An 81,510-nucleotide genomic window follows, 5' to 3' on the forward strand; every position below is an offset into this window, starting at 1 on the left:
GGCGATCGCCGCCGGCTCGACGGCCACGACATGGTCGTACTCGAGCCCCTTGACCACGCTCGCCGGCACCAGGGACACCCGCGCGCCGAGTTCCCCGGGCCCCGCCGCCTCAACGCCGGCCGCGTCCAGCGCCGCCCGCACCCGGGGCAGGTCCGCGTCCGCCGCGACGACCCCGACGGATCCCTCCTGGCCCAGCGCCTCCCGTACGGCGTCCACGACCGCCGCGGGCACCCCGTCCGGGGCCGTCTCCCGCATCCGCAACTCCCCGTCCCCGCGCAGCGAACGGGCCTCCGGCACGTCCACGTCCAGCCGCTCCAGCAGCCGGTTGGCGAGGCCTACGACGGCACGCGGCACGCGGAAGCCGACGGTCAGCTCGACCACGGCCGCGTCGGGCTTCCCCAGGTGCGCCAGGACCGTCGGCCACGACCGTGCCGCCCACGGCGTCGTCCCCTGCGCCAGATCGCCCAGGACCGTCAGCGAGCCGAAGGGCGCCCGGCGGGCGATGGCCCGGCACTCCATCGGGGACAGGTCCTGCGCCTCGTCGACGACGACATGCCCGTACCCCTCCGGGTGCTCGATCAGCCCGGCCACCTCGTCGAGCAGCACCAGATCGGCGGCCGACCAGCGCGCCGACTTCCACGACCGGGGCGGCTTGCGCCACAGCAGCGCCCGCTGCTCGGCGCTGTCCAGCAGACCGTCGGCCGCCGCCGCCAACACCTCGCGGTCGGTGAGCAGTTCGGCCACGACCTCCTCCGGCCGCACCCGGGGCCAGACGGCGTCGAGGTACGCGGACACCGGCCGCGCCCGCTCGACCCGGCGCACCCACGCGTTCGTCGGCGGCCCGGCCCGCCGCTCCACCCGCTCGCGCAGACACCGCACGATCCGCGCCCGCACCCGCTCCCGCCCGACCCCGTACGGCGGTTCCTCCTCCCGTACGTCCGCGACGATCCGCTGAAGTTCCACATCCGGCACCCGCCAGTGGTACGACCCGTCCGGCACGGCGAGCGAGCCCGCCCCCGCGGTGCGCACGCGCGCGTACAGCGCCCGCCGCAGCACCTCCGCCATCCGGGCGTCGTGCTTGACGACGGCGGCGGACTCGTCGTCGGTACCCCGGACCGGCCACCGGGCGATCTCCTCGGCGAGCGTCGACTGCCGTACCCCCGTCTCCCCGAGGGCCGGCAGCACCTCCGCGATGTACGACAGGAACGTGCGGTTGGGCCCGAGGATCAGCAGGCCGCCGCGCCGGATGCGCTGCGGGTGCGTGTAGAGCAGATACGCGGCCCGGTGCAGGCCGACGGCCGTCTTGCCGGTGCCCGGCGCGCCCTGCACGCACACCGACATCGCCAGGTCCCCGCGTACGAGGTCGTCCTGCTCGGGCTGGATGGTCGCGGCGATGTCCCGCATCGGCCCCACGCGAGGCCGCTCGATCTCCCGGGCGACGATCTCGCTGGCCCTTGCCTCCCCCTGCCCCAGGTGCTCGTCCTCCAGGCCGGTCAGATCGCCGGAGTCCCCTCGGCTGCCGGCCGCCCACCCGAACCGCCGACGCACGGCGACGCCCTGCGGGTCACGGGCGGAGGCCTGGTAGAAGGCACGCGAGACGGGTGCGCGCCAGTCGACGACGAGGGGCGGTTCGGCAGGACGCTCGGAGATGCGCAGCCGCCCGATGTGCAGCCGCCCACCGGCCCCCTCGAACTCCAGGGCCCCGAAGAACAACGGCCCCTCGGGCAGTTCGCGCAAGGCCTTGGCATGGCTGCGCAGCCGGTACCCGAGCACCTCCGCGTCGGCACCGGACGCGGACACGTCCTCCCCGATGACGACCTGTTCACCGGCGCCCTCGACCATCGCGGCGAGGGCGGCCCGGCAACGCTCGTGATGGGCGCGTTCCCCGTCGAGTACGTGCTGAAGGGCAGGTTCGGTCGACGTCATTCCACCGAGCGTACGGCAAAAAATGTAACCTAGTTAAATTTATTACTCACCCTCACCTTGAAGCCGTGCCGGCAACCCGGCCGCCAGCCGGCCGAACGCCCGCTCCGCCGCCGCCACCGCGTCCGCCCGCACGTCCGCCACCCGCTCCCCCGCCGCGATCCGCCGCCAGTTCTCCAGCGCGAGCACCCGCAGTACGGCCATGATCTGCCCGGCCGCCAGCCGCGCGTCCAGATCACCCCCGAGCACCTCGGCCAGCGCGGCCTCCGACCGCTCCTGGTGCGTGTGCGCACGGGCGACCAGGGAGGGCGTCCCGTAGAGCAGGGCATGGAAGGCGAGCACCTGAGGATGGTCGTTGAGCCCGGTCACGGGGTCACTCCGCTCCAGCCCGTCCAGAAAGTGCCGCCGCAACGCCTCCACCGGCGGCTCCTCCGCCCCGGCCACCACCCGCGCGGCCTCCCCCTCGTGGTCGGCGATCCGGTACAGCACCAGATCCTCCTTGGCCGGGAAGTACCGGAACAGCGTCGGCTTGGAGATCTCGGCCGCCGCCGCCACCTCGGCGACGGACACCGCGTCGAACCCCTTCTCCAGAAAGAGCCGCACCGCGACGTCCGACACGACCTGGTACATCCGCCGCTTCTTGCGCTCACGCAGCCCGGTCTCGCTCATGAGGGGAGCCTACGCAGGGGCCGACGCACCGCCGAGGCTAGGCCAGGGCGCGGGCGAGGTACGGGTTCACCGTGGACCTGACCGGGAGGCCGAGCGAGCCCGTGGCGACCGCCAGCGTCACCGCGTAGGAGTCCACCGCCCGCCGCACGTTCGGGGCGTCCAGGCTCGCACCGGTCACGATGCGGTCCAGATCGACGTACGCGGAGCGCACGATCTCCAGCGAGCGGTACACCCGCCAGTCCTTGCGCCAGTCGCGGGTGTACTCGGCGGGCAGCCGCAGCTCCCAGCGGCGGAACATCCGGTCCCGGATCTCCGGCCGGGTCGGCGTGAGGTGCATGTGCCGGACGAGGTCGTAGAGGGGGTCGCCGACCACGGCCATCTCCCAGTCGATGATGGTCAGCGCCAAGCGGTCGTCGCGCCGTACGAGGTTCCAGGGATTCAGGTCCCCGTGCAGCAGGGCGGGCTCCCGCCGGCTCACCTCGTGCCGGGAGAGGATCAGCCGCAACCGGTCCGCGTCGGGCAGCCCGAGATGCCGGGCCAGTTGCTGCGACTCCTTCGGCAGATCCCGTACCAGGGAGACGAGCTGGTCCCGCAGCCACCGGTGGAAGGCGCCCTCACCGGCGGTCGGATCGATCTGCTTGTACCGCACCCGGGTCAGGGCGCACAGCTGGTCCACCAGGCCGTCCGCCTCGTGCGGCAGCAGTCCGTGGACGGGGTGGTTGGGGGGCCGGTCGGCGTCACGCGGTCCGACGTAGGTGTGGATGGCGATGGTGCCGCTCTGGAAGGTCTCGCCCAACGCGAGCACCCTCGGCGCCGCCACCTCGGTGGACCAGTCCTCGATCGCGCGCAGCACGGTGTGCTCGCTGAGGAAGCCACGTTCCCGGCGGCACACCTCGGGCAGCTTCCGCCGTACGACCACGGGGGATTCGACGCCCGGCACCGACACCACCGTGTTCAGGTGCGCGGTCCCCTTGAAGACCCTGCCCGCAGGGGCGGCACCCTCTGCCAGCAACGCCTCCCGGACCATGGCCGACGGGAAGTCGGAGCGCTCCGGAACACGCCGGTCGGGCCGCCACTCGAACGCCTTCGCGATCCAGGCCCGGCCGCTGATGTCCGTGTTCCCGCGCGACACCAGCCAGCGGAAGAGGACCCGCCTGATCTCGCCCTCACGCGGCACGCTCCCGAGCCGCAGCGGCTCCGCCGCCGTGTCGAGGGCCCGTCGCACCTGGGCCGTCGCCTCGTCCAGGCTCGCCTGCGTGAACGATTCCTCGAGGGACCGGGCGGCCCGCATCACGTCGGGGAACACCGATTGGGCCCGCTCGAAGGCCAGGTAGTGCCGCAGATCCTTGGCCAGTCCGTTGACGGCGGCCGGCCGGATCTCCTGCATGGCCTCGGCCCACGCGTCGACCACCTCGGCCCACTGATGGGCCGGGTACCGCATGCGGACGAGGTGCGTGGCCAGGTCGTGCAGCGGGTCGCCGTAGGTCGCCAGCTCCCAGTCGACACAGATGAGGGGCGGGTCGCCCTCGTAGGACACGATCACGTTGTCCCGGTGCAGATCGGTGTGGAGCAGGCTGTACGGCCGCCGGGCCATGGCGGGGACCCGCCCGGCCAGTCCGGTGAGAGCGTCCTCCGGGATGCCCAGCGCCGCGAACAGCCCGCCGAAGGCCGCCGCGTTGGGCCGCCTGATCTGCCGGTCGGCCAGCTGGGCCAGCGTCTGGAGGAAGCCCTGGCTGTCCATGTCGTTGCGGGGCCAGGCGGACGGCAGGGCGGGCAGTGCCCCACGCCGCACCTGGGCCAGTCGGGCGAGCAGACCGGCCAGCGCCTTGACGATCAGGGTGTCGACGGGTTTGCCGTGGTCGCAGACGCTGGAGAGAGGTACGCCCTCCACAAAGCTGTGGATCGCGAAATCGCTCCGCTCGACCAGGCATTCCGGCGCATGCGGCAGGATCCCCCGGACGGCCTTGAGGATCTCCGCCTCGTTCTCCCAGGTCCGGACGACGACGGGCAGCGCGTCCGGCCGCCGGACACGGACGGTCACGGACGTCCCCGCCGCACGTCCGACCAGCGGGGCCATGCCCTCCGTCAACGGCAGGACGAAATTGCGGTGGTGATGGCCGCTGCTCGCCTGGCCCAGCTCGGCGGCCAGCCTGACGAAGGCCCGGTACGCGGCGTCGTGCGAGGCGCGCTCCCCGAGGAAGGGACGGGGAAGAGGAGGTGCGCCCACTGGCCGCTCCGGAAGTACGAGAAGGGGAGGACGGTATGGCAAACCGTAGGTTCGCGGCCGGTGCCGCGCATGGCAGGTGAGCCATTACGGGTGGTTTGCCACCCATCTGCATGAGACGGCGTGAACTCGTTCTACGGTGGCTGGTTGCCCTTGGGGTACGAACGAGGACAGGCGTTTGACTCAATCGGTGCGCGGTGCGCGAATGCTACACCCAGCCGACCCCTGAGCCCCTCGCGCCTCGACCGGCTCGCGCCTCAAGCCCGCAGCAGCGCCAGAAGCGGTTCCAGGGACGTCAGGACCGCGTCGGCCCCGGCCGCCTTCAGGATCTTGGCCTTGCGTTCGTTGCTCGCGTAGCCCAGGAACGGCACCCCGGCCCGTGCCGCCGCCTCGTGGTCGGACGGCGCGTCGCCGATCATCAGGGCGTCGGACGGCGCCGCGCCCATCGCGCTCAGGGCCCGGGTGAGGCAGTGCGGGTCCGGCTTCAGATGGTGGAGCTCCTGGGTGCGGCCGTAGATGTGGGGATGGAAGCAGGGGACGAGGCCGCGGCTGGTGAGGTATTCGCCCACCACGAGCGGGGAGTTGTTGGTGGCGATCGCCAGACGAGCCCCCACCGCCGTCCAGGTGCGGATCAGCGGGTCCGCGTACGCGGTCGGCATCGCCGAAACAGCGGCCAGCCGCTCCTCCTGGGTGAGCCGTGCCTCCAGATCGGCGACGAGATCGCTGCCGGGGTGCCGGCGGTCCACGGCGCGCAGCACCACTTGCGGGTCGAGGGACTCTCGCTCGCTCTCCGTCAGCAGCCCGTGCAGCCCCCGGCCCTCCAGCCAGGACACCAGGTCCCTCGCCACCCGTTCCGCCGAGTGGTTGGCGAACAGACGGCAGATGGGCCCGTCGAAGTCCCACAGCACGACGCGGGCGCGTCTGATCAGATTCCGGAGTTCGTGCGGATCGCTTTCCGCCTGGACTGTCACCGCACCAGTCTGCGCCGTATCAGAAGTCACTAGGAGAGTGTCAGGTCCGTCGTGATGGTTTCCCAGAGGGCGTCGAACCACTTCTGGGATTCCTGGACGAACGCCGCGTCCCGCTGGCCCGCTCGCTTCAGGAAGGAGAAGAGGAGGGACTGGGAGCCGAGGACGTCGTACATGTCCAGGGTCTGGCTGCCCCACTCCTCCTCGCGCCTGGTCAGCATGTAGTAGCCGATCAGCGCCTCCTCCTGGTTGAGGAGGTACAGCTTCACCGGCGGGGTGAAGGGCAGCGCGCGGAACGTGACGTGGACGTCGATGCCGTGCGTGGAGCGCAGGGCCAGGAAGTTGTGCTGGAGGACCTGGCCCTGGGCGTTGCGCATGGACAGCCAGCGCTGGTGGACCGGGTTGTCGTCGCCGTGGGCCTCCACGGGGACGGGGAAGGCCAGCTCGATGTCCCGGGAGGGGACGAGGATGCGGACGTCGATCGACTCGGGGTGGATACGGCCCTCGTGGATCAGGCGGAGTGGTTCGCCGATGGCGACCATCAGGGTCTCCGCGGTGTGGCAGACCACGTCCACGCGGACGCGGCGGGCCGAGAACGCCTCCGTCAGGCGGGGCGCCAGGCCGACCATCGTCGGCTGGGGCTCGCCCCGGGCCGGAGCGGGCGCGGCGATCCGCGGGGGGCTGCCCTTGCTGACGTTGGTGAGGAGACCGTCCTCCTGGAGTGCGCGCAGGGCCTGGCGGACGGCGCCGCGTTCCACGCCGAACTCCTCCGCGAGGTCGGCCTGGGTGGGCAGGCGGTCCCCGGGCTTGAGCTCGCCCGTGCGGATGCGTTCCCGCAGGTGATCGGCGATCTCCTGGGGCGAGAACCTTCTGCTGCCGTTCACTGCCACGTTCTCCTGGGTCACGACCAAACGCTACAACTTTGATCCATCTGACGGGAGTTGTTTGAAAGTTGTTTATGAGTAGGGGCCAAGTGGGGACAACTTAATCAGAGTTGGTTGCCAACTCCCTTGAGTTGGCGGAAGTTTTGCTTCCGGACTTCCGAAGGGGGAAACCAATGCCCGCCCTCACTCTCCTCGCCGCCATCGCAGTCGTCGCCTTCGAGCAGTTCGTCCAGTGGAAGTACGGTCCGGTCGGCATCGTCGGCCTGCTTCTTCTCACCGTGGGGCTCAAGGCCAACAACTCGGCGGTCAGCTCCGCGGGAGCCGTCGTGCTCGCCCTGCTGGTACTGAGGACCACCCTGTGAGTCACCGCGCCACACCGGAACACCCCGTGGGAGACATCAGCTCGTGAGCACCAGCTCCGAACTGATCGTCTCCCACAGTGCGTTGAACCAGAGGTGCGACTGCTCGACGAAGGTCGTGTCGCGCAGGCCGGGGCCCTGCCGGAAGGAGAACAGCATCGACTGGGTGCCCCGCGCGTCGTACATCTCCCTCCGCTCATGGTCGATCTCGGCCTCCCGGCGCGTCAGCGTGTAGTACGCGAACAGCGCCTCCGAGCCGTTGAGCAGGTACAGCTTCACCGGCGGGGTGAAGGGCAGGGCCCGGAACGTGACGTGCACATCGATGCCGTGCGTGGCGCGCAGGGCCAGCAGATTGTGCTGGAGGACCTGCCCCTGGGCGTTGCGCATCGCCAGCCACCGCTCGTGCACCCAGTCCTCGCCGCGCCCCCCGACCGGCACCGGGAAGGCGAGGTCGATGTCCCGGCTGGGCAGCAGGACCCGGACGTCGACCTTGGCCGGTTTCAGCCGTCCCGCGTGGATCTGCCGCAGGGGTTCGCCGATCGCCAGCGTGAGGGAGATGGAGGTCAGGCACACGGCGTCGATCTCGACGTGCTCCGCCGCGAACGCCGTCGCGATCCGGGGCGCGAGACCCACCGTCGTGGGCAGTGGCGGGGCCTGCGGGCCGGTCAGCGCCCTGGCGAGGTCAGGGGCGACGGTCGCCGGGCTTCCCTTGGACACGTTGGTGAGCAACTGCTCGGACTGCAGGATGCGCAGCGCCTGGCGCACGGCACCGCGCTCGACGCCGAACTCGTCGGCGAGCTGCGCCTGCGTCGGCATGCGCTCACCGGACCGCAGCGCTCCTGACCTGATCCGGGCGCGCAGTTCGTCGGCCACCTGTTGATGTGTTCTCTGTGGCCGTTGCGACCTCTTCCGCCCATTGGCGGAGGTGTGTTCCGGGTCCACAACCAAACAGTACAACTTCCCGCCATCTTCCGGCAGTTCAGCGAAGGGTGGTTATGAGACGCTTCCAAACGGCTATAAGTACAGTGAAGTTGGTCGCCAACTTATGCAACATGGTCAGACGGGCCTCCCTTCCGGAGGGGAGCCGGGAGCCCGGTCGGTGAGCACCACCGCACAACAACCACAAACGAACAGCTCGCTACGGATGCGGGTCCCTGTACGTCGGCGGAAGGGAGCGGCTCAGAACATGTCCGGGCACCAAGGCCGCCTGGACGTACGCAGCAGGGCGTCGGCCTTCCGGGCGGCGCCCGCTCGTTCTTCCCGCACCCGCCCCAGCGCAGCCAGCCGCACCGCCGACTCGTCTCCCAGCCACAGCGCCCCCAACTCGCCGATGTCCAGGACGAGTTCCGCGCTCTCGGTGGTCGGCTTGCAGGACGCCCCCTCGGCGGAGGCCTCCAGCCGGTACCGCCCACCGGTCAGACCGTCCACACCGGCGACCTCCAGCACCAGCGCCCCCTCCCCCTCGTACGTCCGCGCCTCAAGAGCCCGTACGACGTCCAGGATCCGCACCCACAGGAAGTCCGCCAGCGACGTGATCCTGGCCGCCCGCAGATCGGGCAGGAAGTGCGGGAGAAGGTCGTCGGGCGCCCGCCAGCCGCTCTTCACCCTCACGACCCAGTCGATGGAGCAGAGGTACTGCCACAGGGCCCGCTCCGCGGCCGGGGTCACCCCGATCAGCCATTGCACGGTCGCCGTGTTCAACGGCTGCTTGGCCTCGCCCCAGTTGTCGTCCACCTCGTAGGCGGCCATGCCCTCGACGTCGCCGGACGCCGAGCGGTACACGGCGAAGAAAGGCATCTTCCACGCCGGGTCCAACCGCAGGGCGCCGGTGTTCAGGTGCCACCACCACTCGTCGCGGTCGATGGCGCCGGGCTGGGCACGCCGCACCCGCTCGTGCAGGTCGGGGCCGAGCTTGCGGACGTCGTCGCCGTCCACCAGGTCGATCCGGCCGCCGTCCGCCGGCCCCGCCCAGCGGGCGTCGAGACCGGCGCGCGGCACATCGACCGTCCACTCGGACATCCAGGTCGCCGGTCCGAAGCCGTACCGGCCGTAGATCGGGTACTCGGCGGCGATCAGCGTCGCGACGACGTCCCCGCGGTCCTTCGCGGCCGCCAGGTCCCGCGCCATCATCCGGCTGAGCAGCCCGCGGCGGCGGTGGGTGGCGGTGACGGTGACACCCGTGACGCCGTCGGCCGGCACGCTCGCCCCGCCCACGACCGTGAGCTCCTGGTCGAAGGAGCGGAAGGTCGCCACGCACCGGCTGCCGTCGAAGGCGCCCAGGGCGCGCCCCGGGACGAACCTCTGGCGACGGCCCTCGATCTCCTCCGCGGAGACGACGGGCCCCCGCAGGAAGCCGGTGTGCACGGCACGCAGCCATTCGGCGTGTTCGGCCTCGTCGATGGGGCGTATGTCGATGTCGGCTTCGCGGGTCATGGGCTCACGCTAGGGGGAGGGCCGGTCGGTGTCGCGCGGATATTCCGGGCACCGGTCCTCCCCCTGTCCGGAGCGGCTCAGACCAGCAGGTCGTCGACCTGCGCCTCCCCTTCGCGGTACCGGCGGGCGATCTCCGCGCTGCACTCGTCGGCCGTGCGCTGGAGCCGCTGGCGCCGCCGGGAGACCTGCTGCTCGTAGCGCACGAGCCGTCCCATCGCCGTGTTCAGCTCCAGGTCCGTGCGCGCGCCGAGGTCGGAGAGCTCGACCTCGCCGAGCATCTCCGCGGCCAGCCGCCGGGACTCCTCGCCCTGCGGGGTGGAGAGGGTCACATGGCGGGCGGAGGAGCGGTGCCGGGCCGGGGCGTCCCGCAGGATCTCCGCCAGCCGCTCGACGACGGACACCTCCGGGGGTGCGGCGACGGCGGCCACGTCCGCCGGCGCACGCCGCGCCAACTCCGCGCGCAGGATGTCGATCCGCCCCTGGAGCAGCCGCCGTACGTAGCTGAGGTCGGCCTCGTCGCGCTGGGCCTCGCGGCGCACTGTGCGCAGCTCCGGCAGGCTCAGCGCCCTCTGATCGGGCTCGGGAGCGTCCGAGGGCAGCCGCGGGCTGTCCGTGCGCTGTGTGGGCGGCCGGTGGTACTCCGTCGCCCCGATCCCCGTGTACGTCGACCAGACAGCCCCCGACTGCTGCCCGGTGCTTGATGTGCTCATGTGCCTCAACCGTCCCCTCGACCGGTGTGTGCATGCATCGTGCCACCCCAAGTGGCCGCTATGGGAACGAGTGCCCCCGATAGACCCCAGATGGGCGGTTAAGCAGCAAAATACGGCCGCGCGCGGCCCGTTGGCGCCCGGTGCAAACCACCCGTTCGTGCCATCCGCGCACCACCCGCGGCGTGACGTTCACCGCCCTGCATGATGGACGTATGCGAGCAGTGGTGCAGAGAGTGGACGGCGCGAGCGTCGTCGTGGACGGCGAGACCGTGGGCGCGATCGAGGGCGAGGGGCTGTGCGTCCTGGTCGGCGTCACGCACGAGGACACCAAGGAGAAGGCGGCCCAGCTGGCCCGCAAACTGTGGTCGATCCGCATGCTGCACGACGAGAAGTCGTGCAGCGACATCGATGCCCCGCTCCTGGTGATCAGCCAGTTCACCCTCTACGGAGACGCCCGCAAGGGCCGCCGCCCCACCTGGAACGCCGCCGCCCCCGGCGATGTCGCCGAGCCGCTGGTCGACGAGGTGGTCGCCCAGCTGCGCTCGCTGGGCGCGACGGTGGCCACGGGCCGCTTCGGGGCGGCGATGCGTGTATCACTGACGAACGACGGCCCGTTCACCGTGCAGATCGAAATCTGACCCGAAAGGTCTACAAGTCCTAACGGCACAAGACTTACGGCTCGACGACGACTTCCTGGGCCGCGGCCGTGTCCCCGGCCACCAGCCGGGCGTCCACGGCCACGTTCCGCTTCACCAGCGCGAGGGCGACCGGCCCGAGCTCGTGGTGGCGTGCGGAGGTCGTGATGAAGCCGATCTTCCGGCCGTCGGGGCCGTCGTCCGCGAGCCGGACCTCGGTACCGGCCACCGGCAGATGGACCTCGCTGCCGTCCAGGTGCAGGAAGACCAGCCGGCGCGGCGGCTTGCCCAGGTTCTGTACGCGGGCGACCGTCTCCTGCCCCCGGTAGCAGCCCTTCTGCAGATGCACCGCCGAGCCGATCCAGCCCAGCTCGTGCGGGATGGTGCGGTGGTCGGTCTCGAAGCCGAGCCGGGGCCGGTGCTGCTCCACGCGCAGCGCCTCGTAGGCCAGGATCCCGGCCGGCGGCCCGGCCTGCCCGGCGAACGCCTCCAGGTCGGCGCGCGGCAGGAACAGGTCCCGGCCGTGCGGCGTCTCCCGTACGGCGACACCCCGCGGCACCTCGGCGATGGAACCGGCCGGCAGATGCACCACGGCGGTGTCGGCCGTGCGGTCGGCGACCTCGACCCGGTAGAAGAACTTCATCGACTCCAGGTACGCGATCAGCGCCTCCTGGGTGCCCGGCTCCACATGGGCCCAGACCGTCTCGCCGTCGTCGACGAGATACAGGGCGTGCTCGATGTGGCCGTTCGCGGAGAGGATCAGCGCCTCGGTGGCCCGGCCCGCGGGGAGCTCGCTCACGTGCTGGGTGAGCAGCAGATGCAGCCAGGCCAGCCGGTCCTCGCCGGTGACGGCGACGACCCCCCGGTGCGAGAGGTCCACGAATCCGGTGCCGTCGGCGAGGGCACGCTGCTCGCGGAACAGGTCGCCGTAGTGGGCGGCGACGCCTTCGTCCACGCCCTCGGCGGGGACGGCGCCGGGCAGGGTCAGCAGGGGGCTCTTCATATACGTAAGCCTACGACTCGGTAGTTGAAGCCTTGAGCGCGCAGTCCTGACACCGGCCGAAGATCGCGAAGTGCTTCATGTCGGTGTCGAAGCCGAACGACTGCCGCAGCTTGTCGGTGAACTCGGCGGCCACGGAGACGTCCGCCTCGATGACGTTCTGGCAGTCACGGCAGACCAGGTGGAGGTGGTGGTGCCGGTCCGCGAGGTGATACGTCGGCGCCCCGTGTCCCAGATGGGCGTGGCTGACCAGCCCGAGCTCCTCCAGGAGCTCCAGGGTCCGGTAGACGGTGGAGACGTTGACCCCCGACGCCGTCTTCCTCACTTCCACGAGGATGTCGTCGGGGGTCGCGTGCTCCAGGGTGTCCACGGCTTCGAGCACGAGTTGCCGCTGCGGGGTCAGCCGGTAGCCGCGCTGCCGCAGATCGCTCTTCCAGTCGGTGCTCACCACACCTCGAGTCTAGAACTACTTGAAGAAGGCGATGCCGTCGTCCGGCATGTCGTCGGGGAGGGCCTTGGCCCAGCGCTCGACCTCTTCCGGGGTGACGACCTTCTTCAGATGGGCGGACATGTAGGGGCGCAGTTCGACCTCGGGGGTCTGCTTCTCGCCGACCCACATCAGGTCGCTCTTGACGTAGCCGTAGAGCCGCTTGCCGCCGGTGTACGGCTGGGAGGCGGCCGTGCGGGCCACGGCGTCGGTGACCAGGTCGATCTGGGGCTTCTGGTCGGCCAGCTCGCCGTACCAGATCTCGATGACGCCGTCGTCGCGGGTCATCGTCACCTCGACCTTGCGGTTCGCGTCGATGCGCCAGAAGCCGTGCTCGGACTCCAGGGGACGGACCTTGTTGCCGTCGTTGTCCAGCACCCAGGAGTGCGAGTGGTACTCCAGGAAGTCCCGGCCGTCGTGGGTGAAGGTGACCTCCTGCCCGAAGTTGCACTTCTCGGAGCCGGGGAAGTCGTGCACACCGGCACCCGCCCAGTTGCCGAGCAGGAAGGCGAGCGGGACGAGGTCCTTGTGAAGGTCGGACGGGATCTCGATCATGGGAACTTCCTAGACGGGGGTCAGCGCTGGCCCTGGTACAGCTTCTTCACGGTCAGTCCGGCGAAGGCGAGGACGCCGACGGCGACCAGGACCAACAGGATTTCGAAGAAAAGCTCCACGGGGTTGCTCCTTGAGCGGGGTGCGAATGGGTGCACAGGGCCGAGGCCAGCTTACGCGGGCGCCTTCGGCACTTCGATTCCGGACTACGCTTCCGGCTATGGCGAAGAAGCTGGTGATCAAGGTGACGGCGGGGGCCGACGCCCCCGAGCGGTGCTCGCAGGCGTTCACGGTGGCGGCGGTCGCCGTCGCCAGCGGCGTCGAGGTCTCCCTGTGGCTGACCGGCGAGTCCGCCTGGTTCGCCCTGCCCGGCCGGGCCGCCGACTTCGACCTGCCGCACGCGGCACCCCTGCCCGACCTGCTGGACTCGGTCCTCGCGGCCGGCCGGGTCACGCTGTGCACGCAGTGCGCGGCCCGCCGGGAGATCACGGAGAAGGACGTCATCGAGGGTGTCCGCATCGCGGGCGCGCAGGTCTTCGTCCAGGAGGCCATGGCGGACGAGACGCAGGCGCTCGTCTACTGACCCGCCTCCGCGGTGTCCGTCGACTCCGTGTGGAGGCAGAACGGGTGGCCCGCCGGGTCCAGCAGCACCCGGACCCCCGTCTGCGGCTGGAACTCGGCGAGCCGCGCGCCCTCGGCGACGGCCCGCGCGGTCTCGCGCTGAAGGTCGTCGACCTCGATGTCGAGGTGGATCATCATCTGCTGCCGGTCCGGTGCGCTCGGCCAGGCGGGCGGCCGGTAGGCGGGCTCGGTCTGGAAGGACAGTCCCGTGCCGCCGTCCGGCGGCCGGATGTGCACCCAGTCCTGCCAGTCCTCCCCGCGCCCCACCCGCCAGCCGGGCAGTAGCCGCAGGTAGAAGGCGGCCAGCTCACGGGCGTTCGGCGCGTCCAGTGTCGCCGCCGTCAGGCGCATGGACCCCTCCCCCTGGTCGGTTCAGCCTCGGCGCTTCTTGCCGTCCAGCTCGTCCCACCACTCGTCGGACTGGGGATCCCCGGACGGATCGTCCCACCAGCGGTCGTCGGGGCCCCGGCGGTTGGCGACCATCGCGGCGACGGGCGGGATGACCATGGCCACGACGCACATGCCGACGGCCACGGGGATGGACCAGAGGCGCACGACGCCCCAGGCCAGGACGAAGAGGGCGATGCAGCCGCCCATCATCAGGAAGTACGTGCGCCGCCGTCGTGCGTACATACCTCCAGCGTAGATCCGGGCAGCCCGAAGGGCCGCACCCCAGGCGTCCAACCCGGGGGGTGCGGCCCTCGATGACCTGTCGCCGTCAGACGGCGATCGCGACCTCCGCCAGTCCGCCCTGCTGGGCGACGACCGTGCGGTCGGCGGTGGCGCCGGGCACGAGGGCACGAACGGTCCAGGTGCCCTCGGCCGCGTAGAAGCGGAACTGTCCGGTCGCCGAGGTCGGCACCTCGGCCGTGAACTCGCCGGTCGAGTCCAGCAGACGGACGTAGCCCACCACGGGCTCGCCGTCCTTGGTCACCTGACCCTGGATCGTGGTCTCACCGGGCTTGATCGTCGAGGCGTCGGGGCCGCCGGCCTTCGCACCACACATGTCGTACTCCTGAAGAGGTCTGGAAAGGTCGGTCCGGTTCTTTACTTGTTGGCGCCGAGCTCGATCGGCACGCCCACCAGGGAGCCGTACTCGGTCCAGGAGCCGTCGTAGTTCTTGACGTTCTCCACACCGAGCAGCTCGTGCAGCACGAACCAGGTCAGCGCGGAGCGCTCACCGATGCGGCAGTAGGCGATGGTGTCCTTGGCCAGGTCGACGCTCTCCTCGGCGTAGAGCTCCTTGAGCTCGTCGTCCGACTTGAAGGTGCCGTCGTCGTTGGCGTTCTTGGACCACGGGATGTTCCGGGCGCTCGGCACGTGGCCGGGGCGCTGGGACTGCTCCTGCGGCAGGTGGGCCGGGGCGAGCAGCTTGCCGGAGAACTCGTCGGGCGAGCGCACGTCGACCAGGTTCTGCGAACCGATGGCCGCCACGACGTCGTCGCGGAAGGCGCGGATGGACGTGTTCTGGGCCTTGGCCTTGTAGTCCGTCTTCGGACGCTCGGGCACCTCGTCGCCGGCGACGAGCTCGCGGGCGTCGAGCTCCCACTTCTTGCGGCCGCCGTCGAGGAGCTTGACGTTGTCGTGGCCGTACAGCTTGAAGTACCAGTACGCGTACGAGGCGAACCAGTTGTTGTTGCCGCCGTACAGGACCACCGTGTGGTCGTTGCCGATGCCCTTGTCCGACAGGAGCTTCTCGAAGCCCTCCTGCGTGACGAAGTCACGGCGCACCGGGTCCTGGAGGTCCTTGGTCCAGTCGATGCGGATCGCGTTCTTGATGTGGTTCTTCTCGTACGCGGACGTGTCCTCGTCCACCTCGACGATCGCGATGCTCGAGTCGTCCAGGTGCTCCTGAAGCCAGTCGGCGTCTACCAGGACGTCGCTGCGGCTCATGCTCTTTCTCCTCCGGGGCAGTTACGGCGGGGCGTGCGAGGTATGCAGGGGTGCGCGCCCATGACGAGGGCGGCGCACGGGTGCCCTTGCTGCAGGGCGGCGGGGATGCGCGCGTCGGAGCAGGCCGACGCGGTCGCTCAGAAGGTGCGACAGAGCATGGCGGCGACGCGGCACAGGTCTACTGCCCGCCGCTTCGTGAGATCCGCCTGTCGCTTCATGCCGTCGATCGTAGGGACGGTCGGGCGCGCGTGTCACCGGTGTGTCGCATAGTGAGACACGAAGATCCGCCATATGGGATCAGCGGCCTGTCCGTGCGTCTCCCGCACGGTTTCCGGCCGCCTGTATTCGCCATCACATCTACGCTACGGACTCCGCCGTCTCGCCCACCGGACAGCCCTGGTCGGTGCCGCCTTGCGCCTTCCCTACCCGGCGAGTCGGACGTTGGAACCCTTCACCGTGATCTCCACGCCGTTCGGCGCCGCCTGGACCTTGTCCAGCTGGATGCCGCCGGGCAGGCCGTCGATCTTCTGCTGGAAGTCGGTGATGGCCCGGACGCGGGACTCGGCGATGTCGACGCCGCCGAACTTGGGCAGGCCGTCGGCCTTCACCCGCACCTCGCCGTCGACCACCGTCACCGAGCTGAGCACGGAGACCGGCTCGGGCAGCTTGGTGCCGAGGACGGTGGCCTCGACGGTGACCTTGATCTTGCCGTTGCCGCCGTCGGAGAGGCCGACGACGTTGGCGGTGACGCCCGGGGCGACCTGGGTCGGTTCGGACTTCGCCGTCTTCAGCAGTTCGTCGTAGGCGATGGTCGCGGTGCCGGTGGCGCTGGTGGCCGTGGCGGAGCTGTAGTCGCCGGAGAACTCGACGCCCTGCATGTCGGCCTTGAGGTCGTCGATCCGGATCTTCCGGTCGCCGTTGCCCGCGGCGGCCTCGTAGTCCTGGATGCCGACCTCGATGTCGTCCAGGGAACCGCCGGCGACCTGGGTGAGGAACGGGAAGCCCTTGATGGAGACATCAGGGGTCGCCGAGAGGTTCTCCGTCGTCTTCAGGCGGTCGGCGGCCTCGTCCTCGGCGAAGTTCACCGCGACGCGGTCGGCGATCACGAAGAGCCCGCCCAGGATCACGACGACGATCAGCAGTATTCGCAGTGCGCGCATACGGTGTTTCCCCCACCTCGGCGGTTGGACGGCGGTCCGGTCCCTGACGACCGGGTGGCCGTCCAAGCGTGAGGGTAACTCCGTGAGATGTGAGCGCCCGGGATTTGTCGATCATCTGTGACAGGCAGGAGCCGGGCGACGGTGCCGGGACAGGGTGGGTGCGCGGCTCGGCGCGACGAGGTGGGGGTACCTCCCAGGCCCTTGAGGCACTGGGGGAGGCACGCGCAGCCAGGGCAACCACGACGCGCCCGCAGCCGCGTACGCACGGAAGGGGACGTGTCGGGGGGTGTCCGCCCGCAGCGGTTGGCGCGTCAACGCCAGTCAGTCGGTCTCTCACCCCATCGCGCCGTTCCGAGGACGGACACCCCCCGACGCGGCCCCGACCCACCACCCGCGAGGAGGCGCTAGGCCAGAGCCCGGCCCAGCACGTACACCGCCGGGGCTGCGGCCGACAGGGGCAGGGCCACTCCCGCTGTGAAGTGGACGAAGCGGGACGGGTAGTCGTAGCTCGCGACCCGGTGGCCGATCAGGGCGCAGGCGCCCGCGCCCGCTCCCAGCAGGGCGCCCGGCGTGCCGAGGCCCGTCATCGCGCCGGTCGCGACGCCCGCGCCCGCCGCCGCGAGCAGCGCCACCACCACGGACGCCGGGGTCGGCAGCGGCAGGGCGCGGGCCAGGACCGCGACGGCCACCGCGACCGCACCCACCGTCACCGCGTCCGCGTCGGCCGCGAGATAGCCGCCCGCGACGATCGCCAGCGCCGCCGCCGCGACCGTCGCCATCAGGCCGTACATCCGCTCGTCGGGGTCGGCGTGCGAGCGCAGTTGCATGACGAGGGAGAGCAGCACCCAGACCCCGAGCGTGCCCAGGATCGCCGACGGCGAGCGGTCCGACACCAGCAGCGCCGCGTCCGCGGCCAGCGCCCCCGCGAAGCCCAGCGCGATGCCCTGCCGTGCCGGCCACATGCCGTTCAGCCGGAACCAGCCCGCCGCGGTGACGCCCTGGAGGGCGACGAGCGGCACCAGGAGCGCGTACGTGCCGACGGCCGCGGCGCCCGCCAGCAGCAGCCCGAGCAGTGCCGTCAGCGCGGCCGGCTGCATCCCCGGCTCGATGACCGGCGACCGCCCCTCCGCCCGCGCCCGCTGGGCGTCCGTGACGCGGGTGTTCCCGCCGACGGTGGCGGGGCCGTACGTGGAATCGGGAGCGGGAGTGACGGGGACCGCCTCGGGGGCGGGAGCCGCGTACGCCTGCGGCGGCAGATACGCCGTCTCCTCCGCCGCCGCCGTCACCGGCTGGTGCGTCTGCGTCTCCCAGGTCTGCCCCTGCCACTGCTGCGTGTACTGCGGGTGCTGGGGGTGCTGGGGGCGCTGGGGGCGCTGCGGATACTGCTGGGCGGCGTACGGATCGTCGTACGGCTGCTGCCCGGGCCATGCCTGCGGCTGCTGCTGCTGCCCGTAAGGGTCGTAGCCCTCGTGCGGCTGGTTGCTCATCGTCATCCTCCTGCGAACGGCGGGAGCACCTCGACCGTGCCGCCGTCGGCCAGCCGTACCGTCTCATGTCCGCGGGTGCCCACGGGGTCACCGTCGACGAGGAACGAGCATCGCCGCAGGACACGCTCGAGTTCGCCGGGGTGTCGCCCGCGCACCCCGTCGAGCGCCTCGGCGAGCGTGACCGCCTCGTACGGCTCCTCGGCCACCCCGGCCGCGGCCTTGGCGGCGGCCCAGTAGCGCACCGTGACCTTTGGCATCTGCTTCCTCAATCGCTCGTCGGTGAACTCCGTCAGGCTAGCCCGCCCGGCCGACGGCCCAGTCCCCGATGCGCGCCAGCAACGCGTCGCTCGCCGCGTGCTCGGCATGCCCCATGTCCGGCTCCAGCCACAGTTCGCCCTGGTCACCGGCGGCCGCGGCCAGCATGCGGGGGTGGTCGAGCGGGAAGTAGCCGTCGGCGTCACCGTGCACGATCAGCAGGGGCGTGGGCGCGATCCTCGCCGCCGCCTCCACCGGGGAGAGGGGGACCGGGTCCCAGTCCCGGTGGTGGATGCGCGTACCGAAGCCGTACCGGCTCACCACCCGCCCCTCGGGCCGCGTCACCAGCCAGTGCAGCCGGCGCATGGGTGCCGTCCCCCGGTAGTACCAGCGCGCGGGCGCGCTGACGGACACCACCGCGTCCGTGCCCGCCTCGTACAGCGCCGCGTGCCGCAGCACCACCGACCCGCCCATGGAGAACCCCACCGTCGCCACGCGCGCGTGCCCGAGTTCCCGGGCCCACTCCACGGCCACCGCCAGGTCGAGCACCTCCCGGTCCCCGACCGTGGACCTACCGCCGGACGCGCCGTGGCCCCGGAAGGAGAAGGTGACGACGGCCCCGTGCCGGGCGAACGCCTGGGCCACCCGCCGCACGTGCGGCCGGTCCACGGCACCGGTGAAACCGTGCGCGACGACGAACACGGGATGAGCGGAAGGCGTCCCGGAGGCGTCGTATACGGCGGTACCCGGGTCGTATATGGCGTCGATCGTCACGCCGTCGTCCGTGCGCAGAAACGTCCGCAGTTGAGCCCGCACAGGCGTTCCCGCGGTCGTCTCGGAGTTCGGACAATCAATGGAACGCGCCACATGACCTGCCGGACCAGAGCTCATGTGGGCTATTCTGCTGGGCAGAGGACTCGGGCAGCGTTGCCCCCGGGTCCTTTTGTGCTTTCGGAAGCGTTGTATACGAAACGGGAAACCGCAGGTGTACGGGGCAGCCGGGATCGCAGAGCGGTGCTGTACCAACAAACGTCCTCGCAGGGACCGAGGAGGAACCAGACGTATGAGTTCTCTGCTGCTCCTGACCAACGCCCTCCAGCCGTCGACGGAGGTGCTCCCCGCCCTCGGCCTGCTTCTGCACAACGTGCGAGTGGCCCCCGCGGAGGGCCCCGCCCTCGTCGACACCCCGGGCGCCGATGTCATCCTCGTCGACGGCCGGCGCGATCTGCCACAGGTCCGCAGCCTGTGCCAGCTGCTCCGGTCGACCGGCCCGGGCTGTCCACTGATCCTCGTCGTCACCGAGGGCGGTCTCGCCGCCGTCACCGCCGACTGGGGCATCGACGACGTCCTGCTCGACACCGCCGGCCCGGCGGAGGTCGAGGCACGGCTGCGGCTGTCCATGGGACGGCAGCAGATCGTCAGCGACGACTCCCCGATGGAGATCCGCAACGGCGACCTGTCGGTCGACGAGGCGACGTACTCCGCCAAGCTCAAGGGCCGCGTCCTCGACCTCACCTTCAAGGAGTTCGAGCTCCTGAAGTACCTCGCCCAGCACCCCGGGCGCGTCTTCACCCGCGCCCAGCTGCTGCAGGAGGTGTGGGGCTACGACTACTTCGGCGGTACGCGCACGGTCGACGTGCACGTACGGCGGCTGCGCGCCAAGCTCGGGCCGGAGCACGAGTCGCTGATCGGCACCGTCCGGAACGTCGGTTATCGATTCGTTACGCCGGAGAAGGTGGAGCGCGCCGCCGAGGAGGCGAAGGCGAAAGCGGCCAAGGCAAAGCAGGACAGTGCGGACAAGTCGGCCGCCCTGGATGCCGCCGAGGCACGCGCTGAGGCGTAAGAGGCGTATCGCGGTGCCCACCTGGGCATCGCTTTCCGCGAGGGGGTCTCCGGACGGCGGTCGGGATATCGTACGGAACCTCCTTTACGCCCTGCCCAGAGCCGGTATATCCGCGTAGACTCCGCGCGTGGCCAAGGTGACTCGGGATGATGTGGCGCGGCTGGCAGGGACTTCCACTGCCGTGGTCAGCTATGTCATCAACAACGGACCCCGGCCGGTCGCCCCGGCCACGCGCGAGCGTGTACTCGCCGCGATCAAGGAACTGGGGTACCGGCCCGACCGGGTGGCCCAGGCCATGGCGTCCCGGCGTACGGATCTCATAGGCCTGATCGTGCCGGACGCGCGCCAGCCCTTCTTCGGGGAGATGGCGCACGCGGTCGAACAGGCCGCGTCCGAGCGCGGGAAGATGGTGCTCGTCGGGAACTCCGACTACATCGGCGAGCGCGAGGTCCACTATCTGCGGGCCTTCCTCGGCATGCGCGTCTCCGGGCTCATCCTCGTCAGCCACGCGCTCAACGACCTGGCGGCCGCCGAGATCGAGGCCTGGGACGCCCGGGTGGTGCTGCTGCACGAGCGCCCCGAGGCCATAGACGACGTCGCCGTCGTCACGGACGACCTGGGCGGCGCCCAGCTCGCCGTACGCCATCTGCTGGAGCACGGCTACGAGTACGTGGCCTGTATGGGCGGCATAGCGGAGACCCCCGCGGTCGGCGACCCGGTCTCCGACCACGTCGAGGGCTGGCGGCGCGCGATGGACGAGGCCGGCGTCTCCACGGAGGGGCGCCTCTTCGAGGCCCTCTACAACCGCTACGACGCCTACCAGGCGGCCCTGAAGATCCTCTCCGGACCCGAGCGCCCGCCCGCGATCTTCTGCTCCACCGACGACCAGGCGCTCGGCCTGCTGCGGGCGGCGCGCGAGCTGCGGATCGACGTCCCCGGCGAGCTGGCCGTGGCCGGGTTCGACGACATCAAGGAAGCGGCGCTCGCCGACCCGCCCCTGACGACGATCGCCTCCGACCGTTCGGCGATGGCCCGCGCGGCGGTGGACCTCGTCCTCGACGACGGCCTGCGGGTCGCGGGGGCGCGGCGGGAGCGGCTGAAGGTGTTCCCGTCCAGGTTGGTGACACGGCGGTCCTGCGGCTGCGCGTAACCCTTCGGGGTCACGGTGGGGCGCCGGGAGGCGTCTTTATATCGGGCATACGAGGTTCTGTCGGGCTTCTCAGGGAGCACTCAGGTAGCTCTCATGGTCGGGCGACAAGCTCAGTTCCATGACCGAGAGCTTCCACCGCAGTGGCGAGTACCAGAACCCTTACGAGGGTCAGCAGCAGGCCCCGGTGAACCCCGAGTGGCCGCCCCCGCCGGCGCACGCCCCGGCTCCCGCTCCGCACGCTCCGAAGAAGCGCCGCCGTGGCCCCGTCGCCCTGCTCGCCGCCGTGGCGATCGTCGCCGCGGCGATAGGCGGCGGCACCGCCTACGGCATCCAGGAGCTGACCGGCAACGACACCGTCTCCTCCAGCTCCACCAGCACCAACGTGGTGCCGTCCAGCCAGAAGGGCACGGTCTCCGGGGTCGCCAAGGCGGTCAGCCCGAGCATCGTCGAGATCAGCGCCGACTCCAACGCCGGGTCCTCCACCGGCTCCGGCGTGATCATCACGAGCGACGGCGAGATCATCACCAACAACCACGTCGTCGCCGGTGCCTCGCAGATCAAGGTGACGACCAACGACGGCAAGTCCTACACCGCCAAGGTCGTCGGCACCGACAGCAAGAAGGACCTGGCGCTGATCAAGCTGGAGAACGCCTCCGGCCTGAAGACCGCGACGCTCGGCGACTCGGCCGGGGTGGGCGTCGGCGACCAGGTCGTGGCGATCGGCTCCCCCGAGGGCCTGACCGGCACCGTCACCAGCGGCATCATCTCCGCCCTCGACCGGGACGTCACGGTCTCCACGGACGAGAGCCAGGGCCAGGAGCAGGGGCAGGGGCAGGGGCAGCAGGGCGGCGAGTGGCCGTTCGAGTTCGGCGGCCGGGAGTTCAACGGCGACACCGGCTCGGACACGACGACGTACAAGGCACTCCAGACCGACGCGTCCCTCAACCCGGGCAACTCCGGCGGCGCGCTGATCGACATGAACGGCAACATCATCGGGATCAACTCCGCGATGTACTCGGCGGCGGGCGCGTCCTCCTCCGCGGCCGCGGGCAGCGTGGGCCTGGGCTTCGCGATCCCGATCAACACCGTCAAGGCCGACCTCGCCACGCTGCGGGCCGGTTCCACGGACTGAGTTCCACTGAATGAGGAGTACGGCGATGATCCAGCAGATCGCGCACACGGAGTCCGGCGACGATCCGGCCGGGGTCGGGCTGGCCCTGGCGGTGGCGTACGAGCTGCACGCGCCGACGGGCCGGGCACCGGAGGTGGCGACCCCGACGGCCACGGCCGCCCGGCGGGCGGGAAGGGCCGCCGCCCGACGCCGCACCGCACGGGCCTGACGCGTCTCCCGGCACCGCACGCGCCCGCGCTCGTACGTGCGCTCGTGCGAGTCTGAGAGCGTCAGACAGCCCCGCCCGCCCCCCTTCACACCCGAGGACCCCGACCCATGAGCCCCGCAGACGGCGACCGTGACCCCCAGCGCATCCTGATCGTCGACGACGAGCCGGCGGTGCGCGAAGCACTTCAGCGCAGTCTCGCCTTCGAGGGGTACGGCACCGAGGTCGCCGTCGACGGCGCGGACGCGCTGGTGAAGGCCGCGGCGTACCGGCCCGACCTGGTCGTCCTCGACATCCAGATGCCCCGCATGGACGGCCTGACCGCAGCGCGCCGCATCCGCGCCACCGGCGACACGACGCCCATCCTGATGCTCACGGCCCGCGACACGGTCGGCGACCGGGTCACGGGCCTCGACGCGGGCGCCGACGACTACCTGGTCAAGCCCTTCGAACTGGACGAACTCTTCGCCCGCATCCGCGCCCTGCTGCGCCGCAGCTCCTACGCGGCGGCCGTGGGCGCGGGCGACCCGGCCAACGAGGACGCCCTCACCTTCGCCGATCTGCGCATGGACCTCGCGACGCGCGAGGTCACACGGGCCGGCCGCCAGGTGGAGCTGACCCGCACGGAGTTCACGCTCCTGGAGATGTTCATGGCCCACCCGCGCCAGGTCCTCACGCGGGAGCAGATCCTGAAGGCGGTCTGGGGCTTCGACTTCGAGCCGTCGTCGAACTCCCTCGACGTCTACGTCATGTACCTGCGCCGCAAGACCGAGGCCGGCGGCGAACCACGCCTCGTCCACACGGTGCGGGGTGTCGGATACGCACTGCGGCCGGGCGGCGCGGAGTGAACAAGGTCGTACGCCGGTTCCGCTCCCTGCCGATCCGGTCCCGACTGGCGCTGCTGGTGGCGGCGGCGGTGGCGTTCGCGGTGGCGGCGGTGTCGGTGACGTGCTGGTTCATCGTGCAGGGGAAGTTGTACGACCAGGTGGACGATGACCTGCGGTCGTCGTTCCGCACGATGCAGGCGGACGAGTTCGACGCGCTGACGAAGACGTGCCCCCAGAACCCTTCCAACACGCTCGGGGGAGCGCCGCGGCCGCAGACCTACGCGCAGGTGGTCAGGACCGACGGCAAGGTCTGCCGCTTCAGCAGCCTCATGCCCCAGGTGAACGTGACGAGCGGCGACAAGGGCGTGGCCAAGGATCCCGATCCCAGGACGGCCCTACTGCGCAACGGCACCGACAGCGACGGCAATTCGGTGCGCGTGCTGACCACGGCGGTGGTCGTGAAGGACGGTCCGTTCCAGCAGGGCGTGGCCGCCGACTACGCGCTGGTCATCGCCGTCCCGCTCAAGGGAACGGAGTCCACGCTCAACGAACTGGCGCTGATCCTGTTGCTGGTCTCGGGCGTGGGGGTGTTCGGCGCGGGGGCGGCCGGCCTCACGGTCGCCAGGGCGGGCCTCCGCCCCGTCGACAAACTCACGGAAGCGGTCGAGCACGTGGCCCGCACGGAGGACCTGGACGTCCGCATCCCGGTGGACGAAGACAGCGAGGACGAGGTGGCCCGCCTGTCCCGCTCGTTCAACTCGATGACATCGGCCCTGGCCAGCTCGCGAGAACTCCAGCAGCAGCTCATCGCGGACGCGGGCCACGAGCTGCGTACGCCGCTGACGTCCCTCCGCACGAACATCGAACTCCTCACCCGCAGCGAGGAGACAGGCCGCCCCATCCCCGAGGCAGACCGCAAGGCCCTGCTCGCCTCGGTGAAGGCGCAGATGACGGAACTGGCCGCACTCATCGGCGACCTCCAGGAACTCTCCCGCCCGGACACGGGCCAGCACTCCGGCCGTACCCAGATCGTCGCCTGGCACGACACGGTCGAGTCGGCGCTACGGCGGGCGCGACTGCGGGGCCCGGAGCTGACGATCACGGCGGACGTACGGCCCTGGTTCGTGCGAGCGGAACCCGCCGCCCTGGAACGGGCGGTGGTCAACATCCTCGACAACGCGGTGAAGTTCAGCCCGGAGTCCGGAGCGGTCGAGGTGCGGCTGGTGGCCGGTGTGCTGTCGGTCCGCGACCACGGCCCGGGCATCCCCGCCGACGAACTCCCCCACGTCTTCGACCGCTTCTGGCGCTCCCCGAGCGCGAGGGCCCTGCCGGGCTCGGGCCTGGGCCTGTCGATCGTGGCCCGCACGGTGCAGCAGGCAGGCGGCGAGGTGTCCCTGTCCCACGCGGAGGGGGGCGGCACGGTGGCGACGGTACGACTGCCCGGGGCGGCTACGGCTCCGCCGGAGCTGCCGTAGCGGGACTCGGCCTGCGGGGCATCGGCCTCGTGCCGAAATCCCTTACTGCCAGAAGATCTCTTCCACCACGATCTGCGGGTCCTCTGTGCGCTACACGAAGGTGTACTTCAGCCAACCGCGGTGGTTGTCGAAGTACAGGATGTGAGCTTCCTTCGGATCAGTGGACCGTACCGGTTCGACGTACATGGTGTCCGGGAGGTCGCCGTCGGCGTCGATCCCCCGGAAGTACGGGTCCTTCACAGTGACCAGCTCGGCACGAGCTTCGTCGAGCATCCTCCGCACGTCCTCAGGTAACGCGTCGCGCGAGGCGAGAGCATCGAGCCGCCAGTCCGTCTGCCACAGCGGCCCCATGAAGTCGTCGGTCACTGACCAGGCTCCGTTTCCCGCGCCCGGTAGCGGATCCTCGATGCTTCCTCGAGGAGGGCCTTGGCCTCGTTGATGTCCGAGCACTCATATGCTGCCCGGTGCTCGAGGTCGGCCACATGGGCGTCCAGCTGGGGGTCACGGGCGATGGCGTACTCGCCCCACCAGCGGGCCATGAACGCCGGAAGAGGTCCGATGTCGTACGTGTCGGCGATCGCACGCTTCCAGTGTTCGTCGAAGTCCGGAAGAAGCTGGGGAGCATGCCGAGCGATGGCCTGGCGGAGCGCCTTCGGGGTCCGCTCGGGCATGGGTGGAACGGCAGGGGCGGGTTCCTCAGCATGGGCACTCATGATCGATACGCTCCTTCGACGCGCCGCGCCTACGACCATAGCGGCAGCTTCAGCACGTCAGGGAATGGATCAACACGATTCGCCCTTGACCTGCGCCAGGAACGACGACCACGAGATCGCGCCGAACACGAGTACCGGGCTGTGCGGCACCTTGCTGTCTCGGACGGGCACTGTGCCGGGGCAGTTGTCGGCGACCTCGAGACAGTTGTTGGCTCCCCCGTCGCTGTAGCTCGACTTGCGCCAATAGCTCATGAACTCGGACGTGGGCTCCATAGCCATTCTCTTCCTGGCAGCGATCCTGTAGAGGTTGCCCAGCACATCCGGAGCTTTGTCGAACTCCTCATCACTGATGTCGACGCCGATCACTTCACGGGCGACCTTCCGGTCAGCTGCCACATGCTCCGCGATCTGCGCCGCCGTCCGCTGCTGGGCAGCCAACTGCTCGACCAGTTGCCTCAAAGACACGCCCCTTTGCTCGGCTGCCTGAGCCAGATAGTCACGGGCTTGCCGGGACACCTTGATGCTCACGTCCTCTGCCATGGCTCCACCATGGCCGGGCCACAGCCCCAACCGGGCCGATTACGGCCCCCGTCACCCGGAGATATGCGCCGGTCCCTCGTCCTTGACGTCGGCCAGGAACGACATCCAAGGGCTCGCGCCGAACACGAGTATCGGGCTGTGGGGGAGCTTGCTGTCGCGGACCGGGACTATGCCGGGGTGGCCGTCTGCGACCTCCAGGCAGTTCGTGCCGCCCCCGTCGCTGTAGGTCGACTTGCGCCACACGGCGGTAGTGAGGTCGGGGGCTCGGTTCATTCTCTGCACTCCTCTAGAAGGCGCTTGATGAACGCCGTCGACTCCGCGGGAGTCAGCGCCGCGTCCCTGACGCGATCGTAGGACAAACGGAAGCGCAGGACCTTGTCCGGTTCCGTGATCAATTCACCGAAGCCGTTGCCCTCCGTCCAGGCAACTGGATCGCCAATGCGCTGCCAGAAAAGCCAGAGGTGGCTGTCCATGAGGTCGTGCACTCCGGCCACGAAGGGCAGCACCTGGATCGCGACGTTCGGCAACTCGGCCGCGTCCAGGAGGTGTGACAACTGCTCCGCCCACACCTTCGCGTCAGGGATCGGCCGCCGCAGAGCCACCTCGTCCAGGATCACGCGTACGTCCGGCGTCGACTCGCGGTACAGCAACTCCTGCCGCCCCACCCGCGCAGCCACCTGTTCCTCGACTTCCTCACTGTTGCCTGCCGTTGTCTGGGCGCCAGACAACCCTGACAACACCGCGCGGGCGTAGTCCTCGGTCTGCAAGAGACCCGGCACGCGCAGCTGGAACATCCACATGATCTGCGCCGTCGCCTCAAGGTCCATGAACGCCTTGTACTTGTCCTTGATGACCTCCCGCCGGGCATCACGCCACTCACGAACCAGCAGGTCACCAGAGCCGTAGTAGCTGTCCAAGTCCTCCATGACCGCTCGCTTGGAAAGCCGTTCCCCCTTCTCCAGGCGGCTCAAGTAGCTCTTGTCGTACCCCGTGTCCTCGGCCAACTGCCCGAGCGACTTCCCCGCCTGCTCCCGCAGGAACCTCAGTGTCCGGCCCAGCGCCGCCCGCCCCGATTCCCGTTCCCCGTCAACCACTTCGCCCACGTCACCCCTCACCGTTGCCTGGAGCGCCAGGCAACACCTGACCCCTTCCGCAGCGTACGGGTGAGCCGTAACCATCGAGGCACGAACGGTAATCACCGCTCGTCAAACCCCCTGCCTTGCCTCCCGAAAGGGACCCCCATGCGTCTACGCCTGCGCGCCGCCGAACTCTGCGAGTCCCTGCTCCTGACCCTCGTACGACTCCTCCTCCCCGCCCAAGGACGCCACCGTGCCGCCCCCGACCTGCGGCCGCTCCCTCCACCCGAACCCCCTCGACGCCGCCCCTACGCGGAGCCCCTCGTCATGGACACCCCGTTGGTGCGGCCGTACCTCCGTGACCTGGAGGTCTACGCATGAGACTGCTCCCCTGGACCGGCGCCGACGGCAAGGACTGTTACCTGTCCACCGACGACCCGCACAGCCGCCTCTCGCTGCTCGCCGATGACGTCGAGGCCGCTCAACTCGCTTCCGCCGAGCAGGTACTCGCGGGTGCCAGGGCCGTGCTCGAAGACGCCAAGGCCGGTGAGCGTGCCGTTCGTTTCGCGCTGACAAGGGCCGTGGAGTCTCTGGGAGACGTACTGCGCGTTGCGGTCAGCCGGGACAGCGGCACCCGATAAAGCAGGACAAGCCCGCCCGCCAGCTGTCAATGTCCTGTCGTACCCACCAGTACCGCAAACACCTGCACCCGTTCTGACATCTTCACTGCCGTCACAGAACGACAAGCAGGAGTGAGCGACCCCCATGCGTCTCATTCGTAAGTCAACTCTCAAGAAATGCGGCCTTGTTGCTGCTTCCACCGCCCTCGCCGTAACCGGTCTGCTGGCCGGCGCGGGGACCGCCTCCGCCGGGCCCGCCGGGGCGACCAACATCCGGGGTGTCGACCCCGGTGACACCGACCGGATGATCGAGCGGCTGTGCGGTCAGGAGACGAGCCTGACCGGCGTCTACGGTGCCCTCAACGTCGACACCGGCGAGTTCAAGACCCAGGACGAGTACCTGCGGGACGTCTTCGGGCTGTGGAAGCCCGCCGGGCCGTGGGAGCTGTTCCGCGGCTGGTGCGGGTACGCCGAGGCCTCGACCTGGTCCATCAAGGGCGACACCGTCCGGACCTCCCGGTGGATCGGCAACAAGGGCTCCGCCGACGACAAGGAGACCTTCGTCAGCAGCTACAGCACCAAGACGTTCGCGAAGAAGAGCGTCGGCGGCACCATCAGCCTCTCCCTCGCCAAGAGCATCTTCAGCGGAACCGTGGGCGGCAGCGCCGGGTACGAGTGGGGCTGGGAGAAGGAGTCCAAGTTCGAGACCCGGAGTGAGAAGACCATTCCGCCCTGTCGGCAGGTGGCTGTCACCTGGACTCCGTACCAGCGCGTGGTGCGGGTGAACCCCGTCTTCCACGTCGAGGACTACCAGTGGGACAAGGGGGACGGGGAACGGACCGCGCACAGCTGGCGGGACCGGGGTTACCAGACGATCTACTCGCACGGGTACTACATCGACGGCATCTCCGACAAGCTCCTCCCCAGCGGCCAGCCCGACGGCCGTGAGGACAAGATCGAGGAGAAGCTCGACCCCGCGTCCTGCACGAAGTAAGGCAGACAGCGCGAGGCGGCAACCTTTCCGTGTGGGGCGACGACTGGTCAGTGGTCATTCCCCCACACGGATCGGATCGCCGTATGAGTGAGCCGCGCAGCAAGGCCCGTCATCGTCACCGCAGAAGCCGCACCGCCCTGGCCGTCACGCTCCCCCTGGCCCTGACCGCCGCCGGTGCCCTCGCCTACGGCAACGACCTCGGCGTGCTCGGCGGCAGCGGCCGGGAGGCCTCCGCCGCCGCCCCGGCCTGGGCGGCCGACACCGCCGACGGGTTCGCCTCCGTCAACTCCCTCGGGCAGAACGGGACGTACGGCGGGCGGGACGGCAAGACCGTCACCGTGAAGACGCAGGCCGAGCTGGAGAAGTACGCCACCGCCGCCGAGCCGTACGTCATCGTCGTCGCCGGGGCCATCGCCATGAACCCGGTCGGCAAAGAGATCAAGGTGCAGTCCGACAAGACCATCGTGGGCCAGGGGACCTCCGGGCACATCGTCGGCGGTGGGTTCTTCCTCGGGTCCGGCGTGCACAACGTGATCATCCGGAACCTGACCATCCGGGACGCGTACCAGGGCATCTGGAACGACAAGGACCATGACTTCGACGCCATCCAGATGGACGGCGCCCATCACGTCTGGATCGATCACAACGATCTGCGGCACATGGCCGACGGGCTCATCGACGTCCGCAAGGACTCGACGAACGTCACCGTCTCCTGGAACAGGCTGAGCGACAACAACAAGACCTTCGGCATCGGCTGGACCGAGAACGTCAAGACCGACATCACGATCCACCACAACTGGATCCGCGAGACCGAGCAGCGTAATCCGTCCACGGACAACGCCGCGCACGCCCACCTCTACAACAACTTCCTCGAGGACGCCGCCGGCACCGACATCAAGTCGTCGTACGGCAACTACTCGCGCGGCGCGACGAAGATGGTCCTGGAGAACTCCTACTTCCAGGGCATCAAGAACCCCGTCATCAAGGACAGTGGCGCCTCGATCGTGCAGCGAGGGAGCGTCTTCTCCGGGACCAGTGGAAGGAACGAGAGCGGCGGGAGCGCCTTCGATCCGAAGGCCTACTACCCGTACAGCCTCGATCAGGCCGCCGACATCCCCGCCATCCTCAGGTCCGGAGTCGGTCCCCGTTCCTCCATCGGTACGACGGCCGCCTCCACCAAGGCCGCCGCCGCGACCACCCTCACCGTCGCCGCCGACGGCAGCGGTCAGTACCGGACCGTGCAGGCCGCCGTGAACGCCGTCCCGGCGAACAATCCCGCCCGCGTCGTCATCGCCGTCAAGCCGGGGACGTACCGGGAACTCGTCAAGGTGCCGTCCAACAAGCCGCACGTCACCATCCAGGGCATCGGCGGCAGCCGCAAGGACACGACGATCGTCTACAACAACGCGGCCGGTACGCCCAAGCCCGGCGGCGGTACGTACGGCACCGGCGGGAGCGCCACCGTCGCCGTCGAGGCCGACGACTTCCAGGCCCGGAACCTGACCATCTCCAACGACTTCGACGAGAAGGCCAACCAAAGCCTCAGCGGGCATCAGGCCGTCGCGCTGCGGACCGCCGCCGACAAGGTGTTCCTGGACGGGATCATCGTCAACGGCGACCAGGACACGCTGCTGCTCGACACCGCCGCCAAGGACAAGCTCGGGCGGGTCTACGTCAGTAATTCCTACGTCACCGGCAACGTCGACTTCATCTTCGGGCGGGCCACGGCCGTCGTCGACAAGTCCGTCATCACGCTGAAGAAGCGCTGGGACGGGACCTCGGCCGGCTACGTCACGGCTCCCAGCACGGCCGCCAACCGCAAGGGCATCCTGATCGCCAACTCCACGGTGAGCGGCGACGTCTCGAACGGCAGCTTCTTCCTCGGCCGGCCCTGGCACGCGGGCGGTGACGCCTCGCTCGACCCGCAGACCACGGTCCGCAACACCAGCCTCAGTGGCGCCGTGAAGTCCACGCCGTGGACCGACATGAGCGGCTTCTCGTGGAAGGACGACCGGTTCGCCGAGTACAAGAACTCGGGTGCCGGTGCCGGGTCGGCGAACTCCAACCGGCCGCATCTGAGCGACGCGCAGGCCGCCGACCAGGAGGTCGCGGACTGGCTCGCGGGCTGGACGCCTTCGGCGTCCTGACGGCTCCCTTCCGGGTCCGGCTGACAAGCGGCGCCGGACCCGGAAGGGTCACCATGCCTCGGGAGAGGCTTACTGCTTCCAGGCGTAGTGCAGCCGGTCCAGGCCGCTCTGGTTGTTCACCGTCAGGCTGAGGTTCGTGCCCGTGCCCTGGAGCGTGGTGAGGGAGTACGTGTCACCGTTGCGCAGGCCGGGCCAGTAGACGGAGCCCAGGCCCAGCTCCCGGATGGTGTCGGTCGCGGCCTGGATGTAGGCGATCTCGTTGGAGGTGCCGACCGGGCCGTTGTAGTCCAGGCCGGTGGTCATGGAAGCGCCGAACTCGTCGAGGATCGTGCGCGAGGCGCAGTCGCCGATGCGCGACTTGAAGTCGGCCTTCCACTGGTCGACGCTGGTCCAGTCGGTGTGCCAGAAGCCGTAGTTGTGCAGGGCCAGGCGCGTGCCCTTGAGGCGCGGGTCGGCGCAGACCGGCTTGACGTCCTCGCTGTACTTGTAGCCGCCGATCAGCATCCGGTCGCGGGGCACCTTGCGGTAGGTGCTCACCCACTGCGCGGCGACGTCGGTCCACTCCTGGGCGGTGTAGCCGAACGGCTCGTTCATCGGCTCGAAGTACACCTTGGAGTTGCGGGCGTAGGCGGAGGTGATCCGCGCCCACATCTGGTTCCAGGTGGCCTGGTCGTCGATCTTGCCGTCCTTGGCGTTGTCGGCCTCCCAGTAGCCCAGGATGACCTTGAAGCCCTTGGCGGTGGCGGCGTCGATCGCGCCCCGGTACGAATTCCAGAAGGGGCCGTTCACCGAGGTCGGGTTGACCGGGAGCCGGACGGTGTTGGCGCCGAGCTTGGAGAACCCGGTGATGATCGCCTTGGACTTGGCGTAGGTGGTGGCGTAGTTGTCGGTGGTGGACAGGCCCGAGGGCACGACCGCGTCGTCGGCGTAGTTGTCGCGCGGGTCGGCCCAGTTGACGCCCTTGAAGTCGCTGACGGGCGGCGGTGTGGCGGGACGGGAGGCTGGCGAGGCGGCAGCGGGGGAAGCGAGCGCTCCGCCGAATGCCGTGACGCAGGCCAGCAGCGCCCCCACGCAAGCTGTCCCGCGATGGTTCCTTTGAGACACGACATCCCCTTCTGAGCATGTGCGAAGGTGAGCAGCCCACGATCGGACCGCTCAGTGGAGCACGAAACTAGAAGGAGACTCGAACAGAGGTCAACACATCTGCACACAAAGTTTCACCCAGGGAGCGCCCCCGGGCGGTGGTCGACCTCAGGAGGACTTCTCTCCGTCCGAGGACGACGAGGACATGTCCTCCAGGTTCTTGCGGGCTTTGTCCGAGAGCTGCTTCTTCCCGGCCAGCACCTCCCGGTAGTACTGCGCGCCCTTCTCCTTGGCCATCGGGAAGTCCTCGTCGAACTCCTCCGCCTCGTGGTACGGGTCGCCCTGCTTCGTCAGGGCACCGCGCATGGCCTTGCCCGCCCCGGGGAACCGGCGCTCCTCGGACTCCGTCATGACCCCGTAGAGCATGGCGGCGGCCCGTCGCTGCGTCGCACTCATGGTGCTGACGATGTCCTGGTCCGGCTCCTCGCCGCGCGCCGCCGCCGAGACCACCGGCAGGTGCTCGGCGTCGAGCGCCCTGACCAGCTCGTTGTACGTGGTTCCGAGGTCCTCGCTGCCCGGGTGCTGGGTCTTCTTGTTCGACGTGATGTACGGGCCGGCCCCTCGGCCCTTGTTCACCGTGTACGGGCCGAAGGGGCTCTGCCCGGGTCCGTACACGGGCGCCGTCTGACCACGTTTCCCCGCCCGCTCGTTGGCCCTGCGCAACCGGCTCAGCCCGTCCATGGGCTTCTCCTCGGCCGGGCCCTCGCCGTTGCCGCCCTGGGGCATGCGCTGAACGGCCACGAACGCGGCGTTGCCGGCGGTGCGCTGGAGGGACATCGCCGCGTCCGGCGTCAGCTGCCCGCCGGCTGCCAGCCGGGCCGCCCGGGGTTCGTCCTCATGCGGTCGGAGCAGGGGCCGGTGGGGGTGTCCGGCCCGCGCGTCCGCCTCGGATTCCGGGGACCTACCGTGCCTGTGCATCCGCATCATCCTCGTCTCGGTCCGGTGCGCCCGGCCCAGTCTCCCGGGGATCGCGGGGTGCGGACAGCGCCCGGGGGCCAGACTTCCGGGCACATCGCGCTGCGCGAAAAGCCCTCGGGGCGGCTTCGAATCCGGCGCGGCTCAGCTGCCCACCGACAGCCCCGAGCCCGACAGCCGTACCCGGATGCCGTCCTCCTCCACCCGTACGTCCTCCAGCTCTACGTCCCCCTGCTCCGGCTTCGGCAGCTCGAACGCCAGCGCGAGACGGTCGGCCAGGACCGGGCGGGTCAGGCCCGACAACTCGGTGAGGAGGCCGGGGTCGAGGCCCAGGCGCTTGAGTACGTCGGGGTTGTTCAGGGCGAGGTCGATGAGGTTGAGGCGTTCGGCCTGGCGGGCGAAGCGCGGGGAGCCGGTCAGCTCGGCGAGCTTGCCGTCGTCGGCCAGGGCCTGGTTCACGGTCGTCTCGGGCACGCCCATGCGCTGCACGATGGCCGGGACCGACAGCAGCGCCTTGGCCTTCTGGGTCTCCCGGGCCAGGTCGGCGGACGCCTTGGGCGTCAGATGCAGTCCCTCCGAGGCGCGCTTGCCGGGGCGATAGGTGGCCAGGTCCCCGATGTCCAGGCGCATGCCGCCGATCTCCGTGGCGATGCCCCGCTCCCCCTGCCGCTGGATCCGGGCCTCGGCCCGCAGCTTCAGGTTGTGCCCGGCGACCGGCAGGGTGCCGCGCGCCCGCACCCGGTCCCGGCCCTCGCCGGTGAACGTCACCTGGGAGGCGCCGAGTTCGCGGTTGAGGTCCTCGAAGGACAGCAAGACGTCCCCGTCGAACCGGGGGACATCGGCGCCGCGCACGGAGGTCAGGCCGTCGGCGTTCAGCCGTACGTCATGGGCCGTGGCCGACACCTTCGCCAGCGAGACCCGGTCCGCGGCGACGTCCGGGACGGTCACCTTCACCGACTCCAGCCGCTTGTCGGCGAGCTGGGTGAGGAAGGGGAAGCCGCCGATCTCCACCTCGGGCGCGGCGGCCAGGTCCAGGCGGTCCTTGAGGGTGCCCGCCGCCTTGTGCTCGGCGTACAGCACCGCCCAGCGGTCACCGAGGGCGGCGAACGAGGCGAGAACGACCAGGCCCACCACCGCCTTCACCGCGAGCGGCAGCCCGGCGAAACGATTCTTTCGACGTCGGCCGCCGCGACGGTGAGCGGGCGGCGACCACTCCGGTTCCTGCTCGTCCCGCTGCTCCGCGTCCTCGCCGAGGAAGTCCTGCAGAGGGGTCGCCTCCAGAGGCCCGTCGTCGAGGGCGCCGAGTTCGTCGTAGGGGTTGTGGGGCTGTTCGGAGCGGTCGTCGGAATGGTGCGTGTCCATGCGGTGGGGGGTGCGCATCGTCTCATCCGACCATGCGCACCGCCCCACCTCGCAACCTGAACCCCACCTATGCGATTTACTTCACGATCGTGATGCGGTCCGCATTGGGCGGCGCGATCGGGTTACCGGCCGACGAGTTGGCCGTCAGGTACTGCTCCAGAGCGGCCAGGTCGTCGAGGCCGACGACGTCGTTCGTACCCTGACCCAGCGTCGGGAATCCGTCGCCGCCGCCCGCGAGGAAGCTGTTCGTCGCGACGCGGTACGTGGCCGCCGGGTCGATGGCCTTGCCGTCCAGCTTGACCGAGTCGGTGACCACCCGGTCGGCGCCGGACTTGGTGAGGTCCAGCGTGTAGGTCAGGCCGGACGACACCTGGAGAACCTTCGGCGCCGCCGCGTTCGGGCCGGTCACCTGCTCCTTGAGGACCTGGATGAGCTGGGCGCCCGTGAAGTCCTGGAGGTTCACGGTGTTGGCGAACGGCTGGACCGTGAAGCCCTCCGCGTAGGTCACGACACCATCGCCCTCACCGGCTTTGGCCGCATACGTCAGAGGTGCCCGGATACCGCCCGGGTTCATCAACGCCAGGTCGGTCTCCGGGTCGAGCTGCTTGCCGTACGCGAGCTGGGCGTCGGCGATCAGGTCGCCGAGCGGGGACTCGCTGCCGGTGTTGCCGATGTCGCCGGAGATGTAGCCGATCGGCTTGTTGCCGATGGGCGCGGCCAGGGTGTTCCACTTGCTGATCAGCTGCGTCATGTCGGGCGCCTTGGGGACGTCCCGGGTGACCACGCGGTTAGCCGACTTCACGGCCGTACGGGCGATGTCGCCGGTCTTGCGGTCGTACGTCAGCGTGGTGTCGGTGTAGAGGCGGCCGAAGGACGCGGCCGAGGTGACCATGCGGGGCTTGCCCGCCGGGTCGTCGATGCTGCACACGTACGCGTTGTGGGTGTGGCCGGTGACCAGCGCGTCCACCTGCGGCGTGACGTTCTTGGCGATGTCGACGATCGGCCCGGAGATGCCGTCGCCGGCGCCCGGGGAGTCACAGTCGTAGTTGTACGACGTCGACGCCGGGAAGCCGCCCTCGTGGATGAGGGCGACGATCGACTTCACGCCCTTCTTCCGCAGCTCCTTGGCGTACTTGTTGATCGTCTCGACCTCGTCCTTGAAGGAGAGGCCCTTGACGCCCTCGGCGGAGACGATGTCCGGAGTGCCCTCCAGGGTCACGCCGATGAAGCCGACCTTGACGTCCTTCTTCTTCCACACCCAGTAGGGCTTGAGGATCGGCTTCTTCGTCTTCTCGTCGAGGACGTTGGCGGCCAGGTAGGGGAAGTCGGCGCCCTTGAACTTCTTGTCCGTGTAGCAGCCGTCCTTCGGGTGACAGCCGCCGTTCTGCAGACGGCCCAGCTCCTTGGCGCCCTCGTCGAACTCGTGGTTGCCGACGGAGGTGACGTCGAGGTCGAGCTTGTTCAGCGCCTCGATGGTCGGCTCGTCGTGGAAGAGCCCGGAGATCAGCGGGGAGGCACCGACCATGTCGCCGCCGGCGGCGGTGACGGAGTACTTCTCGCCCTTGCGGGCCTCGCGCAGATGCGTGGCCAGGTACTCCACGCCACCCGCGTCGATGGTCTTCGTCGTACCGTCCGCCTGCTGCTCGGTGACCCGGCCGGAAGAACCGGCCGGCGGCTCCAGGTTGCCGTGCAGGTCGTTGAACGACAGCAGCTGGACATCCTGGTAGCGGCCGGGCCAGTGACCGCCCTTGCGGTGGTCCTCGCCGGCGGTCGCCGACCCCGGCAGCCCCGCGGCGGCCAGCGCGCCGACGGTGACGACACCGGCGGCGAGAGCGGCGAAACGGTTCGTACGACGTCTACGGCGCTCCCGGTGCACCGGTGCCGGTGAAGTGGCTGGCATACGCCCCCCTGTGGGTCTGCTGCTGCTTGCTTGGACAGTGATGTCGTCCGGCGCAGCCTAGAGTCAACGCGCGTAGCGCGACAGGTGTTTCGTGGTTACATCTGAGTTGCTTCTTTGCCGCCGATTTGCCGGTGGGGCGCCGTACCCTCGTACGCATGACCAGCGACGACACCGTACGGCCCGGCCGCCCCCGCTCGATCGAGACCCTTGCCGCGCTCTCCGCGGAGCAGACCGAGGCCGTGCTCGGACTGCTCGCCGAGGCCGCCGGTACCGACGGGCAGCAGGCGGTGTCCGAACAGGGCCGGTTGCAGTTGCGCGGCGGCGAGCGGGAGGGCGTGGCGCATCTGCTGCTCACCGTCGACGGCGAACTCGTCGGCTATGCCCAGCTGGAGGACACCGACCCGGTGGAGCCGCCGGCCGCCGAGCTGGTCGTCCACCCCGGGTATCGCGGGCACGGGCACGGACGGGCGCTCGGCTCCGCCCTGCTGGCCGCCTCCGGCAAGCGGCTGCGGGTCTGGGCGCACGGCGGCCACTCCGCCGCCCGGCATCTCGCGCAGGTCCTGGGCCTGACCCTGTTCCGTGAACTGCGCCAGATGCGACGCCCGTTGACCGGCTTCGACGCACCCGAGCCGGTGCTCCCCGAGGGCGTCACCGTCCGCGCCTTCGTCCCCGGCCAGGACGACGCGGCCTGGCTCGCCGTGAACGCCGCCGCCTTCGCCCACCACCCCGAGCAGGGCTCCCTCACCCAGCGGGATCTCGACGACCGCAAGTCCGAGCCGTGGTTCGACCCCGCCGGTTTCTTCCTCGCCTTCCGCGGCGACGAACTCGTCGGCTTCCACTGGACCAAGGTCCACGCCCAGGAGGGCCTCGGCGAGGTCTACGTCCTCGGCGTCGGCCCCGGCGCCCAGGGCGGCGGCCTCGGCAAGTCCCTGACGACGATCGGCCTGCGGCATCTGGCGGGGCAGGGCCTGCCGACGGCGATGCTGTACGTCGACGCCGACAACAAGGCGGCGGTGACGGTGTACGAGCGGCTGGGGTTCGAGACGCACGAGGTGGATCTGATGTACCGGACGGAGACCTGAGGGAGCCGGGCGAGGCCGGGACCGGTGAGCCGGCGGATCAGTGAGCGGTGAGTCCGCCGTCGACGACGAACTCCGCCCCGGTGACGAACGAGGACTCGTCGCCGGCCAGGAACAGCATCGTGGGAGCGATCTCCTCGGGGCGGCCGGCCCGCCGCATCGGGGTCCGCGCGACATCGGGCTGCTGATCCCCCTCCGCGTCGAGGATCTCCTGGATCATCGGGGTGGCGATGACACCCGGGTGCACGGAGTTCACGCGAACACCCCGCGTCGCGTACTCCACCGCGGCGGTCTTGGTGAGCAGGCGTACCGCTCCCTTGGACGCCTGGTACGCGGCGGCTGCCCCGCTGCCGATCAGCCCCAGGACGGACGAGGTGTTGATCACCGAGCCGTTGCCACTCGCGCGCAGCAACGGCATCGCCGCCTTCATGCCCAGCCAGGTCCCTGTCTGGTTGACCGCGATCACCCGGTCCCACGCCTGGCGATCGGTGTCCTCGACACCGGGCCAGTCCACGACGCCCGCGATGTTCACCAGCACGTCCAGCCGCCCGAAGTGCTGCTCGACCCGGGTGATGGCCTCTCCCCATTGCTGTGCCGAGGACACGTCCAGGCCGATGCCCACCGTCTCGGCGCCGCCGCTCCGCAGCCGTGCCGCGAGGTCCGCCGCGGCGTCGGCGGCGGCGTCGGTGACCAGGAGACGCGCTCCCTCCCGGGCGAACAACTCCGCGGTGGCCCGGCCGATGCCACCTGTCGCGCCGGTGATCAGCGCTGTCTTGCCTGCCAGTCGTCCCGTCATGGCGGTGCTCATCTCGCGTCCCTGTCTCGTGTGCCGGACATCCCGGGTGCTGGATGTCCCGGGTGCTGGATGTCCCGTGTGCTGGATGTCCTACGTGCTGGTGTGTCATGTGCTGGTTCAGAGCGCGGTGAAGCCGCCGTCCGCGGCGACCACGGCTCCCGTGACGAAGCTCGAGCGCGGTGACGCGAGGAAGCACAGGACCTCGGCGATCTCCGCGGGTTGTGCCACCCGTCCCAAGGGCTGCGCATCGGCGAAGGAAGCCAGATACGCCCGGCTGTCGGAACGGAACGTGTCGAGGAAGTCGGTCTCGACGACGCCCGCGGCGACGAGATTGGCGCGGATGCCCAGGGGCCCGCCCTCGACGGCGAGCACCTTGGTCAGCTGGGCCAGAGCCCCCTTGGACGCGCTGTAGGCGGCGCCTTCGGGCAAGGCGACCGTGCACGTGTAGGAGCCGGTGCCGACGATGGCTCCACCGCCCCGGACCTTCATGGCCCGGAAGGCTTCGCGGGCGAAGAAGAAGGAACCGCGGGCGTTGACCGCCATCACCGCGTCCCAGTCCTCGGCGGTGGTGTCGGTGACGGGCTTGTTCAGGGTGAGCCCGGCGTTGTTCACCAGGATGTCCAGCCCGCCGAAGGCGTCCACGGCGGTCTGCACCGCCCGGACGGCGGTCTCCTCACGCGTCACGTCGCCGGTCACCGTCAGGACGCCCGGAAACTCTTCCGGCAGGTTCTCGTTCTCGGGACGCAGGTCGACGGCGACGACATGGGCGCCGCGCTCGTTCAGCAGCGCCACCGTCTCCCTGCCCACGCCCCGCGCGCTCCCGGTGACGAGAGCGACCTTCCCGGCGAATTCGGCGCTCTGCCGGTCGCCGTCGGCGGTCCCGGTCATGGCGGGCTCCTCTCCTCGGTTCCTTCGATCAGCGCGTTTCTTCGCGTCTGTCGTTCTCCACCGAGAGTGGGCAGGTCACGGGCCATCGCCCAGGCCGCACGCCGCCTGGGTGCGGCACACCCAGGCAGCGCCCAGGACCTCACGCCTAGCCTGGACGCATGGCTGACAACCACCTGGGCGACTTCCTCCGCGCACGCCGCGCCGATCAGCGGCCGGAGAACGTCGGCATGGCGAGCTACGGAACCCGCAGGGTCGCCGGACTGCGCCGTGAGGAGGTCGCCGTCCTGGCCGGAGTGAACGCCGACTACTACACGCGCCTGGAGCAGGGGCGCGAACGAAACCCCTCACCCCAGGTGCTCGACGCCCTCAGCCGCGCGCTGCGGCTCGACGCGGATGCCCGCGCGCACCTGTACCGGCTTGCCGGGGCCGCTCCGGGCGACCAGGTCGCCGTACACACCGCCGACTCGGTCAGCCCCGCGCTGCGGCAGCTGATGGACGGCTACCCGAACACCCCCGCCTTCGTCCTCGACCGGACCCTGGACATCCTCGCCACCAACGCCCTGGCCGACGCCCTCTACGCGCCGTTCGACCCGGCGGACAACCTGGCGCGTATGACGTTTCTCGACCCCGCGGGCCGGCACTTCTACACGGACTGGGACCGGGCTGCCCAGGCCGCCGTCGCCAACCTGCGCCACGCGGCGGGCTTCGACCCGAACGACCCCCGGCTACGGGCACTGGTCCGCACCCTCACCGAGCACAGCACGGAGTTCACCCGCCTGTGGAACGCCCACACCGTGCGCGGCAAGACCCGGGACGCCAAGCACCTCCTCCACCCGGACGTCGGCGCCCTCGCCCTTACCTACCAGGCGTTCGACGTACGGGACGCGCCCGGCCAGCAGCTCGTCATCTACCACGCCGAGCCGGGCAGCTCCAGCGCCCAGGCCCTGGGCCTCCTCGGCTCCCTCCACGCCACCCGGCGTCCGTCCCAGCCCCGCTCCCAAGGGCGGGGCTAGCCTCCGCTCACCGCACAGACTCAGCCCACGACGGTCGCCAGACAGCCCCCTCGGTCAACCGCGGGCGCGTCGCCAGCAGGTGGTCGCGGAGGGCGGCGAGGCCGGGGTGGGGGTTGTCCGTGCGCCAGAGCAGTGAGTGCGGGTAGACCGGCATCGGGTCACGCACGGGGACGAGGCGCAGGTCGTGGTCGGTCGGCCAGACGAGTGGGGTGCGTTCGCTGAGGAAGGTCGCCAGGTCCGGGGAGCCCGCGATGGTGTCGAGGAGTGCCTCTATGCCGAAGTTGGGGCCGATGGTGTCGAGGGAGGGGCCGAAGGCCGCGGCGAGTTCGTCGTAGTAGGCGGACCACTCCGTGCCGGGCACGTTGCCCGGCATCCAGATCCGGTGCCCGGCCAGTTGCGCGGGTGTCACCGAGGCGGCACGGGCGAACTCGTGGTCGGGGCCGACGCACAGGCGCAGCGGCTCGTCGAGGACCGGGACGGCTTCGATGCCGTCGGGGAGCCGGTGCCCGGGCATGGTGACGGCACGGAACGTGGCATCGACGGCGCCGTCCCGCACGGCGGCCACCGCCGTATCGGCGGCGCCGAACAGCGTCACGACGTCCAGGGCGATCTCCGGATGCGCCCGGTGGAAGTCCCGTACCAGTCCGGCCGTGGCGACCCGGCGCCCCACCACGTCCACGCGTAGCGCACGGTCCCCGGGACGCACGGCGGCCACCGCCCGCTCCTCGGCCTGGAGCAGGGCCCGGGCGTGCGGCAGGAGCGCCTGCCCGTCGATGGTGAGTTCCGCTCCACGGGCCGTACGGACGAGCAGCCGCACCTCGAGGCCCTTCTCCAGCGCGGCGATCCGTTTGGAGACGGCCTGCTGAGTGAGGGACAGATCCACGGCGGCCTTCTGGAACTGCCCGGAGTCGGCGATCGCGACGAAAGCTCGTACGGCTTTGAGGTCCACGTCGACAGCCTAGTCACACAACAAGAGGTTGTTCAGTATACGCGTGTCGGTTGTTTGATCCCGGGGTGACGGGTTCGTTTTGATGAGTAGCCGCCTCCATGGAAGCGGCATGAACAACCATTAGTTGTATCAGAACCTGCCCCGTTCTCGGAGGTGCGCCCCACATGCCGGACTCCTTCGTCCACCTGCACAACCACACCGAGTACTCGATGCTCGACGGTGCGCAGAAGCTGAGGCCGATGTTCGCCGAGGTGGCCCGGCAGGGCATGCCCGCGATCGCGATGAGCGACCACGGGAACATGTTCGGGGCCCACGAGTTCGCGCAGACCGCGAAGGGCTTCGAGACGGTCAGGCCCGTCATCGGTATCGAGGCGTATGTGGCGCCCTCCTCCCGGTTCTCGCGCAGGCAGGAGTTCTGGGGGCCGGGCGGTCGCCGGGCCGTCGGGGAGGACGGGGAGGGCTCGAAGGACGTGTCCGGCGGCGGCCGTTTCACGCACATGACGATGTGGGCGTACAACGCCGGGGGTCTGCGGAACCTGTTCCGGCTCAGCACGCAGGCCAGTTACGAGGGCCAGTTCCCGGCCGGGAAGCCGCGTATGGACCGTGAGCTGATCGCCGAGCGGCCGGACGGCATCATCGCCACCACCGGCTGCCCCTCCGGGGAGGTCCAGACGCGGCTGCGGCTCGGGCAGTACGAGGAGGCCAGGGCGGCCGCGGGCGCCTACCAGGAGATCTTCGGCCGGCAGAACTACTTCCTGGAGCTGATGGACCACGGCCTGGCCATCGAACGCGAGGTCCGGGACGGGCTCCTGCGCCTGGCCAGGGACCTGGACCTGCCCCTCCTGGCGACCAACGACGCCCACTACGTCACCGAGGACCAGGCCGAGGCCCACGACAACCTGCTGTGCATCGGGGTCGGCAAGAACAAGGACGACCCGCGTCGCTTCCGTTTCAGCGGCTCCGGCTACTACCTGAAGCCGGCCGCCGAGATGCGCGCCCTCTTCGCCGACCTCCCCGAGGCCTGCGACAACACGCTGCTGATCGCCGAGCGCGTCGAGTCGTACGACGAGGTCTTCGACCAGGTCGACGAGATGCCGCGTTTTCCGGACGTGCCGGAGGGCGAGACGCAGGAGTCGTGGCTACGGAAGGAGGTCCTGGCGGGCCTCACCCTGCGCTACGGGGATCCGGTGCCGGCGCGGGTCCTGGAGCGGTTCGAAACCGAGATGGCGGTCATCGGGCCGATGGGCTTCAGCTCGTACTTCCTGGTCGTGGCCGACATCTGCCGGTACGCCCGTGCCAACGGCATCCCGCTCGGCCCTGGCCGAGGCTCGGCCACCGGCTCCCTCGTCGCGTACGCCACCCGCATCACCGAACTGTGCCCGCTGGAGCACGGGCTGCTCTTCGAACGGTTCCTGAACCCCGAGCGCATCAACCCGCCCGACGTCGACCTCGACTTCGACGACCGGCAGCGCGACCGTATGGTCCGCTACGTCATCGACAAGTACGGCGACGCGTACACGGCGCTGGTGAACACCTTCGGCCGGATCAAGGCGAAGAACGCCATCAAGGACTCCGCACGCATCCTGGGCTATCCCTTCGCCCACGGCGAGCGGATCACCAAGGCGCTCCCGCCCGACCAGAACGGCAAACCCGCCCCGCTGGACGCGATCTTCGACCCCTCCCACCCTCGCTACCCGGAGGCCGGTGAGATCCGGAAGCTGTACGACGGCGAGGCGGACGTGCGGCGGGTGATCGACACGGCCCGTGGCGTGGAGGGCCTGACGCGCGGCACCGGGGTGCACGCCGCCGCGGTGATCCTGTCCAAGACCCGGCTGACCGACCGGATCCCGCTGCATCTGCGGGCCTCCGACGGGGCGCGCATCACCGGTTTCGACTACCCGTCGTGCGAGGCGATGGGCCTGGTGAAGATGGACTTCCTGGGGCTGCGGAACCTGGGCGTCATCGACCAGGCCATCGGACACGTCCGGGAGAACCGGGGCATCCGGCTGGCCACCGTCGACCCCGGGGACGGCGACCCGGGCACCGTCGTCATCCCGCTGGACGACGCCCGGACCTACCGGCTGCTGGCCGAGGCCAACACGCTCGGCGTCTTCCAGCTCGACAGCGGCGGCATGCGCGCCCTGCTCAAGCTGATGGCACCGACCCGCTTCGAGGACATCGCCGCGGCCAACGCCCTGTACCGGCCCGGCCCGATGGCCGCCAACGCGCACACCAACTACGCCCTGCGCCAGAACGGCAAGCAGGCCCCGGCCCCGATCCACCCGGAGCTGAAGGAGGCCCTCGACCCGATCCTCGGCTCCACCCACCATCTGCTCGTCTACCAGGAGCAGATCATGGCCATCGCCCGGCAACTGGCCGGCTACACCCTGGGCGGCGCGGACATGCTGCGCCGGGCGATGGGCAAGAAGAAGCCCGAGGTGCTGGCCGCCGAGTGGGAGAAGTTCCACGGCGGCATGCGGGCGAACGGCTACTCCGACGAGGCGGTCCAGGCCCTGTGGGACGTGATGCTGCCGTTCTCCGGCTACGCCTTCAACAAGTCCCACACGGCCGGGTACGGTCTCGTCTCCTACTGGACCGCCTACCTCAAGGCCAACCATCCCGCCGAGTACATGGCCGCCCTGCTCACCTCGGTCGGCGACGACAAGGACAAGGCCGCGCTCTACCTCGCGGACGCCCGGGCGAACGGCGTGCGGGTGCTGCCGCCCGACGTGAACGAGTCGGTGGCGGAGTTCGCCGCGGTCGGGGACGACGTACGGTTCGGTCTGCGGTCCGTGCGCAACGTCGGCGACGGTGTCATCGAGGCCGTCGTCGACGCCCGTCGCGGCAGCGGGCGGTTCACGTCCTTCTCCGACTTCCTGCACAAGGCCGGTCTGCCCGCGCTGAACAAGCGGGCGGTGGAGTCCCTGGTCAAGGCGGGCGCCTTCGACTCGCTCGGGCACTCCCGCAAGGGCCTGACCGCCGTGCACGAGGCCGCGATCGACGCGGTCATCCCGGTGAAGAAGGCGGCGAGCTTCGGCCAGGACGACCTGTTCGCCGGACTGGGCACGTCCGCTGCGCACACCCCGGCCTTCGGGCTGGACTTCCCCGTCGACGAGGAGGAGTGGCCGCGCCGCCAGCTGCTCGCGACCGAACGGGAGATGCTCGGCCTGTACGTCTCCGCCCACCCCCTGGACGGTGCCGAGCGGATCCTCGCCGCCGCCCGTGACTGCTCCATCGCCGAGCTCCTCGCCTCCGGCCGCACCTCGGGGGAGGTACGGCTGTCGGGGCTGATCACCGGGGTCCAGCGCAAGGTGACCAAGCAGGGCAACGCCTGGGCCGTCGTCCACCTCACGGACCGGGACGCCGGTATCGAGGTGCTGTTCTTCCCCGCGGCCTATCAGTTGGTCCAGCACGCCCTGGCCGAGGACGACGTCGTCTGCGTACGCGGCAGGATCGAGGACCGTGACGGCACCCTGAGCCTCTTCGGCAGGGAACTCGCCGTGCTGGACGTGTCCTTGGCCGAGCAGGACGGCAGGCCCCCGGTCCATCTCGCCCTGCCCGCGCACCGGATCACCCGGCAGTCCGTGGACGAACTGAAGCGGATCCTCACCGACCATCCCGGCGACGCCCCGGTCCGTCTCCGGGTCCGCGGCACCCGCAGGACGACCGTCTACGCCCTGCACCCCACGGTGGACCCCACGACCGTCGCCTCGGACGTGAAGGGCACGTTCGGGGCGGAGGCCTGGGTGGGCCTCGCGTGACGCCTCTGGTCTGCGCCCGCTGCGCGGCCCCGGCGCTACTGGCCGCGCGCTATCCGCACAGCTGGCACAACAGCTCCGGCGAACGGGTCGAAGGGCTCAGGGAGTCGGTGCTGTGCGGGCCCTGCGACACGGACGACCCGGCGGCGTCCGCGCTGCTGGCCCTGCTCGCCGAGGACGGTCCGCCGCCCCCGACCCGCCTCACGGACGCCGTCGACGACTGGCTGGCCACCGTCCGCCACCGCACGCCCGACCCCGCCGCCCTCGACGCGGAAGAGAACCGCTGGCGGTCCGGCGACCTGTAGCCGCCACCGTTGCCGGCCCGGCCTGGCTGCGGGCAGCCGTGCCGCTAGGGACGGCACCCGTCCCAAAGAGAGCAGCACCCCGATGGCCCGCTCAGCCGCGGGCAACCGTGCCGCCAAGACGGCACAGTTGGGCGCAGGCGCCACCCCGCTCCGCCGGGCCGCGCACCACCCGCCGGCTCGCTCAGCCGCGGGCAACCATGCCGCCAACGCCCGCTCAGCTGCGGGCAATCGTGCCGCCAAGGGCGGCACGGGTGGGCGCAGGCGGCACCCCGCTACGCCGGGCTTCGCACCCACCCCGCCCCGGCACCAACGCGCCGGACCGGTCACCCACAGGGCCCGTCACCGCCCCCGCACCACCCGCCACGACCACCGCCGCACCGGCTCCCCCGCCCCCAGCACCCCCACCAGCAAGGCCACGGCCAACACCACTGCCCACCGGTCGTGCGCCGCCGCCCACCGCTCGTCCTGCACCGGCACGAACAGCGCCCACCGCCCGGGCCAGAACAGCAGGGCCAGTACCGCCGAGGTCAGCAGGCCGGCCGCGAGGCGTGCCCCGGGCCGGGCGATGTCGCTGCGGCGCACCGCGACCACCGCGGCGGCGACCGCCAGGGCGAAGGCCGACCCGGCCTCCAGGGTGATGTCGGCGACCGGCGGGCGTAGGTCCCGCGGCACCAGCAGCAGCGCTGCCGTCCACCAGGCCGTCACGAGCGGGAGGACGAGTGCCACCCGCAGTCCGGTACGGACCGGGCGCGGGGTCGGCACCGTGGATGTGGTGTGCCGGGCCGGGTCGTCCAGGAGGAACACCAGGCCGATCGCGAAGGCCAGGATCGCCGCCCGGAGCAGAGGCAGCGCGAGCCATTCCCCCGCCTCGCCGGTGGCCCGGGTCAGCGCGGCCATCAGCAGCCCTGCCGCACCGGCCGCCCCCAGCAGGCCCAAGGGCAGGGTCCGGCCGACGGCGACGACCAACTCCCCTCTCAGTCGAGGCACTTGTCGTCTCCCTCGGGCGCCTTGACACCCAGCAGCTCCGCCACCCGGGCCGCCGTCACTTTCGGCACGGTCAGCTCGGCCCAGTGGGACTTCACCCTCGCGGTGACCTCGCCCCGGGGTCGCGTCAGCAGCTCGCGCACCACCTCCGTCTGGGCGTCGGTCATGTACAGCCCGTCCGTCGGCTGGAGCACGAGGGCCGAGCCGGTGTCGCTGTCGTCGAGTCGGACGCGGCGCAGCGCGGCCATCGGGTCGGACTCCCAGCCCAGGGCCAGCCACATCGCGGTGACGATGCGGCCGTCGCACATCGAGGTCGAGGCCTTCTCATCGCCCGCGACGAGCACTCCGGCGACGGCGGCCGAGAACTCGGGGACGCGGTTGCCGCCCCACCGGGTGCCCACCGTCACCTCGTGCGGACGCTCCAGCGGTGTCAGCGCGCTGTCGCTGGAGAGGCCGTCGCGGGCCTCGATCCGCTGCCGTACGACGATCTTCTGGTCCTGGGCGGCGCCCCCGGCCAGGGACCGCACCCGGTCCACCACCCCGGCCCAGTCCCCGACCCGCGGCCCCCACTCGGGGAACGCGCAGTACGTCGACCCGTCCCGCTCGACGCAGGACTGCAGCTGCCCGGGGGTGGCCGAGGCCCGTTCGCGGGCCCGGACCAGCTCGGGGGATTCGCCGCCCGTCTGGGTCACCCCGCCCACCAGCGCCATGGCCAGCGCCCCGGCGATCCCCGCCACGACCACCGGCTTGCGGCCACCGGCGACCAGCACCGACGTCAGGCCCGCGCACAGCGCCAGCCCGGCCAGGTACAGGGCGTGCCATCCCGCGGGCCGGCCCAGCAGGTCGGACGGCAGGGTGTTGCTGGTCGCCTCGACGACGACCGGCAGCAGCCAGCGGCTCCCGTCGTCGCTCGTGCCCCAGAAGAAGAGGAACAGGAACAGCGCGAACACGACCAGCAGCGGCGCGCCCAGGGCCGAGCGCACGAGCCCTGCCAAGAGGAGCCCGACCAGCCCGGCCAGCAGCACGGTCAGCGGTCCCACGAGCAGTTCGCTCACCGAACCGTGCCCGATCGCACCCGGCCGGAGCGCCTCCCGGCCGAACTGCGCGGCCACGCACAGGGCGGTGAGCAGCGCCGCGGCCAGGGCCGACAGCGCGTGGGCGACCGTACGCCGCCACGGGGGCAGGACCAGCACCGCGAAGTGCGGTTCCGTCCCGTGCCGCCGGGAGCGCAGCGCGGCGCGGTTGACGCACAGCAGCACCGTGAGCCCGATGAGCAGCGGCGCGCTCTGGGTGGCGCGGTCGGCGTCCTGGAGGGCCGGATAGCCGCCCCAGTCCCTGCCCATGCGCCATACGGTCCAGCCGATGTACACGAGGAAGGCGATGATCATCGGCAGCATCGTCAGCAGGCGGCGCGTCTCGAACCCGGCCAGGGCGACCACGGCGGCCCACGGCCCACCCCGCTCGGCCCGCTCGTCGGACGCCACCGGCTTCTCCATCACCGCGGTCATACCGCCACCTCCACGGGGTCACCGTCGAGGGTGAGCAGATAGCCGTCCTCCAGGGTGGGTTCGAGCAGCTCGGCGCCGTCCGGCGGATCCCCCACGTTCCGGAAGGAACCAGTCCCCGTGCGCCATCCCGCCTTGGCGCCCGGGTCCCGCTCCGTGCTGCTCCACACCCGCCCCGCGGCTCGCGCGGTCAGCTCGGCCGGAGTGCCCTCGAACCGCACCCGGCCACCGGCCATGACCAACACACGGTGGCAGAGCATCGCCACGTCCTCCGTCTGATGGGTGGACAGCAGCACCGTGCGCCCCTCCCCGGCCCCCGCGATCAACTCCCGGAACCGCATGCGCTGTTCGGGATCGAGCCCGACGGTGGGCTCGTCGAGAACCAGGAACCCCGGATCACCGATCAGGGCAGCCCCCAAGGCGACCCGCTGCCGCATCCCGCCCGACAACTTCCGGATCCGCTTCCCGCGTACGTCGGCCAGCCCCACCTCCTCCAGCACCCGCCGCACCTCCCGATGCCGGTCGGCTCGACCGGTCATCTCCTTCAGAATCGCCACGTAGTCGACGAACTCGAAGGCCGTGAAGTCCGGATGGAACCCCGGCGTCTGCGGCAGATAGCCCAGCCGGCGCCGCACCTCCTGCCGGCCCCGCGCGGTGCCCGGGTCATGCCCGAGCACGGTGAAGGCGCCCTGGTCGGCGGGCAGGGCCGTGGCGAGGACGCGCAGCAGCGTGGTCTTGCCGGCGCCGTTGGGTCCGAGCAGTCCGGTGACGCCGGCGGACAGCCGCAGCGACACGTCGTCGAGGGCGCGGGTGCCTCCGTAGCGGAGGCCGAGCCCGGATGCGGACACGGTGACGGTCATACGGCACGTCCCTGAAAGAGGTCGAATCGGTCACGGAGCAGAAAGAGCAGCCCGGCGGCGAGCGCGGCGACCGTCGCCGCCACGCCCTGCCCGGCCACGGTGAACGGCGCGAGCGGCGTCTGCGCGCCCGCTCGCAGGGCATCGGCCAGCAACAGCAGCCCGACCCACGCCCCGCCGACCAGCGACGGCGCGAGCACCGGCCCCAGCCGGGGCGTCAGCGCGAGCCCCGTGGCGGTGAGCGCCAGGGCGGGCAGCAGCCATGCCAGCGCACCCAGCCCGTACGCGGGCAGCGCGAGGGTCGCCAGCCCGTTCAGGCCCAGCACCACGCCCAGCACGGCCACCGTCCGGATCATCAGCAGCCGGAACCCGTGCATCGGCGCGACGACGGCCATCTCGTACGTCGGGTCCAGCGCGGGCCCGTACGACAGCGCCACCCCGGCCAGCGGCAGCAGCGGCGCGAGTGCGAGGAACAGCGTCGGGGACTCCCCGCCCCGCACGAGATGCCCCGCCGCCACACTCAGCAGCAGCACGGCGACGACGGCTCCCAGCCAGGACCGCCGCAGCACCGGTGCCGCCGCCAGCAGCCGCGCGGTGTGCCCGGGCACCCCGAGCCGCACGAGCAGCGACTCCAGCACCCCCGTCCGGGGCGCGTCCAGCTCGGCGTCGAGCCGTTCCCACCCCGCATCGAGGGCGACCGGGTCACTGACCTCGCCCAGCGCCCCCCGGCACCGGGCACAGGCCCCCAGGTGCGCATCGGCGGACCACAGAGCCGGCGCCGCCAACTCCCCCCGCGCATAGGCGCGCAGGTCCTCTTCCGGCACGTGCCAACTCATGCCAACGCCTCCCGCAACTGCTTGCGGGCCCGCATCGCCCGCGTCTTGACCGTCCCCGGCGGAATTCCGAGCAGTACGGCCGCTTCACGGGTGGTGAGCCCGTCGATGACCGTCGCCTGCAGCACCGCCCGCAACTCCGGCGACAGCCGGACGAGGGCGCCGGCGAGGTCCCCGTGCTCCACTCCCGCGAGCACGCGTTCCTCCGCCGACACCTCGTCCCGGTGCCGCAGCCGCGCCAGGGCCTGGCGCACCCGCCCCCGTGCCCCGTCACCGCGCAGCGCGTCCACCAGCCGCCGCGACCCGATGCGCCACAGCCACCCCGCCACATCGACGTCCTCCCGATAGCGGGCCTTGCCCCGCCACACCGCGAGGAACGTCTCCTGTACGACGTCGTCGACGACCCCCGGATCGGCGCACCGCCCCCGCAACCGGGCCCGGAGCCACGGCGCGTACCGCCGGTACAGCTCCTCGAAGGCACGCCGGTCGGCGTCCGCGGCAATGGCCCGCAGCAGCTCCCCGTCGCTTCTCGTTTCGCTCACGTCTCCTCATCGGACCACCCCGCGCGAACGGTTCACGAAACCACGCACGACTTTCCGGCCCTCCTGGACGGGCGACGCCCCGTCGGGCACCCGCAACCGATGCCCACCCCCTGGCCGTGCCCGCCCCCTAGCACCGGCGGGCCAACGGTGCCCCGGCCCCGGCCGTCCCCCTTCTGGCCCTTCCGTACCTGGAAATCGGCCGCTTCCGTACTGGAAACCGGCCGCCGCCTGCCCCGCCGCCTCCCCGGAGCCGGCCCCCCGCCTCCTCCCGCGAGGAGTGGACGCGCGGCCCGCCTCTCGGAGACACTCCGGACAGGCCGGGGCACCAGGGACCATCCACAGGCTGTGGGCGAACTCCGGACCCCCGCGAGCCGCCCCCCGCTATCCCGCACGTCATGTCTCCGTAACCATCGATTCAGACGAGCTTGCGACGCTCGGGCAATGAATCCGGCCGTGCCAGAGCCTTCGCCACCCCGAGAGGGGCCTGCGGGGAACGGGAACACTCATGTGACGCCCCCGCTCCCTCCCGCGCTGTCCGACGCGCCCGTGATGCTCGCGGCGCGGAAGAATGGGTCCATGAGCCAGCCGAACACCCAGGCACAGGTCCAGCACGCGCAGCCCTCCGTGGGCTCCATCGCGGCCCACCGCCCGCACACCATCGCGGCGGCCGTCTCCGACCTCGAACCCGACATCGACGCCGACCTCGACGCGTACGAGGAGTCGCAGGCCGACGGCGCCCCCGCGCTGCCGCAGGGCCGGTTCCTCGACCGGGAACGCAGCTGGCTCGCGTTCAACGAGCGCGTTCTCGAACTCGCCGAGGACCCGAACACCCCCCTGCTGGAGCGGGCCAACTTCCTCGCGATCTTCGCCAGCAACCTGGACGAGTTCTTCATGGTCCGGGTGGCCGGTCTGAAGCGCCGTATCGCCACCGGCGTGGCCACCCTCTCCGCCTCCGGCCTCCAGCCCCGCGAGGTGCTGGAGATGATCTGGGCCCGCTCCCGCGAGCTCATGGCCCGGCACGCCGCCTGCTACCACGAGGACGTCGCCCCCGCCCTCGCGGAGGAGGGCATCCACCTGGTCCGCTGGAACGAACTGCAGGAGAAGGAGCAGGCCCGCCTGTTCACCCTGTTCCGGCACCAGATCTTCCCCGTGCTGACCCCGCTGGCGGTCGACCCGGCGCACCCCTTCCCGTACATCTCCGGGCTGTCCCTGAACCTGGCCGTCGTCGTACGGAACCCGGTCACGGGCCACAAGCACTTCGCCCGTGTGAAGGTGCCGCCGCTGCTGTCGAGGTTCCTGGAGAGCTCCCCGGGCCGCTACGTCCCCATCGAGGACGTCATCGCCGCCCACCTGGAGGAGCTGTTCCCGGGCATGGAGGTCCTGGAGCACCACGCCTTCCGCCTGACCAGGAACGAGGACCTGGAGGTCGAGGAGGACGACGCGGAGAACCTGCTCCAGGCCCTGGAGAAGGAGCTCATGCGGCGCCGCTTCGGGCCGCCGGTGCGCCTGGAGGTCGAGGAGTCCATCGACCGCGAGGTCCTGGACCTGCTCGTGCGCGAGCTGAAGATCAGCGAGGCCGAGGTGTACCCGCTGCCGGGTCCGCTGGACCTCACGGGTCTCTTCCGGATCGCCTCCCTGGAACGCCCGGAGCTGAAGTACCGCAAGTTCGTCGCCGGTACCCACCGCGATCTCGCCGAGGTCGAGTCGGCGTCCGCGCCGGACATCTTCGCCGCGCTCCGGGAGCGGGACGTCCTGCTGCACCACCCGTACGACTCGTTCTCCACCTCCGTCCAGGCCTTCCTGGAGCAGGCGGCCGGCGACCCGGACGTCCTCGCGATCAAGCAGACCCTGTACCGGACCTCGGGCGACTCCCCCATAGTCGACGCCCTCATCGAGGCCGCCGAGTCCGGCAAGCAGGTCCTGGTCCTGGTCGAGATCAAGGCCCGCTTCGACGAGCACGCCAACATCAAGTGGGCGCGCAAGCTGGAGGAGTCCGGCTGCCACGTGGTCTACGGCCTGGTCGGTCTGAAGACCCACTGCAAGCTGTCGCTGGTGGTCCGCCAGGAGGGGGATACGCTCCGCCGCTACAGCCACGTCGGCACCGGCAACTACCACCCGAAGACGGCCCGCCTCTACGAGGACCTCGGTCTGCTCACGGCCGACCCCCAGGTCGGCGCGGACCTCTCGGACCTCTTCAACCGTCTCTCCGGCTACTCCCGCCGCGAGACCTACCGCCGTCTCCTGGTCGCCCCCAAGTCGCTGCGCGACGGCCTGGTCGCGCGGATCACCAAGGAGATACAGCACCACCGCGCGGGACGGCCCGCGCACGTCCGTATCAAGGTCAACTCGATGGTCGACGAGGCCGTCATCGACGCCTGCTACCGCGCGGCCCAGGCGGGCGTGCCGGTGGACGTGTGGGTGCGCGGCATCTGCGCGCTGCGCCCGGGCGTGGCTGGCCTGTCGGAGAACATCCGGGTCCGCTCGATCCTCGGCCGCTTCCTGGAGCACTCCCGGGTGTTCGGCTTCGGCAACGGCGGCGAGCCCGAGGTGTGGATCGGCAGCGCCGACATGATGCACCGCAACCTCGACCGCCGGATAGAGGCCCTGGTCAGGGTCACCGACCCGGCCCACCGGGCAGCCCTGAACCGGCTGCTGGAGACCGGCATGTCCGACGGCACCGCCTCCTGGCACCTCGGCCCGGACGGCGACTGGACCCGGCATGCGACCGACGCGGACGGCCAGCCTCTGCGCAACGTCCAGGAGATGCTCATAGACGCGCGGAGGCGCCGGCGTGGCACAGCGACACCTTGACCCGACGAACCCCCTGACCGGGCCCGCCCCCACCGGGGACGCCCTCGCGGGCTACCTGCGGGCCCAGGCCACAGAGTTCCTCCGGGCGCTGCGCCTGCACCGCGAGACGGGGTCGGGCGCGGGCGCCTCGGAGGGGTCCGCCGACGCGGCGCGCGCCCTGCGCCGCTCGGCCCGCCGTATCAGCGCCAGCCTGCACACGTTCCAGTCCCTGCTGGACACGGACTGGTGCGAGGGCATGCGCCCGGAACTGGCCTGGGTCTCGGGAACCCTGGCCATGGAACACGCGTACACCTCCCGCCTGGAACGCCTGCTGAGCGCGCTGCACCGCCTGTCGGGCTCCACGGCGCTCCCGGGGCAGACGTCGGCCGCGGCGGCACCCGCCAAGGCCGGCGCCCCGATCCACCCGACCTCGGCACCGGAACGCGGCAACCTCACCGTCGGCGCGGCCAAAGCGGGCGCCCTGCTCGACCGCCAGCTCAACCTGGCCCGCACCCGAGCCCACTCCACGGCCCTGCAGGCCCTGGGCAGCAGCCGCTTCCACGCCATCGCGGACAAGGTCGCGGTCCTGGCCAGCGAGGTCCCCCTCACCAAGACCGCCGTCACCACCGACCTCCGCCCCCTCGCCACGGCGGCCGAGGGCCGCCTCACGGACGCCGTGGCCGCCCTCCCCCTCGTCACCGCGGGAAACCCGTACAACGCCTCGGCCCTCGTCCACGGCCTGTCCCCGGACACGGTCCCGCACCCGCAGGACGCCCCCTGGCACCAGGTCCGCCTGCTTCTGCGCCTGCACCGCTACGCCCGCGAGGCCCTGCGCGGCGAGACCGACGGCAACGCCGTCGTCGACCTGCGTCTGCTCTCCGCCGGCCAGGCCCTGAACCGCCACCGCGACGCCTCGGAGGCGGCGGCAGCGGCGGCCCAGGCGGCCCGCACCCCCCGCATCGCCCCCGCGACGGCGTACGCGCTCGGCGTGCTCCACGCCGACCAGCGGCACGAGGTGGAAGCGGCCCGATTCGCGTTTCAGCAGTGCTGGCAGAAGGAAACCGTCAGCACGTCATGACCGGCCACGCCACCGAGGAGGCGGTCAGGTGAGCTCCCCCGACGACACCACTGTTCAGGCGGCGGGCTGCGTCCTGTGGCGCAGTTCCCCCGTCACGGGCGAGCTGGAGGTCTGCCTCGTCCACCGGCCGAAATACGACGACTGGTCCTGGCCGAAGGGCAAGCTCAAACGCGGCGAGGAGGCGCTCGCCGGTGCCCTGCGCGAGGTGGCGGAGGAGACGGGCTGCCGGGCCGTGCCGGGCGCCGAGCTGCCCACCCAGCGCTACCTGGCGAACGGCCGCCCCAAGCAGGTCCGCTACTGGGCGGCCGAGGCGATGACCTGCGAGTTCTCCCCGTCGGACGAGGTCGACCGGGTCCTGTGGCTGACACCAGCCGCCGCCCGCGCCCGTCTCACGCAGCCCCACGACCGCCCCCTGGTCGACGCGCTGCTCGCGTTACCCGCGCCGGAAAGCGGAACCCGCACGTGCTCTCCCCGTAAGCGTTCCGTGACCTAACCACACCTTCGGCAGGGGTTCACCCCTCGTTCATTTATGGCCATAGGCGGCTTCACCTGATCTGCCTAATTTCAGCCTTACCCGACGCGAACCGCGCCTGCCGCGTGTCAGCGTCGCGCGTCACCCGGACTCTCCGTACGCCGCCGAATCAGGACGGCGGCTCCTGGAAGGAACTCAAGTGAAGCTTCAGCGCATGAACCGGCGGGCCCTCGCTCTCGGTGCTCTCGCCGTCTCCGGCGCCCTGGCCCTCACGGCGTGCGGCTCCGACGACACGGGCACCAGCAGCGGCGGCTCGTCCGCGGCCGCCAAGCCGGGCAGCATCAAGTGCGACGACGCCCAGGGCCAGCTGCTGGCCGACGGCTCGTCCGCGCAGAAGAACGCGATCGACGCGTGGGTCAAGCAGTTCACGGCCGCCTGCCAGGGCACGCAGATCAACTACAAGGGCGGCGGCTCCGGTGCCGGCGTCACCGCGTTCACGCAGGGCCAGGTCGCCTTCGCCGGCTCCGACTCCGCGCTGAAGCCGGACGAGGTCACGGCCTCCAAGAAGGTCTGCACCGGCGGCCAGGGCATCGACCTGCCGATGGTCGGCGGCCCGATCGCGGTCGGTTACAACGTCAACGGCGTCGACAACCTCGTCCTGGACGCCGCGACCCTGGCGAAGATCTTCAACAACGAGATCACCAACTGGAACGACCCGCAGATCAAGAAGCTGAACCCCGACGCGAAGCTTCCGGACCTCAAGATCCAGGCGTTCCACCGCTCGGACGACTCCGGCACCACGGACAACTTCACCAAGTACCTGATCGACACCGCCAAGAAGGACTGGCCCTACGACGGCGGCAAGACCTGGCAGGCCAAGGGCGGCCAGTCCGCCTCCGGCTCCTCCGGTGTCGCCCAGCAGGTGAAGCAGACCAACGGCGCCATCGGCTACTTCGAGCTGTCGTACGCAAAGGACGGCCTGAAGACGGTCGACCTCGACACGGGCGCCGCCCAGCCGGTCAAGGCCACCGTCGAGAACGCCACCAAGGCCATCTCCGAGGCCAAGGTCGTCGGCACGGGCAAGGACCTCGCGCTGGAGCTGAACTACGGCACCAAGGCCGAGGGCGCCTACCCGATGGTCCTCGTCACCTACGAGATCGTCTGCGACAAGGGCAACAAGGCCGAGACGCTGCCCGCCACCAAGGCGTTCCTGCGCTACATCGCCTCCGAGGAGGGCCAGAAGATCCTCGCCGAGGCCGACTACGCGCCGATCCCGGCCGACATCATCTCCCAGGTCCGCACCACCGTCGAAAGCCTGAGCTGACCCGAGTGCGGCCCGGTCCCCTCCCCGGGACCGGGCCGCACCGTCCGGTGCACCGCCGCCAGTGGCCGTACCTCCGGTACGGCTCCGCAGAGCCATCGCCCACCGCGTACGGCTCCGCAGACCGGAGAACCTGATGGACACACCCACACAGATAACCGACGCACCTCCCCCCGCTCCGCAGCCGTCCACCGACAAGCGCGCCGCGCGCGGGGCCACCCGGCCCGGAGACCGGATCTTCCTCGGTCTCTCCCGCGGCTCGGGCATCCTGCTGCTGGTGATCATGGCCGCGATCGCGGTCTTCCTCACCTACCGCGCCTCCCTCGCGATCAGCAAGGACCAGGGCAACTTCCTCACCACGTTCGAGTGGGACACCAACCTCGTCCCGCCGAACTTCGGCATCGCCGTCCTGGCCTTCGGCACGGTGATCTCCTCGATCATCGCCATGGTCATCGCGGTCCCGATCGCCGTCGCCATCGCGCTGTTCCTCACGCACTACGCCCCGCGCCGGCTGAGGGGCCCGATCGCCTACGTGATCGACCTGCTCGCCGCCGTGCCGTCCATCGTCTACGGCCTCTGGGGCGCGCTGGTCCTCGTGCCGAACATGACCGGCCTCTTCAGCTGGCTGAACGACTACCTGGGCTGGACCGGCATCTTCTCCTGGGAGGGCGGCGCCCCCCGCTCCATGCTGACCGTCGGCATCCTGCTCGCGATCATGATCCTGCCGATCATCACCAACGTGAGCCGCGAGGTCTTCCGCCAGGTCCCGCAGATGCACGAGGAGGCGGCCCTGGCGCTCGGCGCCACCCGCTGGGAAGTGATCCGCATGGCGGTCCTGCCCTTCGGCCGCTCCGGCGTCATCTCCGCCTCGATGCTCGGCCTCGGCCGCGCCCTCGGCGAGACCATGGCCGTCGCCACCGTGCTCTCCCCGACCTTCCTGATCGAGACCAGCCTGCTCGACCCGGGCGGCGGCACGTTCGCGCAGAACATCGCCAGCAAGTTCGGTGAGGCCACCGAGTTCGGCCGGGACGCGCTGATCGCCTCCGGTCTGGTCCTGTTCGTCATCACCCTGCTGGTCAACGGCGCGGCCCGCGCGATCATCGCCCGCCGCAAGGAGTACTCGGGGGCCAACGCATGAGCACCGCAACCATCGCCCCCAAGGGCCCCAGCACCCTGCGCGGCGCCCGCCTGCCCAAGTGGGCCCCGTACGCCATCGCCGCCGGCTCCGTCGCCGTCGCGATCGGCGTCGGCCTCGCCGGCGGCCTGCACAGCCGGGTCCAGTGGGGCCTGATCGCCGCGCTCCTCTACCTCTTCGGCACGTACGGCATCGCCACAGCGGTCGAGGGCAAGCGCCAGGCCAAGGACCGCATCGCGACCTCCTTCGTCTGGGTCGCCTTCCTGCTCGCCGTCGTACCGCTGGCCTCGCTGATCTGGTCGACCGTCACACGCGGTGTGAAGGTCCTCGACATCTACTTCCTGACGCACTCCATGGGCGTCGTCGCCGACACCGAGCCCGGCGGCGGTATCTACCACGCCATCCTCGGCACCCTGGAGCAGGTCGGTCTCGCCACGGTGATCGCCGCGCCGATCGGCGTGCTCACCGCGATCTATCTCGTGGAGTACGGCCGGGGGAACCTCTCCAAGGCCATCACGTTCTTCGTCGACGTCATGACCGGCATTCCGTCGATCGTCGCGGGTCTGTTCATCCTCAGCCTCATGCTGATGTTCGACATGCAGCCCTTCGGCTTCGCCGGCTCGCTGGCCCTGGCCATCCTGATGATGCCGGTCGTCGTCCGCTCCACGGAGGAGATGCTCAAGCTCGTCCCCAACGAGCTGCGCGAGGCCTCCCTGGCGCTGGGCATCCCGAAGTGGCGCACCATCCTGAAGGTGGTCCTGCCGACCTCCATCGGCGGCATCACCACGGGCATCATGCTGTCGATCGCCCGCATCACCGGTGAGACCGCCCCGGTCCTGCTGCTGGTGTGGGGCAACGCGTTCATCAACGCCAACCCCTTCGAGGGTGCGCAGGCCTCGCTGCCGCTGTACATCTATCAGCAGTACGCGAACAGCGCGGGCTCCGGTGCGGCCTACGACCGTGCCTGGGCGGCGTCGCTCACCCTCATCGCCTTCGTGATGCTCCTGAACCTGGTGGCCCGCGGGATCGCCCGCTGGAAGGCCCCGAAGACCGGTCGCTGACGCGGCCATACAGCGACTGTCTGAGTCTGGAAGTGACGTACTAATGGCCAAGCGAATCGACGTAAGCGGACTCACCGCCTACTACGGCTCCCACAAGGCGATCGAGGACATCTCGATGACCGTCGAGCCGCGCTCGGTGACGGCGTTCATCGGCCCGTCCGGCTGCGGCAAGTCGACGTTCCTGCGCACGCTGAACCGCATGCACGAGGTGACGTCCGGCGGCCGGGTCGAGGGCAAGGTCCTGCTGGACGACGAGGACCTCTACGGGTCGGGCATCGACCCGGTGTCCGTGCGCCGCGAGGTCGGCATGGTGTTCCAGCGGCCGAACCCGTTCCCCACGATGTCGATCTTCGACAACGTGGCGGCGGGGCTGCGGCTGAACGGCAGCTACAAGAAGAGCGAGCTCTCCGACATCGTCGAGCGGTCGCTCAAGGGCGCGAACCTCTGGAACGAGGTCAAGGACCGCCTGAACAAGCCCGGCTCGGGCCTCTCCGGCGGCCAGCAGCAGCGTCTGTGCATCGCGCGGGCGATCGCGGTGGAGCCGAACGTCCTCCTCATGGACGAGCCCTGCTCGGCGCTCGACCCGATCTCCACCCTCGCCATCGAGGACCTGATCGGCGAGCTGAAGGAGCGCTACACGATCGTCATCGTGACGCACAACATGCAGCAGGCGGCGCGGGTCTCCGACCGCACGGCGTTCTTCAACCTCGCGGCGGTCGGCCAGCCCGGCAAGCTCATCGAGATCGACGAGACGGAGCGCATCTTCTCCAACCCGTCGGTCCAGGCCACGGAGGACTACATCTCCGGCCGCTTCGGCTGATCCGGCCCCGCCGAGACTCCTCGCGGTGCTGCATGGCGGTGCCACCGCGAGGCCGAAAAAGGGCCCGCCCCTACTCCCAGGGGCGGGCCTTTTCGCGTACTCGCTCAGCTGTCTACAAGAACGCCAGACTCACGATCCCGTACGACGCCGCGGCGACCAGCGCGGCCGCCGGCATCGTGATGAACCAGCCGAGAATGATGTTCTTGGCGACGCCCCACCGCACGGCGTTCACGCGCTTCGTCGCGCCCACGCCCATGATCGCGGACGTGATCACATGCGTCGTGGAGATCGGGGCCTTGAAGAGGAACGCCGTGGTGAACATGATCGACGCGCCCGTGGTCTCCGCCGCGAAACCCTGCGGCGGGTCCAGCTCGATGATCTTCCGCCCCAGCGTCCGCATGATCCGCCAGCCACCGGCGTACGTGCCCAGCGAGAGCATCACCGCACAGGCGATCTTCACCCACACCGGAATGGGATCGCCGTATTCCTCGACATCCGCGATGACGAGCGCCATCACCACGATGCCCATCGTCTTCTGCGCGTCCTGCAGACCGTGACCCAGCGCCATACCCGCCGCCGAGACGGTCTGGGCTATGCGGAAACCCCTCTTCGCCTTGTGCGGGTTGGCCTTGCGGAAGATCCACATGATCGCGGTCATCACCAGATAGCCGGCCAGCAGACCGACCACGGGAGAGATGAACATCGGGATGACGACCTTCTCCAGCACCCCGCTCCAGTAGACCGTCGTCCCGCCGGCCAGCGCCGCGCCCACCATGCCGCCGAACAGCGCGTGCGAGGAGGACGAGGGCAGCCCGAAGTACCAGGTGATGAGGTTCCAGACGATCGCGCCCACCAGCGCGGCGAAGAGGATCCCCATCCCCTTCGACCCGACGGGCGTCTGGATCAGCCCCTCGCTGACGGTCTTGGCGACCCCGGAGCCCATGAACGCGCCGGCGAGGTTCATCACCGCGGCCATGGCCAGCGCGGCCCGCGGCGTCAGCGCCCGCGTCGACACGGACGTGGCGATCGCGTTCGCCGAATCGTGGAAGCCGTTGGTGTACGTGAAGAAGAGCGCGACCGCGATGGTCACGACCAGAGCGAAGGTGTCCATGTGGGGCTCAGGACTCCTTGACCGCGATGGTCTCCACCGTGTTAGCCACGTGCTCGAACGCGTCCGCCGCCTCTTCCAGCACGTCCACGATCTGCTTGAGCTTGAGGACCTCCATGGCGTCGTACTTGCCGTTGAAGAGGTGCGCGAGCAGCTTGCGGTGGATCTGGTCGGCCTGGTTCTCCAGCCGGTTGACCTCGATCCAGTACTCGGTGAGGTTGTCCATCGTCCGCAGATGCGGCATGGCTTCGGCCGTCAGTTCGGCAGCGCGCGCCAGCACCTCGATCTGCTGGTCGACGCCCTTGGGCAGTTCCTCGACGTTGTAGAGGACGACCAGGTCGACGGCCTCCTCCATGAAGTCCATGATGTCGTCGAGGGACGAGGCGAGGGAGTAGATGTCCTCGCGGTCGAACGGCGTGATGAACGAGGAGTTCAGCTGGTGGAAGATCGCGTGCGTGGCATCGTCACCTGCGTGTTCCGCTGCCCGCATACGCTCTGCGATCTCGGCCCGGGCGGATGCGTCCGCCCCGAGCAGTTCCATCAGGAGCTTGGAGCCCGTGACGATGTTGTCCGCGGAAGCGGCGAACATGTCGTAGAAGCTCGTCTCCCTGGGGGTCAGACGAAAGCGCACGTGGGGTCCTCGGGGTGCTTCGGTTTCGGTCAGGCCGATGCTAGGCGCATCATCCGGCCACGGCTATCGGGCCGCCCCCCAGTGTCGCCCATCGGGCACAGTGGTGAGCACGGGGGCGGTCCGAGGGGCCGTATACCCAGCAAAGTTCGGTACCATATACCCACTAGGGGTATATGTCGGCTCGCTGCTCACCAGGAGGACCCGATGACGGACGTGACCGACGCCACCGATGTCGGAAATGTCACTGACGCCGGTGTTCACGGGTACCACAAGCAGAAGGACGAGCACCTCAAGCGCCTGCGCCGCATCGAGGGTCAGATCCGCGGACTGCAGCGCATGGTCGACGAGGACGTCTACTGCATCGACATACTCACGCAGGTCTCCGCCTCCACCAAGGCCCTGCAGTCCTTCGCCCTGCAGCTGCTGGAGGAGCACCTGCGCCACTGCGTCGCGGACGCGGCCCTCAAGGGCGGTGACGAGATCGACGCGAAGGTCAAGGAGGCGACCCAGGCGATCGCCCGCATGCTGCGGACGTGAGCCGGTTACCGCCTGGAAGCCGAGGCGTCCCGCTCCTCGGCCACTTTCAGCACCCTGTCGATGCTCTCCAGGCTGAGCCGCTCCTCGTGCGCGGCCGAGGCCGCGATGATCAGCTCTCCGCACAGCTCGATCTCGGCGAGGGCCACGTAGTCCTGAACTGCCGTACCGCCGACCGGAGCCACGTGCATCACCTCGTCTCTGCCGTTACCGACTTCCTAGAGTAGGGAGCGGCCTACACACCGCGCATGGCACGGACGGGCTAGTTCACGCCGGTCAGTTCTCGGCGATCTTGCCCGCGTAGATGTCGTCGCCGTCCGGCAACCGTACGCGCACCGAAGCCCCGAAATCGTAGAGCAGCGTGGTCGAGGCGACGGCGACAGGGCTCTTCTGCTGCCCGCCCACGAAGCTGAACCGGTGCCGGACCTTGCGGATACGGCCTTCGTCGTCGAGGTAGGCGTCGAACGGCACCTCGGCCGTTGCGAACCCTTTCGCCGCCGCGGCCAGGGCCCCTTTGTTGCCGCCGGAGGCCCGCTTCGCGGCGGCGGCGAGATCCGCCGTCCCCCGGTAGTGCCGCACCCCGGTGCCCGCGACCTCGGTCCTGCCCAAGTACCTCGCCGTCCGCGTCCCGCGCAGCACCTCGGCCGCCGCGAACGGATCGGTGGCCCCGCCCGTGACGAGGTTCCCGTCGGACAGGGTCCGCGTGTCCACCCGCACCCACTTGTCCGGCGGCACACCGGCGCCCCGGTTCTTCATGAACAACGCCCCGGGCGCGAGCAGTTCGGTGATGGGGCGATGCTCCGTGGCCCCCGCGGGATCCTGCGGCAGCAGCACCTTCAGCCGTCCCATCCGCTTCCGGTAGTCGTAGACCCCGGCGCCCCGGATGGTCACCCGGGTCCCGCCGGCCGCCATCTCCATCGACGTACGGGCCTTCGAACTCCCCGCCACCACCAGCCGGTCGGCGGCCCGGTGCAGCACGACGACCGGGTCCCCGCCGCGGGAGTCCCCGGCGGCCGCGTCACCACCCGCACACCCGCCGGCCCCCAGCCCCACCCCGGCCACGACCACGGCCGCGACGACCGCCGCGCCCGTCCGCCTGTGCCACCGTTCCCGCTGCCGCCCAGTCATCGCCTGCCTACCCCCAGCCGGTACGTCCGTCACGGGCCCCCTCGTTGTTCCGGATAACGACGGGTATGTGCCCCCGTCACGCGAGCCCGCGGCCGCCGCCATGCGCACCCTTTACCTGGGATGGGTAACGTGGTCCCCGTGGCGCAGCAGGACGGGCCGGAACACCTCACGAGCACAACGGAGAAGGGCCGCTTCTGCATGGCCCACTGCACCTGCGGCTGGCGAGGCCCGGCCAGAAGAGCGAGAAGCCAGGCGCGCACGGACGCGGAGAAGCACGCGGCGGGCTGACAAGGCCGAACACCATGGAACCCCCACCTCCACGGCCCCGTCTCCCACGACGGAACCACCGGGAGGCCCCATGGAACGGCGTACATTCCTCGCAGCCGGCACGGCAGGCATGGCCGCAGCAGCGACACCATTCACCGCCGCCTGCACGAAGTCGGACCCGGGCTCCGGGGCCAGAGCCACCGCCAGGACAGCGGCCACCAGCACGAAGTCGAACGTCACCGCCGCCAACTGGTCCGCCCTGGCCCGCGACCTCGACGGCCCCCTCGTCCGCCCGGGCGACACCGCCTGGACCACGGCCCGGCAGCTCTACAACACCCGGTTCGACTCGCTCAAGCCCGCCGCGGTCGCGTACGTGGACCACCCGGACGACATACGCACGGCCCTGGCCTACGCCCGCGCCCACTCCTTGCGCGTGGCGATCCGCAACGGCGGCCACTCCTACGCCGGCTGGTCGTCCGGCGACGGCCGCCTGATCATCGACGTCTCGAAACTCAACCGCGTGCGGGCCTCCGGCAGCACCGCGGTGGTCGGCGCCGGCGCCAAACTCATCGACGTCTACCGCGCCCTCACCGCGAAGGGCGTCACGATCCCCGCCGGCTCCTGCCCCACCGTCGGCGTCTCCGGCCTCACCCTCGGCGGCGGACACGGTGTGGTCTCCCGCGCGTACGGCCTGACCTGCGACAGCCTCACCCAGGCCACGCTGATCACCGCGGACGGCAAGCAGCTCACCGCCAACGCCCGCGAGAACAAGGACCTCTTCTGGGCCCTGCGCGGAGCCGGCAACGGCAACTTCGGCGTCGTGACGGAACTGCACTTCAAGACCCACCCGGCCCCGCAGGGCGTCTCGGCGTATCTGTCGTGGCCCTCGTCGAAGGCGGCCGCGGTGGTGAAGGCCTGGCAGGAGTGGGGCCCGTCACAGCCGGACGAGATCTGGTCGTCCCTCCATCTGGCGAGCGCCGCCGGCGGCAGGCCGACCGTCTCCGTCGCGGCCTTCTCGCTCGGCACCCACGGCGAGCTCAAGAACGCGGTCGACCGCCTCGCCGACCGCGTCGGCGCCCCGGCGAGCAGCGTCTCCCTCAAGCGGCGCTCCTACGAGGAGTCGATGGAGGTGTACGCCGGCTGCTCCTCGTTCCCGACGGACGCCCAGTGCCATCTGCCCGGCTCGACCCCGGGCCGTTCCCCGAAGGGCGCGCTGGGCCGCGAGACCTACGCCGCGGCGTCGGACTTCTTCGACCGCTCCCTCTCCGCGGCCGGCATCCGCACGCTGCTGTCCCAGATCGGCTCGGTACGCGGCGGCACGGGCAGCATCGCCCTCACCGCGCTGGGCGGAGCGGTCAACCGCGTCTCCCCCACCTCCACGGCCTTCGTCCACCGCCGCTCCCGCATGCTGGCCCAGTACATCGCCGCCTGGCGCCCGGGCACGACGGGCGCCACGGCCCGCGACTGGCTGTCCTCGGCCCACAGGTCCATGCGCCCCCACGCCTCAGGCGCGGCCTACCAGAACTACACGGACCCGACCCTGACGAACTGGCGCAAGGCGTACTACGGAGACGCGGCAACCCGCCTGACAAAACTGAAGAACGAGTACGACCCGAACCGCTTCTTCACGTACCCGCAGGCACTGTAGACAGAGCTGCGGGCATGCGTGCCTCCCCCAGTGCCTCAAGGGCCTGGGAGGTGCCCCCAGGGCGGCACGGGTGGACGGTGGGGCCCCCGCTCGAGCGAAGCCGAGAGTGGGGGAGGCACCCCGCTACGCCGGGCCGCGCACCCACCCGCCCTCAGCAGCCACGCCGGTTACTACGCAGCGAGGTCCCGCTCAGAAGCCTGCTCCCGCCGAGCCCCGGGAATCACCGCACCCTCCCCGTCACCGGCCCCGCGCCCGCGGCCCCGCACAAGCCACCCCACCCGAGGCGACCGCTCCACCGCCCGCACCACCGGCGTCAACAACGCCATGGCCACCGGCGACAGCAGCAACGCCACAGCCGTCCCCAGCGCGAACCCGCCCACGACGTCCGTCGGATAGTGCACACCCATGTAGACCCGGATGAACCCGCCGAACACCGCCAGCACCAACGCGACGAGCCCGAACTTCCGATGGGCGACGAACAGCCCCACCGCCATCGCCATGACGATCGTCGCGTGGTCGCTCACGAACGAGTAGTCGGTCTTGCCGGAGACGAGCACCTCGAGCCCCTGATGGTCGAGGAACGGCCGCGGCCGCTCCACGAACCCCCGTATCGGGACGTTCACCAGCACGGCGATCCCCGCCGCCAGCGGCGCCCAGATCAGCGCCGCGACGGAGGACGCCGCGTCCTCGTCCCCCCGGCGCCGCACGGTCCACCAGCACCAGACCACGAGCAGGACGATGGCGAGCAGCAGCCCGTATTCGCCCACGTACTCCATGACCCGGTCGAACCACCCTGGCGCGTCCTTGGCCAGGCCATTGATGTCGTACAGCAGGTCGACGTCAGGGTTCGACCCGGATTCGGCGAGTCCAGCCATGGTGCTGCGGCCCCTTCGTCGTCTCTCCCGGCGCACCTGTGCGTACGCCGCTCCTGCCACCCCCGTGGTTGTAGATCCGCTTCCGCACTGACGTCCGCTCGGCTACGTCATCAGGAACGCACGGTCCCCGTTGATACGTTCCACACTCCACCGAATGATCACGCAGACGTTATCGAAGAGAGATACGTCTTCGCAGCTCAGGGGGTGGGTTCACGCTCGGCTCACACCGTCGTGGGCAGTGCTTTCGCGCCATCTTCGGTGACTCGCGTGGCTCCGAAGTAGTCGCGGGTGTCGATCGGGTCGAACCGGATCACAGCACCTGTACGCGGCGCGTCGATCATGTACCCGCCTCCGACATAAATGCCGACATGCCGGATGGCCCGTGAATTGGTGGGATCGTCCGAGAAGAACACGAGGTCGCCGGGGAGCAGTTCGTCCCGGCTCGGGTGCGGTCCCGCGTTGTACTGGTCGTTGGCGACGCGCGGGAGCTTGATGCCCACGGTCTCGTAGGCGGCCTGGGTCAGGCCCGAGCAGTCGAAGCGTCCGCCCTGCTCAGCGGTACCGGTGCCGCCCCACAGATAGGGCGTGCCGAGCTTCTTCTGCGCGTACTCGATCGCGCCGGCGGCCTGCTCGGAGGGGTCGACCCGCCCGACGGGCGCCGCGAAGCTCTCCGAGAGCGTCGTGATCCTCTTCACGTAGTTCCGGGTCTCGCTGTACGGCGGCACGCCCCCGTACTTGATCACCGCGTACGCCCCCGCGTTGTACGCGGCCAGCATGTTTTCGGTCTGATTCCCGCCAACCTTCTTCACGTACGAGGCGAGTTCGCAGTCGTACGACGCGGCAGAGGGAATCGCGTCCTTGGGGTCCCACACATCCCGGTCCCCGTCCTTGTCCCCGTCGATGCCGTGCGAGGCCCAGGTGCCGGGGATGAACTGCGCTATCCCCTGCGCGGCGGCGTGGCTCTGGGCCCTCGGGTTGAACCCGCTCTCCTGGTAGAGCTGGGCGGCGAGCAGGGCCGGGCTGATGGCGGGGCAGAGGTTGCCCCACTTCTGCACCAGGGCCGAGTACGCGGCGGGCACCGCCCCCTTGGCCAGCGCCTTCGCCCCACCGCCCACGCCGTTGGCCAGGTTCCCGGCGACGATGTAGACCCCGACGACGAGCAGCATCACGAAGGCCAGGGCGGAGCTGATCGCAACACCCGCCACGATCCATGCCTTACGCACCGTCAACCGCCCCTCACCGCACGCGAGTCCGTCGCCTGGTCAGTGTAGAGGGGGCTGCCGCACTCAGGAATGATCACGAAGAGGAGAGTCGGGGGCGGAAAGAAGAACCGGCCACGGCACGGGCGGCACGGCTGAAGCACGCCTGGGGGAATCGACGCACGGGGTCGTCACGGGAGCGGGGGACCCACCCCTTCTTACGCCGGTCCCCCCACTCTCACGCCGGTTCCCCCACGGTCAGCGGATAGTGCGTGCCCGTCAGCTCCTCCGACACCCGCCACAGCCGGCGGGCCGTCAGCGGGTCGCTGGCCGCGTGGGAGCGGCTCACCAGGGTCGGGGCGCCGCGCATCTCGCCCAGGCCGTCGGGGCCGACGTAGCTCGCGCCGGGCAGGTCCTGGGTGGCGGCGTAGAGGGTGGGGAGGGCGCCCGCCCGGTCGTCCTGCGCGAGGAACCTGTTGCCGAGGCGCATGAAGGCGCGCGCCGCCGGGTTGGCCGCGTGGCTCTGGAGGTTGGTGGCCGCGTAGCCGGGGTGGGCGGCCAGGGCGCGGACGGTGGAGCCCGACTCCGCAAGCCGGCGCTGGAGTTCCAGGGTGAACAGGAGGTTCGCCAGCTTGGACTGGGCGTAGGCGCGCTGCGGGGTGTAGTTCGCCGTCAGGTCCAGGTCGTCGAAGCCGATCGTCGCGCCGCCCCAGCGGTGGGCGCCCGAGGAGACCGTGACGACACGGTCGGTGATGTGCGGGAGCAGCAGGTTGGTGAGGGCGAAGTGACCGAGATGGTTCGTACCGAACTGCATCTCGAAGCCGTCCTTGGTGCGCTGCCTGGGGAGCATCATCACGCCGGCGTTGTTGATCAGCGCGTGCAGCGGCTCCCGCCAGGCCTCGGCGAACTCCCGCACGGAGGAGAGGTCCGCCAGGTCCAGGCGCCGCACCTCGGTGCTGCCGTGCACGGTCGCCGCCGCGGCCCGCCCCCGCTCCGGATCCCGTACGGCGAGGACGACGTGCGCCCCCGCCCGGGCCAGCCCGTCGGCCGCGGTGAGACCGATGCCGCTGTTGGCGCCGGTGACGACGACGGTCCGGCCGGTGAGGTCCGGCAGGCGGCGCGCGTTCCCTGCCTCGTTGCTCTTCGTCTTCTGCTCAGCCATACCCTCGAATGTAGACGCCGACAACAATGCTGTCAACGACAACAATGATGGCGGTATCAACATCGGGATACGATGGTGCGCATGCCCGAGAGCCGCCCCTACCACCACGGAGACCTGCGCTCCACCCTGCTCGCCGGTGCCGAGCGCACCCTGCGGGAGAAGGGGGCCGGCGCGCTCTCGCTGCGCGAACTGGCCCGCGAGGCCGGCGTCAGCCATGCCGCACCGGGCCGCCACTTCAAGGACAAGCAGACCCTGCTCAACGCCCTCGCACTCGCCGGATACGACCGGCTGGGCCAGGCCCTGGACGGCGCCGACGACGCCGCCCTCCCGCTGGAGCGGCGGCTCACCGCCCTCGCCCGGAGCTATCTCGCCTTCGCGATCGACAACGCCGAGCTGCTGGAGCTCATGTACGCCCGCAAGCACGAGCCGGACGCCTCGGAGCAGATGGCCGCGGCCGTCGACCGGACGGTGGGCTCCCTGGAGCGGGTCATCGCCGACGCCCAGGAGCGCGGCGAGATCATCGCGGGCGACCCGCAGCACCTCACCCTGCTGACCGGCGCCACCCTCCAGGGCATCGCCTCCTTCGCGGCGGGCGGCATGCTCGCCCCCGAGGCGGCCCTGGACGGCATCGAGGAGCTCGTCCACCTCCTCCTGCACGGCCTCAAGCCCCGCTGATCCCAGGCCCCTTGGTCAAGCCGCACCCATCCCCCGGCCATCGAGCCGCCATCGACCAGTAAGCCCGGCCTCCCCTTCAGCAATACGGAGGTCAGGATTCCGAAAGCCGTCTTGTTGTCACGTACTCAACAAGCGATCGTCGTCGCGGGTCGCCGCCCCCGCCGGGAATCACACCGGCGGTTCCCCCACCCGCAGGCCTCTGTCCACCACTGCCAGGAGGCTGTACCTTGCGCACGACATCGCCCGACACCCCCTCCACCCGCCGTAGATGGGGCCGCACCGGCTCCGCCGTCATCGCCACCGCCGCGCTCCTGCTCACCGGCCTCGCCACCGCCGCCCACGCGGACGCGTCCCCGGCCGGCTCCCCCAAGGTCACCTGGACCCGTTCCTGCGCCCTCCCCCGGCACAAGAACGAGATGGCCTGCAACGCCCTGCGCGTCACAGGCGGCCGCACCGCCTTCCAGCAGCAGCACGGCATCTCGGCCATGGCCGCCGAGGCCTCCTCCCCCTCCGGCTACGGCCCCACCGACCTCCGCAGCGCCTACGGCCTCACCTCCGCCGCCGCGAACAACGGCTCCGGCCGGACCATCGCCATCGTCGACGCCTACGACGACCCGAACGCGGAGTCCGACCTCGCCACCTACCGCTCGCACTACGGCCTGCCCGCCTGCACCACGGCCAACGGCTGCTTCAAGAAGGTGAGCCAGACCGGCTCCACCACCTCCCTCCCCACCGCCGACAGCGGCTGGGCCGGCGAGATCTCCCTCGACCTCGACATGGCGAGCGCCGTCTGCCCGAACTGCCACATCACCCTCGTCGAGGCCAAGTCCGCCTCCATGGCCAACCTGGGCACCGCCGTCAACGAGGCCGTCGGCCTGGGCGCCAAGTACGTCTCCAACAGCTACGGCGGCGGCGAGTCCTCCTCCGACGCGACGTACGACTCCTCGTACTTCAACCACCCGGGCGTCGCCATCACCGTCAGCGCGGGTGACGCGGGCTACGGCGCCGAGTACCCGGCGGCGTCCAAGTACGTGACGGCCGTCGGCGGCACCAGCCTCACCGCCTCCTCCACCACCCGCGGCTGGAGCGAGAGCGTCTGGCGGACCAGCGGCACCGAAGGCACCGGCTCCGGCTGCTCCGCCTACGACACCAAGCCCGCCTGGCAGACCGACACCGGCTGCGCCAAGCGCATGATCGCCGACGTCTCGGCCGTCGCCGACCCGGCGACCGGCGTCTCCGTCTACGACACCTACGGCGCCGACGGCCAGGGCTGGGCCACCTACGGCGGCACCAGTGCCTCCGCCCCGATCATCGCGAGCGTCTACGCCCTGGCCGGCACCCCGTCCAGCGGCTCCTACCCGGCGAAGTTCCCCTACGCGAACACCTCCGCCCTGAACGACGTCACCAGCGGCTCCAACGGCAGCTGCACCACCGGCTACTTCTGCACCGCCCGGACGGGCTACGACGGCCCGACCGGCTGGGGCACTCCCGAGGGACTCGGCGCCTTCACCGGCTGACCCTTCCGATCCCGTGACAGAACGTCACCGAGGAACGGGCCGCGGCATCCCAGCCGCGGCCCGTTCGCCGCGTTCGGTAGCCTTCACCCGGAGAACACGGGCGCGACCACTCACCCGACCGACCGTCAAAAACGGTCCGTAAAGGTGACATGGGACGTAAAAAGGCACAACGACGGAACCTCACGACAGGTTTCACTCAGGCCTCATTGCCCGTCGTGACCTGCCGTGATACACAGAGTGACCATACGATCCTTCGCACACCGTCCGTCGCCTCCCCTAGGGGCCGGCGCGGAACGGTGGCAAGGTATTCGTACGAAACCCGCCAATCAATGACGCCAAGTCGACATCCGGCAGCGTCATTGTCGGCGAGAATGAGGCCTGACCTCTGCACGACCGCAGAGGGTACGGAACTACCCAACAGGGGCGGTGACTTACATGCTCTTTGCGGCCGATAAGGGAGACATCAACACGATCATCGGCGGGATCGCTCCGGACTGGGGCCCCTTCGGCAGCCTGGGCAACGAGGCCAAGGTGATGATCGAGGTCGTGATGGCGGTCGCCATCCTGCTCTGCCTCGGCATCGCCATCTGGGGCGCGGCCAAGCAGCGCATCGGTGCCACTGCCCTCCGGGACACGTTCAGCGCGGAACAGGGCAAAGGCCTCATCATCGCCGGCCTCACAGGAGTCTTCATCATCGGCTCCCTCGGCACGCTGTTCACCATCGTGTACGGCATGGCCGTGTAGCCCGGGCACCATCCGCCCGGCCGGGCGCGCCCGGCTCCTCCATCCCACCCGCCCGTCGTGCCCACCGGCTGAGGTTGCGTTTCCCTGATGTCGAGTCACCACACCGCGCCCGCGCGGGAACCAGCACGGCTACCGTCGTACGAGGAGTATGAGAAGTACGACCGGTACCAAGTGTTTCCGCACGACGTCGAGGGGGCGTACGCGGCATGAGTCTCGGTGACGAGCACGAGGCCTCCGGCGGCTACGGCGGCACGGGCCAGACCCGCACCCGCCTGCCCGACACCGACCCCGACGCCTACGGCACCCCCCGCCGCACCCCCCGCTCCTCCTCCCGCAGCCTGGTCACGGTGGTCGGCGTCGTAGTCCTCCTCCTCGCGGCCATCGCCTTCGCGAACCGCGGGGGCGGCGATACCGACAAGACCGAGTCCTCCGGCAACAAACCGGAGACAGCGGCCACGGCGCCTTCGGGCCAACGCCCCGTCCAGTCCAAGTCGGGCGACATCCCGTCGGGCTTCCGGCAGGACCAGGTGGGGGCGGAGAGCGCGGCGGCCAACTACGCCGTGGTGCTGGTCTCGGCCGACATCCTCAAGCCCGTACGGCGCACCGAGATCGTCCGACAGGTGTTCGACGCCGACCGAGTCTCCGAGCTTGAGAGAAACCTCGACCAGGTGTACGACAAGGCGTTCCTCGACAAGGTCGGCCTGGACGAGAACGGCGAGGCGCCGAAGGGCAGCACGTACGTCTCCCGCACCATGCCGGTCGGCACCAGAACCACCGAGTACTCGGGCAGCGCCGCCACCGTCGAGGTCTGGTGCACAGGTGTGTTCGGGATGACGGGGGAGAGCTCGCAGAACCCGGTCACCAACGACTGGTTCACCATGACCCTGAAGTTGCGCTGGACCGACGGCGACTGGAAGGTCGACAGCTTCTCCCAGAAGGAAGGCCCTGCGCCGGTCAACGGCGACAACAAGGTGTCGACGTCGGACGACATCTCGAAGGCCGTCGAGGAGTTCGGAGGGTTCACGTATGCCCGGTAGCCCGCGCCGCGCAGTCAAGCTCGCCGCCACCCTCACCGCCGTACAGACCACCGTGATCCTGCTCGCCGGCCGAGCGGTGGCGGCGCCCACGCCTTCGCCCACGCCCAGCGACGACAACTGCTCCCTGCTCTCCGGCAGGGCCAGAGAGATCTGCGAAGGCGACACCGGCAGCGCCGGTGGCGGCGGAGGCGGCGGCACCTCCCGCCTCGACCCCACCTCCACCCTCGACCCCCTCTCCTCCCTCGCCAAGGGCTGCGCCGAAGCCGCCTCATGGACCGTCGACAAGCTCAGCGTCGCCGTGAAGGAGACGGCCAACGTCGACTTCACCAACCCCAAGTTCCTCCAGCAGTACGCCGTCGTCTTCGCCGCCTCGACGGTCCTCACGCTCCTGCTCTGGCTCATGGCCGTGGCCAAACGAGCCGTCCGCGGCGTCCCCCTCAGCACCGCCATCGGCGAAGCCATCGGCTTCCTCTGGCTGACCGTGCTGGCCTCCGCCTTCACCCCCCTGATCCTCTACACCGTCGTATCGGCCACGGACGGCATCACCGAGGTCCTCGCGAAGGCCACCGGCGACCAGACCGACGCCTTCTTCGGCACGTTCTCCGAGGCCCTCAAGAAGGGCGAGGACATCGGCGGCGGCCCGATCATGCTGATCGTCGTCTCCCTGGTCAGCATCCTCGCCGCCGGCGTCCTCTGGCTGGAGCTCGTCATCCGCGCCGCCCTGCTCTACGTCGGCGCCCTCCTCGGCACCGTCGTCTACGCCGGACTCGTCGACAAGAACCTCTGGGGCCACGTCCGCCGCTGGGCGGGCATCATGATCGCGGTGATCCTGATCAAGCCCGTCATCGTCATCGTGCTCGGCCTCGCCGGCGCGCTCTCCGCCGACGACGGCCCGGACGCCTTCTCCGCCGTCGTCTCCGGCCTCGCCATCATCCTGCTCGCCATCTTCGCCAGCGCGATGATCTACCGCTTCGTCCCCGGCTTCGGCGACGAGATCGCCGGCTCCCGCAACAACCGCCTCATGCAGGGCGCCGAGGGCAAGGCCGCCGCGGTCATCAGCTCCCCGGCGACCCTGGTCGCGCAGGGCATCAAGACCCACAGCTCCCGCGCGGACAACAAGGGCGGCTCAGGCGGCCAGTCCTCCGCCCCCCGCCCCTCGAACCCCGCCTCCGGCGGAGTCGCCGCGCACAGCTCGCGCCCCTCGAACGGCGGCGGCGGATCTGTCCCCTCCGCCGCACCCGCACCCCGTTCGAGCAGCCCCGTCAACACTCCCCACGCCAGCAACACCCGCAACAGCAGCAGCAACCGCACGGGAGGTGAAGGGCGTTGACGACCGAGTCCCACGTGTCCCATCCGGTCACGCCCCGCCGTACATATCTGATCGGCCGCGCCCGGCCGAACGCGATCATCGGCCGCAACCGCGAGACCGGCGAGATCGCCCTGATCGTCGTGGGCGCGTTCCTCGGCATGATGTGCGGACTCCTCGTCCCCGTGCTGTCCCTGCGCATCGTGCTGCTGGCCGGGTTCCCGATGCTGGCGCTGGCCGCGGTGTACGTGCCGTTCAAGCACCGCACGTTCTACAAGTGGTTCGAGATCAACCGCAGCTACAAGCGGACCCTCAAGCGGGGCACCACCTACCGCTCGACGGCCGTCGAGGCCGGCACCCGACTGGACGGCCGTGAGGTCGAGGTCGGACCGCCCCCGGGCATCGGCCGCGTCACCTGGCTGGCCGCCCCCTTCGGGCCCGACGAGATCGCCGTACTGCTGCACGCCGACCGCAAGACCGTCACCGCCGCCATCGAGATCGAGGGCCCCGGCGTCGGCCTGCGCGACTCCGAGGACCAGGAGGCCCTGGTCGACCGCTTCGGCACCCTGCTCAAGCACGTGGCCAACGGCGACGGCTTCGTCACCCGTCTGCAGATGCTCGCCCGCACCCTCCCCGCCGACCCGGACGCGCACGCCAAGGACGTCTCCGTCCGCGGCGACGAGAAGTCACCGCCGTGGCTGCAGCAGTCGTACGACCAGCTCCAGTCGATGGTGTCCACCAGCAGTGAGCAGCACCGCGCCTACCTCGTCGCCTGCATGCACTACACGCGCGAGCTCGCCGCCGAGGCCAACGCCATGGCCCGGGCCGCCCGCGCCCACGGTGGCAAGGTCGACCGGGACGCCGGGCTCGCCGTCGTCATGGCCCGCGAGCTGACCGACATCTGCTCGCGCCTGCAGGAGGCCGACATCCGCGTACGGCAGCCGCTCGGTCAGGGGCGACTGTCCTCGCTGATCCACTCCATGTACGACCCGGACCACCCGATCGACCACATCCAGGCGATGTCGAAACGCAATGCCTGGCCGGCCGAGCTGGACGCCATGGAGCCCACGTATCTCCAGGCCAAGACCCGGGAGTCCAGCACCCGCGCCCCCTGGTGCCACGCCACCGCCTGGGTGAAGGAGTGGCCGATGACCCCCGTCGGCGTCAACTTCCTCGCCCCTCTCCTCGTCCACACCCCGGACGTCATCCGCACGGTCGCCGTCACGATGGACCTCGAACCCACCGAGGTCGCCATCGAGCGCATGCTCACCGAGAAGACCAACGACGAGGCCGAGGCGTCCCGCGCCGCCAAGATGAACCGCACCGTCGACCCGCGCGACGTCGCCGCGAACTCCCGGCTCGACCAGCGCGGCGAGGACCTCGCCAGCGGCGCGGCCGGCGTCAACCTCGTCGGCTACATCACCGTCTCCTCCCGCACACCCGACGCCCTCGCCCGCGACAAGCGGACGATCAGGGCCTCGGCCGGAAAGTCGTACCTGAAGCTGGAATGGTGCGACCGCGAGCACCACCGCGCCTTCGTGAACACCCTTCCCTTCGCCACCGGCATTCGGAGGTAGGACCTGATGCGGGACCCGCTGTCCGTCCTCACCGACGCCTTCACGTCCTTCCTCTTCGGGAAGGTCGAGACGACCAGGCTCCCGGTGCGCACGTCCACGGGCCAGGCCCAGGCGGTGTACCTGCCGACGGCGGCCCCGGGCCTCGGCGACTCCGGCGTCATCATCGGCCGCGAGGTGTACTCCGGAAAGGGATACATCTACGACCCCTTCCAGCTGTACGGCCAGCAGCTCCCCGCCCCCCACTGGCTGGTCCTCGGCGAGTCCGGCAACGGCAAGTCGGCGCTGGAGAAGACGTACGTCCTGCGCCAGCTCCGCTTCCGCGACCGCCAGGTCGTCGTCCTGGACGCCCAGGGCGAGGACGGCGTCGGCGAGTGGAACCTCATCGCCCAGGAGCTGGGTATAACCCCCATCCGCCTGGACCCGATGGCCGCCCTGGACATGGGGATCCGCCTCAACCCGCTCGACCCGGCGATCACGACGACGGGCCAGCTCGCGCTGCTCCGCACGATCATCGAGGTCGCGATGGGCCACGGCCTGGACGAACGCTCCGGCTTCGCCCTGAAGGTCGCGCACGCCTACGTCAACGAGACCATCGTCGACCGCCAGCCGGTCCTCACCGACATCGTCGAGCAGCTGCGCCACCCCGAACCCGAGTCGGCCGAGGCGATGAACGTCGCCATAGACGACGTACGGGCCTGGGGCCTGGATGTCGCGCTGGTCCTGGACCGCCTGGTCGACGGCGACCTCCGAGGCATGTTCGACGGCCCGACGACGGTCGGCATCGACCTCGACGCGCCCCTCATCGTCTTCGACCTGTCCCACATCGACCGCAACTCCATCGCCATGCCCATCCTCATGGCGATCGTCGGCGTGTGGCTGGAGCACACCTGGATCCGCCCCGACCGGAAGAAGCGCATCTTCCTGGTCGAGGAGGCCTGGCACATCATCAACAGCCCCTTCGTGGCGCAGCTGTTCCAGCGACTGCTGAAGTTCGGCCGACGGCTCGGCCTGTCCTTCGTCGCGGTCGTCCACCACCTCTCGGACGTCGTCGACGGCGCGGCGGCCAGAGAGGCGGCGGCCATCCTGAAGATGGCCTCGACGCGGACGATCTACGCCCAGAAGGCAGACGAGGCACGAGCGACCGGCCGCGTCCTCGGCCTCCCCCGCTGGGCGGTCGAGATCATCCCGACCCTCACCCCGGGCATCGCCGTCTGGGACGTCAACGGCAACGTCCAGGTCGTCAAACACCTGATCACGGAGACCGAACGCCCGCTGGTCTTCACCGACCGCGCGATGACCGAGTCCTCCGCCGACCTCGCGGACGACGAGGCCCTGCGCGCCGCCGAACTGGAGGCGGAGGAACGGGCCGCGGCCTTCGTGGAACACCACCTGGGCGACTCCGAATCGACGGTGGCGTAGAGGGAGAACGCGTGAGACCGGACGACCGCCGCACCCAGCGGGACGGCCAGGGAGGCATCCCCGACGGCCTGCTGATCGGCATACTCGCGTTCCTCCTCGGCATGACCCTGCTGGTGTGGACGGCCACCGGCCTCGCCGCCTGGTTCGCCCACGGCTCCTGGCCGTCCGGCGTCACCTTCACCCGCACGCCCCTCGCCATGCGCGGCCTCATCGCCCAGCCCCACGACCTTCCCGGCGCCTGGCCGGACACACCCCCCGGCGAACTCTCGGGCTACGGCCTGTTCTGGGGCCTGTTCATCGGCCAGTTGATGATCCTGGTCGTCCTGACGGTCTTCGTGATGGGCACACTGGCCCGATGGAGGGCGGTCCGCGCGAGGCGCCGGGAGGAACGGGCGACGGCTACGGCACCGGGCCCGGCAGCGGGCGCGTACGAGCCCCACACACCGGCGCAACACGAGACCCGGGCGGCGGTGCGGGAGCACACATTCCCGGCGGCACAGCACGAGGTCCCGGCGCGGGCTCCGTACGACCTCCAGGGAACGGCACAGCACGAGGTCCCGCCACGGGCGCAGCACGACCTCCAGGGAACGGCACAGCACGAGATCCCGCCACGGGCGCAGCACGACCTCCAGGGAACGGCACAGCACGAGATCCCGGCAACGACGCAGGAGCCCGCCTCCCCGGCAGCCCAGCACAATCTCCGGGCAGCGGCGCAGCACGCTGCCCCGGCTGCGGCGCACCAGGAGATTCCGGCAGCGGCACACGAGCGCACCGCCCCGGCGCCGCAGCACGAGCTCCCCACCCCCCGCCGCTCGCCCGCCGACCCCACGGGCCCCCTGGACGCGACAGCGACCCCGGCACCTCTGTTCGCCCAGGAACGGGTGGGCGGGTGGGAAAAAATCCTCGTAGCCCCAAGGGAAGCCCGCCAGACCACCGCCACCCAGGCGGTACGCGACGCGGAAGGCCCGGCCCTCATCGTCACGTCGAACCCCGCCCTCTGGCAGAGCACCAAGGACGCCAGAGCCAAACTGGGCCCCACCCACCTCTACGACCCCACCCACCTCTGCGACACCCCGTCCCGCCTCCACTGGTCCCCCACAGCCGGCTGCGAGGACAAGGCAACGGCGACCGCGAGAGCCACCGCCCTCCTCACCCCCGTCCGCCCCACCGCCAAACTCGACCAAGCCCTCAGCGACACAGCCGAGACACTCCTGCGGAGCTACCTGCACGCCGCGGCCATCGACGGCCGCACCATCCGCCACGTCCACCGCTGGTCACAGGGCACCCAGATCCAGGACGCCGTACGCATCCTCCGTACGAACCCCAAGGCCGCCCCGGGCGCCGCCGGCGAACTCGAAGGCACTCTCACCGCCCACCCGGAACGCCGGGACATGGCCCAGCAGTTGACCACCCGCGCCCTCGCGGCCCTCTCCACGGTCAACATCCGCGAAGCCTGCACTCCCAACCGAAGTGATGCCCTCGCCTTGGATTCCTTCGTCCACGAAGGGGGCACGCTTTATGTGGTGGGGGAATCCATCGAGGACCCCAGGACCAAGCCGGGCGCGATGCCCTTCCTGACGGCCCTCGTCTCCAGCGTGGTCGAGCGCGGCCGGCACATGGCCGAACGGTCATCCTCCGGTCGCCTCGACCCACCAATGACGCTCGTCCTGGACGACGTCGCAGCCGTGGCTCCGCTTCCCCAGCTGCCGGAGCTGCTGGCCACCGGAGCGGACCGGGGCATGCCGACCCTGGCCCTGCTCCGGTCCCGCGAACAGGGCCGCGCCCGCTGGCCGCACGACGAACTACCTGTCTGAGCGCGCTCACTCCCGCTCGAGCACGAACTCCAACTCCCGCTCCCCCGCGTCCCCCAGCGGCACGGTCACCCCGCTCGGCAGAAACCCCGCGCGCCGATAGAACCGCTGCGCCCGCCCGTTCTCCTCGTGCACGATGAGCCGCACCCGCTCAAGCCCCTGCGCCCACGACCATTCCAGGGCCGCGTCGAACAGCACCTCGGTCAGCCCGCTCCCGCGCTCCTCGGGCCGTACGAACACAGCGACGACATGCCCCTGCTTCCGCTCCACCTCGAACCCGGCCCAGTCCGTCGTCCCGGGCTCCTCCACGAGCACGGTCAACGTCCCCACCCACAGCCCGTCAGGCCCCTCGGCGATGATCTGCTGTGCCCTGTCCGCCCCTTCGGCGGCACGCGCCGTCCGCTCCTGCCAGAAGGAGTCCGGCTTGGCCACGGCCTCCTCGTACGTCTCCAGAAAGGCGAGGTGCGCCACCGGGTCCCGCAGCGCCGCGAGCCGCAGTTCCTTCGCCGCGGGCCACTCGTCAGCACGGACGGACCGGATCACATAGCTCATGCGGGCCACGGTAGTACCCGGGTACGACACCCCTCACCCCGATTACCGCCGCGGGTCCGACGCCCGCCGCCCCGGCACGCACGAGCATCGAAGCATGCTGACGGCACACGAACTGACCAAACGCTACGGCGACCGGACGGTCGTCACGGACCTGTCCTTCACCGTCCGACCCGGCACCGTCACCGGCTTCCTCGGCCCGAACGGCGCCGGCAAGTCCACGACCATGCGGATGATCCTCGGCCTCGACGCCCCCACCCGCGGCCACGCGACCGTGGGCGGACGCTCCTACGCCGCACACCCCGCACCCCTCACCGAGGTCGGCACCCTGCTGGAGGCCCGCTCGGTCCACCCCGGCCGCACCGCCTACCACCACCTGCGCGCCCTCGCCCACACCCACGGCATCCCCCGCGCACGCGTCGAACAGGTCCTCGCCCTCACCGGCCTCACGGACGTCGCCCACCGCCGCGTCAAGGGCTTCTCCCTCGGCATGGGCCAACGCCTCGGCATCGCCGCCGCCCTCCTCGGCGACCCGGCCACCGTCGTCCTCGACGAACCGGTCAACGGCCTCGACCCCGAGGGCGTCCTGTGGATCCGTACCCTCCTCAAGTCCCTCGCCGCCGAGGGCCGCACGGTCTTCGTCTCCTCCCACCTGATGAGCGAGATGGCCCTCACCGCCGAGCACCTGGTCATCATCGGCCGCGGCCGCCTCCTCGCCGACACCACGGTCACCGACTTCGTACGCGACTCCGGCACGGGCACCACCAAGGTCGTCACCCCGGAGGCCGCCACCCTCGTAGACCTCCTCTCCTCCCCCGGCATCGACATCACCACCGACACCCCCGGCACCCTCCAGGTCCGCGGCACGGACGCCGAACACATCGGCCGCACGGCAGCCGCCCACGGCATCCCCCTCTACGAACTCACCCCGAGCACCACCTCCCTGGAAGAGGCCTTCATGGACCTCACCCGCGACGCGGTCGAGTACACGGCGACCCTGGAAGGAGCGGCAGCATGACCACGACGGCCCTCCCCTACCGCGTGACCCCGGCCCGCGTCCTGCGCTCCGAGTGGCACAAGCTCTGGACGCTGCGCTCCACCTGGGTCACCCTGGTCGCGACCAGCGCCCTCACCGCCGCCATGGGCGCGGGCCTGGGCGCCTCCTACGACGGCACCGGCGAACGCGAGATGGACACGGTCCTCTTCGTCCTCCTCGGCACCCAGTTCGCCCAGATCAACCTCGCCGTCCTGGGCATCCTGGCCACCGCGGGCGAGTACTCCACGGGCCAGATCCGGGCCACGATGACCGCCGTCCCCCGCCGCCTGCCCGTCCTGTGGTCCAAGGCCGCCGTCCTGGCCGCGGTGGCGTTCCCCCTCACCTTGGCGACGAACCTCCTCACCTTCCCCCTCGCCCAGTCCTTCCTCTCCGGCACCGACCAGTCCGCCGCCCTCGGCGACCCGGGCGTCCTGCGCGCCCTCGCCGGCAACGCGGCCGGCCTCACCCTGCTGGCCGTCCTCGCCCTCGGCATCGGCGCCCTGGTCCGCTCGGTCCCGATGGCCATCGGCGCCTTCATCGGACTCATCATGATCGTCCCGGAGATCCTGGCCATGCTCCCGTACGAGTTCGTCGGCGACGCCGTCCGCCACTTCCCCGGCAAGGCCCTGGAAGCCCTCACCACCGCCCAGCCCCTGCCCGGCGCGACCTCCCCGAGCGCGGCCCTGCTGGCCATGCTCCTGTGGACGGCGGCGACCCTCGCGACAGCGGCGACGGTGCTGCGCCGCCGAGACGTCTGACACGCGGCATCGGAAACCCGGACGATGGACCCCGTGACGGAAGACAGGGCGCCGGAGCCCCTCACCGAGTACGCCCACCGCATCACCCGCAAGGTGCGCGCCTTCGACCAACGCCACCCGCTTCTGTGGGACCTGCACTTCACCGGTTTCTGGGTGACGGCGGCCCTGATCGACTACGGCGGCGGAGGCTGGCGCCACAACGCGCACAACCTGGATGTCCCCGGCTGGCTCCTCTTCACCCTGAGCCTCGGCCTCTCGGCCCCCCTGCTCCGGCGTCGCACCCACCCCGGCGCCGTCCTGGTCACGATGGTGCCCTTCGCCGTCGTCAACGCATGGACCGGCGCCGCGCTCCAAGCAGCCCTGCTCCAGCTGGCCGTGATCTACCACATCGCCCTGCGCCGCACCCTGCGCGACCTGTGGTGGGCCACGGCCCTGATGTTGACCCCGGTCCTCGTGACGACCGCCCGCTACGGCGATGAGGGCAGCTGGGAACAGCAGATCGGCTCACAGCTCATGTCGATCACCGTGGCCGCCCTCATCGGCATCACGGTCCGCACCCGCCGCAACTACACCGAGGCCCTGGAGGACCGCGCCCGCCGCCTGGAGACCGAGCGCGACCAGCAGGCCCAAATCGCCACCGCCGCCGAACGCGCCCGCATCGCCCGCGAGATGCACGACATCATCGGACACAACCTCTCGGTCATCACCGGTCTGGCCGACGGCGGCCGCTACGCCGCCGCCAAGTCCCCTGAGCGCGCCGGCCAGGCCCTCGAAGCCATCGCTACCACAAGCCGCCAGGCCCTCACCGAACTCCGTCGCCTCCTCGACGTCCTACGGGAGGAGGAGAAGAACCAGGCCGAACTGACACCCCAACCCGGCCTCACCGACCTCGACCAACTCCTCGACGGCGTACGCTCCGCAGGCCTCCCCGTCCACATCACCACCCGCGGCACCCCCACACTCCCCCCGGGCCGCCAGCTCACCGTCTACCGCGTCATCCAGGAAGCCCTCACCAACACCCTCAAACACGCCGGCCCCGGCGCCACCGCGGAGATAGACCTGTCCTACGAGGAGAAGGCCGCCGTCACCGTCGACATCACGGACACAGGCAACGGCCGCAGAACGGACGACGCTCCTCCCCGAGACGGTCGTGGACTACCCGGAATGCGCGAGCGAACCGCTCTGTACGACGGCACACTTGAGGCCGGCCCTCGCCCCCACCCTGAGCAGGGCTGGCGCGTCCGTCTCCATCTCCCGGAGGAAACCCCGCAGTGACCACGGTCCTCATCGCCGACGACCAGCCCCTCCAGCGCTTCGGCTCTCGCATGCTCCTGGAGAGCCAGGACGATATGACGGTCGTCGGCGAGGCCGCGAACGGCAGCGAAGCGGTCCGCATGACGGCGGAGCTCCACCCCGACGTCGTCCTGATGGACATCCGCATGCCCGGCCTGGACGGCATCGAGGCGACCCGCCGCATCGCCGCCGCCGGCGACCGCACCCGCATCCTGATCGTCACCACCTTCGACCTGGACGAATACGCCTACGCCGGCCTCCGCGCCGGCGCCTCCGGATTCCTCGTCAAGGACGCCCAGCCCGAGGAACTCCTCTCCGGCATCCGCGCGGTGGCCACCGGCGACGCGGTCGTCGCCCCCAGCCTGACCCGCCGCCTCCTGGACTCCTACGTCCACCACCTGCCGACCGACCCCTCGGCCGAGGACCTGACACAGGAGGACCCACGCCTCGCGTCCCTCACCGACCGGGAACGGGAAATCCTCACGGTCATCGGCCAGGGCTGGACGAACACGGAGATAGCCAGTCGCCTCCACCTGGCCGAGTCGACGGTGAAAACCCACGTGGGCCGCATCCTCGCTAAGACGGGCTCCCGAGACCGTATCCAGGCGGTCATCCTGGCGTACGACACAAAACTGGTTGAGCCGTCATAACTGCCCGCGAGGGGCCCTGAAACGCAGAAAACCCCGTGCCGAATGGCACGGGGTTTTCTTTCAATGATTGTTCGGCGGCGTCCTACTCTCCCACAGGG

General features: G+C 70.4%; 83 protein-coding genes (1 of these 83 running past the window's edge). 38 read left to right on the forward strand and 45 right to left on the reverse strand.

The window, feature by feature from the left end; genetic code table 11:
- The 5 genes from ACZ58V_RS34465 to ACZ58V_RS34485 all read right to left on the reverse strand — a co-directional run.
- Positions 1–1,926, reverse strand: partial view of a HelD family protein gene (locus ACZ58V_RS34465; protein WP_471295067.1) — the 5' portion only. 96 nt of this gene lie to the left of the window's left edge; the window shows 1,926 of its 2,022 coding nt (coding positions 1–1,926); its start codon is at positions 1,924–1,926; the stop codon falls past the left edge of the window.
- 42 nt (positions 1,927–1,968) lie between these two features.
- Positions 1,969–2,592 (reverse strand): TetR family transcriptional regulator, encoded by a 624-nt coding sequence (locus ACZ58V_RS34470; protein WP_468193827.1) that lies wholly within the window; start codon positions 2,590–2,592, stop codon positions 1,969–1,971.
- Between the two features lie 37 nt (positions 2,593–2,629).
- Entirely contained in the window at positions 2,630–4,819 is a 2,190-nt protein-coding gene (locus ACZ58V_RS34475; protein WP_471295070.1) for a phosphotransferase family protein, read from the reverse strand.
- Between the two features lie 254 nt (positions 4,820–5,073).
- Positions 5,074–5,868 carry an HAD family hydrolase gene (locus ACZ58V_RS34480; protein WP_471295073.1) on the reverse strand — a complete coding sequence of 265 codons (795 nt, stop codon included), beginning with the start codon at positions 5,866–5,868 and terminating at the stop codon, positions 5,074–5,076.
- Positions 5,817–6,695, reverse strand: coding sequence for a winged helix-turn-helix domain-containing protein (locus tag ACZ58V_RS34485; RefSeq protein WP_468193818.1), 879 nt, complete (start codon positions 6,693–6,695; stop codon positions 5,817–5,819). The genes ACZ58V_RS34480 and ACZ58V_RS34485 overlap by 52 nt, the downstream gene beginning before the upstream one ends.
- A gap of 146 nt (positions 6,696–6,841) precedes the next feature.
- Between ACZ58V_RS34485 and ACZ58V_RS34490 the strand changes: the two genes are divergently transcribed.
- A complete protein-coding gene (locus ACZ58V_RS34490) occupies positions 6,842–7,030 on the forward strand; it encodes a hypothetical protein (protein ID WP_471295076.1) in 189 nt (62 codons plus the stop codon).
- Between the two features lie 36 nt (positions 7,031–7,066).
- On the opposite strand, the gene ACZ58V_RS34495 is transcribed toward ACZ58V_RS34490, so the two are convergent.
- The 3 genes from ACZ58V_RS34495 to ACZ58V_RS34505 all read right to left on the reverse strand — a co-directional run bounded on the left by ACZ58V_RS34495 (position 7,067) and on the right by ACZ58V_RS34505 (position 10,170).
- On the reverse strand, positions 7,067–7,975 hold the full coding sequence (locus tag ACZ58V_RS34495) for a winged helix-turn-helix domain-containing protein (RefSeq protein ID WP_468193813.1): 909 nt from the start codon (positions 7,973–7,975) through the stop codon (positions 7,067–7,069).
- Between the two features lie 231 nt (positions 7,976–8,206).
- Complete coding sequence (locus ACZ58V_RS34500) at positions 8,207–9,460, reverse strand: GNAT family N-acetyltransferase (protein WP_471295079.1); 1,254 nt, start codon at positions 9,458–9,460, stop codon at positions 8,207–8,209.
- A 77-nt stretch (positions 9,461–9,537) separates the two neighbouring features.
- A complete protein-coding gene (locus tag ACZ58V_RS34505; protein WP_471295081.1) occupies positions 9,538–10,170 on the reverse strand; it encodes an RsiG family protein in 633 nt (210 codons plus the stop codon).
- Positions 10,171–10,382: 212 nt separating this feature from the next.
- Between ACZ58V_RS34505 and dtd the strand changes: the two genes are divergently transcribed.
- Positions 10,383–10,808, forward strand: coding sequence for a D-aminoacyl-tRNA deacylase (gene dtd, locus ACZ58V_RS34510; RefSeq protein ID WP_030242984.1), 426 nt, complete (start codon positions 10,383–10,385; stop codon positions 10,806–10,808).
- Positions 10,809–10,842: 34 nt separating this feature from the next.
- Here dtd and ygfZ read toward each other — a convergent pair whose 3' ends face one another.
- Genes ygfZ through ACZ58V_RS34525 form a run of 3 tightly spaced genes read right to left on the reverse strand, consistent with a single transcriptional unit; the run spans position 10,843 to position 12,847 of the window.
- A complete protein-coding gene (gene ygfZ, locus ACZ58V_RS34515; protein ID WP_471295083.1) occupies positions 10,843–11,808 on the reverse strand; it encodes a CAF17-like 4Fe-4S cluster assembly/insertion protein YgfZ in 966 nt (321 codons plus the stop codon).
- Between the two features lie 10 nt (positions 11,809–11,818).
- Entirely contained in the window at positions 11,819–12,256 is a 438-nt protein-coding gene (locus ACZ58V_RS34520; protein ID WP_184599315.1) for a Fur family transcriptional regulator, read from the reverse strand.
- 15 nt (positions 12,257–12,271) lie between these two features.
- Positions 12,272–12,847, reverse strand: coding sequence for a heme-binding beta-barrel domain-containing protein (locus tag ACZ58V_RS34525; RefSeq protein WP_261680433.1), 576 nt, complete (start codon positions 12,845–12,847; stop codon positions 12,272–12,274).
- A gap of 217 nt (positions 12,848–13,064) precedes the next feature.
- On the opposite strand from ACZ58V_RS34525, the gene ACZ58V_RS34530 reads away from it, so the two are divergent.
- Positions 13,065–13,427, forward strand: coding sequence for a DsrE family protein (locus tag ACZ58V_RS34530; protein ID WP_189729483.1), 363 nt, complete (start codon positions 13,065–13,067; stop codon positions 13,425–13,427).
- Here ACZ58V_RS34530 and ACZ58V_RS34535 read toward each other — a convergent pair.
- The 9 genes from ACZ58V_RS34535 to ACZ58V_RS34575 all read right to left on the reverse strand — a co-directional run bounded on the left by ACZ58V_RS34535 (position 13,421) and on the right by ACZ58V_RS34575 (position 19,151).
- Positions 13,421–13,816: a VOC family protein gene (locus tag ACZ58V_RS34535; RefSeq protein ID WP_471295086.1), complete on the reverse strand. Its 396-nt coding sequence runs from the start codon at positions 13,814–13,816 to the stop codon at positions 13,421–13,423. The two genes, ACZ58V_RS34530 and ACZ58V_RS34535, sit on opposite strands and share 7 nt — an antisense overlap.
- Positions 13,817–13,837: 21 nt before the next feature.
- On the reverse strand, positions 13,838–14,098 hold the full coding sequence (locus ACZ58V_RS34540) for a DUF3099 domain-containing protein (protein ID WP_468193799.1): 261 nt from the start codon (positions 14,096–14,098) through the stop codon (positions 13,838–13,840).
- A gap of 85 nt (positions 14,099–14,183) precedes the next feature.
- Positions 14,184–14,471 (reverse strand): DUF1416 domain-containing protein, encoded by a 288-nt coding sequence (locus ACZ58V_RS34545; protein WP_003991226.1) that lies wholly within the window; start codon positions 14,469–14,471, stop codon positions 14,184–14,186.
- Between the two features lie 41 nt (positions 14,472–14,512).
- Positions 14,513–15,358, reverse strand: coding sequence for a sulfurtransferase (locus tag ACZ58V_RS34550; RefSeq protein ID WP_193479644.1), 846 nt, complete (start codon positions 15,356–15,358; stop codon positions 14,513–14,515).
- A 137-nt stretch (positions 15,359–15,495) separates the two neighbouring features.
- Positions 15,496–15,576 (reverse strand): putative leader peptide, encoded by an 81-nt coding sequence (locus tag ACZ58V_RS34555; RefSeq protein ID WP_350310325.1) that lies wholly within the window; start codon positions 15,574–15,576, stop codon positions 15,496–15,498.
- Between the two features lie 204 nt (positions 15,577–15,780).
- Positions 15,781–16,518, reverse strand: a complete 738-nt coding sequence (locus ACZ58V_RS34560) for an LmeA family phospholipid-binding protein (RefSeq protein ID WP_468193795.1) — start codon at positions 16,516–16,518, stop codon at positions 15,781–15,783.
- A 404-nt stretch (positions 16,519–16,922) separates the two neighbouring features.
- Entirely contained in the window at positions 16,923–18,005 is a 1,083-nt protein-coding gene (locus ACZ58V_RS34565) for a hypothetical protein (protein WP_471295090.1), read from the reverse strand.
- A 2-nt stretch (positions 18,006–18,007) separates the two neighbouring features.
- Entirely contained in the window at positions 18,008–18,262 is a 255-nt protein-coding gene (locus ACZ58V_RS34570) for a MoaD/ThiS family protein (protein WP_189729493.1), read from the reverse strand.
- Between the two features lie 37 nt (positions 18,263–18,299).
- A complete protein-coding gene (locus tag ACZ58V_RS34575) occupies positions 18,300–19,151 on the reverse strand; it encodes an alpha/beta hydrolase (protein WP_471295092.1) in 852 nt (283 codons plus the stop codon).
- Positions 19,152–19,323: 172 nt separating this feature from the next.
- Here ACZ58V_RS34575 and ACZ58V_RS34580 point away from each other — a divergent pair, with 172 nt between their 5' ends.
- From ACZ58V_RS34580 to ACZ58V_RS34605, 6 genes are all read left to right on the forward strand, one after another.
- Positions 19,324–20,103: a response regulator transcription factor gene (locus ACZ58V_RS34580; RefSeq protein WP_189729497.1), complete on the forward strand. Its 780-nt coding sequence runs from the start codon at positions 19,324–19,326 to the stop codon at positions 20,101–20,103.
- 127 nt (positions 20,104–20,230) lie between these two features.
- On the forward strand, positions 20,231–21,253 hold the full coding sequence (locus ACZ58V_RS34585; RefSeq protein ID WP_468193787.1) for a LacI family DNA-binding transcriptional regulator: 1,023 nt from the start codon (positions 20,231–20,233) through the stop codon (positions 21,251–21,253).
- A 118-nt stretch (positions 21,254–21,371) separates the two neighbouring features.
- Positions 21,372–22,385 carry a S1C family serine protease gene (locus tag ACZ58V_RS34590; RefSeq protein ID WP_471295095.1) on the forward strand — a complete coding sequence of 338 codons (1,014 nt, stop codon included), beginning with the start codon at positions 21,372–21,374 and terminating at the stop codon, positions 22,383–22,385.
- Positions 22,386–22,410: 25 nt separating this feature from the next.
- The gene (locus ACZ58V_RS34595; RefSeq protein ID WP_468193782.1) at positions 22,411–22,593 is read left to right on the forward strand and encodes a hypothetical protein; all 183 of its coding nucleotides are present in this window, start codon (positions 22,411–22,413) and stop codon (positions 22,591–22,593) included.
- Positions 22,594–22,700: 107 nt separating this feature from the next.
- Positions 22,701–23,438: a response regulator transcription factor gene (locus ACZ58V_RS34600; RefSeq protein ID WP_468193779.1), complete on the forward strand. Its 738-nt coding sequence runs from the start codon at positions 22,701–22,703 to the stop codon at positions 23,436–23,438.
- Complete coding sequence (locus ACZ58V_RS34605; protein ID WP_471295098.1) at positions 23,435–24,892, forward strand: sensor histidine kinase; 1,458 nt, start codon at positions 23,435–23,437, stop codon at positions 24,890–24,892. The genes ACZ58V_RS34600 and ACZ58V_RS34605 overlap by 4 nt, the downstream gene beginning before the upstream one ends.
- A gap of 90 nt (positions 24,893–24,982) precedes the next feature.
- Here ACZ58V_RS34605 and ACZ58V_RS34610 read toward each other — a convergent pair whose 3' ends face one another.
- The 5 genes from ACZ58V_RS34610 to ACZ58V_RS34630 form a co-directional block, all read right to left on the reverse strand.
- Positions 24,983–25,258, reverse strand: a complete 276-nt coding sequence (locus tag ACZ58V_RS34610; protein ID WP_468193774.1) for a hypothetical protein — start codon at positions 25,256–25,258, stop codon at positions 24,983–24,985.
- On the reverse strand, positions 25,255–25,605 hold the full coding sequence (locus tag ACZ58V_RS34615) for a hypothetical protein (protein WP_468193771.1): 351 nt from the start codon (positions 25,603–25,605) through the stop codon (positions 25,255–25,257). The genes ACZ58V_RS34610 and ACZ58V_RS34615 overlap by 4 nt, the downstream gene beginning before the upstream one ends.
- A 69-nt stretch (positions 25,606–25,674) precedes the next feature.
- Positions 25,675–25,878 (reverse strand): DUF397 domain-containing protein, encoded by a 204-nt coding sequence (locus tag ACZ58V_RS34620; RefSeq protein ID WP_468194579.1) that lies wholly within the window; start codon positions 25,876–25,878, stop codon positions 25,675–25,677.
- Between the two features lie 318 nt (positions 25,879–26,196).
- Entirely contained in the window at positions 26,197–26,418 is a 222-nt protein-coding gene (locus tag ACZ58V_RS34625; protein WP_468193769.1) for a DUF397 domain-containing protein, read from the reverse strand.
- Positions 26,415–27,248 carry a helix-turn-helix domain-containing protein gene (locus ACZ58V_RS34630; RefSeq protein ID WP_468193767.1) on the reverse strand — a complete coding sequence of 278 codons (834 nt, stop codon included), beginning with the start codon at positions 27,246–27,248 and terminating at the stop codon, positions 26,415–26,417. The genes ACZ58V_RS34625 and ACZ58V_RS34630 overlap by 4 nt, the downstream gene beginning before the upstream one ends.
- Positions 27,249–27,386: 138 nt before the next feature.
- Between ACZ58V_RS34630 and ACZ58V_RS34635 the strand changes: the two genes are divergently transcribed.
- The 4 genes from ACZ58V_RS34635 to ACZ58V_RS34650 all read left to right on the forward strand — a co-directional run bounded on the left by ACZ58V_RS34635 (position 27,387) and on the right by ACZ58V_RS34650 (position 30,982).
- Positions 27,387–27,602 carry a hypothetical protein gene (locus tag ACZ58V_RS34635; protein ID WP_468193765.1) on the forward strand — a complete coding sequence of 72 codons (216 nt, stop codon included), beginning with the start codon at positions 27,387–27,389 and terminating at the stop codon, positions 27,600–27,602.
- Entirely contained in the window at positions 27,599–27,862 is a 264-nt protein-coding gene (locus ACZ58V_RS34640; protein ID WP_471295101.1) for a hypothetical protein, read from the forward strand. Before ACZ58V_RS34635 ends, ACZ58V_RS34640 begins: the two co-directional genes overlap by 4 nt.
- A 124-nt stretch (positions 27,863–27,986) precedes the next feature.
- Positions 27,987–28,835, forward strand: coding sequence for a hypothetical protein (locus tag ACZ58V_RS34645; RefSeq protein ID WP_468193763.1), 849 nt, complete (start codon positions 27,987–27,989; stop codon positions 28,833–28,835).
- Positions 28,836–28,918: 83 nt separating this feature from the next.
- Complete coding sequence (locus tag ACZ58V_RS34650; RefSeq protein WP_471295103.1) at positions 28,919–30,982, forward strand: pectinesterase family protein; 2,064 nt, start codon at positions 28,919–28,921, stop codon at positions 30,980–30,982.
- Positions 30,983–31,051: 69 nt separating this feature from the next.
- Here ACZ58V_RS34650 and ACZ58V_RS34655 read toward each other — a convergent pair whose 3' ends face one another.
- The 4 genes from ACZ58V_RS34655 to ACZ58V_RS34670 form a co-directional block, all read right to left on the reverse strand.
- Positions 31,052–32,086, reverse strand: coding sequence for a glycoside hydrolase family 5 protein (locus tag ACZ58V_RS34655; RefSeq protein ID WP_471295105.1), 1,035 nt, complete (start codon positions 32,084–32,086; stop codon positions 31,052–31,054).
- 147 nt (positions 32,087–32,233) lie between these two features.
- Positions 32,234–33,043: a hypothetical protein gene (locus ACZ58V_RS34660; RefSeq protein ID WP_471295108.1), complete on the reverse strand. Its 810-nt coding sequence runs from the start codon at positions 33,041–33,043 to the stop codon at positions 32,234–32,236.
- Between the two features lie 141 nt (positions 33,044–33,184).
- On the reverse strand, positions 33,185–34,420 hold the full coding sequence (locus ACZ58V_RS34665; RefSeq protein WP_468193753.1) for an LmeA family phospholipid-binding protein: 1,236 nt from the start codon (positions 34,418–34,420) through the stop codon (positions 33,185–33,187).
- 58 nt (positions 34,421–34,478) lie between these two features.
- Positions 34,479–36,302 (reverse strand): bifunctional metallophosphatase/5'-nucleotidase, encoded by a 1,824-nt coding sequence (locus ACZ58V_RS34670; RefSeq protein ID WP_471295110.1) that lies wholly within the window; start codon positions 36,300–36,302, stop codon positions 34,479–34,481.
- Positions 36,303–36,457: 155 nt separating this feature from the next.
- On the opposite strand from ACZ58V_RS34670, the gene mshD reads away from it, so the two are divergent.
- Entirely contained in the window at positions 36,458–37,384 is a 927-nt protein-coding gene (gene mshD, locus ACZ58V_RS34675) for a mycothiol synthase (RefSeq protein WP_471295111.1), read from the forward strand.
- A gap of 37 nt (positions 37,385–37,421) precedes the next feature.
- Here the strand turns inward: mshD and ACZ58V_RS34680 are convergent, their stop codons facing one another.
- Both ACZ58V_RS34680 and ACZ58V_RS34685 read right to left on the reverse strand, forming a co-directional pair.
- Positions 37,422–38,177 carry an SDR family NAD(P)-dependent oxidoreductase gene (locus tag ACZ58V_RS34680; RefSeq protein ID WP_468194576.1) on the reverse strand — a complete coding sequence of 252 codons (756 nt, stop codon included), beginning with the start codon at positions 38,175–38,177 and terminating at the stop codon, positions 37,422–37,424.
- Positions 38,178–38,294: 117 nt separating this feature from the next.
- Positions 38,295–39,065, reverse strand: coding sequence for an SDR family NAD(P)-dependent oxidoreductase (locus ACZ58V_RS34685; protein WP_471295113.1), 771 nt, complete (start codon positions 39,063–39,065; stop codon positions 38,295–38,297).
- 158 nt (positions 39,066–39,223) lie between these two features.
- On the opposite strand from ACZ58V_RS34685, the gene ACZ58V_RS34690 reads away from it, so the two are divergent.
- Complete coding sequence (locus ACZ58V_RS34690; RefSeq protein WP_471295116.1) at positions 39,224–40,078, forward strand: helix-turn-helix transcriptional regulator; 855 nt, start codon at positions 39,224–39,226, stop codon at positions 40,076–40,078.
- A gap of 7 nt (positions 40,079–40,085) precedes the next feature.
- On the opposite strand, the gene ACZ58V_RS34695 is transcribed toward ACZ58V_RS34690, so the two are convergent.
- Positions 40,086–41,027: a LysR family transcriptional regulator gene (locus ACZ58V_RS34695; protein WP_468193740.1), complete on the reverse strand. Its 942-nt coding sequence runs from the start codon at positions 41,025–41,027 to the stop codon at positions 40,086–40,088.
- 164 nt (positions 41,028–41,191) lie between these two features.
- Here ACZ58V_RS34695 and dnaE point away from each other — a divergent pair, with 164 nt between their 5' ends.
- Together dnaE and ACZ58V_RS34705 are read left to right on the forward strand one after the other, a co-directional pair.
- Positions 41,192–44,788, forward strand: a complete 3,597-nt coding sequence (gene dnaE, locus ACZ58V_RS34700) for a DNA polymerase III subunit alpha (RefSeq protein WP_471295119.1) — start codon at positions 41,192–41,194, stop codon at positions 44,786–44,788.
- Positions 44,785–45,090: a DUF6300 family protein gene (locus ACZ58V_RS34705; protein ID WP_471295122.1), complete on the forward strand. Its 306-nt coding sequence runs from the start codon at positions 44,785–44,787 to the stop codon at positions 45,088–45,090. The genes dnaE and ACZ58V_RS34705 overlap by 4 nt, the downstream gene beginning before the upstream one ends.
- 339 nt (positions 45,091–45,429) lie before the next feature.
- Here ACZ58V_RS34705 and ACZ58V_RS34710 read toward each other — a convergent pair whose 3' ends face one another.
- Genes ACZ58V_RS34710 through ACZ58V_RS34730 form a run of 5 tightly spaced genes read right to left on the reverse strand, consistent with a single transcriptional unit; the run spans position 45,430 to position 49,811 of the window.
- Complete coding sequence (locus ACZ58V_RS34710) at positions 45,430–46,077, reverse strand: ABC transporter (RefSeq protein WP_471295125.1); 648 nt, start codon at positions 46,075–46,077, stop codon at positions 45,430–45,432.
- A complete protein-coding gene (locus tag ACZ58V_RS34715) occupies positions 46,065–47,582 on the reverse strand; it encodes an ABC transporter permease (RefSeq protein ID WP_468193729.1) in 1,518 nt (505 codons plus the stop codon). The genes ACZ58V_RS34710 and ACZ58V_RS34715 overlap by 13 nt, the downstream gene beginning before the upstream one ends.
- Positions 47,579–48,439: an ABC transporter ATP-binding protein gene (locus tag ACZ58V_RS34720; protein WP_468193727.1), complete on the reverse strand. Its 861-nt coding sequence runs from the start codon at positions 48,437–48,439 to the stop codon at positions 47,579–47,581. The genes ACZ58V_RS34715 and ACZ58V_RS34720 overlap by 4 nt, the downstream gene beginning before the upstream one ends.
- Positions 48,436–49,272 (reverse strand): cupin domain-containing protein, encoded by an 837-nt coding sequence (locus ACZ58V_RS34725; RefSeq protein WP_468193725.1) that lies wholly within the window; start codon positions 49,270–49,272, stop codon positions 48,436–48,438. Before ACZ58V_RS34725 ends, ACZ58V_RS34720 begins: the two co-directional genes overlap by 4 nt.
- Positions 49,269–49,811, reverse strand: a complete 543-nt coding sequence (locus ACZ58V_RS34730) for an RNA polymerase sigma factor (protein WP_359893061.1) — start codon at positions 49,809–49,811, stop codon at positions 49,269–49,271. Before ACZ58V_RS34730 ends, ACZ58V_RS34725 begins: the two co-directional genes overlap by 4 nt.
- Positions 49,812–50,252: 441 nt before the next feature.
- On the opposite strand from ACZ58V_RS34730, the gene ACZ58V_RS34735 reads away from it, so the two are divergent.
- The 7 genes from ACZ58V_RS34735 to pstB all read left to right on the forward strand — a co-directional run bounded on the left by ACZ58V_RS34735 (position 50,253) and on the right by pstB (position 58,488).
- Positions 50,253–52,622, forward strand: a complete 2,370-nt coding sequence (locus tag ACZ58V_RS34735; RefSeq protein ID WP_468193723.1) for an RNA degradosome polyphosphate kinase — start codon at positions 50,253–50,255, stop codon at positions 52,620–52,622.
- Complete coding sequence (locus ACZ58V_RS34740; protein ID WP_468193721.1) at positions 52,603–53,679, forward strand: CHAD domain-containing protein; 1,077 nt, start codon at positions 52,603–52,605, stop codon at positions 53,677–53,679. Before ACZ58V_RS34735 ends, ACZ58V_RS34740 begins: the two co-directional genes overlap by 20 nt.
- A gap of 28 nt (positions 53,680–53,707) precedes the next feature.
- Positions 53,708–54,172, forward strand: a complete 465-nt coding sequence (locus ACZ58V_RS34745) for an NUDIX hydrolase (protein ID WP_189729561.1) — start codon at positions 53,708–53,710, stop codon at positions 54,170–54,172.
- Between the two features lie 178 nt (positions 54,173–54,350).
- Entirely contained in the window at positions 54,351–55,475 is a 1,125-nt protein-coding gene (gene pstS, locus ACZ58V_RS34750) for a phosphate ABC transporter substrate-binding protein PstS (protein WP_468193717.1), read from the forward strand.
- A 133-nt stretch (positions 55,476–55,608) separates the two neighbouring features.
- Positions 55,609–56,610, forward strand: a complete 1,002-nt coding sequence (gene pstC / locus ACZ58V_RS34755) for a phosphate ABC transporter permease subunit PstC (RefSeq protein ID WP_468193714.1) — start codon at positions 55,609–55,611, stop codon at positions 56,608–56,610.
- The gene (gene pstA / locus ACZ58V_RS34760; RefSeq protein ID WP_468193711.1) at positions 56,607–57,668 is read left to right on the forward strand and encodes a phosphate ABC transporter permease PstA; all 1,062 of its coding nucleotides are present in this window, start codon (positions 56,607–56,609) and stop codon (positions 57,666–57,668) included. Before pstC ends, pstA begins: the two co-directional genes overlap by 4 nt.
- Positions 57,669–57,711: 43 nt before the next feature.
- Entirely contained in the window at positions 57,712–58,488 is a 777-nt protein-coding gene (pstB, locus tag ACZ58V_RS34765) for a phosphate ABC transporter ATP-binding protein PstB (protein WP_189729568.1), read from the forward strand.
- A gap of 112 nt (positions 58,489–58,600) precedes the next feature.
- On the opposite strand, the gene ACZ58V_RS34770 is transcribed toward pstB, so the two are convergent.
- Both ACZ58V_RS34770 and ACZ58V_RS34775 read right to left on the reverse strand, forming a co-directional pair.
- Positions 58,601–59,599, reverse strand: coding sequence for an inorganic phosphate transporter (locus ACZ58V_RS34770; RefSeq protein WP_471295131.1), 999 nt, complete (start codon positions 59,597–59,599; stop codon positions 58,601–58,603).
- A 7-nt stretch (positions 59,600–59,606) separates the two neighbouring features.
- Positions 59,607–60,227 carry a DUF47 domain-containing protein gene (locus tag ACZ58V_RS34775; RefSeq protein ID WP_175433390.1) on the reverse strand — a complete coding sequence of 207 codons (621 nt, stop codon included), beginning with the start codon at positions 60,225–60,227 and terminating at the stop codon, positions 59,607–59,609.
- A gap of 204 nt (positions 60,228–60,431) precedes the next feature.
- Here ACZ58V_RS34775 and ACZ58V_RS34780 point away from each other — a divergent pair, with 204 nt between their 5' ends.
- The gene (locus tag ACZ58V_RS34780) at positions 60,432–60,764 is read left to right on the forward strand and encodes a metal-sensitive transcriptional regulator (protein ID WP_221300384.1); all 333 of its coding nucleotides are present in this window, start codon (positions 60,432–60,434) and stop codon (positions 60,762–60,764) included.
- A 5-nt stretch (positions 60,765–60,769) separates the two neighbouring features.
- Here the strand turns inward: ACZ58V_RS34780 and ACZ58V_RS34785 are convergent, their stop codons facing one another.
- Positions 60,770–60,952, reverse strand: coding sequence for a hypothetical protein (locus tag ACZ58V_RS34785; RefSeq protein ID WP_468193704.1), 183 nt, complete (start codon positions 60,950–60,952; stop codon positions 60,770–60,772).
- 85 nt (positions 60,953–61,037) lie between these two features.
- Complete coding sequence (locus ACZ58V_RS34790) at positions 61,038–61,889, reverse strand: SCO4651 family lipoprotein (protein WP_471295135.1); 852 nt, start codon at positions 61,887–61,889, stop codon at positions 61,038–61,040.
- A 358-nt stretch (positions 61,890–62,247) separates the two neighbouring features.
- Here ACZ58V_RS34790 and ACZ58V_RS34795 point away from each other — a divergent pair, with 358 nt between their 5' ends.
- Positions 62,248–63,804 carry an FAD-binding oxidoreductase gene (locus ACZ58V_RS34795; RefSeq protein WP_471295137.1) on the forward strand — a complete coding sequence of 519 codons (1,557 nt, stop codon included), beginning with the start codon at positions 62,248–62,250 and terminating at the stop codon, positions 63,802–63,804.
- Positions 63,805–63,974: 170 nt separating this feature from the next.
- Here the strand turns inward: ACZ58V_RS34795 and ACZ58V_RS34800 are convergent, their stop codons facing one another.
- The 3 genes from ACZ58V_RS34800 to ACZ58V_RS34810 form a co-directional block, all read right to left on the reverse strand.
- Entirely contained in the window at positions 63,975–64,679 is a 705-nt protein-coding gene (locus ACZ58V_RS34800) for a phosphatase PAP2 family protein (RefSeq protein ID WP_468193697.1), read from the reverse strand.
- Between the two features lie 221 nt (positions 64,680–64,900).
- Positions 64,901–65,908 carry a bifunctional lytic transglycosylase/C40 family peptidase gene (locus tag ACZ58V_RS34805; protein ID WP_471295140.1) on the reverse strand — a complete coding sequence of 336 codons (1,008 nt, stop codon included), beginning with the start codon at positions 65,906–65,908 and terminating at the stop codon, positions 64,901–64,903.
- A gap of 208 nt (positions 65,909–66,116) precedes the next feature.
- A complete protein-coding gene (locus ACZ58V_RS34810; protein WP_471295142.1) occupies positions 66,117–67,040 on the reverse strand; it encodes an oxidoreductase in 924 nt (307 codons plus the stop codon).
- A 72-nt stretch (positions 67,041–67,112) separates the two neighbouring features.
- Here ACZ58V_RS34810 and ACZ58V_RS34815 point away from each other — a divergent pair, with 72 nt between their 5' ends.
- The 8 genes from ACZ58V_RS34815 (at position 67,113) to ACZ58V_RS34850 (ending at position 77,129) form a co-directional block, all read left to right on the forward strand.
- Entirely contained in the window at positions 67,113–67,715 is a 603-nt protein-coding gene (locus tag ACZ58V_RS34815; protein ID WP_471295143.1) for a TetR/AcrR family transcriptional regulator, read from the forward strand.
- Between the two features lie 227 nt (positions 67,716–67,942).
- Positions 67,943–69,232 (forward strand): S53 family peptidase, encoded by a 1,290-nt coding sequence (locus ACZ58V_RS34820; RefSeq protein WP_471295145.1) that lies wholly within the window; start codon positions 67,943–67,945, stop codon positions 69,230–69,232.
- Positions 69,233–69,667: 435 nt separating this feature from the next.
- A complete protein-coding gene (locus ACZ58V_RS34825) occupies positions 69,668–69,976 on the forward strand; it encodes a hypothetical protein (protein WP_003991275.1) in 309 nt (102 codons plus the stop codon).
- Between the two features lie 206 nt (positions 69,977–70,182).
- On the forward strand, positions 70,183–71,013 hold the full coding sequence (locus ACZ58V_RS34830; protein WP_471295147.1) for a DUF8175 domain-containg protein: 831 nt from the start codon (positions 70,183–70,185) through the stop codon (positions 71,011–71,013).
- On the forward strand, positions 71,003–72,343 hold the full coding sequence (locus ACZ58V_RS34835) for a hypothetical protein (protein WP_471295148.1): 1,341 nt from the start codon (positions 71,003–71,005) through the stop codon (positions 72,341–72,343). Before ACZ58V_RS34830 ends, ACZ58V_RS34835 begins: the two co-directional genes overlap by 11 nt.
- A complete protein-coding gene (locus ACZ58V_RS34840) occupies positions 72,340–73,896 on the forward strand; it encodes an SCO6880 family protein (protein WP_468193680.1) in 1,557 nt (518 codons plus the stop codon). Before ACZ58V_RS34835 ends, ACZ58V_RS34840 begins: the two co-directional genes overlap by 4 nt.
- A 6-nt stretch (positions 73,897–73,902) precedes the next feature.
- Complete coding sequence (locus ACZ58V_RS34845; protein ID WP_468193677.1) at positions 73,903–75,315, forward strand: ATP-binding protein; 1,413 nt, start codon at positions 73,903–73,905, stop codon at positions 75,313–75,315.
- Between the two features lie 11 nt (positions 75,316–75,326).
- Complete coding sequence (locus ACZ58V_RS34850) at positions 75,327–77,129, forward strand: type IV secretory system conjugative DNA transfer family protein (protein ID WP_471295150.1); 1,803 nt, start codon at positions 75,327–75,329, stop codon at positions 77,127–77,129.
- A gap of 6 nt (positions 77,130–77,135) precedes the next feature.
- Here ACZ58V_RS34850 and ACZ58V_RS34855 read toward each other — a convergent pair whose 3' ends face one another.
- Positions 77,136–77,678 carry a GNAT family N-acetyltransferase gene (locus tag ACZ58V_RS34855; protein ID WP_471295153.1) on the reverse strand — a complete coding sequence of 181 codons (543 nt, stop codon included), beginning with the start codon at positions 77,676–77,678 and terminating at the stop codon, positions 77,136–77,138.
- A 94-nt stretch (positions 77,679–77,772) separates the two neighbouring features.
- On the opposite strand from ACZ58V_RS34855, the gene ACZ58V_RS34860 reads away from it, so the two are divergent.
- Genes ACZ58V_RS34860 through ACZ58V_RS34875 form a run of 4 tightly spaced genes read left to right on the forward strand, consistent with a single transcriptional unit; the run spans position 77,773 to position 81,412 of the window.
- A complete protein-coding gene (locus tag ACZ58V_RS34860) occupies positions 77,773–78,693 on the forward strand; it encodes an ATP-binding cassette domain-containing protein (protein WP_468193669.1) in 921 nt (306 codons plus the stop codon).
- A complete protein-coding gene (locus ACZ58V_RS34865; RefSeq protein ID WP_468193667.1) occupies positions 78,690–79,469 on the forward strand; it encodes an ABC transporter permease in 780 nt (259 codons plus the stop codon). Before ACZ58V_RS34860 ends, ACZ58V_RS34865 begins: the two co-directional genes overlap by 4 nt.
- A gap of 24 nt (positions 79,470–79,493) precedes the next feature.
- The gene (locus ACZ58V_RS34870) at positions 79,494–80,744 is read left to right on the forward strand and encodes a sensor histidine kinase (RefSeq protein ID WP_468193664.1); all 1,251 of its coding nucleotides are present in this window, start codon (positions 79,494–79,496) and stop codon (positions 80,742–80,744) included.
- Positions 80,741–81,412, forward strand: coding sequence for a response regulator (locus tag ACZ58V_RS34875; RefSeq protein ID WP_471295155.1), 672 nt, complete (start codon positions 80,741–80,743; stop codon positions 81,410–81,412). The genes ACZ58V_RS34870 and ACZ58V_RS34875 overlap by 4 nt, the downstream gene beginning before the upstream one ends.
- Positions 81,413–81,510 lie beyond the last annotated feature (98 nt).

The sequence above is a fragment of the Streptomyces sp. NPDC040589 genome, from assembly GCF_055594445.1.

Coding starts and splice junctions, on each gene's coding strand:
- ACZ58V_RS34470 (WP_468193827.1), bottom strand. CDS start 2,592: ATGAGCGAGACCGGGCTGCGTGAGCGCAAGAAGCGGCGGATGTACCAG.
- ACZ58V_RS34490 (WP_471295076.1), top strand. CDS start 6,842: ATGCCCGCCCTCACTCTCCTCGCCGCCATCGCAGTCGTCGCCTTCGAG.
- ACZ58V_RS34500 (WP_471295079.1), bottom strand. CDS start 9,460: ATGACCCGCGAAGCCGACATCGACATACGCCCCATCGACGAGGCCGAA.
- ACZ58V_RS34505 (WP_471295081.1), bottom strand. CDS start 10,170: ATGAGCACATCAAGCACCGGGCAGCAGTCGGGGGCTGTCTGGTCGACG.
- dtd (WP_030242984.1), top strand. CDS start 10,383: ATGCGAGCAGTGGTGCAGAGAGTGGACGGCGCGAGCGTCGTCGTGGAC.
- ygfZ (WP_471295083.1), bottom strand. CDS start 11,808: ATGAAGAGCCCCCTGCTGACCCTGCCCGGCGCCGTCCCCGCCGAGGGC.
- ACZ58V_RS34525 (WP_261680433.1), bottom strand. CDS start 12,847: ATGATCGAGATCCCGTCCGACCTTCACAAGGACCTCGTCCCGCTCGCC.
- ACZ58V_RS34530 (WP_189729483.1), top strand. CDS start 13,065: ATGGCGAAGAAGCTGGTGATCAAGGTGACGGCGGGGGCCGACGCCCCC.
- ACZ58V_RS34535 (WP_471295086.1), bottom strand. CDS start 13,816: ATGCGCCTGACGGCGGCGACACTGGACGCGCCGAACGCCCGTGAGCTG.
- ACZ58V_RS34540 (WP_468193799.1), bottom strand. CDS start 14,098: ATGTACGCACGACGGCGGCGCACGTACTTCCTGATGATGGGCGGCTGC.
- ACZ58V_RS34545 (WP_003991226.1), bottom strand. CDS start 14,471: ATGTGTGGTGCGAAGGCCGGCGGCCCCGACGCCTCGACGATCAAGCCC.
- ACZ58V_RS34550 (WP_193479644.1), bottom strand. CDS start 15,358: ATGAGCCGCAGCGACGTCCTGGTAGACGCCGACTGGCTTCAGGAGCAC.
- ACZ58V_RS34555 (WP_350310325.1), bottom strand. CDS start 15,576: ATGAAGCGACAGGCGGATCTCACGAAGCGGCGGGCAGTAGACCTGTGC.
- ACZ58V_RS34560 (WP_468193795.1), bottom strand. CDS start 16,518: ATGCGCGCACTGCGAATACTGCTGATCGTCGTCGTGATCCTGGGCGGG.
- ACZ58V_RS34565 (WP_471295090.1), bottom strand. CDS start 18,005: ATGAGCAACCAGCCGCACGAGGGCTACGACCCTTACGGGCAGCAGCAG.
- ACZ58V_RS34570 (WP_189729493.1), bottom strand. CDS start 18,262: ATGCCAAAGGTCACGGTGCGCTACTGGGCCGCCGCCAAGGCCGCGGCC.
- ACZ58V_RS34575 (WP_471295092.1), bottom strand. CDS start 19,151: ATGAGCTCTGGTCCGGCAGGTCATGTGGCGCGTTCCATTGATTGTCCG.
- ACZ58V_RS34580 (WP_189729497.1), top strand. CDS start 19,324: ATGAGTTCTCTGCTGCTCCTGACCAACGCCCTCCAGCCGTCGACGGAG.
- ACZ58V_RS34590 (WP_471295095.1), top strand. CDS start 21,372: ATGACCGAGAGCTTCCACCGCAGTGGCGAGTACCAGAACCCTTACGAG.
- ACZ58V_RS34595 (WP_468193782.1), top strand. CDS start 22,411: ATGATCCAGCAGATCGCGCACACGGAGTCCGGCGACGATCCGGCCGGG.
- ACZ58V_RS34600 (WP_468193779.1), top strand. CDS start 22,701: ATGAGCCCCGCAGACGGCGACCGTGACCCCCAGCGCATCCTGATCGTC.
- ACZ58V_RS34615 (WP_468193771.1), bottom strand. CDS start 25,605: ATGAGTGCCCATGCTGAGGAACCCGCCCCTGCCGTTCCACCCATGCCC.
- ACZ58V_RS34620 (WP_468194579.1), bottom strand. CDS start 25,878: ATGGAGCCCACGTCCGAGTTCATGAGCTATTGGCGCAAGTCGAGCTAC.
- ACZ58V_RS34625 (WP_468193769.1), bottom strand. CDS start 26,418: ATGAACCGAGCCCCCGACCTCACTACCGCCGTGTGGCGCAAGTCGACC.
- ACZ58V_RS34635 (WP_468193765.1), top strand. CDS start 27,387: ATGCGTCTACGCCTGCGCGCCGCCGAACTCTGCGAGTCCCTGCTCCTG.
- ACZ58V_RS34640 (WP_471295101.1), top strand. CDS start 27,599: ATGAGACTGCTCCCCTGGACCGGCGCCGACGGCAAGGACTGTTACCTG.
- ACZ58V_RS34645 (WP_468193763.1), top strand. CDS start 27,987: ATGCGTCTCATTCGTAAGTCAACTCTCAAGAAATGCGGCCTTGTTGCT.
- ACZ58V_RS34650 (WP_471295103.1), top strand. CDS start 28,919: ATGAGTGAGCCGCGCAGCAAGGCCCGTCATCGTCACCGCAGAAGCCGC.
- ACZ58V_RS34660 (WP_471295108.1), bottom strand. CDS start 33,043: ATGCACAGGCACGGTAGGTCCCCGGAATCCGAGGCGGACGCGCGGGCC.
- ACZ58V_RS34665 (WP_468193753.1), bottom strand. CDS start 34,420: ATGCGCACCCCCCACCGCATGGACACGCACCATTCCGACGACCGCTCC.
- ACZ58V_RS34670 (WP_471295110.1), bottom strand. CDS start 36,302: ATGCCAGCCACTTCACCGGCACCGGTGCACCGGGAGCGCCGTAGACGT.
- mshD (WP_471295111.1), top strand. CDS start 36,458: ATGACCAGCGACGACACCGTACGGCCCGGCCGCCCCCGCTCGATCGAG.
- ACZ58V_RS34680 (WP_468194576.1), bottom strand. CDS start 38,177: ATGACGGGACGACTGGCAGGCAAGACAGCGCTGATCACCGGCGCGACA.
- ACZ58V_RS34685 (WP_471295113.1), bottom strand. CDS start 39,065: ATGACCGGGACCGCCGACGGCGACCGGCAGAGCGCCGAATTCGCCGGG.
- ACZ58V_RS34690 (WP_471295116.1), top strand. CDS start 39,224: ATGGCTGACAACCACCTGGGCGACTTCCTCCGCGCACGCCGCGCCGAT.
- dnaE (WP_471295119.1), top strand. CDS start 41,192: ATGCCGGACTCCTTCGTCCACCTGCACAACCACACCGAGTACTCGATG.
- ACZ58V_RS34715 (WP_468193729.1), bottom strand. CDS start 47,582: ATGACCGCGGTGATGGAGAAGCCGGTGGCGTCCGACGAGCGGGCCGAG.
- ACZ58V_RS34720 (WP_468193727.1), bottom strand. CDS start 48,439: ATGACCGTCACCGTGTCCGCATCCGGGCTCGGCCTCCGCTACGGAGGC.
- ACZ58V_RS34725 (WP_468193725.1), bottom strand. CDS start 49,272: ATGAGTTGGCACGTGCCGGAAGAGGACCTGCGCGCCTATGCGCGGGGG.
- ACZ58V_RS34735 (WP_468193723.1), top strand. CDS start 50,253: ATGAATCCGGCCGTGCCAGAGCCTTCGCCACCCCGAGAGGGGCCTGCG.
- pstC (WP_468193714.1), top strand. CDS start 55,609: ATGGACACACCCACACAGATAACCGACGCACCTCCCCCCGCTCCGCAG.
- pstA (WP_468193711.1), top strand. CDS start 56,607: ATGAGCACCGCAACCATCGCCCCCAAGGGCCCCAGCACCCTGCGCGGC.
- pstB (WP_189729568.1), top strand. CDS start 57,712: ATGGCCAAGCGAATCGACGTAAGCGGACTCACCGCCTACTACGGCTCC.
- ACZ58V_RS34770 (WP_471295131.1), bottom strand. CDS start 59,599: ATGGACACCTTCGCTCTGGTCGTGACCATCGCGGTCGCGCTCTTCTTC.
- ACZ58V_RS34780 (WP_221300384.1), top strand. CDS start 60,432: ATGACGGACGTGACCGACGCCACCGATGTCGGAAATGTCACTGACGCC.
- ACZ58V_RS34785 (WP_468193704.1), bottom strand. CDS start 60,952: ATGCACGTGGCTCCGGTCGGCGGTACGGCAGTTCAGGACTACGTGGCC.
- ACZ58V_RS34790 (WP_471295135.1), bottom strand. CDS start 61,889: ATGACTGGGCGGCAGCGGGAACGGTGGCACAGGCGGACGGGCGCGGCG.
- ACZ58V_RS34795 (WP_471295137.1), top strand. CDS start 62,248: ATGGAACGGCGTACATTCCTCGCAGCCGGCACGGCAGGCATGGCCGCA.
- ACZ58V_RS34800 (WP_468193697.1), bottom strand. CDS start 64,679: ATGGCTGGACTCGCCGAATCCGGGTCGAACCCTGACGTCGACCTGCTG.
- ACZ58V_RS34810 (WP_471295142.1), bottom strand. CDS start 67,040: ATGGCTGAGCAGAAGACGAAGAGCAACGAGGCAGGGAACGCGCGCCGC.
- ACZ58V_RS34815 (WP_471295143.1), top strand. CDS start 67,113: ATGGTGCGCATGCCCGAGAGCCGCCCCTACCACCACGGAGACCTGCGC.
- ACZ58V_RS34825 (WP_003991275.1), top strand. CDS start 69,668: ATGCTCTTTGCGGCCGATAAGGGAGACATCAACACGATCATCGGCGGG.
- ACZ58V_RS34830 (WP_471295147.1), top strand. CDS start 70,183: ATGAGTCTCGGTGACGAGCACGAGGCCTCCGGCGGCTACGGCGGCACG.
- ACZ58V_RS34835 (WP_471295148.1), top strand. CDS start 71,003: ATGCCCGGTAGCCCGCGCCGCGCAGTCAAGCTCGCCGCCACCCTCACC.
- ACZ58V_RS34845 (WP_468193677.1), top strand. CDS start 73,903: ATGCGGGACCCGCTGTCCGTCCTCACCGACGCCTTCACGTCCTTCCTC.
- ACZ58V_RS34855 (WP_471295153.1), bottom strand. CDS start 77,678: ATGAGCTATGTGATCCGGTCCGTCCGTGCTGACGAGTGGCCCGCGGCG.
- ACZ58V_RS34860 (WP_468193669.1), top strand. CDS start 77,773: ATGCTGACGGCACACGAACTGACCAAACGCTACGGCGACCGGACGGTC.
- ACZ58V_RS34865 (WP_468193667.1), top strand. CDS start 78,690: ATGACCACGACGGCCCTCCCCTACCGCGTGACCCCGGCCCGCGTCCTG.
- ACZ58V_RS34870 (WP_468193664.1), top strand. CDS start 79,494: ATGGACCCCGTGACGGAAGACAGGGCGCCGGAGCCCCTCACCGAGTAC.